Here is a 111,653-nt window from a genome sequence, read left to right on the forward strand (position 1 = left end):
CCCACTTGCGGGTCGCCAATGCCGCTGTCCTGCTGGCTGGTCTGGCTGCCGGGCAGGGTGGTCTTGATGTGCGCGGCCGGAATGATGAACTGCGGTGTGCACAGCGTGCCGCAGACATCGGAAAACCACAGCTGGCGCCAGGCCACGGCCTCTACATTCAGCCGGGCGTGGTCGTCGTTGCCGCTGGCCGAGTGAAAGCTGTCGGCCCAGGTGACGGGCAGGTACAGCACGCCCAGCGAGGTGCCGACCGGTGCGCTGAAGAAGTCACGGGCATTGGTGTCGGCGGCATGGCCGGGTTGGCTGGCGAGCAAGAGGCTGGCCGCCAGCGCGGTCAGAACGGGGCGAAACGGGGGCATGGCATGCTCCTATGGGTGGGTGGGCGAAAAAACGTGGACGCAGCTGTCCCAGCCAGCCATGGCGGACCATGGCAGCTTCAGCGACGTAGGGGTGGAATCAGCAGGCTGGGGAGATCAGCCGAATGGCGCTTGCTGGTGCAAGAGATGGGCGATGCCCGCCTTGCCCTTGATGCCCAGCTTGGCGTAGATGGCGCGGATGTGGTGGCGCACGGTATGTGGCGACAGGCCCAGTTTGCGTGCGATGTCCTTGTAGGTGAGCCCTTCGCCGAACAGGCGGGCGACATCGGTTTCGCGGCTGGAAAGCTGCTCCATGGCACAGCGGTAGCGGGCGGTCAGCAGGTAGAGGTCGCTGCTGCGGCGGGCTTCGATACTGAGGCGGGCACCGTCATGCCCCTGCGGTGACAGCCCGGCGGGCAGGGCGGGGCCGGTCCACTGCGGCCATTCGGTGAGCAGCAGGTCGACAAAACCGGGTTCGGCACAATGCAGGGTGCCGTGCTGGTCGCACACCGCCATGGCCAGTCGCGGGCCGCTGAGTGTTTCGCGCAGGGCCTGCAGGGTGCGGATCTGGTTGATGGCCACGGTGGAGGCCAGGTGTGGCATCAGGCAGGACAGCAACAGGCTGTCGGCAGCGCCAAATGGCGTGGCGCTGGGGCGGCGGTATAGCGCCAGATGGTCGCTCAGCTGGGTGACCGGGTCGATGTGGATCACGCACAGCAATTCGCCAATGCCATGGCGCTGGCCCAGCCAGTGCAGTTGCGGCGGCGCATCGTCGGCCAGCATGTCCACCACCACCGCCTGGCCGGGGTGGGCATGCACCCGTGTCACGGTGATATCGTGCTGGCGGATGGCTTTCCAGTCATCGATATAGTGATCCGGCAGGCCAAACAGAAAGGAACTGTGCTCGTGCGGGCCATCCGCCGCCTGGGCGGCGCGGCCCCACCACGCCTTGTCAAAGGCCAGCTGCGGGCGCAGGCATTCCAGCACGGTGTGATGAAAGCGCTCCAGCGACTCCTCGCGCGCCAGGCGATAGATTTCCAGCAAGATGGCGCTGAACATGGCCAGGTCCGGCTGGCGGTCTGATGGCTGCTGCATGGTGTTCTCCTCTGTATGGCGTGCGGTGGCTGCGTGGCCTGCCGTCTGTCCTGTAGAGCGGCTAACAAAATAGCGTAGCGTCCCTGGGGCAAGGCGCGCCGACGCAGACAGTACCAGGAGTACGGCAAGGAGGCGCAACGCAGCGGCAGGGGGTTTGTCAGTCGCTCTTATTGTGGAGTCAGTGTCATGCAGCAAGGCAGGGCTGACCATCCTGCAAATGAGGGATGGGGCCGCCATTGGCGAAGAATCTGGGTGCTCTCCTTGGAAAGTCGGCCATTTTTGCCAATTTTGGATAGACAAAATGCAACAACTTGCCAGCAGCGGATCAGCTGGCAGGGATTTCATCCCACAGGTGGGCAATGAAACCGGTCACCAGCGGCGAGCTGTCGCCCTCGCGGGTGGCAATGCCCATGGCCAGATAGGCACCGTCGTCGGTCAGCGGGATATAGCGCACCCCGGGCAGCTGCACGCACTCCAGCGGCGAGGGCAGGATGGCAATGCCCAGCCCGGCAGCCACCAGCCCTACCTGGGTAGTGGCTTCGCCCGCTTCCTGGGTGATGCGTGGCTCGAAGCCGCAGGCTTCGCACAGCTGGCGGATGACCGTGTGCAGCCCGGTGCCGGCGCTGCGCGGATAGCTGATCATGCCCTCGTCACGCAATTGCCCCAGCGACAGTCTGGGCTCACCCGCCAGCGGGTGGTTGCTGTTGATCACCACCAGCAGCGGGTCGCGCCGCAGTTCCTGCACCAGGATGTTGGCGGCCGGAGACAGGCCGTTGAAGCGGACAAAGCCGACGTCGATGTCCTGTTGCTGCAAGGCGGAAAACTGGTCGGTGGTGAACATTTCGCGCAAGGTCAGCCGCACCGCCGGGTAATGCTGGCGATAGGCATGCAGCGCCGCCGGCAGGATGGGGGTAAGCGGCAGCGAGGAGGTAAAGCCGATGCGCAGCTCGCCCACCTCGCCGCGGGCGGCGCGTCTGGCCTGTTCGGCGGCCTCTTCGGTATCGGCCAGAATGCGCCGGGCGCGTTGCAGAAACTGCTGGCCGGCAGCGGTCAGTTCCACCTTGCGCTTTTCCCGCAGAAACAAGGCCACCCCCAGCTCGGCTTCCAGGGACTGTATCTGCTGGGACAGCGGTGGCTGGGCCATGTGTAGTCGTTCGGCAGCACGGGTGAAGTGCAGTTCTTCGGCAACGGTGACGAAATAACGCAGGTGGCGCAGTTCCATATTGATACTTTTAAAGTATTAATAATTCAGTAAAGATATATTGGACTGCTGTTTTGTCAAGGGCTAAGCTCAAAGCCTGTATCACTGCTACCGGTTTCATCATGCCTCCCGATTCTGCTTCCTGTGCTGCTACGCTACATGCAGGCCCCGCTGCCTCACAGGAGAACACCATTTCCGCCAGTCCTCGCCTGCAAGCCGGTTCGCCCGCATTTCGCGCTACTGCGCGTGCCATGTTCGTGGGCGGCTTCTGCACCTTTTCCATGCTGTACAGCATGCAGCCGCTGATGCCGATGTTTGCGCAGGACTTTGCCCTGAGCCCGGCGGCAGCCAGCAGCGTGCTGTCGGTGCCCACCACTGGCCTGGCGCTGGCGCTGATTCCGGCCAGCTTTCTGGCGGACAAGGTGGGGCGCAAGCCGGTGATGAATATCGCGCTCAGCCTGGCGGCCTTGCTGATGCTGCTGGCGGCCTTTGCGCCCAGCTTTCAGCAGTTTCTCTATCTGCGTGCCCTGTTCGGTGTGGTACTGGCGGGCTTGCCCGCCGTGGCCATGGCTTATCTGAGCGAGGAGGTGGAGCCGCTGTCGCTGGGACATTCCATCGGCCTGTATATCGCCGGCAATGCGCTGGGTGGCATGAGCGGGCGCTTTCTGGCCGCGGTGATTGCCGATCACTTTGGCTGGCGCGCCGCCGTGCTGGCACTGGGTGTGCTGGGCGTGGCCGGTGCCATCGAGTTCTGGCGCAGCCTGCCGGACTCGCGCCACTTCAAGCCGCTGCCATTCAACCTGGCCGAGTTCCGCCGCGACGTGGCCAGCCATTTTGCCGATGGCGGCCTGCCCTGGTTGTTCCTGTCGGCCTTCCTGTTCATGGGCTGCTTTGTCAGCCTGTACAACTACCTGGGTTTCCGCCTGCTGGCCGCGCCCTTCAATCTCAGCCATAGCGTGCTGGGCTTTGTGTTCTCGCTGTACATGGTAGGCATCTGGGCCTCGGCCTGGGTGGGGCGCATGGCCGACCGCTTTGGCCGCCGCAATATGCTGTGGCTGATGGTGCTGCTGATGGCTGCCGGGCTGCTGTGCACGCTGGCGGATTCGCTGTGGCTGATGGTGCCGGGCATTGCCTTGTTTACCTTTGGCTTTTTCGGCGGGCACTCGGTGGCCAGCAGCTGGATAGGCCGCCGTGCGCAGCGCGGCAAGGCCTTGGCCTCGGCGTTTTACCTGACAGCCTATTATCTGGGTTCCAGTGTGGTGGGGTCCTTCTCCGGCCTGCTGTGGGGCATGGGCAAGTGGAATGGCGTGGCAGCGATGATTGCGCTGGGTTTGCTGGCGCTGCTGCTGATTGCCCTGCGGCTGCGCAAGCTGGAGCCGCTGGCGGTGTGATGCGCCAGCCCAGCCGGCTGAGTGATGCCGCTGGTGGGCAGGCAGTGGTGCTGGGAGATACCTGCGCTCAGGCAGGTATCCTGGGTATTACGGTTTGCGGTAGACCTGGAGTTGGCCGTTCATGGCATCTTGCGTCATTGCCCAGCCAAGCGAGCCCTGGGCCAGGCGCATGGTTTCCGGATCTGAAGTAATGTTGCCGACCGAATTGCTGATTTTGGCAAACTCGCAGGGGTCTTTGCAGCGCAATGTTGTGGTGATGCGGTTCTTGGTGGAGGTCAGGGTGTGATAGCCCTTGATGACGCCACGGTATCTGACCATCGAGATATCTGCCGCAACCTGCCCGTTCTGCCGTTGGGTCTGACTGACGCTGGGTTCATAGCCGTACTCGCCATTTTCCTCGATCACATAGTGATGACGCGGGACTGTTACTGGCTCCGCGGCGGCAATCTGATCAAGAGATCGCTCTTCCGCCAAGGTTTGACTGCCCACTTGCTCGTGTGCCGTATTATTGGCTGGTGCTGTGCTGGCAGGGGCTGCCGATGATGTGGTGGACTCTTTGCCACTGCAGCCAGCCAGTCCGCATCCTAACAGCAATACCGATAGACCAAATCGCATAAAACCTCCCTTGTGTTGGATGCTGGAATTCTATGATCCATGCCCATGGCAAGGGGAAGGATAAGGAGCGCAGAAGAGGCGGGAGCTTCTTGCCAGTCTGCCGATTCTTCAGATTGTTACAGCCCGCTTGCCACTGTCCGGGCATTTCTTTAATGGCGGGGTGTTGCCGAGTGATGGCTGTCCTGCCGCCCGGCGATCACACGGTGTGCCAGCGCCGGGGCCGGAGTGGATGCGCCTCGGCCTTGGCGGTCAGCAGGCTTTGGGCCGGCAAGGCTGTTTTAATCGCGTTCAGCTCGCCATGTCTGGTCGGCTGACGATACGCATCTGGCCATTGCCGTCGAAAATCAGTAAGGCGTTTTCAGATTGCGGACTGTTTGCAAACAGGTAGGCATTTTTGGCGACCGCCTTATCGACTGCAGCCGGAGTACTGGCGGCTGAGTATGCCTGCTGCAAGGGCTGGCTCTGATCCAGTAGATTCTTGAATTCGCCAAGCGCCTTGACGGTGCTCAGTTCTCGGGCCATTCCCGGATTGTCCTGCAAAGCCTGTTTCAGCTGTGTCGCATAAGGGTAATCAGCCGGGAATTGAGCTTGTCCATTGGCATCGTACCGGATGCTGGCCGGCGCAGCCGGAATGCCGTTCTCGGACAGGAAAGCCGGGAATTTCTGATTGATATGCTGCGTCAGTGCATCGATATTGCGCTGGGACGGCATTAGTAAAGGCGGGAGCTCCGCGGATTGGCTGGCGGGTTTTGCTGAGAAATACGTATCCAGATTCAGCGCCACACTGCCTTTGTCAGTATCAAGACTGACCGTGGAGCCGGCACTGCTGGCTGCATCGGCGGCCAGTTGTGCCCGCGCTGCGGCGGATATGCTGACTACGTCGGCAATATTTGCCGTCCGGGCGGCCGTAACGGTACTGTTGTCCTGCGCTGCGGCCGTGGATTGATAGGCGCTGAAAACCTTGCCAGTGCTGGTGGTGGCGGATATCTGCATGATTGGCATCCCTGATCTGTATGCAGTCAAATAATGCAAATTGCATGCCAGTGCGCTACCCGCTTGGATGTCCCTGCAGTGTGGTGGGAAATGCATAGGGGAAAGCGGCTGTGCTCAGGGATGCTTATCGTATGGACAGTTGATGCCCTGGCCGGTGTAAGCGGGTGCTTCCATCACGGCACGGCATCCTCAGCGTGGATTGTGCTTGCCCGCTAGGGCTCAGATGTCGGCACCCATCCGCAAAACGGGGTGAAAACAACGATGCTTGGGGATGGGGGAGAAAGCCAGGTCAAGCACATATCGCCTGATCATGTTTTCTTTTGCGACCTTGTCATAGGCTGAAAAAAGAATAAGCCATTGAATTATTTCAAATTCAATGGCTTATCTAGTATTCTGGCGGAGGCTGTGGGATTCGAACCCACGGACGGTTTCCCGTCGGCAGTTTTCAAGACTGCTGGTTTAAACCACTCACCCAAACCTCCGCAGTGTCCATGCCATCAGCGCTGGGCGCCGCTGGCAAAGAGGACGCAATCATAACCGCCCCAAGCCGATTTGGCTAGGGGGTGGCACGGTTCATTTCCAGCATTTCTGCGGCGTGCTGGCGGGTGGTCTGGGTAAGTTCCGCCCCACCCAGCATGCGGGCGATTTCCAGCACGCGCTGTTCGTGTTCCAGCGGGGTGATGCGGCTGACCACGCGTTTCTTCTCTTCCCGTTTGCTGACCTGCCAGTGCTGCTCGCCGCAGGAGGCGACCTGGGGCAGGTGGGTGATGCACAGCACCTGGTAGCGTTGGCCCAGCTGCTTGAGCATGTGGCCGATGACTTCGGCCACGCGCCCGCCAATGCCGACATCCACTTCGTCGAAAATCAGTGTCGGTACGCTGGCCACCTGGCTGATCACCACTTGCATGGCCAGGCTGATGCGCGACAGTTCGCCGCCGGAGGCCACCTTGGCCAGTGGGCGCAGGCTGGTGCCGGCGTTGGCGGCCACCAGGTATTCGATGGATTCCAGGCCGTGCGCGCCGGGCTCGGCCAGTGCGGCCAGTTCGATGGCGAAGCGGGCGCTGCTCATCGCCAGTTGCTGCATTTCCTTGCTGATGCGGGCTGACAGTTCGCTGGCGGCCTGGCGGCGTTTGCCGGACAGGGCTTCGGCCAGGGTGCGGTAGCGCGACAGGCTGGCGGTTTCGGCCAGCGCCAGGGCTTCGCTGTCGGTGGACGCTTCCAGCGCGGCCAGCTGGGTTTGCCAGTCTTCCAGCTTGAGCGGCAGTTCCTGCGGCTGTACGCGGTATTTGCGGGCCATGCTCATCAGGCTGTCGATGCGGCTTTCTACCTGCTGCAACTGGCCGGGGTCTTCGTCGATGTCGCTGGCGTAGTCGCGCAGGCTGTACACCACTTCGCGCAGTTCGGCATCGACCGAATCCAGCAGCGACAGGGTGTCGGCCAGGCGCGGGTCGAGGTTGGCCAGCTTGCTCAGGCGGGTTTGCACCTGGGTGAGTACGGACAGGCAGTTGCCCTCCATCTCGGACAGGGTGTCGACGGCGTATTGGGCGCTCTGCACCAGTTCGGCGGCATTGGCCAGGCGGGAGTGGCTTTGGTTGAGGCTGGCCCACTCGTCCTGTTGCAGGCCCAGTTCGGTCAGTTCGTTGATCTGCCAGGTGAGTCGTTCGCGCTCCACTTCGGATTCGCGTGACAGCTTGTCGGCATCGGCGCGCGCCTTGCGCGCGGCTTGCCATTCCTGCCAGGCCTGGTGCACTTCACGCGCCAGCGAGCTGCTGCCGGCATAGGCGTCCAGCAGTTCGCGCTGGGCTTCGGCTTTGACCAGCGACTGGTGCGCATGCTGGCCGTGGATGTCGACCAGGAATTCGCCCAGCTGTTTGAGCTGGGTCAGCGTGGCCGGCTGGCCGTTGATAAAGCTGCGCGAGCGGCCGGATTTGTCCAGCACGCGGCGGATGAGCACGATGTCGTCGTCACCGGACAGGGCGTTTTCCTGTAGCCAGGCTTTGATCTCCGGCCGTTGCCGGCTGTCGAATTCGGCGCTGATTTCTGCCTTTTCGGCGCCTTCGCGTACCAGCGAGCCTTCGGCGCGATCGCCCAGCAGCAGGCCGAGGGCATCCAGCAGGATGGATTTGCCAGCCCCGGTTTCGCCGGTCAGTACGGTGAAGCCGGGGGCAAAGTCCAGCGCGATGCTGTCAACGATGACGAAATCTTTGACCAGTAGGGATAGCAGCATGGTGTGTGCGTGTCAGAGCAGTCGCTCGCCCCAGTGAAGCTTGTGGCGCAGCATGTCGTAGTAGTTGTAACCCACCGGGTGCAGGATGCGCAGCGGGTTGCGGTAGCGGCGGATCAGCACGCGGTCCATTTCCATCAGGTCGCAATGCGATTGGCCATCGAAGTGAACCCGTGCGTCCAGCCCGCGGGTCAGCATGAATTCCACCTCGCAGGAGTCGTTGACGGCGATGGGACGGTTATTCAGCGATTGCGGGCAGATGGGCACCAGGGCGATGGCCTGCAAGGTGGGGTGCAGGATGGGGCCGCCGGCAGCCAGCGAATAGGCGGTGGAGCCGGTGGGGGTGGACACGATCAGCCCGTCCGAGCGCTGGCTGTAGACGAACTGGTTGTCGATGAAGACTTCGAATTCGATCATCGAGCCGACAGCGCCACGGCTGAACACGATGTCGTTGAAAGCCAGCGCATTGGCCACCTCGGCATCTTCCCGGATCAGCGAGGCTTGCAGCAGGATGCGGTTTTCCGGGACAAAGTGACCGGCGAGGATGGCGTCGATGGCTTCCAGCATTTCATGGCGCGGGATGTCGGTCATGAAGCCCAGCCGGCCCTGGTTGATGCCCACCAGCGGTACGCGGTAGGGGGCCAGCACGCGGGCGATGGACAGCATGGTGCCGTCGCCGCCCAGTACGATGACCAGGTCGGCCAGCTTGCCCATGTCGCTGCGTTCGATCAGCAGGTGCGGGCCGGCTTCGGCCGGCGTGGCGCTTTCCTTGTCGACGAACACGGTGATGCCGGCTGCGGCAAGGTGGTCGGCCAGCGTGCGCAGCGATTCCACCACTTGAGGTTTGCTATGTCGTGCCACCAGGCAGACATGTTTGAACAGTCGTTCCATGTGGGCGATTCTACTGCCTTGCGGTCGTTTCGTTCAAAAAAGACTCGTCGCTGCGTTTTTTGCCGGTGGCTTCGAGCGCCTTGAGGTAGAAGCGGATCAGGTCGGCCAGCGAATCCACGCCCAGCTTGCTGAACAGATTGGCGCGATGTACCTCGATGGTGCGCGGCGACAGGTCCAGCTGGCGGGCGATTTCCTTGCTGGACAGGCCATCGGCCACCAGTTCCAGCACTTCGCGCTCGCGGCCGCTGATGCGGTCCAGTAATTGCATGACTTCCTGGGTTTCTTCTTCCTGCTGCTGCTGGTGAATGCTCATGCGGATGCCCTTGCGCAGGCTGTCGATCAGGCGGTTCTGGTCGATGGGCTTGGTCAGGAAATCGATGGCGCCGGACTGGAAGGCGCGGCGGCACTGTTCGATGTCGCCATGGCCGGTAATGAAGACGATGGGAATGGTGATGCCGCGTTCCACCAGCTTTTCCTGCAGCGCCAGGCCGGTAATCTGCGGCATGCGGATATCCAGCACCATGCAGCCGATTTCGCCTTCGGTATAGTTTTCGAGAAACTCCATGGCGCTGGCGAAGGTCACCGTGCGCATGCCCTGGGCCATGATCAGCAAGGCCAGCGAGTCGCGCACGGCCGGATCATCATCCACGATGAAAACGGTTGGCATCATGTACTTCATGAAACTTGTTCTCCTGCTACAGCCTGTGCTGTCGATGTGGTAAGTGCCGGGAGGTCGATCACGAATTGCGCGCCGCCGGATGGGCGGTTGCTGGCCAGGATCTGGCCTCCCATATTGTCGATGGCCGTCTGGCAGATGGCCAGTCCCAGCCCCATCCCGTTGGGTTTGGTGCTGAAAAAGGGGTCGAATATCTTGTCTTGCAGTGCGGTGGCGATGCCGGGGCCGTTATCGGCGATCATGATACGCACTCGCGTCGCATCCTGCTCGGTGCTGATGATCAGCCTGCCCCAGGGGTGGACGCTTTCCATGGCGTCGATGGCGTTGCGCAATATGTTCAAAATCACCTGCTCCAGCTGAATGTTATCAGCATAAACGGCGGAGAGCTTGTCGGAAAAATACTGTTCCAGGTGAATATCGTGGCTTTGCAGCTCGAATTCCAGCAAGGCGAGGGCATTGGCCACGATCTGGTTCGGGTCCAGCAGGCTCTGGTGCTGGTTGCGCTTGCTGACGAATTCGCGCAGGCGCTGGATGACCTGCCCGGCACGCTGTGCCTGGTGGGCAGCACTCTGCATGGCGCGGCAGACCAGTGGCAGATCGGGGTCTTCTTCCGCCAGCAGGCTCAGGCTGGCCTGGCAGTAGCTGACAATTGCCGACAGCGGCTGGTTGATTTCATGGGCGATGCCCGAGGCCATTTCGCCCATGGTGTTGATGCGCGCCACGCGCGCCAGCTCTTGTTCGTGCTGGCGCAGCCGGCGCTCGCTGGCTTCCAGTGCGGCCAGCATGTGCTGGCGGCGCGGGGCGGTGTCGCGCAGGGTGAGCACGGCGCCGAGCAGCCGGGTTTGCTGGTCGAATACCGGTGACACACAGCCTTCCACCAGCAGTTTTTCACCCGAGCTGCGGGTCAGGTAGCTGCTGTCTGGCAGGTAGACGTTGTCACGGATCTGCATGGCCTGGGTAAAGGGGTCGGTGTCGCCGGGGCGGGCAAATTCATGCCCCAGCCGCAGCAGCTGGCGCACATTCTGGCCGATGACGCTGTGATGCCCCGGCCCCAGCAGCATGCTTGCCGAGGGATTGATGTACTGGATGCGAAAAGTGGTGTCAAAGGTGACCACGGCATCGGCAATGGCTTGCAGGGTGACGCTGGCGTGCTCCCGTTCGCGGTGCAGGTGATCCATGGCGCGACGGCGGATATTGCGCTGGCGCTGCTGCTGGGCAGCCAGCAGCCATAGCAGGTAGCACAGCAGGGTATTGGCCACCAGGCCCACGGCCAGCAGGGGCAGGGATAGCTGCTGCCATGCCAGTGGCTGTGCCAGTTGCAGGCGATAGCCGTCGACAGGCAGCACGACTGGCAGCTGGGCGCTTTGTACTGGCAGCAGACTGTTGCCGCCGCTTTGCTGGCCGCTGACTTGCAGCGGGCTGGAGCTGCCATCCGGGGCCAGCAGGTCAAGTTGCAAGCCGCGGTAAGGTGCGGTGGAGGCAGCCAGCAAGCCATCCAGTTGCAGGCTGAGCAGCAACACGCCTTGCAACTGTTCGCTGCGCACCAGCGGATTGGGCGAGGGCGGGTTGGTCGCATAGCGGGCCTGCAGCAAGAGCAGATGCCAGTGCTCAGCGATGCGGCTGGGCGGGCTGAATTGTACCGAGCCCTGGCTGACCGCCTGCTGCACGGTCTGGCCCAGTAGCGGGTCGTGCAGCAGGTCCAGCCCCTGCATGGCGCGCAGCGCTGCGGGCGGCACCGGCTCTTGCATCAGCAGCGGCAGGTAGTCATGACGCGGCGGTGCCGGCACATAGTTGCCGCTGTCCTGGCCCGCTGCGTTGCGGGTGGGCCAGTAGTCGCGGATGGCGAAAGCCTGGCCGCGCAGCTGGCTTTGCTGCTGTTCGAAGCGGGCGCGTTGGTCGGCGCGGATGCGCGGCTGCCAGCCCAGGTAATCGATAAACGGCTGGCGGGCAGCGGCCAGACCGGCGAAATCGCGCAGCTGTGGTGTCGGGTCGGTCGCTTGTTGCGGCAGCAGCATGCTGGCGTGGTCCATCGTGGCCAGGGCCAGTTGCATGTGGGTGTTGATGTCGGCTTGCAATTGGCTGGCCAGGCCATCCAGTGCCTGTTGCTGGCGTTGCATGGCTTCATGCACCAGCAGCAGGGCCAGCAGGGCGCAGAGCAGCAGATACAAGCCGGCCAGCAGCCATTTGCGGCGGCGGTCGGTTTCCTGCAGCAGCTTCAGGTGGCGGCGCAGCAGGCTGGCCGGGTGTGAGGTGGCGGTGGGCTGGGCTGGCATGATGTTGTGGTGTATTGGCCAGTCATGGCAATGCAGTTGTCGACTGTAGCAGCAAGGGCCGCTTAACGCTAATTTGATCGCGGCCCCTGTCGTGGCGGCCCGGTCTGGCGGCTATGCCGCCAGTGGCCGGTGTCATGCCGGCGCGGGCCTCACTCAGCTATCTTTCAGCCATTGGGCAAACTGCCGGCGCAGCTTCATTTGCTTGGGCAGGATCACCGCCTGGCAATAGGGTTCGTGGCCATGCAGCTCGAAATAGCGCTGATGGTAGTCTTCCGCCGGATAAAAGTGGCTGGCGGCTTCCAGGGTGGTGACGATGGGGGCGGAGAAAATCTGTTGCTGCTCCAGGGTGGCAATGTAGTCGCGGGCCATGCGCTGCTGTTCGGCATCGTAATAGAAAATGGCCGAGCGGTACTGGCTGCCGACATCATGCCCCTGACGATTGAGGGTGGTGGGGTCGTGGGTGGCGAAAAATACCTGCAGCAACTGGCTGAAGCTGATGATCTGCTCATCGAAGTCGATCTGTACGGCCTCGGCGTGGCCGGTCTGGCCGCTGCACACGCTGCGGTAGTCAGGGTTGCTGGTATGGCCGCCGATATAGCCGGATTGCACCTGTCGCACGCCTTGCAAGGCCAGGAAAATGCTTTCGGTACACCAGAAACAGCCGGCGGCCAGTGTGGCTTTGCTCATGATTTGCTCCTGCGATAGTGGGTGGTCATGGTTGGTCGGTCTGGCCGGGTGCTGCTTACATTGCGCCGGCCCGGCTATGGTAATGCCAGGCAAGCTGCACGGTATTGCGCTGAATGGCCACCGTGTCGGCAATATCGTTGGCGTAACCGCCGGCCATGGTGATGGCCAGTGCGGCGCCATGCGCGGCGACCTGTTCCAGCACCAGCCGGTCGCGTTGCTGCAGCCCGGCCATGCTGAGCGCCAGCTTGCCCAGCCGGTCGCCGGCATAGCTGTCCGCCCCCGCCAGATAAAACACCAGCTCGGGCTGCTGCTGCCGCAGCAGTAGCGGCAGATGCTGTTGCAGCAGGCGGAGATAGACTTCGTCGCCGGTGGCGTCGGGCAGGTCGATATCGAGCGAACTGGCCTCCTTGCGGAAGGGGAAATTCTTTGCGCCGTGCATGGAAAAAGTGAATACCCGGGCATCGTCGCGAAAGATGGCAGCGGTGCCATTGCCTTGATGGACATCCAGATCGACCACCAGAATGCGCCGTACCAGCCCTTCTTGCAGCAGCAGCTTCGCGGCGACCGCCACATCGTTGAATACGCAAAAGCCGCTGCCCTTGTCGCGGTAGGCATGGTGGGTGCCGCCAGCCAGGCTGATGCCGCAGCCATGCAGCAAGGCCGAGCGGGCGGCGGCAATGGTGGCACCCACCGAGCGGCAGGAGCGCTCCACCAGCTGTGGCGACCATGGCAGGCCGATTTCACGCCAGGCGCGCGCCGGCAGGCTGCCATCCAGCACCTGGGCGATATAATCGGGGCAGTGCGCCTGCTGCAGCTCCCATGGCGTGGCAGCCGCTGCCGTGTCCAGGCAGTCGGCGGCGAAGCGGGCCACGGCCTCGGTCAGCATCTGGTATTTTTGCGCCGGAAAACGGTGACCGGCAGGCAAGGGCAGGGGGAACTGGTCGGTACGGTATATGTGCATGGGCCACCGGGCTAGAACAGCTTGACCGGGGCAAAGCGTGGCCGGCTTTCCCCTTCGTGGATCACGGTCTCCAGAAACATGCCGGCCGGGCGCATCCACAGTTGATATTCGCCATAGAGTGCGCGGTAAGCCACCATCGGCTCATGCGTTTCCGAATGCAGCCCCAGCCCCAGTACCTCGTACAGATTGCCACGATAGTGGCGATAGATGCCGCGTGGAATGTCCATTGCGTGCTCCTTGCAGTCAAAACGCTCGCCAGCATGGCCGGGTGCGGCCACCAGGTCAACTGCGGGTCAGTTTCCCTTGCCATCCCAGTAGTACACCCGGAAGTCCGTGTCGAGCACGAAGCCATTGCGCTCATACAGCCTTTGCGCCTTGCTGTTGTCATGGGCGGTTTGCAGCATGATGTCGCCGCCGCCCAGCTTCAGCACATGCGCCTGGCACACTTGCAGCAATTGCTTGCTGACGCCGCTGCCGCGGTATTCCGGCGCAACATAGAGATCGTGCAGCAGCCAGCTGGGCTTGAGCGTCAGCGAATTGAATCCGGGGTACATCAGGGCAAAACCCACCGCGACACCGGCATCTTCGGCCAGCCACAAGCGTGCCTCATGCTGGCTCAGGCGGGCTTCGAGAAAGGCCAGGCAATCGGCAGCGGCCTGCTCGACATGATAAAAGGCCAGATAGGCCTGAAACAGCGGCAGGCAGCTGGCGGCCTGGTGTGGTGCGACGGGGGAGATCTTCAAGGTCATGCATTCGCTCCGGGGCAATGATTCCGTTACAATAGCGCCCTTTTTTCAGCAGGTTAAGCCATGAATCTGATGCTGGCGCCGATGGAGGGTCTGGTCGACCCCATCATGCGGGATGTACTGACCCGTCTGGGCGGTATCGACTTGTGCGTAACCGAGTTTGTCCGTGTCACCAATGTGCTGCTGCCGACGCGGACTTTCCATCGGCTGGCGCCCGAATTGCTGCATGGAGGCAAGACGCGGGCCGGCACCACGGTGCGGGTGCAGCTATTGGGGTCCGACCCGGCATGCCTGGCTGAAAATGCCGCCAAGGTGGCGGGCCTTGGTGCGCCTGGAGTCGACCTGAACTTCGGTTGCCCGGCACCGACGGTCAACCGCCATCGAGGTGGTGCGGTATTGCTGACCGAGCCGGAGCTGCTGTACCGCATTGTCAGCCAGGTAAGGGCAGCTGTGCCGGAAGCCATTCCGGTCACCGCGAAGATGCGGCTGGGCTACGAAGACAAGAGTCTGGCGCTGGAGTGTGCCCAGGCGCTGGCCAGCGCTGGCGCCGCCGAGCTGGTGGTGCATGCCAGGACCAAGCTGGAAGGCTACAAGCCGCCCGCACACTGGGACTGGATTGCCCGTATCCGCGAACATGTCACGGTGCCGGTCATTGCCAATGGCGAGGTGTGGACCGTGGCCGACTATCATGCCATTCGTGCGCAGAGCGGCTGTGAGCGTGTCATGATCGGGCGCGGCCTGATTGCGGCTCCCGATCTGGCACGGCGTATCGCCAGCGACCAGTCGGCCACCCCCATGGCCTGGTCCGTGCTGATGGAATGGTTGCTCGACTTCTATCAGCAATGCGTGGCAGAGGCGGGTGAGTCGCGCTATCCGCCGGCCCGGCTCAAGCAGTGGCTGGGGCAGCTGAAGAAAACCTATCCCGAGGCGGCCGCTTTTTTTGAGCGGATACGGCGCGAAACTTCTGCTGAGAATCTTCTTAAGATCATGCAGGATATGTCTGCTAAGTAAATTCACCCATAGTCAATGCCATGGGCAAAGCGATACGATGATTCTGTGCTTGGTTCTTGGTATGGATCCAGGCGCTGTATGACCGGATGCCCTCAGCTTCCGGTCCTTACACTTCCCCGATACCCTGTTAATCCCTCCCCTTGTGGGAGGGCTTTTTTATGGTTCCTCCCGCTTCGCTTCCCTCGGCGCAGCTTGCCAGGGCTGCCATGCTGGCATGGCCCCAGCCTTGATCCTGCCTTGTTTCAGCGATTTCTCACTAAATTTCTCACCATGCCCTGTGGCGGATCAGCGCGGCAGGGGCAGTTGCCGCAGCCTAACAGCAGCAGACCCTGCAAGGATGGCCGCCTGCTACGCTGGCGCATGATGTGCCAGGCAGTGTGGCGCGGGTTTGTTGGCGGGGTGGACGTCTGGCGTGGTGCAGGCTGGCCGGCGGGCAGGCTCGGGCCGTGGTGATGCTGGGTGCCAGTGCTGCGCTTGGCCGGACCGGGTCTGGATTGCCGGCTGCTGCTCGCACTGGCCCCGCGTGTTGCTCAGGCCGGGCGTTCGCAGCGGAACCGGCAGGGCGCCGGTTCGCTGGAGGTGTGCCGATGGCGGTACGCCATGGCTTCAGACAAATTGCACCGGAACAAAGTAGCTGCGACCGGTACGGGACACCAGCACTTGTGGCTGGCCGGCGCGCACTTCGCGAAAGGCGCGCGGCAGGCGACGCCAGTCCATGAACTTCATCTTGATCAGGCTTTCATCGATTTGCATCTTGCTCTCCTTTACGAGACCGGATGGATGACATTGGTCACCACACCCCAGATAAACAGCGCCGCTTCTTCCGGCACCTCAATCGGCGCGTAGGCCGGGTTTTCCGGCATCAGAAACAGCCCGCTCGCCGTTTTCTCCAGCCGTTTCACCGTCAGTTCGCCATTGATGACGGCTACCACCACCTTGCCGCTGCGCGCCTGCAAGGAGCGGTCGACAATCAGCAGGTCGCCATCGTGAATGCCTGCATTGATCATGGAGTCGCCCTTGACCGTCACCATGAAGGTGCTGGCCGGGTGGCTGACCAGGTGGGCGTTCAGATCGATGTCGGCTTCCTTCAGGTCATCCGCCGCCACCGGCGAACCGGCCGGCACCCGGCTGGCGAACAGGGGCAGCGACAGCTGGCTGAGGGTGTCGGACAGGGTGCGGATATCCTGCGTGTCCGCCGTTTTCACCGAGCGCAGCTGGCGGTATTCCGCCAGCCAGTCTTCCAGCAGGGGGCGCAGTGGTTCCGGCACCCGCATGGCCACGGTCTTGTCGCCACCGAATGCGGATTTGCGTCCTGCGCCATCGCGTTTACCACCTTGGGCCATGCCGGCTTCCTTTGCTGTTGCTGTGATATTGATTGTGTACAAATTCAAATTGCTTGGCAACCAGCATCGGGGAAATGTCCTGTTTTGCGGCTCCGGACTGTGGCATTCCTGTCGCATGCCACGCTGCCGGGACAGAAAAACCGTTGCATGACAAGGCTTTGGCGCGGGGCGGGCTGGGGCGGCAAGGCGCTGCCGCTACCCGTGTCAATCTGCTGCGGCCGCGCTGGGAGCGGAAAACAGCAGAAACAGGCCAGCCTGATTGCTGACGCCCAGCTTGGCGTAGAGATTGCGCCGGTGCACCTTGGCGGTATCCAGCGAGATGCCCAGCTCGCGCGCCACGGCCTTGGTGGAGTGGCCGGCCAGCACCAGCAGGGCGACTTGCACTTCGCGTTCGGTGAGGTGCGGCTCACCACGCTGGCGCAGTGCATCTTCCAGCCGCAGCTGGCGCTCGGCCGGATTGTGGCGCAGCTGCTCGGTCAGATAGGCATCCAGCCGCATGGCCTTGCCCATCATGGGCAACAGCCAGGGGCTGAACAGCTGGCAGGCACCGATTTCGACATCGGTAAAGCGCCGGCGACTGCCCAGCGACAAGGACAGCACGCCCTGACCGGGTATGGGCAGCAGGAATTGCAGTTCGTCAGCCCCGACATTGCGGCTGAAGTACTGGCGGAAATACTCGGTGTCACGGAATGAATCGGGTGCCACATGATCCAGCCGGTACAGGCCGCTGGCCGGCTGCTGCTGGCTGAAGGCATAGAAGGGATCGATGCGGTAGAGCTGGGCGCGGTAGTCGGCAAACAGGTCGGCAGCGGCCAGATTGGCAGCGTGATCGGCCAGGATGTGCGGTGCCTGTTCCGGCTGAAACAGCAGGACCACCCAGGTATCGAAGGTGATGACATCGGCCAGCAGCCGTGCCAGGGCTGGCCAGAAACCGGGTTCACCCAGTTTTTCCATCAATCGGCCCAGCCTTTGGTGAAAGGCCAGGTCTGCCACTGCAAGCTGCATGTTCTTTCCTTTGTTGTCGCCGTTCATGGCTGCGCATGGCCCGCCATGATGCCGCAAGCCGGCTTGTTCCTCGCTACCCCGGCGGGGTTAGCCGGCTAACCCATCAAGGCTATGTTGCTGCTGCCGGTGGCTGCCTAGACTGGCCGGCAATGAGTAGCAAGCCTGCCAGCGGCCATCGGCCTGTTCCGGCGCAGGGCTTGCACCCCGACAGGAGAGTAGCACGATGCATGCACGAGATACCGCTTTCTGGACTGCCTGCGCTGCCGCCTTGCGCCCGGCCAGCCAGGCTTATATCGATGGCCGGTTGCAGGATGCACGGGACGGCCGCCAGTTTGCCAGCAGCTGCCCGCACACCGGCCAGACACTGGCCATGGTGGCGCGCTGCGACCGGGCGGATGTCGATGCCGCGGTAGCCGCAGCCCGTCGCAGTTTCGATGCCGGCCACTGGTCGCGCTGCCATCCGCGTGAGCGCAAGGTGGTGCTGCAAAAGCTGGCGCAACTGCTGCGTGACAATGCCGACGAGCTGGCCTTGCTCGATTGCCTGGACATGGGCAAACCGATCTCGGATGCGCTGAATATTGATGTCCCGGCTACCGCGGCGCTGTTCGACTGGTATGCCGAAGCCTGCGACAAGCTGTACGACGAAGTAGCTCCCACCGGGCCGGATGCGCTGGCGCTGGTGACGCGCGAACCGGTGGGCGTGGTGGCGGCGGTGATTCCGTGGAACTTCCCGCTGGACATGGCGGCGTGGAAGGTGGCGCCGGCGCTGGCCGCCGGCAATAGCGTGCTGCTGAAGCCGGCCGAGCAGTCGCCCTTGTCGGCCATCCGGCTGGCGCAACTGGCCAGCGAGGCCGGCCTGCCCGATGGCGTGCTGAATGTGCTGCCTGGCTATGGCGAAGAAGCCGGGCAGGCGCTGGGCCTGCATCCGGATATCGATTGCCTGTCGTTTACCGGCAGCACGGAAATCGGCAAGCGTTTTCTGGCGTATTCGGCCGCTTCCAATATGAAGATGGTGTGGCTGGAGTGCGGTGGCAAAAGTCCCAATCTGGTGTTTGCCGACTGTGCCGATCTGGATGCGGCGGCGCGCAAGGCAGCCTTCGGCATTTATTTCAATCAGGGGCAGGTGTGCTCCGCCAGTTCGCGTTTGCTGGTCGAATCCAGCATTCACGACTGTTTTGTCGAAAAACTGTTGGTCGAGATGGCGTCGTTCCAGCCGGGCAATCCGCTGGACCCGGCCACCCGGCAGGGGACGCTGGTGGATGCCGGCCATACCGCACGGGTGCAGGGTTTTATTGCCAGCGGTCTGCAACAAGGTGCCAGCCTGCTGGCTGGCGGCGAGCGCCTGCGCATAGGCCATAGCGATTGCTATCTGCAACCCACCCTGTTTACCGGTGTGACCCCGGACATGCGCATTGCCCGCGAGGAAATCTTCGGCCCGGTGCTGTCGGTGCTGCGGTTTGACAGCGAGGCCGAGGCCATCGCCCTGGCCAATGACAGCATCTATGGCCTGGCCGCGGCGGTTTGGACCGACCAGCTGCGCCGCGCCCACCGCGTGGCCCGCGCCCTGCGCGCCGGTACGGTATCGGTGAATACCGTGGATGCGCTGGATGCCGGCGTACCGTTTGGCGGCTGCAAGCAGTCCGGCTTTGGCCGCGACCTGTCGCTGCATGCGCTGGACAAGTTCAGCCAGCTCAAGACCACCTGGATCAGCCTGTAAGCCGGCGCAGCCGGCATGGAGACCTCAATGAAAAATACCCAACCCGTTCGCAGTACCGCCGAATACCAGGCGATGGATGCCGCCCACCATATTCATGCCTTTCTCGACCAGAAAGCCTTGAACGAGGAGGGCGCCCGCGTCATTACCCGTGGCGAAGGACTGTATGTGTGGGATAACGAGGGCAAGCAGTATCTGGACGGCATGTCCGGCCTGTGGTGTACCAATGTCGGTTATGGCCGGCCAGAGCTGATCGATGCTGCCACCCGTCAGCTGAAGGAACTCAGTTACTACAATATGTTTTTCCACACCACCCATCCGGCCGTGGTGGAATTGTCAGAGCGGCTGTTTTCCCTGCTGCCCGGCAGCTATAGCCATGTGATTTATACCAATTCCGGCTCCGAGGCCAATGAGGTGCTGATCCGCACCGTGCGCCGCTTCTGGGATGTGATGGGCCAGCCGGACAAGAAAATCTTCATCGGCCGCCACAATGGTTATCACGGCTCCACCGTCGGTAGCGCCTCGCTCGGTGGCATGGCCTTCATGCACGAGATGGGTAATCTGCCGATACCGGGGGTAGAGCATATTGCCGAGCCTTACTGGTATGCCCATGGCGGCAAGCTGAGCCCGGCCGAGTTTGGCCTGAAATGCGCGCAGGAACTGGAGGCGAAAATCCTGCAACTGGGGGCGGACAAGGTGGCGGCTTTTGTCGCCGAACCCTTCCAGGGCGCGGGCGGGATGATTTTCCCACCGGAAAGCTACTGGCCGGAAATCCAGCGTATCTGCCGCCAGTACGATGTGCTGCTGTGCGCCGACGAGGTGATTGGCGGTTTTGGCCGTACCGGCGAATGGTTTGCCCACCAGCATTTCGACTTCCAGCCCGACACGCTGAGCATCGCCAAGGGCCTGACTTCCGGCTACATCCCCATGGGCGGGCTGGTGCTGTCGCGGCGCATGGCCGAGGCGCTGATCGCCAAGGGCGGGGTGTTTGCCCACGGTCTGACCTATTCCGGCCACCCGGTGGCCGCCGCGGTGGCGCTGGCCAATCTGGATGTGCTGCAGGGCGAGGGCATGGTGCAGGCGGTCAAGCAGGATACCGGACCCTATCTGCAAGCCTGTTTGCGTGAGGTATTTGCCGACCACCCGCTGGTGGGCGACATCCAGGGCACGGGCATGGTGGCGGCCCTGCAGCTGTGCGAAGACAAGGCCAGCCGCCAGCTGTTTGCCAACGAAGACGACATCGGCTGGCGCTGCCGTACTCATGGCTTTGACGAGGGGCTGATCATCCGCTCCACCCATGGCCGCATGATCATGGCGCCCGCGCTGGCCATTACCCGCAGCCAGATCGACGAGCTGGTTGGCAAGACCCGCCGCGCGGTGGACCGCACCGCACAGGAGCTGGGTCTGTTGTAAACAGCGGGCGGCAGCTGCCGCCCTGCTGGTCCCTGACAAACGGCCGTTCAGAGCCGGCATGACTCATTCCCAGTTACGCCATTTACCCCGCAGTCCTGCCATGCGCCGGTCTGCGGATTTCGTCACAGGATTATCGGGAGTCCCATCATGAGCCGTAAACCCACCATGCGCCTGCTATTGTCCGGCGCGGCACTCTGTCTCGGCCTGACCGCACAGGCAGCCGAGCTGCATGTGTACAACTGGTCCGATTACATCGGTGAGCAGACCATCAGCAGCTTCGAGAAACAGACCGGCATCAAGGTGAAATACGATGTCTACGACAGTGACGACACCTTGCAAGCCAAGCTGCTGACCGGCAAGGCGGGCTACGATATCGTGGTGCCCACCTCCAATTACATGGCCCGTCAGGCGGCAGCCGGCATCTATCTGCCGCTGAACAAGGCCGAGCTACCCAATCTGGCCAATCTGGACCCGCAGCTGCTGAAGATGGTGGCCACGGCCGATCCGGGCAATAAATACGGCGTGCCCTATGCCTGGTTTACCGATGGCCTGGGCCTGAACCTGAACAAGGTCAAGGCGGCGCTGGGCAATGAAGTGGCGCTGGATAGCTGGGATGTGCTGTTCGAGCCGGCCAAGCTGAGCAAGCTCAAGGGCTGTGGCGTATCCATGCTGGATCAGGCCAGTGACGTGTTTGCCATCACCCTGCATTACCTGCACAAGGACCCCAACAGCAAGAACCCGGCCGATTATCAGGCGGCGTTTGAAACCCTGAAGAAGATCCGCCCCTATATCACCCAGTTCAACTCTTCCGGCTATATCAATGATCTGGCCAATGGCGATATCTGCTTTGCCGTGGGCTGGTCCGGCGACATCGGCATTGCCCGCCGTCGTGCGGCGGATGCCGGCAAGCACTACCAGATCAGCTATGTCATTCCCAAAAGCGGGGCACCGTTTTCCGTCGACATGATGGCCATTCCCAAGGATGCGCCCAATCCGGCCGCAGCCCATCAGTGGATCAACCACATCCTGCAGCCGGATGTGGCAGCCGGCATCACCAACAAGGTGTTCTACCCCACGCCCAATCTGCCGGCACGCAAGCTGGTGCAAGCGGCCATTGCCAGCGATGGCGGTATTTATCCGCCGCCGGCGGTGATGCAGACGCTGTTCCTGTTGCAGCCCTTGCCCAGCGATATCCTGCGCTTGCAGAACCGGCTGTGGACACAGCTCAAGACCGGGCGTTGAGCCGGCTACACAGGCGCTCGTGGGTGGCATGTTCAGCGTGGGCGTTGAAACGGCGGCCTACTCAGGGTAGTCTCTGCCCCTTGCCGGCCATCGTGGCCGGGCGGCCCGTCCTGCCACGGTGGCGCGGACGGGTTTATCCGGGGAAGACAATGCGAGTACAGGCGAATCCGGCCGATATCGGTCGTTGTGGTTGTGGGCGACGTGATTATTGCGATGGCAGCCATGGTCTGAGTGAAGAACAATGGCAGGCCAGGCTGGCCGAAGAGCAAAAACAGGCCGAGCAGCTGGCGGAGCAGGCTGATTTCGGCGACGACTGAGCACACAGGCGGCCCATGTCAAACAGCCCGCACATCCTGATGGATGTGCGGGCTGTTTGTTTGAGGATGGCAGGGTTTATTTTTTCTTGTCTGCCGTTTCCGTTGGCTGGAGATAGGCCGCCATGCCCTGCAAGGAGTGCTGCATGCTGCCCAGGTGCTCCAGCGCCAGGCCTTGCAGGTCTTCCTGGGCCTTGGTCAGGATGCCGCAGAACTCGCCGGAACATTCCATGGCCTGGTTGGCGTTTTCCTTGGCGATGCTGCTGATCTGGTTGAGTGCTTCTTGCGGGCTGCCGGCCTGGCTAAGGGCTTGCAGCGATTTGGCATAGTTGTCCAGCTGGCTGCGGCTGGTGCTGATCTGGAAATTCATCAATTGCTCGACATTGTTCATCGAAACCTGCAGGAACTTCAGGGTGATGTCGAGGCTGGGTTGCTGCGGGAAGCGGGCATTCTTCGGGCTGGATGACATGGGGGTTCTCCTGGGCTGGCGCAGCGCATGGAAAATCAAGAAGATGATTTCCAGGTTTGGGCTGCATCGGTTTTGAGCGCCGCGTCAGCTAATCGTTCAGTGTGCCGGGCGAGCTAAGCAGCTGCCGGGCTGGCCAAGCCCGGCAGATACTGGCCATGCCGGCGGACAACCCGGCCTTTGTAATGGTATCGATGCGGCTGTTCAAGCCAGCGCACGGGCGATGAACTGGCGCGGCACGCGGGTTTTCGGCACCCGGCCGGCAAACCAGCTGCGCACATCTTCCTCCAGACCGATGCCATGCATGTAGTTGTACAGCGCCTTGTTAAGCGCCTTGCCCATGGCGTCGTGGTCGGTGCCGGTGGGGTCGATGAAGCCGACATCGTTCTTGGCAAAGCTGACCGGCGGCAGCGGGCGCAGGCTGACGCCGTATTCTTCCGGGTTCTGACCCACCGGCGAGTGCACGGTGCAAGCAAAGCGGTGGAAGAAGCCGGACTGGATGCAGCCGGTATCAAACAGCTGGCGTACGTATTCCAGCGCATCCACCGTGTCCTGCACGGTCTGGGTGGGGAAGCCGTACATCAGGTAGGCATGCACCAGCACCCCGGCTTCGGTAAAACTTTGCGTGACCCGCGCCACCTGTTCCACCGACACGCCTTTTTTCATCAGCTTGAGCAGGCGGTCCGAGGCCACTTCCAGCCCGCCGGAAATGGCAATGCAGCCGCTTTCCGCCAGTAGCTGGCACAGCTCCGGGGTAAAGGATTTCTCGAAGCGGATATTGCCCCACCAGGAAATGGACACATTGCGCCGCAGCAGTTCTTCGGCCAGCGCGCGCAGCATCTTGGGCGGTGCGGCCTCGTCGACAAAGTGAAAACCGGTCTGCCCGGTTTCGGCAATGATGGCTTCGATACGGTCCACCAGCGTGCTGGCCGAAGCAGTTTCGTAGCGTGAGATGTAGTCCAGCGTCACGTCACAAAAACTGCATTTTTTCCAGTAGCAGCCATGGGCCACCGTCAGCTTGTTCCAGCGCCCGTCGCTCCATAGCCGGTGCATGGGGTTGAGCATGTCGAGCAAGGACAGGTAGCGGTCGATGGGCAGGCCGTCCCAGGTTGGGGTGCCGACTTCCTCGAAGGGGATGTCGGCTTCCATCATATTGATGTAACGGACCTCGCCATTTTCGCGTACAAAAGTGCGCACCAGGCGCGAGGCCGAGCGTTTGCCCTGCAGGTGTTCCAGCAGCGCCAGCAGCGGCTTTTCACCATCATCCAGGGTGATGAAGTCAAAGTAATCGAATACCCGTGGCTCTTTCAGTTCGCGCAGCTCGGTATTGACGAAACCGCCGCCCAGCACGGTGCGGATGGCCGGCCAGCGCGCCTTGATGGTCTGGGCAATGCGGAAGGCGGCATACACCGAACCGGGGAAGGGCACCGACAACAGCACGATGTCCGGCTGATGGCGGGCAATGGCTTCTTCCACCAGTTGTTGCAGGGTGTCGTCCACCAGCGTGGGTTTGCCGGCCAGCGCGCGGGCCAGCGGGTCGAAGGTGGGCTGGCTCATGGCCAGTGATTCGGCATAGCGCACGAATTCAAAACGCTCGTCCACCGCCTCGCGCAGCACATCGGCGATGTCATTCAGATAGAGCGTGGCCAGATGGCGGGCGCGGTCCTGCTGGCCCAGTGCGCCAAAGGCCCAGGCCAGCGGGTCGCCACCGTAAGGATCGTCCGGGTCGACATACACTTCCAGCGCGGCAAAGCGTTCGCCTTCCGGCAGAAAGTTGCGGCCGCAGATGCGATGGGCCACGGTGGAGTCACGCCCTTGCAAAAAGGCGATCACCGGGCCGATGGTGGCCAGGTAACGCTCGAACTGGCCGACAAAGCCATGCAGCTGGGCGCTGCGCTTTTTCGGCGGAATGGCGTCAATCTGCTGCCGTACTGCCTGCAGGCCGGAAGCCGAGAACAGCCGCAACACCAGTTGCAGTGCCAGATCTTCCTGAAAGGCGGTGATCTGGCGCGAGCGCAAAAAGCCGGTGATATAGGCGGTGGAGGGGTAGGGCGTATTCAGCTGCGTCATCGGCGGGATGAGCGACAGGATACGGGGGGAGCGTGGCGGCTCGGCGTGAGTGAACTGCATGACATCCATTTCCTGCGGCGGCGGACAGGCCGCTGCCGTGTACTGCCCGCCGTGCACTAAGCACGCGGGCCAAATCATCAATATAGTGCTTCAGCTATTTGCTGTGGCCTGATCCAGCAACTGGCGAATGGCGGCGGCATTATCCGGTCGCACCAGCCGGCCGGCCTCCTGCCCATCCCGCAGCAGGATGAGGGTGGGCCAGAGCTTGACGGCAAAGGTGCGGCCCAGCCGGCGGCCTTTGCCGTCTTCAATCTTGCGATGGGCGAGCTGCGGATGCGCCTGCATGGCAGCGGCCAGCAGCGGCTGGGCCGCCTGGCAGTGCGCACACCAGGGGGCGCCGAATTCCAGCAATAACCAGCCACGCTCACTGGCCAGCTGCTCGGCTGTCGCTTCCTGATCCTGCGGGGTGAATGTGCTGTTGAAGGCCATGGCCGGCTCCTGTCTGCAAAGGCAGCAGGAGGATACCATTCCTGAGGCGGATCGGCCCGGCTTCCTTGTGCGCGGCGCCGGGCCGGTTGCGGCGTTTGTGCGACAGCCTCAGTGCTGCAGCTGCGCCGTCAGCCGTGACAGAAAACTGTCGCAGGCGGCCAGCTGGTCCAGCGCCAGCCATTCGTCCGGCTGGTGGGCCTGGGCAATGTCGCCGGGGCCGCACACTACAGTGGGAATGCCGCAGCGTTCGCTGAACAAGCCGGCCTCGGTGCCAAAGGCGATCTTGCGCGGCGGTGTGCTGTCTTGCAGCAAGCCTTGCACAAAGCGCACCACCGCGGCGTCCGGCGGTGTAAGCAGGCCGGGGTAGCTGGTTTTTTCCGTGAAGCTGAAGCCACAGGCGGGGTCAACTGCCTGCATTTCCGGCTGCAATACCTGGGTGGCGTGCTGACGGATGGCATCCAGCAGTGGCTGAGGGGCATCGGCTGGCAAGTGGCGGATTTCAAAATCGAAATGACAGCTGGCCGGGATGATGTTGAGGGCAGTGCCGCCCTGCATGGTGCCAACATGCAGTGTGCTGTAAGGCACCTCATACAAGGGGTCGAACGGCCCGTGCTGGCGACGCTGGCGGGCGAGGCTGCGGATGAAGCTGACCAGCTCGGCGGCATACTCCACTGCATTGACCCCGGCTGCTGGATTGCTGGAGTGGCCTTCATGGCCGTGGGCGGTGACCCGCCAGGCGGTCTTGCCCTTGTGTTCGGCCACCAGCTGCATGCGGGTGGGCTCGCCGATAATGCCCATGGCCGGCAATACCGGCAGGCCGCCCAGCACTTCCAGCAGGCGGCGCACACCGATGCAGCCGATTTCCTCGTCATAGGTGAAAGCCAGGTGCAGCGGGGTATGCAGCGGGCTGCGTGCCAGCTGCGGCACCTGCGCCAGCACGCTGGCAATAAAGCCTTTCATGTCGGCGGTACCGCGGCCATAGGCCCGCTCATCGCGGATGTCCAATGCAAACGGATTGCTGTGCCAGTGCTGGCCATCTACCGGCACCACATCGGTATGGCCGGCCAGCATCACGCCGGGACGGTCGGTGGGGCCGATGGTGGCGTACAGATTGGCCTTGCTGCCGTCTTCGTTTTCCACGATCCGGCTGTTTACGCCAAAACCGGCCAGGTAGTTTTTGACAAAGCGGATCAGTTGCAGATTGCTCAGTCGGCTGGTGGTATCGAAACCGACCAGGGTTTGCAGCAGGGTGAGGGATTCCATTGAAGTTCTTTCCGTAGCGGCCGGGGTGATGCCGAATGGTGCCGGCTGTGCAGTGGCCGGAGCAGTCTGGTTGACAAGACGAGTGTAGGTGCTCACAGTTGATATCGAAAATATTATTATTTTTCCAATTGGATCGATAAATATTATGCAATACACCCTGCGGCAATTGGCTTATCTGGTGGCGGTGGCCGACCACGGCAGTGTGACAGCGGCTGCCAATGCCTTGTACACCTCGCAGCCCGGCATTTCCAGCGCCATTGCCCAGCTGGAGGCACAGTTCGGCCTGCAGTTCTTTATCCGCCACCATGCCAAGGGCGTGTCGCTGACGCCGGCCGGGCAGAGCTTTGTCGCGGCGGCGCGCAATCTGCTGGCGCATGCCGAGGACCTGAGCCAGCACGCCAGTGCGCTCAGTCAGTCCTTGCAGGGCAATCTGGAGCTGGGGTGTTTCACCACCATTGCGCCGATTTTCCTGCCGCGCCTGCTGGCGGCCATGCGTGAAGATTATCCCGATATTTCGGTGCGGCTGCACGAAGGCGATACCGAGCAGCTGCAGCAAGCCCTGCTGAGCGGCCAGACCGAGCTGGCCTTGCTGTACGACCTGGATCTGGCGCCCAGCCTGTACCGGCAGACGCTGCAGACCGTGCTGCCCTATGTCTTGCTGCCGGCGGATCACCCGCTGGCGGGGCAGGCGGCGGTTTCGCTGCAGGATCTCGCCCCCTTGCCCATGGTGTTGCTGGACCTGCCGCATAGCCGCGAGTATTTCCTGTCGGTATTCCGGCTGCAGGGGCTGGAGGCGCGGGTGCGCCACAAGACTGTCAATTTCGAACTGGTACGTGGACTGGTGGCGGCTGGCAACGGCTATGCCTTGCTGAACCTGCGCCCGCGCACGCCACAGAGCTATGCCGGCGACCAGCTGGTGTGCCTGCCGATCGCCGAGGAGGTACCGGCCTTGAACATCGTGCTGGCCTGGCCGCAGGAGTTGCGCCTCACACGGCGCGCCGAGGCCTTTGTCACCCTGTGCGAGCGCAATATCAGCCGCCTGGGCTGAGTCAGGCCGCACGACGCTCCCTGCATCGTAAAAATCGATGCAGTTCACACGGTAAAGCTATTTTACCTATTGCCGGACTTGTCCCTAGAGTAAGTCACGCAGCCGCCCACCTGGCTGCGCAACTTCCAGGGGATAGTCATGCCTTCATCCATGCGTTTTCCAAGTGTTTTGCTGTATTCCGGGCTGCTGTTTGCTCCGCTGTTGTCGGCGGCCGAGCTGACCGTGGTGTCGTTTGGCGGTGCCAACAAGGATGCCCAGCAAAAAGCCTATTACCAGCCCTTTGCCGCCAGCAGCGGCATCAAGGTGCTTAGTGGCGACTACAACGGTGAAATGGCGCGGGTGCGCGCCATGGTCGACAGCAAGCGGGTGAGCTGGGATGTGCTGGACGTGGAGTCGCCGGATCTGATGCGTGGTTGCGACGAAGGCATGTTCGAGAAACTGGACTACCGCCGCATCATCAAGCCGGCCGAGCTGCTGCCTGGCGCTGCCCAACCCTGTGGCATGGCGGCCTATGCCTGGAGCACGGTGCTGGCCTACAACGCCGACAAGCTCAAGACAGCGCCGCGCTCCTGGGCCGATTTCTGGGATGTGAAGAAATATCCCGGCAAACGCGCCCTGCGCAAAGGGGCCAAGTACACGCTGGAAATCGCCCTGATGGCGGACGGCGTAGCACCACATGATGTGTACAAGCTGCTCAATACCCCGGCCGGGCTGAATCGCGCTTTTGCCAAGCTGGACCAGCTCAAGCCCTATATCCAGTGGTGGGAGGCCGGCGCGCAGCCGGCGCAGTATCTGGTGGCGGGCGATGTGGTGATGAGCTCGGCCTATAACGGCCGCATCAGCGCGGCGCAGAAAGAAGGCGGCAAGCAGCTGCAAATGGTGTGGAACGGCAATATCTACGATTACGACTACTGGACCATTCCCAAGGGCAGTCCCAATCTGGAGGCCGCTTACAAGTTTCTGGCTTTCGTCAGCCAGCCTGCCGCCCAGGCCGAATATGTGAAGGGCATCAGCTATGGGGTCAGCCATCGCAAGGCTTCGGCGCTGATTGACAAGAGCGTGCTGGCCAACCTGCCCACCGCACCGCAAAACCTGAAGCAGGGCGTGGCCATTGACAGCAGTTTCTGGGTGGATCACGGCGAAAACCTGGAGCAGCGCTTTAACGCCTGGGCCGCCCGCTGACGGGTCAGCCGCAAAAAAACGGAAACGGGACTTGCCAAATGGCATGGCTGCTTTACAATGCCACCCGTCATCAGGGAGTAGCCGCCCTCCGCATGTGAGAGGGACGTGTGTCAACAGACTTGCCGGTTCCGGCATGGCACACGTGGTCCGAGACTTGGCGAGACTTTTGACCGTAATGCTCCGCATGGCCGGGACGCATTGCGGTCACTCGTTTCCGCGTCCCGGCCATGGAGAACACTTGATGCAGTCCTTTCTGGTATCCACCGGCGTGGTAGCCCTGGCCGAAATCGGCGACAAAACCCAATTGCTGTCCCTGATTCTGGCGGCGCGTTATCGCAAGCCCTTGCCCATCATCCTGGGCATCCTGCTGGCCACCCTGGTCAATCATGCCGGTGCCGGCGGTATTGGCGCCTGGCTGTCCACGGCGCTCAGCCCCAACATCCTCAACTGGGCCGTGGTGGCGTCATTTGCGCTGATGGCCGGCTGGATTCTGATTCCCGACAAGCTGGACGAAGATGAAATCACCATGCCCAAGCGGCAGATGGGGGTGTTTGCCACCACCGTATTCGCGTTTTTCCTGGCGGAGATGGGCGACAAGACGCAAGTGGTGACCATTGCGCTGGCGGCGCGCTTTCATGATTTCCTGCCGGTGGTGGCGGGCACCACGCTGGGCATGATGCTGGCCAACGTGCCGGTGATCTACCTGGGTAGCCGCTTTGCCGACCGCCTGCCCACCAAGGCGGTGCATATTGTGGCATCCATCATTTTTCTGGTGCTGGGCGGCCTGGCACTGGCCAATGCCATCAATGGCACACCACTGCTGGGTTGAGCTGCTTGCCTTCACCATGAAAAACGCCGCCACGGACTGCTCCGGGCGGCGTTTTTTTACTGTTGGGCAAGATCAGGCGAGCAGGCCTGCCAGATTGCTGGTGGATTGCTGCATTTGCGCCAGCGTGGCGTTCAGCGTGGTGTATTGCTGCAAATAGGAGGTGCGCAAGGCATCCAGATTGGTCTGGATTTCGGTCTGGTGATTGGTTTCGTCAGTCACGCTCTGGTTCAGGTCGTTCTGTTTGGTGGCCACGATGCCGGTAGGTCCCAGCAGATTGTTGATGGTGGTGTTGAAACGGTCGGCAAAGCCGGTGCTGCTGCTGTTGCCGAACAGATTGGCCACGGCGGTCGGATTGCTGGTCAGTGCCTTGTTGAAGGCGGTCTGGTCCAGTGCCAGCGTGCCATCCTTCTGCAGGGAAATGCCGACCTGCGACAGGTAGGCATAGGATGTGGTGGCATCCACGCCCGGCACCTGGGTCTGCAATACCGAGCTGAGCTGATCCTGGATGGACAGCAGTGAATCATCGCCCTTCATGTCGCCATTGAAGGCCGTGCTGGTGGTGTTGTACACCTTGTTGTATGCATCAACAAAGCCTTGCAGGGTGGAGGCAATGCCGGAAGTGTCTTGACTCATGCCAATGGAAACCTGGCCGATTTTTTCCAGATTGACGGTAGCGCCGGTGATCACTCCGGTCACGGTATTGCTGCTGGACGAGACATTGACGCCGTTGACCGTCATCAGGGCATCGCTGGCGGCAAAGGATTCGGTTGCCGCGGTGCTGCTTTGCTGCAGCCCGGCCAGGGTGTTGCCGCTGGTGTTGCCGCTGTCGCTGCCCCCTGCCGTGACGCTGAAGGCATTGGCCGAGCCGGAATTGGCCGAAGCGATCACCAGCGAGTAATTGCCGTTGTACTGCACGACCGAGGCATTGACCCCGGCATTGGCGGCGTTAATGGCATCGGAAATGTTTTGCAGGCTTTCACCGCCGCTGCCGCCATTGTTCAGGTTGACGGTGGTGGCGGTGCCGGCGACGCTGAAGGTCAGCGACGAGGGAACGCCGCTTAGCGCGGTGGTGGCGCTGGTGATCGGCTGGCCACTGCTGTTTTGGTCAAATACCAGCTGGCGCGATTGGGCCAGCTTGCTGACGTTCAGCTGGTAGGTGCCGGCAATGCCACCCGTGCTGGTGGCAACGCTGGCAATCGTACTGTCTGATGTGGTGGCTTTGTATGTCTGCAGGAAAGCGCCGGATGACAGGCTGCTGACCGAGGTTTGCAGGGCTGACAGCGCCGAGCTGATCTGGCCCATGTCGCTCAGCTCGGTTTTGTAGGTGGACACCTTGTTCTGGCTGTCGGTAAGCGGTTGCTGCTCCACGGTCATCAGCTGGCTGACAATGGTTTGCACGTCTAGCGGGCCGGCGGTGGTGGTGATGGATGCTGCGCTCATGCTGTTCTCCCTGCGGCCTGCAGCTGGATCAGGCCGGTCTTGATATGCTCTCCTGACATTATCGGCTGGAACAGCCTGCTGCTTGATGGTCCGACAGGGTTAAACAATGTTGCCGAATGTTAAGGCTGTCACAAAGCGTCACGATTGCCCTGCCCGGAGCCGTCAGGCAAATTCCTGTTGCCCCGGTGTGCCTGGCCGTAGCAGCGCTATGGGCTTGTCCGTACTAATTGCCGGAAGACTTCAGCAGCCCGGACAGATTGCTGGTCGACTGCTGCATCTTGGACAGCGTGGCATTCAGCGTGGTGTATTGCTGCAGATAACTGGCCTGCTTGTCGCTCATCTTGGTTTGCAGCTGCGACTGGTGGTTGGTTTCGTCGCTCACATTCTGGTTCAGGTCATTTTGTTTGGTCACGATGATTCCCGCTGGCCCGAGCAAATTGTTGATGGTGCTGTTGAAGCGGTCTGCAAAGCCGCTATTGCTGCTGTTGCCGAACAGATTGGCCACTGCGGCGGGCTGGCTGCTCAGGGCCTTGTTGAAGGCGGTCTGGTCCAGCGACAGGCTGCCGTCTTTCTGGATGGCGATGCCCACCTGCGACAGATAGGCATAGGAAGCAAGCGGGTCGGCACCGCTGACCGGAGTTTGCAGTACCGCGCTGAGCTGGTTGCGGATGGTGTTGAGTGAGCCATCCCCCTTCATAGTGCCGGCTGCTGCGCTATTGATGGCGCCCTGAACCTTGTTGTAGGCATCGACAAAACCCTGCAGCTTGCCGGCAATGCTGCTGCTGTCCATTGCCAGGCTGATGGTGGCCTGGCCGGCTTTTTGCAGGTTGACGCTGGCACCGCTGATCGCATCGCCGACGGTGTTGCTGCTGGAGGAAACATACACGCCGTTGACGGTAAGCGCGGCGTCGCTGGCATCGTTGGATTCGCTGATGGCGGTATCGCTTTGCTGCAGGCCCGCCAGGGTATTGGCGCTGCTGCTCTCCAGGCTGCTGTCGCTGCCGCCGGCAGTGATGCTAAAGGCATTGTCCGAACCGGACTGTGCCGAGGCAAGCACCAGCGAATAACTCCCCTTGTATTGCACGATGGACGCATTGACGCCGGCATTGGCGCTGTTGATCTTGTCGGCGATGTCTTGCAGGCTGACGGCGGCTGGCGTGGTCGACGGACTGGCCGCGCCATCGGTAGCGCTGCCGTTGCTGCTGGCGGTATCGCGCAGCGCTATGGTGGTGCTGTTGCCGCCCACGGCAAGAGTGAGCGTGTCCGGCACATCAGACAGCGCACTGCTGGCACTGGTGATGGCCTGGCCGTCGGCTGTGGTGTCGAATACCAACTGGCGCGGTTTGGCCAGCTCTTGCACATCCAGCAGGTAGTTGCCGGGCGCACCGCTGCCATTGCCATCCACCGTGGCAACGGTGGCATCCGAGGTGCTGGTCTTGATGGTGTGCAGGAAGCTGGCGGAGGAGAGGCCGCTGACGGCGCTTTGCAGACCGGACAGGGCCGAGCTGACCTGGCCGATGTCGCTGAGCTTGCTGTTGAAGCTGCTCAGCTTGCTCTGGCTGGTGGTCAGCGGCTGTTTTTCCACCGTCATCAACTGACTGACAATATTCTGTACGTCGAGCGGACCTGCCGAGGTGGTGATGGATGCGCTGCTCATCTTGTCTTTGCTTGCCTTGTGGGTGCCGGAATGGCCGGCTCATGACGGTTGTCATGATTATCCCCGACAGCGACTTGGGCGGGATGGGCAGGACAGGTCAAAAAATGTTTGCTTTTGCAAACAAGGTAAAGAGGGGTAAGGAGGGGGCGGATCGGGTCCGGCTGGCCTGGCAGAAGGGGGCAGCAAGGGCAGGGTATGAAACCCGTCCTTGCTGTCCGTTGTGCTCAGGCCCGGTGCGGGCCGTCAGCTGGGGCTGTGTGCTGGCTCAGATGCCCAGTTTGTCACGCAGCGAATAATACCAGGCACCCATGGCGGTGAAGGGCACGCGCATCAGTTCGCCACCGGGGAAGGGGTAGTGCGGCAGGGTGGCGAAGGCATCGAAGCGCTCGGCCTGACCGCGCAGGGCCTCGGCCATGATCTTGCCAGCCAGGTGGGTATAGGTGACGCCATGGCCGCTGCAACCCTGCGAGTAATAGATGTTGTCGCCGATACGGCCGACCTGCGGCAGGCGCGACAGCGTCAGCAGGAAGTTGCCGGTCCAGGCGTAATCGATCTTTACCTTGGCCAGTTGCGGGAATACCTTCAGCATCTTCGGCCGGATGATGGCCTCGATATTGGCCGGGTCGCGTGCGCCATAAACCACGCCGCCGCCGAAAATCAGCCGTTTGTCCTGGCTCAGGCGGTAGTAGTCGAGCAGGTAGTTGCAGTCTTCCACGCAGTAGTCCTGCGGCAGCAGGCTGGCGGCCAGTTCATCGCCCAGCGGCTCGGTGGTGATCACCTGGGTGCCGCATGGCATGGATTTGGCAGCCAGTTCCGGTAGCAGATTGCCCAGATAGGCATTGCCGGCCACCACCAGGAATTTTGCCTTGACCCGGCCTTGCGGCGTGGTCACCACGGCTTGCTGGCCGCGTTCTATGCTCAGTGCCGGCGATTGCTCGTAAATCACGCCACCCAGCGATTCCACGGCTGCGGCTTCGCCCAGCGCCAGGTTCAGCGGGTGGATATGACCGCCGCTCATGTCCAGCATGCCGCCCACATAGCTGTCGGTGGCGACGATGCCGCGCATGTCATCCTTGCCCAGCAGTTGCAGCTGGCGGTGGCCGTAACGCTCCCACAAGGCTTTTTGTGATCGCAGATGGCCCATCTGCTTTTCGCTCAGCGCAGCAAACACGCCGCCGTCTTTCAGGGCGCAGTCGATGCCGTAGCGGGCCACCCGCTCGCGGATGATGCGACCGCCTTCGAAGGCCATGTCGCCCAGCAGCTTGGCCTGCTTGCTGCCCACCGTGCGTTCGATCACATCGATGTCGCGGCTGTAGCTGTTGACGATCTGGCCGCCATTGCGGCCGGATGCGCCAAAGCCAACCCTGGCGGCCTCCAGCACGGTGACCTTGAAGCCGTTTTCCAGCAGGAAGAGTGCCGTGGACAGACCGGTGTAACCTGCACCGATAATGCAGACATCGGTTGCGATTTCGCCTTGCAGGGCCGGGCGCGCAGGCACCGGATTGGCAGAGGCGGCGTAGTAGGATTCGGGATAGCTGGTTTGTGGCATTTCGTTAAACTTTTCGTTTAATATTTTGCACATGCCAGTTGATTCTAGCGCAGGCAAGCGCCGCTTGCCAAATTATTTGATCAAATATGTGGGTGCGGCGCTGGGGCTGCGCTGCTTAAGGCGTGTCAGCATCCGCCGGGCGGATGCTGATGAAGTGCTGGGGATTACTTGGTGTGCTCGTGGCCGCCAACGGTTTCCTTCACCTGGCCAGTGACACCCGAGCTGTGTTTTTTGTGCTTTTTGTGTTTCTTGTGGGCTTTCTTGCGTTCTTCCTGCTTGATTTTGGCATGATCGGCCTTCCAGGCTTTTACCTCGCTGGCCGTCGGGGATTCCTGGTGCAGTTTGTTGGCGAGGGCGGGGCCAGCCAGCAGCACTCCGGCTACAGTCCATGCAATCAGTTTCATGATGGTTTTCCTGGATAAAAGACTTTGAGTGAGTAGAGACTGTCCTCAAACGGACAGCAGCCAGTCTATGAACTCCCATCGCGCTAAATAAGGGATGATTTCCCAATGAAATTGCTCTTGTTTCTTCTTGTCGCTAGGAAATGTACTTGAGCGCACGCCGTCGCTGAGACGGCTGCCCGTTCTGTCCGGCTGGATGGCAAACTGTCATCTGCCTTTCGTAAAGCTTGGCCGGTAGCGGTGTTATCCTGCACGGGTGGGCGTTTGCCGCTGGCCAGCCAGGATTGGCCCGGCCGTGTTTCCGGAAGGTGTATTGCATGAGCGTGTCGATTACCGAAGTGACCTATGGTGCTGATCAGGTCGGACTGATCAGTGGCTTCCGTTTTTTACCCGGGCAGGCTGGTCAGCCCATTGCGTCGGAAGAGGCTGTGCATTTTCTGCAGCAGCCGGCGCAGGACGATGGCTTTGTCTGGCTGCATTTCAATCTGGCGCATGCCGCCTGCGAGCGCTGGCTCAGGGCCAGGATGCCGCTGCCGGATGATTTTTTTGCCATGTTGCATGCCGGCAGCAGCTCCACCCGCATCGAACCTTCGGACGGCATGCTGCTGGCGGTGATCAACGATGTGGCGCTGGGCTTTGGTGTGGTGACCTCGGATGTCGCCACGCTGTGGGTGGCCGCCGGTTCGCGTCTGCTGGTCACCGCGCGCGTGCGCCCCCTGCGTTCGGTGGACCGGCTGCGGGCGGCAGTGAAAAGCGGCGAGGTGTTTCCCTCGGCCCGTTCCTTGCTGTTTCATCTGATGCAGGATCAGGCTGATGTGATGGCCGGCATCGTACGCGAGTCTGCGCGCAAGGTGGACCATATCGAAGATCGTTTCCTGGCCGAGCATTTGCAGGATCATCGTGCCGAGCTGTCCGGCATGCGCCGCACCCTGGTGCGGATGCAGCGTCTGCTGGCACCCGAGCCGGGCGCGCTGTTCCGTTTGCTGAACCGGCCGCCGGCCTGGCTGGCCGAGCACGATGTGCAGGCGCTGCGCGAATCGACCGAGGAGTTTTCACTGGTGCTGAACGATCTGGCCTCCCTGGTGGAACGCATCAAGCTGCTGCAGGAAGAGCTGGCCGCCAAGCTGAACGAGCAGACCAACCGCACCCTGTTCACCCTGACCATGGTCACGGTGCTGGCATTGCCCATCAATATCGTGGCCGGTTTCTTTGGCATGAATGTGGGGGGCGTGCCGCTGGCCAATCATCCGCATGGCTTCTGGGTGCTGGTGCTGCTGGTGGCCAGCTTCACCTTTCTGGCCGGCTGGTGGGCGTTCAGCCGGCAGAATGCGCGCTAGGCCGGTTGCGGTGCGGATTGCGGCACAGAAAGCAGATGGTGCTGACGAGACCATGAGCGCAGTGGGTGATCTTGCCGGCGTGCTGGCGTACAATACTGCCTTTGCGCCAGCGGCAATTGCCGCTGGCTTTGATTCTTCTGTTAGCGAGCAAGGTATAGCATGAGCGGTTTGCCCAATTGTCCCCAGTGCGGTTCCCAATTCACCTACGAAGACGGCGCCATGCTGGTCTGCCCGGAGTGCGCGCACGAGTGGTCGGCCCAGGCCGATGCCGCTGGTGAGGAGCAAGGGCGCGAAGTGCGTGATTCCAATGGCAATCTGCTGCAGGATGGCGACACGGTGACGGTGATCAAGGATCTGAAGGTCAAGGGTTCGTCGCTGGTGGTGAAGGTGGGGACCAAGGTCAAGAATATCCGCCTGGTGGACGGCGACCATGATATCGATTGCAAGATCGACGGCATCGGTGCCATGAGCCTGAAGTCGGAGTTCGTGAAAAAGGCCTGAGCCTGCCGCCGCACGCGATTGATGAAAAGCACCCCGCGCGGGTGCTTTTTGCTTTTTCGCCCAGCCGGCCGTGCCTGCCGCCAGCGGGGCGCGGCTCTGTTACCATGCTGTTTTCCTGTCTGTCCGCCTTGTCCATGTCTGATACTGCCGCTTCCCCTCTTGCCCCTTCTGCACGACACCTGATCTCCTTTGCCGTACCGGTGATGCTGGCGGCACTGGCCACGCCCTTGATGGGGCTGGTGGATACCGCCGTGCTGGCACGGCTGGGTAATCCGGTGGCGCTGGCGGCGGTGGCGGTGGGTGGCAGTATTTTCAATGTGGTGTACTGGTGCTTCAGCTTTTTGCGCTTTACCACCACCGGGCTGGTGGCCCAGGCTGCCGGCGGGCAGGGGCGGGAAGCCGTGGTGCTGGCCGGCTTGCGGCCCATGCTGGCGGCCTTGCTGGGTGGCATCGGCTTGCTGTTGCTGCAGCAGCCGATTGCCTGGCTGGCCTTGCACCTGCTGGCACCGCCGGCCGAGGTGGCCGGGCTGGCCCGGCAGTATTTTGATGCCCGTATCTGGTCGGCCCCGTTTACTCTGCTGGCTTATGCCCAGTTTGCCTGGCTGCTGGGGCTGGGGCATTCCCGCCAGGTCATGCTGCTGCAAGTGCTGATGAATGTCCTGAATGCGGCGCTGGCCATCAGCTTTGTATCCGGGCTGGGCTGGGGCGTGTCCGGTGCCGGCTGGGCGACCGCCATCAGTGAAGCCGCCGCCAGCCTGCTGGCGGGGTGGGTGATGCTGCGGCAGGTGCCGTGGCCGCAGTGGCGTGCCGCCTGGCACCGCCTGGGGGGCATGGCGCCGTGGCGGCAGCTGTTTGCTGCCAACCTGGACATCATGGTGCGGACCTTGCTGCTGACGGTGTCATTTGCCCTGATGACGCGCAGCGGGGCGCAGCTGGGGACGCTGACGCTGGCGGCCAATCAGCTGTTGCTGCAGGCGTTCATGGTCTGCGTCAGCCTGCTGGACGGATTTGCCGTGGCGGCGGAAGTGTATGGCGCGCGGGCCATTGGTGCCGGCTCGCGGGCAGCGCTGATGCTGGTGGTACGGCGTTGCGGCTGGCTGTCGCTGGGCTGGAGCAGCCTGCTGGCACTGGCCATGGCGCTGCTGGGCTTGTTTTACCTGCCGCTGATGACGCCGGATGTGCAGCTGCAGCGCATGGCGGCGACCTTCTGGCCCTGGCTGGTGGTGTTGCCGCCGGTGTGCATCTGGGCTTTTTTCTGGGATGGCGTGTTCATGGGGGCGATGCGCACACGGGTCTTGCGCAATGGCATGCTGCTGAGCTTTGCCGCCTATGTGCCAGCCTTGTGGCTGCTGCAGCACGCGCTGGGCAATCATGGCATCTGGGCGGCCCTGCTGGTGTTGATGGCCATGCGCGGCCTGTTGCTGACCCTGGCCTGGCCGGCACTGCGCGATGGTGTGGGCCAGCCGGGCTGACCGGCCTGTCTGTCAATCGCCAGCATGGTGATGGCGGCGCGGCCAGTACAGGCGGTAGCCGGCTGGCGCGCTGCTGTGTGGCTGGTCGCGAACGGAGATCGCCTGCTGCGGGTCGGTGCTGTAGCAGGGCGAGCGCATGGCCTGGCGCATCTGCCAGTCCTGGCTGATGTCTTCGATGGCCAGCCGGATGCTGCCTTTGCCCAACCGCCGGTTGAGCTGGTCGATGGTGGCCATCAGCCCGGCGCGGCGCGGGTCTGGCGCAGGGGCGAACATATCCTGCTGCCCGATGGCCTTGTCACCGATTTCCATCAGCACCACTCCGGCCTTGTGATAGGACAGGCCAGGCCGGAACAGCTGGCGCAACCCCGCCTGTGCGGCCTGGTTCAGGCTGAGGGTGTCGTCGCTGGCCTGCAGCAGCGGAATGCAGGTATAGCCGTGATAGTGAGTGGCGCTGCCAAAGGCGTTGGTCTGGATGCTGACGCCTATCATCGCCGCCGTGCTGCCCTGGGCGCGCAGCTTTTCGGCCGCGCGGGCGGTGTGGTGGGCAATGCTGGCCGATAAGGGTGGCAGGCTGCTGACCTGGCGGCTGAAACTGCGGCTGGAAATGATGTGCTGCTTGCTGCTGGCCACATCTTCCAGCGCCAGGCAGGATACGCCGTTAAGCTCGGCCACGGTGCGTTCCAGCACCACGTTGAAATGGCGCTTGAGCTGGCGCGGATCGGCTCTTTGCAAGTCGAGTGCGCTGCGTATGCGTAGCTGGTGCAGCTTTTCCGCCAGCCGTCGCCCCACGCCCCATACCTCGCGCACATCCATGCTGGCCAGCAGGCGTTCGGCCTCGGCCGGTGTCAGCCCGCTCCAATCGAATACCCCTTGCCAGTGTGCCTGCTGCTTGGCCACGTGGTTGGCCAGCTTGGCCAGCGTCTTGCTGGGGCCGATCCCCACGCAACTGGGCAGGCCCAGCTTGTCCAGCAAGGTCTGGCGGATGTGCTGGCCATGTGCCTGGGGCGTGGCGATGCCGCTCAGGTCCAGAAAGCATTCATCGATGCTGTAGATGTCCTGGCGCGGAGCAAAGCGTGCCAGGATATTCATCATGCGGCGCGACATGTCGCCATACAGGGTGTAATTGCTGGAAAACACCGCCACCCGGTGCTTGCGACACAGGCCCCGCACCTGGTAGTAGGGCAGAAAGGCCGGAATGCCGATGGCCTTGGCCTCTGCCGAGCGCGCCACCACGCAGCCATCGTTATTCGACAGCACGATGATGGGCTTGCCGATCAGGTCTGGCCGGAACACCCGCTCACAGCTGGTATAGAAGCTGTTGCCATCCACCAGGGCGAAGAGGCTCATCAGTAGCGCCGGATGCAGCCGCACACCACGCCCCAGATCAGCAACTCCTGCTCGCTCTGGGGCACCAGTACCGGGTAAGCCGGGTTTTCCGGCAGCAAAGCCAGCCGGCCATGGCGACGGTGCAGGCGCTTGACGGTGAAGTCGCCATCCACCACGGCCACCACGATATCGCCATGCAGCGCCGGGCGGCCCTTGTCGACGATCAGCAGGTCGCCCTCCAGGATGCCGGCCCCGCTCATCGAATCGCCCTGCACCCGCACCACAAAGCAGGCGTCAGGGTCGCTCATCAGGTAGCCATTGAGGTCGATGCTGCTGTCCAGATAGTCGTCGGCTGGCGAGGGGAAGCCGGCGCGGATGCCCATGCCGGCCAGCGGCAGGCTGCAGGGCGGGGTGGTCGTGATGCGGCCGCACAAGGTGATGTCGTCAGGCATGGCGGATTATTTTGAAAATGTACATAATCAAAATATAGCAGATGCACACAAGGCGCGGCCGGTTTTTTTCATGCAATGGCGCGCGGAAACGACAAAAAAGCCCGCGCAAGCGGGCTGGGTGTGGCCAGGATTTTGCAGGAATCTCAGGCCGTGGTGTTGATGGTATTGCCGATGGTGGCAGAAACCGGACGGTTTTTGCTTTCCGCCACACCTGGCTTGCTGCCGTCATTGTCACCGTCGCTATCACGGCCGCGCTGGGCCAGTGGCTGGCTGACGGAGCGCAAGAGCTGAGCAGGCGCAGTACTAGCGATATTGCCGATACCCGATACCATGATTGATCTCCAGAAGGGGCTTATTCCCCGCGCGGATTATTACCGGGCTTGGCTTAAGCCAGACTTAAGCCTGCCGCTTCAGGCCTGCTGGGTGGTGGTGAGGATGGCCAGCAGGGTGGATGTGGTGGTGGGGCTGAAAGGCTGTCTGGCCCGAGTGCCAAGCAGCTCGCACAGCTGGTTGAAAACGCTGCGCGCCGGCTGGCTCAGCGCTTGCAGATCATCGAGCTTGAGCTGGCTGCCCTGGTGGCTGGAGCCCAGCAGCAGTGCCAGCTCGGCCAGAATGGCCCGTTCTGCGGCAGAATCGAGATCCCGTATCAGCTGGATAATATCGGCTTCCGTCATGGCTTGTGGTGTGTTGATTTGTCATTGGCATTATTTTAATCCTGCCGGTGGCGGCTGAATGGCCTGCGTGCAGCTGGCATGATCATGATCAACAAATTGAAACGTGCGTTGGTTTTGTCGCCGCACCCGCCATGGAGTGTCACGATCCGGCCGCCGGCTGCGGGCTATAATCCAGCCTGGTGTGCCAGCTGGCATCACGGAAACGACAGGAAGGATGAGCATGCTGCATGCAGACGAAGCCGCGGCCCTGCAGGCTTCGATAGAGCGAGTCGGCGCGCGGGTGACGGCAGCGCTGCAAGACAACCCCGGCGTTGACTATGCGGTGGCATTTGTCGGCAATCTGCATCGCGGCATCGATCAAACCATGGCGCAGGCAGCCTTGCGTGGCGAGCCGGTGGCCTGCCGGGCCGGCTGCGCCAGCTGCTGCAGCCTGCGGGTGGAAGTGGCGCCGGCCGAAGCCCTGCTGATTGCCCGGCAACTACGCAGCGGCCCGGCAGAGCGGCTCGCGCAGCTGCGGCAAGCCCTGCAACGGCAACAATCCTTGCTGGCGCAAGAGGGTGCCATGCGGCCGCCCTGCGCGTTCTTGCAGGATGCGCTGTGCAGCATTTATCCATGGCGGCCAGCCAGCTGCCGCAAGGCGCATTCCTTTTCTGCCAAGGCCTGCCAGAGCGGGGCGGCACAACTGCCGCAGGACCTGGCCATTACCCTGGCAGCAGAAGCCTTGCAGCGCGGCACGGCACTGGGCTATCGCCAGCGCGGGCTGGATGGCGCGGTACAGGAATTGAGCGCTGCCGTATTACAGGCGCTGGCAGACGACACGGCGGCAAGCCGCTGGTACGCCGCGGCGGACAACAGCACAGCCGCTCAGGGCTGACCCGGACGCTGCAACAGCAGCAGTCGGGCGGCCAGACCGAGAAACACCAGGGTCAGCGCCCGCCCTTGCCACAGCGCAAAGCGCGGCTGTGTCTGCAAATAGCGCCCCAATGCCCCGCTGAACTGTGCCAGCAAGGCATTGAAAGCCAGCCCGGTCACCGCCAGCACCAGCCCCAGCAGCAAAACCTGCTGGGCAACATGGCCGTGGGCGATATTGACGAACTGCGGCAGGAATACCATGAAAAACAGCAGCGCCTTGGGGTTGAGCAGGCTGTTCAGCATCGCCATGCGTACCACCTGGCGGTGACTGCGGCGCTCACCGCCCAGCAGGGCCAGCATGCCGCCGGCCCGCCAGGATTTCCACGCCAGCCAGAGCAGATACGCCGCCCCGCCCAGTCGCAGCAGGTCGAACATCGGCGGCCAGCCTGCCAGCATGGCGGTAATGCCGCTGGCGGTCAGAATGGTGAACACCATGTCCGCCACGGCAATGCCCAGCGCCGCCGCCAGCCCGCCGGAGCGGCCCATGGTGGTGGAATACGACAGCACAAACGCCATATTCGGCCCCGGCGACAAAAACAGCAGCAGCACGGTTGCCATGAACAGCAACAGGGTTGAGGCAGAAATCATGATCTGTCCTTGGAGTGTGTCGTGGCGGGCAAGAGGCCGTTGTCTGGCCTGTCCTGCGTGTTCAGCATTACAAAATGCGGATGATGTTCTTGATCAGCCGGGTCTGCCCTGCGCTGGCCGGCTTGTTTTCCTGGCGGTGCCCGGCCAGCATGGCCAGCGCCAGCAGCAGGGCAAGCAGGAGTATGGTTTTGGATTGGGACATGGCAGCCGCCGCAGGAATAATATTTGAGCGGCTATTTTAGGCCGGTCGGCGCTGGCCGGATAGCGTGCGCGTCAATGAAAGGGAGAAAATCATGATGGGAACGGCCAGCTGGTTGTTCTGGGCCTTGTTGTCGGCGGTATTTGCCGCACTGACCGCGATTTTTGCCAAGATAGGCATCCGCGGCGTGGATTCCGACCTGGCCACGCTGATTCGCACCGCCATCATCAGCGTGGTGCTGTCGCTATTTGTCTGGCTTGGCGGCAAATGGAGCAACCCCCTGCAGCTATCCGGCAAGACCTGGCTGTTTCTCGGCCTGTCCGGCATCGCCACCGGCCTGTCCTGGGCCTGCTATTTCCGTGCCCTGCAAATGGGAGAAGCATCGAAAGTGGCCCCGGTCGACAAGCTGAGCCTGGTGCTGGTGGCCGTGTTTGCCGTGATCTTTCTTGGCGAGCGCCCGGCCCCGCGCGAATGGCTGGGCATTGCCATGGTGGCTGGCGGGGTAGTGGTGCTGGCCCTCAAGCGCTAAGCGCCGCCGCCTCAGGCCCGGCTGCGGGTACGCCTGCTGCGTGGCCGGCATCGACAGACCTTGCCCCACGGCGCATTGTGTTAGCCGCGCCAACCCCCACCCATTGCCCGGCCTGCTGCCGAATGATTTCGCCGCGGCAGCCAGACTAGTCGCCACGGGCGTTTCACTGTATACTTGTCAGTCTTATCTGGGGGCGACCTGGTTTCGACGGGGGTTGCGAAGCGGATGAGGGCATACCGGGATTTCAGTCACCCCGTAAAAAGCTGAATTTTTTTAGTCGCAAACGACGAAACTTACGCTCTAGCAGCCTAACGGCCGGCTAGACACTACAACGGTTCGCAGATGGGCCGGGGGCGTCAAAACCCTGTAGTGTCACTCTACATCTGCTAGTGCTGTGCCGGGTTACTTGGCACTGTGCGAAACTCAAGGTAACTCGCCAAAGCCCAGCCTGTCCGTCGGCGTGGTGGAGGTTAAATCCAAATGACACGACTAAGTATGTAGATCTCACCGTAGAGGACTTTCGGACGCGGGTTCGATTCCCGCCGCCTCCACCAAATTCACATGTCACCAAAAGACATGTAACGACAAAACCCCGATAGCTTAAGGCTTTCGGGGTTTTTTCTTGGTCACGCTCAGTCGGGAGCGGTCTCGCAGTGGCACACAAGAGGCGCAAGGATCAAATGCAAATAACCCGCTCGTATGCACTGCTGTTCATCGTGCTGAATACGCTGCTCGCTGCATGGCTTTTCAGCCCTTGCGTCCCATTCATCCGGTCACTGAGAGGGACTCCGGTTGCGGTGTTTGCCATCAGCTTCGCACTCGTCCTGGTGTCCTTGCTGATTATCATCGGGCGGGTGGCAGTCGATGACATAAAGAAAAGGAAGACCATCCCGATGCAGCTTTTCCTGTTCGGGTGTGGTTCGCTGGTTTTATTCAAGGTAGTTGCGAGTCTGGTGGCCAACTCTTGCGTCCATTGAGGGTGTACTCGAAGTGGCTCGAAACTGCGGTTGCAACAGATAGGCCGGGACTGGCCCTCTGATACCCGCAAGTCCAGCCGCCGGGGGCTTGCTGCAGCAGATAAAGAAAAGCCGCATCATGCGGCTTTTCTGTTGAGTGGGAGGCATCTTATTGACGGGTGAATTCAGCATCCAGGCCGCCGCCTTGCAATCCGGGCAGGTGAATGGGATAGACATTGCCATTTACCACGGCCTGGCCCATGCGCGGTTTTCCGCTGCTAACGGCTTGCAATCCGTTTTGTCCCGCCATGGTGACACGTATTTGCTGCTGGGCCACCCTGGGATTGAGCATTGGCCAGTGCCGGCCTGCATCGATGATTTCATTCATGCGCTGTCTTTCTGTGTGACGGGTAATAAAACTCAAATATCCAGATCTGCAACAAACTGCACCGCCTTGTCACCCAGCTTGTCGATAACGCTCTGTCTGACTTTGCTGTAAATATCGTTATCCAGCGTCATGGTATTGGTGGATTTGTATAAAGTCATGCTGGAAGTGGAATAGGTAAACCAGAGAAAGCCGGTGGTGGTTTCGGTGGTATTGAAATAGAAGGAGGCGTTTTTCATCACTACCGAGCCATTCGACAAACTGCAGGGGGCGATCTGGAAGTTGCCTGCGCTTACACTGCTGCTGGCGCTATTCCATAACAGCAGGCCGTGGCTGTTTTTATCCAGCGCACCCAGAGCGTCGATAGTGGCTTGGGATACAGCGGCCTCGTCGTCTGATGCAATGGCCTTCAGTATTTCAAGCACAGCCTTGTTCATGGCAAATGAATCGCCAGAGGCATTGTATTTTTCAAACTGGAAAGCCTGAATCACCCAGCCCAATGGCTCCAGAACACTTTGATAAAATGCATACCACTGCTCGGTTTGTGCCTCTCTGTCATATTTTTTATTCGCCGCCAGCTGTGCCAGCAATGTGGAATTCAATACGTCTGATTTGTTCTGGCTATCCAGGCCAGCCACAAAGGAAACCAGGCTGCCATCCACCACATAGCCGCCTTTGCTGTCATCGGGTGGCGGTGTGGGGCTGTCTTTTAATAAACCGGCCGGCAAGGCCAGATTGCTGCTGGGTAATTGCAGGCTATTGATAAAGTCGAGACGTTCTGAAATGCCAGGCATGATGATTTCCTTCGGTTAACTGAGAAAAGGCCGAACGCTATTTATCGTGCGGCTTGCTGAGACTAGTTTTGTCCGAAGGGTGCGGCAACATGTTTTATACTTAGCAAATATACTTATGCTGTATTTGCCGCAGTAAATGGCGGGTGCCGGTATTTAGTAGGGTTTTGCTTCGGCAATTCTATGCAGGGTGCAATGGCGATCCCGGTGGTTTGCTGAATGCAAATACTAGCTGTCAGCCTGCTGTTTTTTTATAAATACCCTATTGAAAATAAAACCAGATCATCAGGGCCGCCGGCTGAGTCGTCATGGCCAGCTGGCCAGTGTCGGTGTGGCAAACAAGCGCGCAGCGGCTGTGGTGTGTTGCTGACAGAAGCGGGGCGGCAGGCAGTAGCGCCAGCGTATTGATGATCTGGCCATTGCCAGCCACGCGCGCAGCTGCTGCCAGCCATTGCCCCGGCGCAGGTGATACGGCTGAGCGCCTGGTGTGCGTCTTGGCCGTGCGCTGCCTGTTCTGGCTGGTGCGGGACCATGGCTGGCAAGGCGCACTGCGGGCATGCTGTTTGCCGGCGGCGGCCAGACCTTTGCCGGCCCGTCCCGGCCGGCGCTGGCTGGCGTGACGGCAGGGTGGATTAGCACTAGAATAACTATTCATTTATCTATTCAGTTAATTATTCATACCATGTCACGCCATGCCGATTCCATCCGCCAGCAGCTGGCCGCCGGGCTGCGCAGTGCGCGGCAACTTGTTGAAAATACAGGGCTAAGCCAGCCGACCGTGTCGCGTGCGCTGGCGGCGCTGGGGGATGAGGTGCTAAGGCTGGGCGCCGGGCCAGCTATTCACTATGCGCTGCGCGACACCACGCGCAGCCCGCTGGCGGTACCGGTATACCGCGTGAGCGACAGTGGACAACTCCGCGAACTGGGCCGCCTGCTCGCGGTGCGGCCGGAAGGCTTTGTCATGCAGCAGGCGGATGGCCAGAGCCTGCATAGCGCCGGGCTGCCGTGGTGGCTGTACGATATGCGGCCACAAGGCTATCTGGGGCGGGCCTATGCCAGCGCCCATGCCGCCAGCCTTGGCCTGCCGGCCAATCCGGAGTACTGGAACGATGCCGACGTGCTGCGCGCCCTGCAGGCGCACGGCCACGACATCATCGGCAATCTGCTGATCGGCGAGCAGGCCCGTAGCCACTTTCTGTCCATGCCCACGCCGCAGCCCGTGGTGCGGGCGCAGCATTATCCGGCGCTGGCACGGGCCGCCAGTGCCGGCGAGCTGCCCGGTTCGTCTGCCGGGGGCGAGCAGCCCAAATTCTGTACCTACAGCGAACACGGCCATGTGCTGGTGAAGTTTTCCGCGGCCGATGACAACCCGGTCAGCCAGCGCTGGCGCGATCTGCTGCTGGCCGAGCACCTGGCGCTGGCCGTGCTGGGCGTGGCCACCGCAGTATTCGATTTTGCCGGCCAGCGTTTTCTGGAAGTACCGCGCTTCGACCGCATTGGCGCGCTGGGCCGGGTAGGGGTGTTTTCGCTACGGGCGCTGGATGCCGAATTTGTCGGCGCCGCTCATGCACCATGGCCGGTGGTGGTGCAGCGGCTGGTGACGGCCGGCCATGTCACGCCGCAGTCACACGCCGCTGCCGCCTTGCTGTGGGCCTATGGCACGCTGATCGGCAATAGCGACATGCATGCCGGCAACCTGTCCTTTATCAGCCTGCATGGCCGTCCCTACCAGTTGGCCCCGGCCTACGACATGCTGCCCATGGCCTTTGCCCCGCGCAGTGGTGGCGCACTGGCCGACACCTTGCCCGAGGCCAATCTGCGCGCCGAAGTACCCGCCGACATCTGGCGGCAAGCCTTGACCTTGGCGCAGGATTTCCACGCCCGCCTGTGCGTGCATGACGGTTTCTCCGCCCGTTTTGCCCCCTGCATTGCTGCGCTGGGGCAGCATATCGCGGCGGCGGCGGCGCAGATCGCCCGGCTGGGATAAGTCGCGCCAGCACGGCCGGCCGGGCGGGGCGTGGTGCTGGCGGCCATACGCCAACACCTTGCTGCCGCCTTGCGTCGCCAGGCACCCGTCCTTGCCCTGGCGGCATCGGCCAGCCTTGCCCCAGCGGCCTTATCCTGTCTTGTCCACCACGGCTATTTTGCCGCCTCCGTCCGCCACGCCTGTTTCTCCATGCGCTTTGCCAACTGCTGATGGCAGGCGGCAGCCAGCTGCAGCAGCTCGGTATTATTGCTGGTCAGCCCCTCTGGCCCGGCAATGCGCTGGGTCAATGCCTGCAAGTTTGTGACCTGGCTATCCAGCGCGCAGAGCCGGCCATGGGCGTGGCGGCGCGGGTGATCCGGGGTGTAATCCAGTGTCAGCAACCAGTGTGAATGCCGCCAGCCTCTGCCATATTGCAAAACTGCTTGCAGCACGGCATGGCTGATTTGCTGACCGGCCTCTGCCGCCATGGCCAGCGCCTGTTCCCAGCGCGGCGCGTCGGCTGGCAATTGCTGCAAGGCTGGTAGCAGCTGCCGATTCAGCCAGTCGCGCAGTCTGCGTGTGGCGGGCTGCCGGCATTGGCGCAGGGCGTGTTGCAGGGCTGGTTCCGGCCAATATGGTTGCTGGCTGTCGTGTTGTGGATGCTGGCAGCAGGGGTGTTGTTGGAGGAGGTGTTGCAGGCGTTGGCGTTGGCGTGGGCCGAGCAGGGCGAGGATGTCGTCGGCGCGCAGGCAGCAGGCGTGGGGGTGAGTGTGCAGGCGGATGGGTTTGCCGAGGTAGTAGAGGGTAAGGGGAGGAGGGTGCAGCTTGGCTTCAGTCATGGCGATGTCCTTCACGCGCAATAGACGCAAGTTAATAGGTCACTTACTTGGTTTTTTGCTGGTGATGGGTCGCCAAACCCGATGCGTTATCCAACGCAAGTTTTGGAGGCTAACGGTCAATATCCATTGCGGCAATAGATGGTTGAGCAGATTGAGTGGGTCAAAAGTTCAGTCTGAAGCGGGAATCCGCTGTGCGGATGATGTTCTGTGTTGCCGCTTCCGCGCGGCAGACGGGAAAGAGGGCTTGAGTGGCCAAGCCCTCCTTCACCTCCAAGGCCACCCCACAAGCATGGCCTGCGGCTGCCCGACAGGGCCCGACCGGTGCGAGGCGCGCCTGAACTCGCGATTTACTAACGTCAAATCGCTCAAACAAAGCAGGCGCTTAAGACCTCGCCCCGGCCACCCGTCGGCATGCTTGACGGGGCCCATGGGTGGCGTCGGTGCGGTGGTTTCCGATGATTTTTTGCGACGTACATTTCTGCGTAAATAACTTCCTATACGCCGCTACCGCGAGAACGATGGGTAAAGAGGAATTGTCTGGCCAGTAACTTATAATCTTATTATCTGCTATTGCATGTCCATATATTTTTTAGGAATGCGCGTAATTCCGTTTTGATGTTTTAAATTTTCGTCAAGTGAGCATACTTTTACAGACTTTGATTGTGGAATTGAAACGTACCATGCGTCACTATTTGCGTACCAATAGCACAATGCCACAGTATTATTTTCTTCGATTGCTGAGATATTTTTCAGGTAGTTTTTGTCTTTGAATAAAATTGGATCAATTTGAAATTTCTTGGTAATTCCACCTCCGTTGCCGTTTGCGATGAGCGAGACCGCACCGAGCCGCTCGCCTTGCAGTATAAGAGCAAGGCATACCACGCAAATAAACGTAAACAAAGAGATGCTCATCACCCCGTTCGTATTTTTCCTGGCATCGTAGAATACAATGACTGCCATTAGTGACATTGCAGCCTGGATGCAGCAAATAAAAATTACCCAGTCAGTATCGTTATTTATTTTTAGATCGTAAATATTTCTAATTGCGAGTGCATTGGTTATTACAAAATAAAAAGATGCAAAATTTAATACCATTGCCAAGAATAGGGCTGTGCTTGCATTTTTATTTTTTTCATCTCCGCTGAAATAAAAATGAATAAGTGCAAGTGCTGTTGTTGCAGCAAAAACAGAGAGTTGGGTTATGAAAAAATTCTCTGCATTGCTGGCTAGTGCATGAATTGTAGCGCCAAGAATAATCGTAGAAGGCAGTATGTGATACCAAATGATAAATAATTTATTTTTTTCTTGGGAAATAAAAGATCTTACTTCTTTGTCTGATAGCATCTGATGTGGTACTAAGATGCCAACACCTAGAAGTCCTGCGCCTAAAAGGGCGATTGTTCCTAATACTCCAGAGGATTCGCCGGTTATATTAATTGGAATTCCAGTTGCCATTCCAAATTTCATCAACAGCCAAGTGCCGATTGTAGTTAGCGTTATCCCTATAATTAGTAGCGACTGAAATATTATTTGTATTCTTTTTGCCTTGATGTCAATTCTATCTTTTAGTGATAGCGAATTGAATTCCTCTATTTCGGTTATTTTGCTATTTTCCACGGACTGCACGATATTTGGACTCTTTTAAGTAATAAATTTTAGAAAGATATTTTCAAGATGAGCTTTATTAGAACCTTTACGGACAATGACCGCTCCCGTCAGTGCGAGCCGACCCAGTCGTGCCGCTCAGGGTCTTAAGCGGTCGGCTGTCCGCAGCGGCGCGACGGTAGCGCGCCGCAAGTTCCGGCCGCGCCCTGGGCGGGATGGCTGGGGCGGGGTTTCGACGCGCTGCGGGTCGCCTTTTCTTTGGGTACTTTCTTTTGGCGAAGCAAAAGCAAAGTACCTCGCCGGCGGGGCGAGACCCGCGAAGTTGATTTTGGTTTTTATGTTTACGGTGATAACCCCGTTTGGGCATCCGCTTACACGGATAATGATTTACATGCCGTTTCCGCACGGCGGACGGGAAGGAGGGCTTGTGCGGCTAAGCCCTCCTTCACCTCCAAGGCCACCCCCTGAACTCGCGATTTGCTAACGTCAAATCGCTCAAGCAAAGCAGGCGCTTAACACCTCGCCTTCGCTAATGATGTTTTATTGAATAAATCTTTTCATAAGAGCCATGTGTTCGCTTGGCTTAAGTTCACGTAAGCTTGCTCCTTCTCTAATGTAGTATTTTTCGTCATACAGGCTAGGTGAATCGCCCCGGCTTCTCTAGACACTCTTGAGCCGTTGGAAATATTGCTTTTCAAACTCTACCGGCGATAGCCCGTTTGCGGAACCATGCCGGCGTTTCGGGTTGTAGAACATCTCGATGTAATCGAAGATGTCACGACGGGCATCCTCCCTGTCGTGATAGGTTTTGCGCTTGATACGCTCACGCTTCAGCAACTGGAAGAAACTCTCCGCAACAGCATTGTCGTGGCAGTTCCCGCGCCGACTCATGCTGGGTACCAAACGATGGGCCTTCAAAAAATCCTGCCAGTCGTAACTACTGAACTGACTTCCCTGGTCCGAATGCACCAGCACTTCCTGCTTGGGCTGACGTCGCCATACCGCCATCAACAGGGCATTCAGCACCAGCTCTCTATCGATACGTGACTGCATCGACCAACCAATCACCTGCCGTGAGAACAGGTCCAGCACCACCGCCAGGTACAACCACCCCTCATGCGTGCGGATATAAGTGATGTCGGTCACCCAAGCTTTATTCGGTTCATTCACGGTGAACTGGCGTTGCAGGTGGTTAGGTGCCACCACTGCCGGGCGGCCACTGTAATGCCCAGGACGTCGATGGTAGCCAGTCTGCGAACGTAAGCCCTCCTGCTTCATCAGCCGTGCCACGCGATGTTTGCCGCAGCGCTCCCCCTGAGCCTGCAAGTCGTCATGCACCTTGCGATAGCCATAGACACCGCCACTTTCGAGCCAAGCCTGCTTGATATGCCCCAGCAAACGCTGGTCTTCTCGCGCTCGCGGTGAGTACGGTGACGCTTTCCCGGCGTAGTAGCCACTGGGATGCACCGACATAACACAACACAGACGTCGAATAGGGAACTGCTGCGCATGGGCCCGGATGAAGGCATACCTTACCCGGACTCCTTGGCAAAGTATGCGGCGGCCTTTTTTAGGATGTCGCGCTCCTCGGTGACCCGTTTGAGCTCTGCCTTGAGACGTCGGATTTCGGCTTGCTGGTCTGCAGGTTCGGCCGGTTGGATGCGCCTGGGGTCGTAGCGTTTCAGCCATTGATACAGGCTGTGGGCAGAGACGCCGAGGCGGCTGGCGACTTCGGCCACAGGGTAACCACGCTCGGTTACCTGTTTGACCGCTTCAATCTTGAACTCTTCGGGGAAACGCGGCTTGCTCATGACACCTCCTTGTGGGGCCTAGTGTGAGGCTCTTGAGGTGCCTAGGAAAGGAGGGGCGATTCACCCTATACAAAGCTACCTGAACGTAGAAATTCTCACAAGTAGCTGATATTGTTAGATTTTTGTCGTTATAACTTTTGAACATTGGTTGCAAAAGTCGCGATATGTTGCCCATTAAATTACACAAGGAAGAACGTGCTAGTTATGTGTAATCGAACAAATGTCAATTGGCAGAGTTGGACAAAATTGGCTAATATAGGCCAGTCTATGATGTGGATATGTCAAATGCACTCGTCTAGTGGCGATATTCTTACGATGGATGAAGTGGCAGAATATCTGAAAGTTAGCAAGCGAACTGTCTACCGTTTAGCCCAGAGCGGAGAACTTCCAGCCTTCAAACTTGGTGGGATATGGCGTTTTCGTCGGTCTGATCTAGAACGATGGATTGCCGAAAGTGTAAACAAGAAACCAAGTACAACAAATTAGCAGTGAAGGAAGTACAATCAATGCCTATCAGCCGTTCGTGACGCCACACCAACGTTTCTACCACACATGATTGGTAAACCAACACGCAACTCAGGAGTTGTCGTCTGTCTCATATTATTTGTGCGATCCATATGGCTTGTTTCGATTGAACGAAAATTAGGGGATCATGCTCAGCTGCCGATATTAATTCCAGCACTGGATTTTATTAATTTCCCAGCTGATTCGATTATTTTCTATTTATTCAGAATCGGATTTAGAAATGGAATTTTCATGATCTTAGTTAAAAGATGTTTGCTAGGAAATAGCTACTTGGCAAGGATAATTCCTCATTCCCGATGAGCGACTTAAAATATCTAATATCTGCTGAAATTTGGCCATTTAGCTCAACTAGGGGGCTGTCCAGACTGCGAAGTTTGTTGGCATGATCTGCACTCATGAACGGGAAAAAGTTTAAGGTGATGATGGTTTTTGTAGAACGTTGGCGAGATATGCTGACTATATATTCGATGACACCTGGGATTGATATGGTGAAGTGCCGGTTGCGCATGCACCGCGCGCTGCGGTAAAGGAAAAGGCAATGGAATTGTTGAGTAACAGTGAAAAAACTAGACAACTTATCCGTGAGCAATACGAAGCGGACGACCGTCCATGGGTTGTCGCATACTCTGGTGGCAAAGACTCTACCCTTGTTCTTCAGCTCGTTATGGAACTCCTGCTAGAACTTGGGCCAAAAGCTCGAAAACCAGTCTATGTACTGTCCAGCGATACACGAGTTGAAGCTCCAAACGTTTCTGAGTATGTTGTGGAGGCAATGAGTCGGATTGAAAATTCAGCGCGCGCGCGAAATTTAAATTTACATACACAACTCGTCTTCCCTGATATTGACGAGGGCTTTTGGGCAAAGATGATTGGAAAAGGCTATCCTCCGCCAAGCAGATGGTTCCGTTGGTGTACCAGCAATATGAAAATCAAGCCCTCTCGTCGAGCCATTGAAGGTATTGTCGCAGCTAAAGGCAGTGTCATCTTGTTGCTTGGATCAAGAACGGATGAAAGTGCGAATCGTGCACAGTCAATTCAGTCTTTTGCGAACAATGAGAGGCGTTTGAATCCTCACCATGAGATTCCAGACGCAATGGTATTCAAGCCAATTGTGGAATGGACAACGGATGAAGTGTGGGAATACCTTGCATCTAATTCGCCAGCATGGGGCGGAAGTCATGACAAAATTATTCAGCTATATCGCCAAGCAAATGGAGGGGAGTGTCCGATCGTCCTTGATCTGGATACCCCGTCATGTGGCGGAAGCAGGTTTGGATGCTGGACTTGTACGGTCGTTAAACAGGACAAGTCGATGGAAGGCTTTATTGCAACAGGTGAAGAGTGGATGAGGCCACTTAACTCTTTCCGTAAAGTTTTAATTGAATATCGGGATAAAGCTGGGATGCGAAGCTCAGTAAAAAGGGATGGCACGCAAGGGCAAGGGCCGTTCACCCCTGAGGCGCGGAAAAAAATTTTACGAGAGCTTCTTCAAACTGAGAGGGAAGTTGGTTGGACACTGATTCATGACGATGAATTAGCGCATGTTCAAAAAATTTGGAACGTTGAATTTGATTACACTAATTCAGAAGCCATAAGCATCGCAAGAGAATTCGGAAGGAGCATCTCGATGCCGAACTTTAATGCCGATGATGAGAGGGAGGATTTTCTCGAAAAGGCGGCACTTGAAGCAGATGTGCCGTATGAACTGTTGCAAGCAATTCTGGGACTTACGAAAAATAAGTGGCCCTCTCTTGAGGTACACGGAGCAAAAACTGGCCTAGAACGCGACATTGAGAAGGCTTTGCTTTTAGCCGCTAAACAAGTGGAACAGGCTGCGCCATGAGATTTTTACGTATTCAAATCAAGAATCTTTTTTCTTATCGCGATGGTAGATTCGAATTTCCTGAGGAATCAGATTCTTCGAGGAATGTAATACTCATACATGGACGAAACGGATTCGGTAAAACGAGTTTTATTAATGCTCTCAAGCTCTTCTTTCTAGGGTATGCCGATAGCGAAATTCGCGTCGTTGCACGTGGGCGCCAGTATTCTGCTCGTGACTACATGTTGGGCGGCGGGCCCGAATGGGAAGGAGCATTTAATCGTCGTGCTTTAGCTGACAAGGAAAAGGTTTGTAGTGTTTCCGTTACATGGCGAGAACCGCAAGGAACTGTTGTCGGAACACGCTCATGGACTATCAGCGGGCCGGGCACTATCACAGAGAAGTTAGAGATTGAACCGGATTTTCAAGTCGATGATGATACTTTAGATGACCCGGAGCAGCGACAGGAGTTTCTTGAGAAACGGCTGCCAAGGGCATTGGTCCCATTTTTTATCTACGATGCGGAACAAGTCCAGCGCATAGCAGAAAGTAATTCCGAAGCAGGAATTGAGCAAATCGAACGGCTCCTAGATATTACTGCTATTAATACTGCGGATTCATATCTTTCTAAGGTGCTTCAAAAGCTTCGGCGCGAAAGCAATGCGAGGGGGGAACAGTACAACCTTGAGTCGCTTCGTGGCCAATATGAAGTGGCACTTGCCAACCGGGGTAAGATAGAAAATGACATTGAAATCGCCGAAAATGATGATGCCGACTACAGGAGAAGAATAACCGAGCTCACTCGGCGCTTGGCTAGTTCCAAGGCTGCAGCGAATGAGCAAACGGAAGGGGTCATTAAAGGAAAGATGTCCGACAAACAAGGAAGTCTAGAAGAACTATCATCATCGTTTCTAGAGAGTTTTCCTGAAATAGCACCGCTTGTAAGTCACCCCCACCTGGTTAGCAAAGCAGTTGAAAAACTGAAGCAAGTCTCGCAAGGTAAGGGACAATTTGTAGAGGAACTTCGCGTTGTGCTTGGAAGACTACCGAGCAGACTTTTCGATGAGCCTCAATTCCCTCGACCAGTCCTGACGGAAGCGCAAACGCGATTTTTTAAGCAAAAGGCAGAGTTGCTTATCGAGTCGGAAATTGAACTGGCTACCGTTCCAGATAGTGAAGATAACTGGAGTGTAAGTATTGATCGTGCGCGTCGTGTCGAGGACCAGCTTCGTGGGTTTATTGCGTCTTCCTCGCTGCGGGAAAGCTTCGCCTCTCAATTGCGTGAGATTAGCAAGTTAATGCGCGACGAACTTGCTCTTGAGGCTCAGCTAAAAGATCTTAGCAATTTGCCTGAAAGTGACAGGCAAAAACAAAATGAACGTCGTAACGAGCTTCAACAATTAGAGGGAGCCTCACGTGAGTTGCGAGAAAGAATTGGTGCAATGCGTGATAGCTTGATACCGCTTTCTCGTTCGATTGAGAAGTTACGTTCCGAGGTAAACTACCAAGAGCGACGCGTTAGCGAGGCTACCCGAAATCAGGTCAGTGTGACGATTGCAGAGAAGGCGTTAGCTGGAGTCCGTTTATATAAAAGCGCACTCAAAGAGTCGCGGCGAAATGAGATTCAGGATGCTATGAATTTGCATCTAAAAACACTTTTGGATTCAAGTACCCAGATCCATGCGGTTCAGTTTGATGAAGACTTTAAGATGACCTATTTGAACAGTGAAAACGAAGTCATCGGTATGGCAAATATTTCTGCCGGCATGAAGCAGATTGCGGCTCAAGCATTTTTGTGGGCTTTGAAAGATGTTGCTCGCTCGACATCCCCCGTAGTTATAGATACACCCTTAGCTCGTATCGACGCGGGTCACCAGAAGTTGTTAATTACCAAGTTCTATCCTGCAGCTGCAGAGCAAGTGATCGTTCTGCCTACAGATTCTGAGCTGGATGTTCACAAATATGCCTTGCTGAAGCCGTTCATATCAGCGGAATTCAGGTTAAATAATCCCAATGGCGATTCTACAGATGTTGAATCTGATGTCAAAATGTATGACTTGGAGGCAATACAATGAGTCGAGTCTACATAAGTGAACAGGATGAGATCGTCGTAAAGCAAGTAATGAGAAAAGCACTACGTGGATCCGATCGTGAGCCAAAATGGAAGGCACTTCGCATTGCACTTTCATTGTCCCTAGCACGCCCAGATGCCCCTTCCGAAGAATATGACGATTACCGCCCAAAAGGCGGAGATTACTCTTGGGAACAAGTCTGTGGTCAGGGGCTAGACTCCGACTACACTGACGCATATCGCGCGATTCTGTCAGCTTTTCATGACACAGATCTGTTTACTGATGAGAAAGGTGAATTTGGTCGGCTATTGCAGCGACACATTCGTCGTGGTCTTTCGGAAATTCGTACTGGGTGGCGCGAAACTCATGATTTTTACGAATTTCTTTATCAAGAGCTCTTAAGCCGCACTCCAGTTCTAAGTAGTCCAGCGCCCGACATTGGTCAGAAGCTGTTAGCTGCACTCCAAGAAATTGGCGTAATGGCAGAAATTACTGAGCAGTCTGAGGGCGCGAGATTGTTGTCTTTCGACTTATTGCTCGGTGATGCAACACAATTCCGAGCACTTCAGCGGGCAGGCGAGGACCTGTCGCTAATCTTGGGTACAGGCCCAATAAGTTTCAGCCTTCCTGGTACTCCTCGCACAGTTACTATGTTGATTCCAAAGGTTAAGAGCGCCTGGAGATCGATAAGTTGGAGCGAGATAAAGGACTTTGTTCCCGATGCAGAAGAGGCACAATTGGGAATCTGCCTTGGCTTAGATCCAATAGGAGCTCCTGTTACTTTTGATCTTGCTCAGGCACCGCATCTACTAATCGCAGGGACTACGAACAGCGGGAAAAGTGTTGCACTTCATGCGATCATTTGCTCTTTGCTGCAAAATAACAATACAGATTCGCTAAATCTTTGCTTGATAGATCCTAAGCAGGTTGAATTCACGCCTTACAAAAAGCTGCCACATATTTTCGGCGATGGCGTAATTACTGAAATGGCTCTTGCGAAGCAAGCTCTTGAAGATATCGTGGATGAAATGGCCGCCAGAGAGTCGCAAATGGCGGGATTAGGTTTCAAGAACCTCATTGAGTGGAAAGAAAAGCGCACGGATTTCCCACCGTTCCTTGTCGTTTGTATCGAGGAGTTGGCCGACTTGATTATGCAACATCCTGAGGCCGAGGTGCCACTAGTGCGCATTGCACAAAAGGGGCGCGCAAGTGGAATACATTTAGTGTTGGCGACACAACGTCCCGACAGTGTTACTTTGAGCGGTTTGCTTCGAACAAACGTGGCAAGTCGCATTGCATTGACTGTGCAAAAGGCGACCGACTCTCGCATTATTCTCGATGACACAGGAGCAGAACTTTTGCTTGGCCAGGGAGATGCGCTGGTTCGGCTAGTCGGTGAACAGACGCGTCGTGTCCAATGTGCATTCCTTTCCTCGAAAGAAATTTCGGCAGAAGTTGCCCGCTATCGTCCATCAAGGAGTAAATAATGGATGACACTTTCATCTTGACGAGTTTCGCTCCGATTGTTCTCTCTCTTGAAAGGGTAGGTCCCTTCCAAGAGAGGCTTGAGCAATTCAATTTTCGAAACGCTGGTAGTGAACCCTGCAATTATTTCTTGCTTCTAAGTCGTAATGGACGAGGTAAGACTCACATACTAGAGTCGATGGCTGCGTTGATGGGGGTGCTCGGCCAATCTCCTGATCACTCACCTCAACCGTTTCAGTTTGAACCATTAGCCAAAGGGGACGGAAGGGCTCAGCTAGATTTTCTGATTTCTTACAGTAGCGAAGGTTTGCGACGCACAGAGGTCCTTTCAATTTTCGGTGGTTATGCTTCTGATGAACTGTGGCTGAATCATTGGTCAGAGGACAAGCTGCTTGATGCAGGTGCAACGGCTTGGCGTAGGATTGGCGTCATCAGGCGTGGCACGAGTGACTATAAATGGTCGGCATTAGACGATTGGACTCGTGAGTTCACTGCATGGATTGGCGACATGGTCGGAGAAAACATTGAAACATTCGCTGGTTCTTCGCTTACTGCTCCTACTCTTATATATTTCCCGGCCTATCGCGACATAGTAGCGCTGGCTGACGATGAGCATCGCGCAATTGAGCCTCCCAAGGATTGGAACTATCGCCCATTACATGTCTTCCGACAAGAAGGACGGCAATGGCGTGAGTCGCTTGATAATCTGTTGGTTTGGCTAATGTGGCTTGATGATGGGCGTTATCAGGCTGCATTGGAAATGGTAAACGACTACGTTTTTTCTGGCACTGATAAAGAATTGATTGGCATTCCTAATCGCAACGAATTGGTAGCGAAGATTGGATACCTAGATAAAAGTAAAACTCATAGATTGGACCAATTAAGTAGTGGTGAAAAGAGTCTGATGCAGATCTTTTTGCGTATGGGGGCCCATATGACGAGGAACACAATTTTAATGATTGACGAAGTGGATGCTCACTTGCATCCGCAATGGCGTTCAAAAATTGCTTTACTCCTAAAGGGGTTGCTTCAGGCAAAACCAGGCCTTTCTGTATTCCTAGCCAGTCATGCAGATGAGATTATTGAATCGCTGAATGTTGAAGTTGAAGAACCCGGTTTAGTAAAAGGCGGTGAGTTGCTATTGACACCTCAAGAGGAGCTGCAATCCGAGCGACGCATTGAGGATGCAAAGTTTGTTAGTGATAGTTTTATCCGTAGCGAGTAACCGATGGCGAACATAATCGGATTGTCGACGAGTCAAATTAAGAGTCGTTATCGAGATAAGGTTGAGGTGTATGTCGAAGGTAAAGATGATCTCGCAATCTATAAGAACTACTGGTTTTCACAACTAACCGATAAACTTAACTTTATCTGCGCGGAAGAAGGTGGTGCTGCTGTTCCTGGCTGCGTTGGGGTTGAACGAAATGTAATTACCCAACGCTTGGCTGGGATCGATGCCTATGGACTAATCGACCGAGATGCTGTTTCAGATTTCATTCATGCGAGTGAAACCAACGACATTTCCTATTTGGAAAAGAATTACCAGAAAAATCCATACATTTATTACACAGTGCGTTGGGAGCTTGAAAATTATTTGATTGACCCTGATGTCTGGGAGCAGGAGCGAGTAAACGCAAAAACTCAAGGACATAATCGCCGAGAGGCGATGGCAGTGTATGAAGAGATATTGGAACACTGTCAAATTCTTGTCGCGCATGCAGCTGCAAATGTTGTTAGACAGATATTTGGCCAGCCTAAAATTCCCGACGGATTTGGAAGTCAAGCGAAATCACGCGCTGCCTACGAGAAAGAGTTGTTTAGTACAATTATGTTGGACGCATCAGAAGAACAACAAATAGCTTACCGCGAATGGGTGAGCAGAATCGAAGCATTCGATTTTCCTGATGGTACACCTTCTGACAGAGTGCTCGCCATTTGCAGGCGGATCCATGGGAAGGCGCTTTTGTTGCGCTTCTTCAAGACTTATAACATTCAGGATGAGAAGCGTTTCAGTGTTGCATATCATTTGGCCGGAAAAGTTCCGAGGGAACTTTCAGACAAGCTACTATCATGGTTGGGCTAAGAAAGTAGACAAGCCCCTACCCGCCCAGGATGTTCACCATCGTAGGTATTCACATTTTGCACATAATAACCCACCCATTCGAGTCCGGCCTGAGTTCAACTCAGATTCAGTGCCCGATGACTGAAACATAGAAAGGCAAAAACAAGGCGATTGACTTTCGCCTCATTAACAGCACCATATAGCATGGCATATTACAATCCACCAAAAGCCCCGAAAAATACGGGGCTTTTGGTGGATGTAAACATGATCCCTTCCATAACGCCTGCTGAAAAATTTGCGTTGTTTCCGATGTTTAAACTTGCAATGTCATATGTCGTTTATTGCAGTCTAAAGCGTCGTTTTTGCAAACTTATCTGTCGTTCGACGCTAAAAGTAATCAATCCCAGCTCAACGCCCCGCCAGTCTGATACTCCGTCACGCGGGTCTCAAAGAAGTTCTTCTCCTTCTTCAAGTCAATCATCTCGCTCATCCACGGGAAGGGGTTGTTCACGCCCGGGAACAGCTGGTCCAGACCAATCTGCTGCATGCGACGGTTGGCGATAAAGCGCAGGTATTCCTTGAACATGCTGGCGTTCAGACCCAGCACGCCACGCGGCATGGTGTCTTCGGCATAGGCGTATTCCAGCTCCACCGCCTGCTTGAACAACTCGACGATTTCGGCCTTGAAGCTGTCGGTCCACAGCTGCGGGTTTTCCAGCTTGATGGTGTTGATCAGGTCGATGCCGAAATTGCAGTGGCTGGATTCGTCACGCAGGATGTACTGGTACTGCTCGGCGGCGCCGGTCATCTTGTTCTGACGGCCGAGGGCGAGGATTTGCACAAAGCCGACGTAGAAGAACAGACCTTCCATGATGCAGGCAAACACGATCAGCGAACGCAGCAGTTTCTGGTCGTTTTCCAGGGTGCCGGTCTTGAAGGCCGGGTCGCACAGTACGTTGATAAACGGAATCAGGAATTCGTCCTTGTCACGGATGGACTTGATTTCGTTGTAGGCGTTGAACACTTCGCCTTCATCCAGGCCCAGGCTTTCCACGATGTACTGGTAGGCGTGGGTGTGGATGGCTTCGTCAAAAGCCTGGCGCAGCAGGTACTGGCGGCATTCCGGGCTGGTGATCTGGCGGTAGGTGCCCAGCACGATGTTGTTGGCGGCCAGGCTGTCGGCGGTGACGAAGAAGCCCAGGTTGCGCTTGACGATGCGCATTTCATCTTCGGACAGCTGGCCGGTTTTCCATTGTTCGATGTCGCGCTGCATGTTCACTTCTTGCGGCATCCAGTGGTTGGCACATTGGGCGAGGTATTTTTCCCAGGCCCATTTGTGCTTGAACGGGACCAGCTGGTTGACGTCGGTGGTGCCGTTGATGACTTTTTTGTCAACGGCATTGACGCGGCCGCCGGTGTGCTTGTCGTTGCTGGTGGGAACGGCCGGTTTTTGTACCGGGGTATCGTCAAAGCTCAACATGTTTTGCATTCTCCGTGTTTATTTGCCGGCCACGCCTTGTGGGGCGGTCGGCTGGATCTGGTATCTGGCGCCGGGCAGGGCATGCGTGCTGGTGCGGCTGTCGGGCTGACAGGGGGCTTGTTCCAGCTGCATGGCGCTCTGGCGCATGATGCGGATGGCGGTACGGGGGGTGGCCGGCGTGTCGCGCAGCGGCTGCGGCAGGTCGACCAGTACCAGGCCCAGCTTGCGGTAGCGGTCTTGTTCCGGATGCTGCGCGGCGCGGCTGGCGCTGCAGAAGAGGGTGGTGCTCATGCCGTTCTCCCCGTGTGTTGGTTCGGTCTTCCGAAGCCGGCTGCGGCCAGCCGGCTTGAGAAGTCTGTCCGGCTCATTGGGCCGGATGGCTGTGTTCTTCAAACTGTGCCAGGCCGTAGATGCGCCATTCGCCGTTTTCCCGTTTCAGGTGGTAGCCGGTGGAGAACATCCACGGCTCGGCCTGGTGGCGGTGGGCGGTCCAGCGTACCTTGACGGTGGCCAGCTCGCTGCCAAAGGACAGTACTTCGGCCAGATGGCAGCTGGCGCTGGTGACGCCCTGGGCGCGGTAGTAGGCGAGAATGCCGGCCGTGGTCTGGTACAGCATTTCTTCGTCGTTGATGCCAAAGGTGGCGATCTGGCCATGGTGCACGGCGGTGAAGGGCCGGGTGAACAGGGCCGATACGGCGCGTGCATCCAGTGCCGAGTAGGCCTGGCTGTAACGGTTAAAAAACTCCTGAAGTGTCATGGGCATCTCTGATTGTTGGGGCCTTGCGGGCCTGGTTCAGACAAGGGCTGGCCATGCTGGCTGCACCTTTGTTTGCTCTTACACTTCCCCATTCGGAAACCGCCTGCGGGCAAGCGGTTTGGAAATGGGCTGGCCGGGTGAGCGGCCAGTGGTTTGCGATTGGTGTTGCGTCTATCCGTCTTGCCTGCTGACTGGCAGGCTTCGCCAGCTTTGCAAGCTACCCTGTCGTACTGCGACAGGGGTTCGGGTAGTTGCTTCGCGTCAATCCGTGTTGTTTGCCTGCTTACTGGCAGGCTTCGCCAGCTTTTCAAGCTACCCTGCCGCGGAGCGACAGGGATCCGGGTTGTTGCTTCGCATCAATCTATCCTGCTTGCTTGCCTTACTGGCAAGCTTCGCGCGCCCTGCGGGCTGGATGCCGTCGCGGTGCTCCGGCATCGTCCGGGTTGTCGCTTCGCGTCAATCCGTCTTGTTTGCCTGCTTACTGGCAGGCTTCACAATCCGGATTGTCAATGCTGCAGAACTTGGCGTCGGTGGCCGGGGTGTGGTCCACCTCGACGGCCGGTGCGGCTTGTTCCGGTGCAGCGTTGTAGGCCGGGTTCAGGCCACTGGCCACGGCGTTCAGCTCGCCGCCCTTGCCGGTGGATTTTTCGGCGCTGGAGGCGGCCAGGGTGCGCAGGTAGTAGGTGGTTTTCACGCCACGAATCCACGCCAGCTTGTACAGGTCGTCCAGTTTCTTGCCGGATGCGCCAGCCATGTACAGGTTGAGCGACTGGGCCTGGTCGATCCACTTCTGACGGCGCGATGCTGCTTCCACCAGCCATTTCGGGTCCACTTCAAAGGCGGTGGCATAGATGGCTTTCAGCTCGGCCGGGATGCGGTCGATGCGGCCCAGGCTGCCGTCGAAGTACTTGAGGTCGGCCACCATCACTTCGTCCCACAGGCCGGCTTTTTTCAGGTCGCGCACCAGGTATTCGTTGGTGACGGTGAATTCGCCGGACAGGTTGGATTTGACGAACAGGTTCTGGTAGGTCGGCTCGATGCTGGCAGACACGCCAATGATGTTGGCGATGGTGGCAGTCGGGGCGATGGCCAGGGTGTTGGAGTTGCGCATGCCGTGTTGCTTGATGCGTTCACGCAGGGCATTCCAGTCCAGGCGTTCGGTGCGGTCCATCTCCAGGTAACCGCCGCGTTCGGCGGCCAGCAGGTTGATGCTGTCTTGCGGCAGCAGGCCACGGTCCCACAGGCTGCCCTTGTACGACGGGTAGCGGCCACGTTCTTCGGCCAGTTCGGTGCCGGCCCAGTAGGCGTAGTAGGCGACCATTTCCATGGATTCGTCGGCAAATTCCACCGCTTCCTGCGAGGCGTAGGGTACGCGCTTCATGTGCAGGCAGTCCTGGAAGCCCATGATGCCCATGCCCACCGGACGGTGCTTCAGGTTGGAATTGCGCGCCTTTTTCACCGGGTAGAAGTTGATGTCGATGACGTTGTCCAGCATGCGCAGGGCGGTGCGGATGGTGCGCTGCAGCTTTTCAGCGTCCAGCTTGCCATCGGCGCCCATGTGGGCGGCCAGGTTGACCGAGCCCAGGTTGCACACGGCGATTTCGTCGTCGTTGGTGTTGAGGGTGATTTCGGTGCACAGGTTGGAGCTGTGTACCACACCCATGTGCTGCTGCGGGCTGCGGATATTGCACGGGTCCTTGAAGGTCACCCACGGGTGGCCGGTTTCAAACAGCATGGTCAGCATCTTGCGCCACAGGCTGAGCGCCGGGATGCGTTTGTACACTTTCAGCTCGCCACGTTCGCCCATGGCTTCGTAGTGCTGGTAGCGCTTTTCAAAGGCGGCACCATACAGGTCGTGCAGGTCAGGCACTTCGGACGGCGAGAACAGGCTCCATTCGGCGCCTTCCATCACGCGCTTCATGAACAGGTCCGGAATCCAGTTGGCGGTGTTCATGTCGTGGGTGCGGCGGCGGTCGTCACCGGTGTTCTTGCGCAGTTCGAGGAATTCTTCCACGTCGGCGTGCCAGGTTTCCAGGTAGGCACATACCGCGCCCTTGCGCTTGCCACCCTGGTTGACGGCCACGGCGGTGTCGTTGACCACTTTTAGGAAGGGCACGATGCCTTGCGATTTGCCGTTGGTGCCCTTGATATGGCTGCCCATGGCGCGCACCGGGGTCCAGTCGTTGCCCAGGCCACCGGCGAATTTGGACAGCAGGGCGTTTTCCTTCAGGCCCTCGTAAATGCCGTCCAGGTCGTCGGCAATGGTGGTCAGGTAGCAGCTGGACAGCTGGCTGCGACGGGTGCCGGAGTTGAACAGGGTGGGGGTGGACGACATGAAGTCGAAGCTGGACAGCACATTGTAGAACTCGATGGCGCGGGCTTCGCGGTTCACTTCGTTCAGGGCCAGGCCCATGGCGACACGCATGTAGAAAGCCTGCGGCATTTCAATGCGGGTGCCGTCGATGTGCAGGAAGTAGCGGTCGAACAGGGTTTGCAGGCCCAGGTAGCCGAATTTCAGGTCGCGCTTGGCGTCCAGGGCGGCGCCCAGTTTTTTCAGGTCGAACTCGGCCAGACGTTCGTCCAGCAGTTCGGCCTGAATGCCTTTCTTGATGAACTGCGGGAAGTAGTCGGCATAGCGCTCGGCCATTTCTTCCTGGCTGACCGATTCGTCCAGGATTTCCAGGCGGATGCTGTCCAGCAGCAGGCGGGCGGTGACGTAGTCGTAGGCCGGATCCTGTTCGATCATGGAGCGGGCGGCCAGAATGGCGGATTTGTTGACTTCGTCCAGCGATACGCCGTCGTAGATGTTCTTCAGGGTTTCCGACAGGATGGCGTCGATATCGATGCCGGCCAGGCCCTGGGCGGCGGATTCGATGCCGGCGCGCAGGCGGGCAATGTCCAGCGGCTGCTTGCGGCCGTCCTTGCGGATGACGTTGATCTGGATCTGGGTCAGTGCTTCGCCACGGGCGGCGCGTTCTTGCGAGCGCTGTTCGCGGTACAGCACGTAGGCGCGGGCCACGTCGTGTTCGCCAAAGCGCATCAGCGACAGTTCAACCTGGTCCTGGATGTCTTCGATATGAATGGCGCCGCCTTCCGGCTTGCGGCGCATCAGGGCGTTGACCACCTGCTCGGTCAGCTGGGCCACCTTGTCGCGGATGCTGGCGGACGTAGCGCCCTGATGCCCCATCACGGCCAGGAATGCCTTGGTCATGGCGATGGAGATCTTGACCGGCTCGAATGCCACTACGGCACCATTGCGGCGAATGGTCTTGTAGTGGCTGAAGTCGGCCTGGGGGGCGGCGGCACGGCCGAGCTCGGCGGCGGTTTGCCCTTCAAAGGTGGTCAGTTGCATATTGCCCTCTTTGGGTGGTTTGCGTCTGTTGCGCTGCGGCCTGGGTGGCAGGCCGGGCAGGGCTGTGGACAAGTCTGTTGAAAAGCTGTGTGTTCGTTGTGAATAAACACAATATATATGTTTGTACTGCTTGATTGGCCCAAATTCTAGTGTTCCCGGCGCGATGCGGCAAGTCTTGACAGCGCTCAGAAAATGCGAAATCCGCGCCAGATAAGGCTTGCAGGGCACTAGGAATTTTTTGAGGCAGGGCGGCCAGCCTGGGGGGCTGGCAGGAAATCCAGCAAAGACAAGCATCTGGGGGGTGATGCATGTCTGCCACAACATCTGGTGTTTTGCCGCTGTTGCGCGCCTGCTACGCTGTTGGCATGAAAGTTCGATGACAGTTCATCGATAACTGGCCGTCAGGCGTGGATGGCAAGGAAAAACGGCAGCCGCCGCACTGTCCGTGCAGGGGCTGCCGTGCTCGCAATGATTGCCGGGCCGGGTCAGTGCTGCGCTTGCAGCCAGATCAGGCTGGCCATGCGGCCGGTCACGCCGTCGCGGCGGTAGGAGAAGAAGCGCTCGCGCTCGATGACGGTGCAGTAGTCGCCGCCATATACCCGGTCGATGCCCAGTGCCGCCAGCCGCTGGCGCGCCAGCTGGTAGATGTCGGCCAGATACTTGCCCTCGCCGATGTCGGTGAAGGCGCTGGCCGCGGCGGCGTCGCAAGCGATAAAGGCGGCCCGTACTTCGGCGCCCACTTCAAAGGCATCCGGGCCGATGGCCGGCCCCAGCCAGGCCATCAGGCTGGCGGGGGGCACGCCGGTGGCGCTGACGGTGCTTTCCAGTACGCCATCGCACAGCCCGCGCCAGCCGGCATGGGCGGCGGCAACCACGCTGCCGGCATCATCGCACAGCAGCACCGGCAGGCAGTCGGCGGTCATCACCACGCACACCTTGCCCGGCTGGCGGCTGTAGCTGGCGTCGGCGTCGAGCAGGGTTTCGCCGATTTCGGCAGCATCCACCACATGGGTGCCGTGTACCTGGTTGAGCCAGGCCGGTTCGTCCGGCAGCAGCAGGCGCAGTTGTTCGCGATTGGCGGCAACGGCTTCCGGCTGGTCGCCGACATGGATGCCCAGGTTAAAGCTGTCGTAGGGCGGCTGGCTGACGCCACCCTGCCGCGTGGTGAGCAGGGTGCGTACGGTGGCCGGGGCCGGCCAGTCGGCCTGCAGCAGCGGGCTGCTGCCGGTTTCAGTCACGGACATAGATGACCTCGATGTCGCCGTCGTCGTCTTCGTCATCCTCGTCCTCGTCGTCTTCCCATTCATCGGCCAGCGGGGCAGCCTGCTCCATGCGTTCGCCACTTTCACCGCGCAGGGTGTCCAGCAGCAAGCGGAAATCGTCCGGCAGCGGAGCCTGCCAGCTGCGTTCCTCGCCGGTGGCCGGGTGGATCAGCGCCAGCTTGTAGGCGTGCAGGGCCTGGCGGCCAAAGTGTTTCACCACGGCGGCGATGTCGTCGTCCATCTTGTGGCGCGGGTTGCCGTACAGCTGGTCGCCGGCCAGCGGGTGGCGCGCTTCCTTCATGTGGACGCGAATCTGGTGGGTGCGGCCGGTTTCCAGCTTGCACTCGATATAGGAGTGGGCGTCGTAGCGTTCCAGCACCCGCACATGGGTGATGGCGGTCTTGCCGCCAAACTTCAGCACGGCCATGCGCAGGCGGTTGTGCGGGTCGCGGCCGATCAGGGTGTTGATGGTGCCATCGTAGGGAACGATGCCATCGGCAATGGCGCGATAGATGCGCTTGACGCTGCGCGCCTGCATCTGGCGCACCAGCTCGGTTTGCGCTTGCAGGGTCTTGGCCACCACCATCAGGCCGGAGGTGTCCTTGTCCAGCCGGTGCACGATGCCGGCACGCGGCACATGGGCGAGGGCCGGGCAGTGGTGCAGCAGGCCGTTGAGCAGGGTGCCGGTCCAGTTGCCGCTGGCCGGATGCACCACCAGGCCGGCCGGTTTGTTCACCACCAGGATGTGGTCATCCTCGTAAACAATGGGCAAATCCATGGCTTCCGCCTGGAAAGCCATTTCTCCATTTGACTGAACAATGGTAACGTCCAGCTTTTCGCCACCCAGCAGCCTGGTTTTCGGGGGGACGACTTTGCCGTCCACCAGTACTTGGCCATCCTTGATCCATTGGGTCAGGCGGCTGCGGGAGTAATCGGGGAGGAGTTTGGCAAGAGCTGCGTCGAGGCGTTCGCTACCCAAAGAGAGCGGAACCTCCAGCTGTTGTCGAGCAGATACCTCGTTTTCCGAGATATCGCTATAATCCTCCGAGTCAAAGTAAGGATCGGTCATGAAAAGATACGTTGTAGCAGCAATGTTGGTGATGGGGCTTGCCGGTTGTGCAACCACGGAAACCTACGACGAAACGCGCGGCTGGACCGTGGAAAAGCTCTACTCGGAAGCTCGGGATGAACTGAATAGCGGTAATTATACCCGTGCTGTCAAGCTGTACGAAACGCTGGAAGCGCGCTACCCCTATGGTCGCTACGCCCAGCAGGCCGAAATGGACCTGGCCTATACCCATTACAAGGACAATGAACCGGAGCTGGCGATCGCCGCTGCCGACCGCTTTATCAAACTGCATCCGGCACACCCGAATGTGGATTACATGTACTACCTGAAGGGCCTGGTCTATTACAACGACGATCAGGGCATGTTGTCGAAATGGGCTGGTCAGGACATGAGCGAGCGCGATCCCAAGGCTGCGCGCGAATCTTTCCTGGCCTTCCGCGAACTGACCACCCGTTTCCCCAGCAGCAAGTATAGTGCGGATGCGCTGGCAAAGATGGATCGTCTGGTGGACGCGCTGGGCGGCAGTGAAATGCACGTGGCCCGTTACTACATGAAACGCGGTGCTTACCTGGCCGCGGCCAACCGTGCCCAGGGCGTGGTAAAGGAATATTCCAATACCAAGTATCCGGAAGAGGCGCTGGCGCTGATGGTGACTGCCTACGACAAGCTGGGCCTGACCCAGCTCAGTGGCGATGCCAAGCGCGTACTGGCGCTGAACTACCCCAACAGCAAATATCTGGCTACGCCGTGGGTGGTGGAAGAAATGCCGTGGTGGAAGGTGTGGAAATAATCTGCACCGTGCTTGTCAGCTGAAAAGGCCGCATCTGCGGCCTTTTTTCTTGCCCTGCTGCCGGCGGTGCCGCGAGCAGGGCGCTGATCAAATCGCGTCTTCGTTGGTTTCGCCGGTGCGGATGCGCACCACTTGCTCCACCGGGGTGACGAAGATCTTGCCGTCGCCGATCTTGCCGGTGCGGGCGGCGGCCACGATGGATTCGATGGCGCGGTCCACCAGGTCGTCGGCCAGGATGACCTCCACTTTCACCTTGGGCAGGAAGTCCACCACGTATTCTGCGCCGCGATATAGCTCGGTATGGCCCTTCTGGCGGCCAAAGCCCTTGACCTCGGTGACAGTCAGGCCGTTGATGCCGATGTCGGACAGGGCTTCGCGCACTTCGTCCAGTTTGAAGGGTTTGATCACGGCTTCGATTTTTTTCATGCTCGGGTGCTCCTTGCGGTGACTTTATTGTTCCGGAAATGCGCTGTGGACGGTTGATTGCCCGACATTCGCCGCAGAATGGCCTTAATGCACGGCCTGTTTTGCTGTATTATGACGCGCTTTCCTGATACTTGTCGCGAGTGTTGCATGTCGACCATTCTCAAGCTGCGGGGCGGTGCCGCCCTGTCCCAGTTTCGTCTTGAAAAACTTCTCGCTGCGGCGGCCGAGGCCGGTTTGCCCGAGATCAGCGTGAAAGCCGAATTCTGGCATTTCGCCGAAAGCGAAAGCCAACTCTCGACCGAACAGCAAGATATTCTGGGCAAGCTGCTCAATTATGGCGAGGCCCCGTACCCGGAAGCACCACAGGGCGAGCTGTTCCTGGTGACGCCACGACTGGGGACGCTGTCGCCCTGGGCCTCCAAGGCCACCGACATTGCCCGCCACTGCGGGCTGGAGCAAGTGCTACGCATCGAACGCGGCACGGCTTACTGGATCAGCACCGCCGGTATATCTTTAAGTGAAGAGGCTCGTCAGATTCTGGCGGGCCTCTTGCACGATCGCATGACCGAAACCGTGCTGGCCACGCTGGACGATGCCGACAAGCTGTTCGTGCACATGGACCCGCAACCGCTGACCAGCGTGGACATCCTGGCCGGTGGCCGCGCGGCGCTGGAAGCCGCCAACCGCACGCTGGGCCTGGCGCTGTCCGAAGACGAAATCGTCTATCTGGTGGAAAACTTCACCCGCATGGGCCGCAATCCCACCGACGTCGAGCTGATGATGTTTGCCCAGGCCAACTCGGAGCATTGCCGTCACAAGATTTTCAATGCGCAGTTCGTGATCGATGGCGTAGAGCAGGGCAAGTCCTTGTTCCGCATGATTCGTGACACGCATGATGCCCATCCGGAAGGCACACTGGTGGCCTACAAGGATAATGCCTCGGTGATCGAGGGGGCCTTTATCGACCGCTTCTACCCGGCGCCGGAAACAGCCGAGTACGGTTTCACCACCGAACCGACCGACATCCTGATGAAGGTGGAAACCCACAATCACCCGACCGCCATTTCCCCGTTCCCAGGTGCTTCCACCGGTTCCGGTGGCGAAATCCGTGACGAAGGCGCCACCGGCCGCGGTTCGCGCCCCAAGGCTGGCCTGACCGGTTTTACCGTATCCAACCTGAACATTCCGGGCTTCAAACAGCCGTGGGAAGTGTACAGCGACAGCCAGGCCGAATACGGCCGTCCGGGTCGCATCGCCTCCGCCTTGCAAATCATGCTGGATGGCCCGATTGGCGGTGCGGCTTTCAATAATGAATTCGGCCGTCCCAACCTGACCGGCTACTTCCGCACCTTTGAAGAAGTGGTGGATGGCGAAGTGCGCGGCTATCACAAGCCGATCATGATTGCCGGTGGTCTGGGCAGCATTCAGCAGCAGCAGATTCACAAGAATGAAATTCCGGAAGGCGCCTTGCTGATCCAGCTGGGTGGCCCCAGCCTGCTGATCGGTCTGGGTGGCGGCGCGGCGTCCTCGATGGATACCGGTGCCAACAGCGAAAACCTGGACTTCGATTCGGTACAGCGTGGCAACCCGGAAATCGAACGCCGCTGTCAGGAAGTGATCGACCGCTGCTGGCAGTACGGTGCCGCCAACCCCATCGTGTCCATTCACGACGTGGGCGCCGGTGGCCTGTCCAATGCCTTCCCGGAGCTGGTGAACGACGCCGGCCGTGGTGCCATCTTCCATCTGCGCAAGGTGCATCTGGAAGAAAAGGGCATGACCCCGATGCAGATCTGGTCCAATGAATCGCAAGAGCGTTACGTACTGGCCATCCTGCCGCAGGACCTGGACCGCTTCACCGCCATTTGCGAACGCGAACGCTGCCCGTTTGCCGTGCTGGGCGTGGCCACCGATGACGGCCATCTGCAAGTGCGCGATGACCACTTCAATAACAATCCGGTAGACATGCCGCTGGAAGTGCTGCTGGGCAAGCCGCCGCGCATGACCCGCGACGTCAAGACCGTGCCGCTGGAATTCCGCGTGTTCGACGCCTCGCGCTTCGACCTGAAGGAAACCGCCTACCGTGTGCTGCGCAATCCGGCCGTGGCTGACAAATCCTTCCTGATCACCATCGGCGACCGCTCGGTGGGCGGCATGACCGCACGCGACCAGATGGTGGGTCCGTGGCAGGTGCCGGTGGCCGATGTGGCCGTGACCACCATGGGCTTTAACAGCCATCGTGGCGAAGCCATGGCCATGGGCGAGCGTACCCCGACCGCCTTGTTCGACGCTGCTGCGTCCGGCCGCATGGCCATTGGCGAATCGCTTACCAATATTGCCGCCAGCTTTGTCAGCCATATCGGCAACATCAAGCTGTCCGCCAACTGGATGGCCGCTGCCGGTCATCCGGGCGAAGAAGCCCGCCTGTACCAGACCGTGGAGGCGGTATCGCGTCTGAGCCAGGACCTGGGCATCAGCATCCCGGTGGGCAAGGATTCGCTGTCGATGAAAACCGTGTGGGAAGACAGCGGTGAGAAGAAGTCGGTGACGGCACCGGTTTCGCTGATCGTGACCGCTTTCTCGCCGGTGGAAGATGTGCGCAAGACGGTGACCCCGCAACTGCGCAATGAAAAAGACACCGACATCATCCTGGTGGACCTGGGCTACGGCCGCTGCCGCCTGGGTGGCTCCATCTATGGCCAGGTATGGAAGGCCATGGAAGGCCGTGCGCCGGATGTGGAAAGCCCGGCCCAGCTGGCCGCTTTCTTTAACACCGTGCAAAGCCTGCTGCGCGACGACATGCTGCTGGCCTACCACGACCGTTCCGATGGCGGCCTGTTCGCCACGCTGGCGGAAATGATGTTTGCCGGCCATGTCGGCCTGACGGTTGACCTGCAGGAGCTGGTGATCGAGCGCAAGAACACCCAGCGCTTCATCGACGATTTCGTGCAGCCGACGGCAGAAGCCGCCACCCATGGCCGCATCATGCGCGTGCTGTTCAATGAAGAGCTGGGCGCCGTGCTGCAGGTGAAAAAGGCCCACACCTCCGAGGTGATCTCCCGCTTCATGGCTGCCGGCATTGGCCGCGAGCTGTTTGTGCTGGGCAAGATCAACAGCAAGGACCGCCTGGTCATCAACCATCATGGTGAGGAGCTGTTCAGCGAAAGCCGTGTCGACCTGCACAAGGCGTGGAGCGAAACCAGCTATCGCCTGCAACGCATGCGTGACAATCCGGCCTGCGCCGACAGCGAGCATCTGCTGTTGTCCAATACCAAGTCGCAGGGCCTGTTTGCCAAGCTGTCCTTCGATACCGAAGAAAACCCGGCGGCGCCGTTCATCGCCACCGGTGCGCGTCCGCGCATGGCCATCCTGCGCGAGCAGGGGGTGAACGGTCAGCTGGAAATGGCTGCCGCCTTCGACCGCGCCGGCTTCCAGGCGGTGGACGTGCACATGAGCGACATCATCAGCGGCCGCGTGTCGCTGGCAGACTTCAAGGGCCTGGCTGCCTGCGGTGGCTTCAGCTACGGCGACGTGCTGGGTGCCGGCGAAGGCTGGGCCAAGAGCGTGCTGTTCAACCCGCGTGCCCGCGAGCAGTTCGAAGCCTTCTTCCAGCGTGCTGATACCTTCGCGCTGGGCGTGTGCAATGGCTGCCAGATGATGTCCAATCTGTCCGGCATCATTCCGGGGGCGCAGCACTGGCCGAAGTTCCAGCGCAATGCCTCCGAGCAGTTCGAGGCCCGCTTCACCATGGTGGAAGTGACCGAATCGCCGTCCATCTTCCTGGCCGACATGGTGGGCAGCCAGCTGCCGGTAGTGGTCAGCCACGGCGAAGGTCGTGCCGTGTTTGCGCCGGGCGCACAGGATGGCGTGATTACCGCGCTGCGTTATGTCGATTTCGATGGCCGCGCCACCGAAACCTACCCGCTGAACCCGAACGGTTCTCCGGGCGGCATTACCGGTGTCACCACCGCCGATGGCCGCTTTACCATCATGATGCCGCACCCGGAACGGGTGTTCCGCACCGTGCAGAACAGCTGGCACCCGGATAACTGGGGCGAAAACGGCGCCTGGTTCCGCATGTTTGCCTCGGCACGTCGCTGGGTGGGCTAAGCGCAGCTGACAAAACCCCTGTGGCAGCGTTGCGCCTCCTTGCCGTACTTTATGTACTGTCTGCGTCGGCGCGCCTTGCCCCAGGGCCGCTGCGCTATTTTGTCAGCCGCGCCAGACCGGCCTGGAGTTGCGCTGCAAAACAAAACGGAAGCCTCAGGGCTTCCGTTTTTTTATATGTGCTGCGGGAGTGCTGGTCGGCCCCGCTGCTGGTCCTTAGGTAGAACTGGCCGCGTCGCTCAGGTTTTTCGGGCCAAAGGCATGCGGCAGCAAGACATCCAGCGTGGTGTCGATGCGTTCGCTGCCATCGCAGATACAGCGTACCAGCATGGTGGGGCCAAACTCGTTCAGTACCTGACGGCAGGCGCCGCAAGGCGAGGTCGGGGTAGCGGTGGGGGTGTAGACGCAGACCGCCACGATTTGCTGCAGATCGTGCAATACCCGTGCCGAATAGATGGCGGTGCGCTCGGCGCAGTTGGCCAGGCCATAGCTGGCATTTTCCACATTGCAGCCGGGATGGATCTGGCCCCTGTCATCCAGAATGGCCGCACCGACGGCAAAGCGGCTATAGGGCACATAGGCACGGCGGGCGGCGGCGCGGGCGGCCTGTTCGAGCGCGGCCCACTGGGCCGGGGTGGGGGTGTGCTGCGGCATGGTGTCTGATCCTGAAGCAGGGCGCGTGATCTTGCACCTGCGCTTGGCGGCTGTCAACGCTCTGGTCGCTGCTGACGCAACACCTGCCTGGCCCAGTCCAGCAGGGCGCTGCTCAGGTCGGCGGCCAGTGCCGACTCCACCCGCCAGTGGTGCCAGTACAGCGGCAGGTCGACATACTGTCCCGGCAGCAAATCCAGCAGGCGGCCACTTTGCAGATCGTCATCTATCATCAGCTCCGGCAGCAGGCTGTAGGCCAGCCCCAGCCGCGTGGCCTGCACAAAGCCCTGCGGCGTGGGCAGGGTGATATGCGGCGTGCTGCCGTCGTAGCCGGCTACCTGGCGCAGAAACTGGCTGTGCAGATCGTCCTTGCCGCTGAAAATGATGGCCGGCGCCTGCGCCAGCGCCGCATGGGTGAAGCCGTCGGCAAAGTAGCGGGCGGCAAAGTCCGGCGTGGCCAGGCACAGATAACGCATGCAGCCGAGAAAGTGGCATTCGCCCCCCTGGATCGGCGTGTCGCGGGTGCCGATGCAGCCGGCGACATGGCCGCTGCGCATCAGCTCGTGGGTATAGTCCTGGTCATCCATCATCACGTCGAACAGCAAGCGGCGGCGCTGCATCAGCGTCTGCACGGCCGGCAGAAACCAGGTGGCCAGGCTGTCGGCATTCACCCCCACCGCCAGGGTGGTGAAGTCGCTTTGTTCGCCATCCGGCAACAGGGTGTTGAGCAGTTCGCCTTCCATCAGGCTGAGCTGGCGGAAGTGTTGCAGCAGCAGGCGGCCGGCAGTGGTGGGCGCGGGCGGGCTGGTGCGGGTGAGTACCGGCTGCCCCAGGTTTTCTTCCAGCTGGCGTATGCGCTGGGAAATGGCCGATTGGGTCAGAAACAGCTTGCGTGCGGCCTTGTCGAAGCCGCCGCTGTCCACCACGGCGGACAGGGCTTCCAGTTGTTTCGGGTCGAGCACGGCAGGCTCCGGCGATGGCAGAAGCAGGCCATGCTAATGGCTGCGTGGCCGCAAGGCAAACAGCATGGCAGCGATGAGGGCTCCGGCCAGAAACAGCCAGCGCGCCACGCTCCAGTCGGTGGCACCTGCCACCATGGCCGCCAGCAGCAAGGGGCCGAGTAACTGTCCCAGATTGGCCAGTTGTACAAAGTAGCCTTGCAACACGGCCAGCTGTACCGGTCCACGGCTAAGGCCGTGTGCCGACGACAGGGCGGCTGGCGGTACTGCGCCACCGCAAAATGACAGCAGCAGGCACAGCAGATAGGCGGCATCCGCCGACAGGCCGGGCCAGAAGGCAAGCACGCCGCTCAGGCCCATCAGCCCCAGCGCACTGCAAATCAGCGTATCGCGTGCCATACCGCGCCTGAGCAGCCAGGCGCCAGCAAGGTTGCCGGGAATATTGGCTACCACGGCCAGTGCCGACAGCAGGGCGATGCGGCTGGCAGTCAGCTCTGGCCGGCCATGCAACATGGTGGGCAGCCAGACAAACACTGCCCACAGCATCAGGGTATACAGCATGAAGGCGAGGCCATAACGCCAGACTGCAGCCTGGCGCAATACGGTAAAAGGTGCTGTCTGTCCGGATGCAGGCGCCGCTGTCTCGGTGCTGTGTTGGCGGAAGGCCGGTTTGCAAGCCAGCAACAATAGCAAGGCCAGCAACTGTAGCGCCATGCCGGTCAGCCAGGCCAGTCGCCAGCCGCCCACTGCCGCCAAAGCGGGAGTCAGCAGCATGCCGATGGCTGCACCCAGTGGCAGGTTGACTGCCCACAGGCTGAGTGCCAGCCGCTTGTCCTGATCGTTGGCCAGGCTGACGATCATGCTGGGCATGGAAACTGATACCAGCAGGAAGCCGATGCCTTCAATCACTCGCGAGGCCAGCAACATGTCCAGCCCGTGTGCCGGCAGGGCCAGTCCGCCGCCAAGCAGCAGCAACAACAGGCCGATGACACCGGCTTGCAGGGCATTCCAGCGTGCCAGCAGCAAGCCCATGAACAGGCTGAACACAATGGCGAGGCTATTGAAAGCCGAAGCGATCCAGCCGCCTTGCACCAGCGTCAGCCCCAGCTCATGGCGCAGCAGGCCGAGCACCGCCGGCACCTTGCCCAGACAGAAGGCTCCGGCCGCACCAGCAAAAATGGCAATCAGCACGGCCGGCCAGTGGGTGGCCGGCGCGGCTGCCGGCCGGGTCGGCGTCGTCATGCTGGCTGACGGCTGTTGCGCAGCCAGTCCTCGCTCAGTTGGCCGAACTCGCCACGCTGATAGGCACGGATGCGCTCGTTGATTTCTGCGCTGCTATTCATCACGAAGGGACCGTGCTTGACCAGGGGTTCTTTTAGCGCCGGGCCGGATAGCAAGACAAAATGGCAGCCTTCGGCGCTGTATAGCTGTAATGCAGCGGCTTGTGTCGCCGTAGCATCCAGGCCGATACCAACCGCGCTTCCCGCCGGGATGTCGGTGGTTTGTCCTGCTGCCTGCAGCTGTAAGGGACCATCGATGGCATACAGCATGGCATTCCAGCCGGGCTCCAGTTCATGGGTGAAGCGTTGGCCCGGTTCGATAAAGCCATCCAGCAGGGTAAAGGCTTCTGGCAAATCCGCGCTGTGGGCGGCGGTGATGCCATTGCTGCTGCCGGCGGCAATGCGTACCCGCACGCCTGGGGCGCGGTATTCCGGGATGGCTGCCGGATCGGCATGTACGGCAAACGGTGCCTGCATTTTCTTGCTGGCGGGCAGATTGACGAAAATCTGCAGTGCATGCACATGCGGATTGGCACCTTCCGGTTGTTCGGTATGTACCGCGCCACGCCCGGCCGCCAGCCAGTGCAGGGCTCCGGGTACGATAGGCCCCTGATTGCCCATGGAGTCGTAATTGACATGCGGGCTGCTGGCGTCCTCGAACAGATAGGTGACAGCGGAAATACCGGCGTGCGGGTGGGGCTCAAAGGTGGGGGCGGTCATGTGGAAGTGATCCACCATCACCACCGGGTCGATCAGCCCGTGGAACATGTCTTCGCCAAAATGCTGGGCCTGGAAGCCGGTGCCGATGGTGAGCGGCTGGCCGTGGACTGCTGCGGAAATCTTCAGTTGAGTCATGGTGTGAGTCCTGATTGCCGCCGGGCCAGGCGGCCGCAGCGTTGTTGAAGGGGGAGCGGCTGCCAGTGCCGCAGCAAGCGTTCTGCGGCAAACATGCTTTGTACCTTGGCGAAATAGGGCTGATAGTAAGCGCGCTGCAACTGCACTGCTTCCAGATGACGACGACTGCTCCAGCCTTCCAGCAGCAGGATGCGGCAAGGGTCGTCATCGTTCTGGAAAATCTCAAAGCGCAGGCAATCAGCCTCTTGCTGCAGAATGAAACGGCTGAACTGTTGAAGTTCTTGCAGGAAATCAGCCACACACTCTGGTTTGATGGTCAGTTCCACCGTCAGTACATGCATGCCCGTTGCAGCCTTACAGGGCATCGGTCAGGCCGCCATCAGTCAGCAGGGTGCGGCCGGTAATCCAGCGCGCCTCGTCACTGGCCAGGAATGCCACCACATCGGCAATGTCTTGCGGCTGTGCCACCCGCCCCAGCGGTGTGCCCCTGGCCACGGCTTCGCGCCGCGCCCGCGGCGTGGCTGCGGTCATGTCGGTTTCGGTCATGGCCGGTGCCACCGCATTGACAGTAATGCCGCGCGGTCCCAGTTCCAGCGCATAGGCGTGGGTCAGTACCGAAACGGCGGCCTTGCTGGCCGAATAAATGGCCGTGCCGATGCGTGGTGAGTAGATCAGGTTGCTGGACAGATTGACGATGCGTCCGCCATGCTCCGGGAAAAACGGCAGGGCATGGCGGGTCATCAGCAGCATGCTGCCCATATTGCCGTCGAACACACGGGCGATATGCTCGGCATCCACGTCGGCCAGGCTGCGTCCCTTGAAGACGCCCGCATTGTTGATGAGGATGTCGATGCGGCCAAAGCGGGTGGCGATGGCCGACAGCACGTCGCGCACTGCCTGTTCCTGGCTGACATCGGCTGCATGGGCCTCGGCCTTGCCACCCTGGCTGATGATGTCGGCGACAACTTGTTCGGCCTGTTGCTGATTGCTGCGATAGACAATCACCACCTGTGCGCCCTGGCTGGCCAGCTTGTGCGCGATGGCTGCACCAATGCCCCGTGAGCCGCCGGTGATGACGGCCACCTTGTCTGCTTGTTTCATGTCGGATTCGCTCTGTCTGGCTTGTTTGGAGGCTGTGGGCAGCCAGCTCCCTCAAGCGGGTGCTGGCCGTGCTCACTGCGGGTGCTTAGGTCTTGGTGAATCCGCTCTGGATCTGCCATACCAGCGTGGCAAACGGCATGTCCATGTCGCTGTAAACTTCACCCGCGCTGGGGTCGACATTGCTGCGCAGCATTTCCACCGCTGCGGTGGCATAGTCGGTAACCGGAATGCCGGCACCCAGCAGACGTTGCAGGCCGGCAGTACGCTTGGCTTCGTTGAAGGTACCGGAAGCGTCCAGTACCACACGGGTATCGTAGCCAGCGGCTTTGGCCGATAAGGCCGGGAAGCTGGCGCAGATTTCCAGCGATACGCCAGCCACAATGATTTGCTTGCGACCGGTTTGCTCGATGGCGGCCCGCACGTTCGGGTCTTCCCAGGCATTGATCACGGTGCGGCTGATCACCTGCACCCCGGGCAGGGCGACGGTCAGTTCCGGCATGGTCGGCCCCCACATGCCATCCGGCATGGTGGCGGTGACAATGACCGGCACGCCCAGCGTGCGCGCGGCTTTGGCCAGTGCCACCACATTGTGTTTCAGATCGCCCAGCGGGATATCACGTACCCCACTGATCAGACCGACCTGATGATCGACCAGCAGTACAACTGCGTTATCGCGTGACAGCATGTTCAGATTGGCATTTTCATGTTGTGACATGGTGTTCCCCTCGCTTTAAAAAGTGATGCGGATGATGCGTACGCTACGGCCAGTGCCTGACTGCGGACAGGCGTTTGCAGGACTCACTGCAGCGGCTTACTTTTTGCTGAAGCCGCTTTGCATCTGCCACACCAGGGTGGCGAAGGGCATGTCCAGATCGCCATACACCTGTCCGGCCTTGGGGTCGACATTGCTACGCAGCATCTCTACGGCAGCAGTGGCATAGTCGGTGACCGGGATGCCGGCACCCAGCAGGCGCTGCAGGCCGGCAGTACGCTTGGCTTCATTAAAGGTGCCGGAGGCATCCAGCACCACGCGGGTGTCATAGCCAGCGGCCTTGGCCGACAGCGCCGGGAAGCTGGCACAGATTTCCAGCGATACACCGGCGACGATGATTTGCTTGCGGCCGGTTTTTTCGATGGCTGCGCGTACTTTCGGGTCTTCCCAGGCATTGATCACGGTGCGGCTGATCACCTGCACACCGGGCAGCGCGGCGGTCAGTTCCGGCATGGTCGGCCCCCACATGCCATCCGGCATGGTGGCGGTGACAATGACCGGCACGCCCAGCGTGCGCGCGGCTTTGGCCAGTGCTACCACATTGTGTTTCAGGTCGCCCACCGTGGTGTCGCGCACACCGCTGATCAGGCCCACCTGGTGATCCACCAGCAGCAGCACGGCATTGTCACGTGACAGCATGCTGAGGTTGGCATTTTGCTGGGCGGCTGCTGTGGTGGCAGCGGCGGCGGGCAGGGATACGCTGGCGGCAGACAGGGTGGCGAGGCCGAGCAGGCTGGCGGACAGCAGTTGACGAATTTTCATGGCTTGGTCCTTTGCATTGTGGTGGGAGCAATTCCGCGTCGTCGGGCTGGTCTTGGGTTGAGACTGTACGAAAGGCTTAATTGCGTGGAACTATTATGAAGAAGGCCGCCATGATTAAAATATAAGAAAAATCGTATTAATCGTTCCAGCAGTGGAACGATTAATGACTGATTAGCCGCAAGGAAAAACCACCATGATTCCGCTCGCACTCGATTTGAATGATCTGTTCCTGTTTTCCCAGGTGGTGCAGCGCCAGGGGTTCAGTGCGGCTGCCCGCAGCCTGGGCCTGCCCAAGTCACGTTTGTCACGCCGGGTCAGCTTGCTGGAGGAAAGACTGGGCGCACGCCTGCTGCAGCGCAATGCGCGCAATCTGCGGCTGACCGATGCCGGGGCTGCCTTGTATGCCCACTGCCTGGCCATGCTGGCTGAGGCGCAGGCGGGCGAGGCCGCGGTACGGCAGCGTCAGCAAGAGCCCAGCGGCCAGGTGCGGCTGAGCGTGCCGATTGCCATTGCCGATGCGGTACTGTCGCGCCTGCTGCCCGATTTCATGCAGCGTTATCCCAAGGTGAAATTGTCGGTGCAGGCCAGTAATCGCCAGGTGGATTTGCTGGAGGAGGGCGTGGATGTGGTGGTGCGTGGAGTCGGTTTCGAACAGGCTTCCTCCAGCCTGGTGCAGGTCAGCCTGTGTACTGCCCAGTGGGGCTTGCTGGCCACGCCGGCATGGCTGGCGCAGCTGGGCGATGTTCTGTCGCCGCAACAGCTGGAAGGATGTGGCTGCCTGCAGTTCGCTCCGCTGGACGGTGGCACGGATGTCTTGCTGCTGCGTCACGATTCTGGCAGCTATCAGGATGTGCGGGTGAATGTGCTGCTGCGCAGCGACAATGTGCAGACCTTGAAGCAGGCGGCGCTGGCTGGGCTGGGGCTGGCCGGGCTGCCGCTGTATAGCTGTGCGGAGGAGTTGGCGGCTGGGCGCTTGCAGCTGCTGCTGCCGCAGTGGCGGCCCAAGGATGGCCGGCTGGTGATGCTGTATCCCACGCGCCGTGGCTTGTCGCCGGCAGTACGGGTGTTGATCGACTTTTTCAAGCAGCACTTGCCGGATTTGCTGGAGTATCGCGCCTGTCCGGGGGAGGTGTGATATTAATATTTCTTATCGTAGATAAAAATTATTAGCTTAACTTCTATCCGGATTGACTCTAAGCTAGGCGCCTGTTCATGGCACTCCCAGCCACCCGCTGGGCTGCCGCTTGCATGGCGAGAAAATCATGTTCAACTTGAATGTCTATCTGGCGGCCCTGGGCTTGTCCACCAGCCAGATCGTGGGCATCGGCCCGCAAAACGCTTTTATCATCCGCCAGGGCATAGGGCGTAGCCATATTCTGCCCATCGTGCTGATCTGCATCGTGGCCGATGTGTTGCTGATCAGCTGCGGGGTGCTGGGCATGGGCAAGATCATTGGCGCCATCCCTGGTTTTGTGCAAACAGTGGCCTGGCTGGGAGCCGGTTTTTTGCTGTGGCTGGGGTTCAAATCCTTCCGTGCGGCCATGCATCCCGGTGCGCTCAAGCTGGAGGGGTCGGTGGAGCGTGACCGCAAGCGCGCCATTCGCACCATCCTGCTGGTTACCCTGCTTAATCCCTATGTCTGGCTGGATACCGTCATCCTGATCGGCAGCGTGGCATCGGTGTATGGCAGCCTGGCGGCGCCATCCTTCATTCTGGGCAGCATCACTGCTTCGGTGCTGTGGTTTGCCGGCATCGGCTTCTTTGCCGGTAAACTGGCGCCCTTTTTCCAGAAGGAGAGCAGCTGGCGAGTGCTGGATTGTGCCATCGGCCTGATCATGCTGTTTACCAGCAGCCTGCTGCTCTGGAATTACGGCTTTAGCCATTAATCCATTCATCCCGGAATGCAAAAAAAGCCGGACGCTGTCCGGCTTTGTTCATGGCGTTGGTGGCTGCCTTACTCGGCGGCCTCGTCCAGCTCCAGGCCCTTGATCAGGTCGTCACGGGTCAGCAGGAAGACAAAGCCATCACCGCTGGCGGTTTCCATCCACATGAAGGGCAGGTTGGGGAAGCACTCTTCCAGCATTTCGCGGTTGTGGCCGATTTCCACCAGCAGCACGCCGTGTTCGGTCAGCAGGTCTGGTGCGCGGCGCAGGATTTCGCGGGTGGCATCCAGGCCATCCTCGCCGGAGCCCAGGGCGATTTCCGGCTCGTGCAGGTATTCCTGCGGCAGGGCATCCACCGATTCGGCATCCACATAAGGCGGGTTGGCGATGATCAGGTCGTACGGTTCTTCCAGTCCTTCGCACAGATCGCTGTGAATCAGCTGGATCTGCTCCTCCAGGCCGTAGTTCTGCACGTTGATGGCGGCGACTTCCAGCGCATCCAGCGAAATGTCGACGGCGTCGATTTCGGCATCCGGGTAGTGATGGGCCAGCTGGATGGCCAGGCAGCCGGAGCCGGTGCACAGGTCGAGGGCGCGGTGTACCAGTTCGGGGTGTTCGATCCACGGTTGCAGCGGTTCGCCCAGCAGCTCGTAGATAAAGGAGCGCGGCACCAGCACGCGTTCGTCCACATAGAAGCTGAATTCACCTTGCCAGGCTTCGTGGGTGAGGTAGGCCACCGGTACTTTTTCTTCGGCCCGGCGTTCGATCAGGTCGACCACATCCTTGACTTCGGTGGGCAGCAGGCGTGCGTCCAGATAGGGTTCCAGCCGGTCGATCGGCAGCTTGAGCGTGGTCAGGATCAGGTAGGCCGCTTCATCGTGGGCATTGTCGGTGCCATGGCCATAGGTCAGGCCGGCCTGATTGAAACGCGATACCGCAAAACGCAGCAGATCGCGCACGGTGGTAAAGCTGCTGGCAGCCTGGGCGTACATGCTCATCCTTTCGGGACAGGGGGCCGGGATGGGCCGTCCCTTATCGATAATGACAGGGGACATGGCCTGCCATGTCCCCTGTGGTCTGGTTCGGCCGCCATTATAGGGCAAGCGGCCGCAGCTGCACCATTTCCGTTCAGAACGGCAGGGCGGCATCCGTGGCGGTGGCCAGTACGCGGCGGAAATCCGCCTTGATGCGTTCCAGCGCTTCTGCATTATCAGCCTCAAAGCGCAGCACGATCACCGGCGTGGTGTTGGAGGCGCGCGCCAGGCCGAAACCATCGGCATATTCCACGCGCAGGCCGTCCAGGGTGTTGATTTCCTCGGCACCGTCAAAGCTGGCCGTCTGTTGCAGCTTGGCAATCAGCGCATGGTTTTCACCCTCGGCCTGCATCTTCAGGTTGAGCTCGGGCGTGGAAACGGCATTGGGCAGGGCGTTGAGCACGGCGCTGGGGTCTTCCACCCGCGACAGCACTTCCAGCAGGCGCACGCCGGCATACATGCCGTCGTCAAAGCCATACCAGCGTTCCTTGAAGAACACATGGCCGCTCATTTCGCCGGCCAGCAGCGCACCGGTTTCCTTGATCTTGGCCTTGATAAAGCTGTGGCCGGTACGTGCCATCACCGGCTCGCCACCGTTTTCCAGAATCCACGGCTTGAGCAGGCGGGTGGATTTTACGTCATAAATGATCTTGGCCTTGGGGTTGCGTTCCAGCACGTCGGCCGCAAACAGCATCAGCTGGCGGTCCGGCCAGATGATATTGCCGTCCTTGGTGACCACGCCCAGGCGGTCGCCATCGCCATCAAAAGCCAGGCCCAGCTCGGAGTCGGTCTTGGCCAGCGCTTCGATCACGTCCTGCAGGTTTTCCGGTTTGGCCGGGTCCGGGTGGTGATTGGGGAAGGTACCATCCACGGTGCAGAACAGTTCACGTACGCGGCAGCCCAGGCGACGGAACAGCACAGGGGCAAAGTCGCCGGCGATGCCATTGCCGCAATCCACCACGATGTTCATATTGCGCTCCAGCTTGATATCGCTGGTGATGCGCGTCAGATAGGCTTCGCTGATGTCATGGGTGCGGTAGCTGCCGGCACCTTCGGCCAGATCGCCGCTGGCAATGCGCTGATACAGGGCCTGGATGTCGTCACCGGCCAGGGTGTCGCCGGCCAGCATCATCTTGAAGCCGTTGTAGTCCGGCGGATTATGGCTGCCGGTGACCATGACGCCGGACAGCGTGCCCAGTTCATAAGCAGCAAAATACAGCATAGGGGTGGCCACACGGCCGACATCGATGACATCGACACCGGCGGCACGGATGCCTTTGGCCAACGCATCGCTCAGGTCGGGACCGGACAGGCGGCCGTCACGGCCAATGACGATGGCCTTGACCTTGCGCGCAACGGCTTCCGAGCCGATGGCATGGCCGATTTGCTGGGCTGCTTCAATGGTCAGCGTCTTGCCGACAATGCCGCGAATATCGTAAGCCTTGAAAATGTCTGGGGATGGTGTGCTCATGATGGTAGGCAATATCTCGAAAAGCAGGAATCAATGGTAAAACCATCCGGTCACCACGGGTGGCCGGACGTGCAAGAAAGGGGTTCAGGCGGCCAGTGACTGGCTGAGCTCGATCAGCTGCTGCAGCTTGGCACGCGCCTGGCCACTGGCCAGGACTTCACGCGCCAGCGCAATGCCATCGGCCAGCGTGGCGCAAATGTCCGCAGTATAAATGGCTGCGCCGGCATTGAGCAGCACGATGTCGCGCGCCGGCCCAGGCTGGTTGTCCAGCACCGACAGCAGGATGTCGCGCGATGCGGTGGCACTGCTGGCCTGGATGTCCTTCAGTTCGAAGAAGCTGAAGCCCAGTTCGCGCGGGTCCAGCAGGTATTCTTCGATATGGCCGTCTTTCAGTTCGGCCACCATGGTGCGGTCGCTGAGAGTGATTTCATCCAGTCCGTCCAGACCATGCACGATCATCACATGCTTGCTGCCCAGTTGCTTGAGCACGCGCGACTGGATGCCGACCAGATCGGGGTGGAAGACGCCCATGATCTGGTGATCGGCATTGGCCGGGTTGGTCAGCGGCCCCAGGATGTTGAAGATGGTGCGGGCGCCCAGCTCCTTGCGGATGGGGGCAACATGCTTCATCGCGCTATGGTGATTGGGCGCGAACATGAAGCCGACGCCGATCTCATCGATACAGCGGGCCACTTGCTGCGGGCTGAGGTTGAGATTGACGCCCAAGAGCTCCAGCACATCGGCACTGCCCGAGCTGGACGATACCGAACGCCCGCCATGCTTGGCAACGCGTGCGCCGGCCGCGGCTACCACAAAGGCCGATGTGGTGGAGATATTGAAGGTATGGCTCTTGTCACCACCGGTGCCGCAGGTGTCGATCAGATGCTCGCGCCGGCTGACCGGCACCGGGGTGGCGAACTCGCGCATCACCGTGGCGGCAGCGGCAATTTCCGACACGCTTTCCACCTTGGTGCGCAGGCCGATCAGAATGGCCGCAGTCTGTGCCGGGGTCAGTTCGCCGCGCATGATCTGGCGCATCAGATCCAGCATTTCGTCAAAAAACAGTTCGTTACCGTCAATCAGTCGGTTGAGGGCAGCCTGGGGGGTCAGCATGATGAGGGTCCTTGAATCGCGGGCGGGGCTGTCTGGGCAGCACGGCAAAGAGGCCCCGCCGGTGACGGTGGGGCCGTCGGGCATTCGCTCAGGCGAATTCCTTGAGGAAATTGTCCAGCATGCGGTGGCCATGCTCGGTCAGGATGGACTCGGGATGGAACTGCACGCCCTCGATGGGCAGGGTCTTGTGGCGCACGCCCATGATTTCGCCGTCATCGGTCCAGGCGGTGATTTCCAGGCAGTCGGGCAAAGACTCGCGTTCGATCACCAGCGAGTGATAACGGGTGCAGCTCACCGGATTGGGCAGGTCACGGAACATGCCGACATTGTGATGGTGCACCGGCGACACCTTGCCATGCATCAGTTGCTTGGCGTGAATGATCTTGCCGCCAAAGGCCTGGCCAATACCCTGATGACCCAGGCACACCCCCATGATGGGCAGCTTGCCGGCAAAGTGCTTGATAGCGGCCACCGAAATACCGGCTTCGTTTGGTGTGCAGGGGCCGGGGGAAATCACCAGGTACTGCGGCTGCAAGGCCTCGATTTGTTCCAGGGTGATTTCATCATTGCGAAACACCTTTACCTCTTGTTGCAGCTCGCCAAAATACTGCACCAGGTTGTAGGTAAAGGAGTCGTAGTTATCGATCATGAGTAACATATTTAGCTTAACACCTTGTATTGATTGACTTTATTTGTCGATATTTCAGCCCGTTACTCACAACATTACTCACATTGCTGTTCGATGGGCTTGTTCTTCCATTCGAGATAGATTTCTTCAGGCCATCGAGATGAGAATTCGTACTTAACCGGGGCCGGGAAAGTTTTGTCCTTAATCTTACGGTAGATGGTGCTCTTGTGCCAGCCGGTTAACTCCGAGATTTCCTTGATGGTTAGTAGCTTTCCGCGCATTTCAAACTCCTTCTTCATATCATTTCGCGACTGAATCGCCCCGGCTTCTCTAGACACTCTTGAGCCGTTGGAAATATTGCTTCTCAAACTCTACCGGCGATAGCCCGTTTGCAGAACCATGCCGGCGTTTCGGGTTGTAAAACATCTCGATGTAATCGAAGATGTCCCGCCGGGCCTCTTCCCTGTCGTGATAGGTTTTGCGCTTGATACGCTCACGCTTTAGCAACTGGAAGAAACTCTCCGCAACAGCATTGTCGTGGCAGTTCCCACGCCGACTCATGCTGGGCACCAAGCAATGAGCTTTCAAGAAGTCCTGCCAATCGTAGCTACTGAACTGACTTCCCTGGTCGGAATGCACCAGTACCTCCTGCTTGGGCTGACGTCGCCATACCGCCATCAACAGGGCATTCAGCACCAGCTCTCTATCGATACGTGACTGCATCGACCAGCCAATCACCTGCCGTGAGAACAGGTCCAGCACCACCGCCAGGTACAACCACCCCTCATGCGTGCGGATATAAGTGATGTCGGTCACCCAGGTCTTATTTGGCTCATTCACGGTGAACTGGCGTTGCAGGTGGTTAGCTGCCACCACGGCCGGGCGGCCACTGTAGTGCCCAGGACGTCGATGGTAGCCAGTCTGCGAACGTAAGCCCTCCTGCTTCATCAGCCGTGCCACGCGATGTTTGCCGCAGCGCTCCCCCTGAGCCTGCATGTCGTCATGCACCTTGAGATAGCCATAGACACCGCCACTTTCGAGCCAAGCCTGCTTGATTTGCCCCAGCAAACGCTGGTCTTCTCGCGCTCGCGGTGAGTACGGTGACGCTTTCCAGGCGTAGTAGCCACTGGGGTGCACCGACATAACACGACACAGGCATCGAATAGGGAACTGCTGCGCATGGGTCCGGATGAAGGCATACCTTACCCGGACTCCTGGGCAAAGTATGCGGCGGCCTTTTTTGGGATGTCGCGCTCCTCGGTGACCCGCTTGAGCTCTGCCTTGAGACGTCGGATTTCGGCTTGCTGGTCTGCAGGTTCGGCCGGTTGGATGCGCTTGGGGTCGTAGCGTTTCAGCCATTGATACAGGCTGTGGGCAGAGACACCGAGGCGGCTGGCGACTTCGGCCACAGGGTCACCACGCTCGGTTACCTGTTTGACCGCTTCAATCTTGAACTCTTCGGGGAAACGCGGCTTGCTCATGACACCTCCTTGTGGGGCCTGGTGTGAGGCTCTTGAGGTGTCTAGGAAAGGAGGGGTGATTCACTTACCCGCTGCGTTCATGCGTGGAAAAACCTTTTTTTCAAAAGGATAAGGCAATATTCGTTTTATTGAAAATGAATATGGCATTTGCAATTCAATTTGAGTAATAATATGTCAAAACAAACGATATCCCGCTTATGCCAACAAGTGATGAGGCTTTTTTCCGGTTCTGGCATACCTTGCGCCAAGTACCCCGATATCCAAACAAAGCCACTGTCCATGACATCGCTGATGGATTGAAGTCACTGGGTGTCAATGTCAGTGTCCGCACGATACAAAGAGATCTCATGGATCTCGCACGCCTGTTCCCGATCATCGTTGATGACCGGTCGCGCCCCTATGGGTGGAGCTGGGCACGGGAGGCCAAGTGTTACGACTTCCCCGGATTAACCTCCGAGGAAGCCCTGCTTTGGGTCATGGCCGAGACTCATCTGAAACACCTCTTGCCGAATAGCGTGCTTGATTCTCTGTCTCCAATGTTTCGTTCGGCGCGTAGTCGGTTGTGCAGTCCATCTGGGACTGGTGGAAAAGAAGTATGGTTTGACAAAGTCAGAGTGGTTTCTCCAGGTCAAGCATTGATTCCTCCAGAGGTCGATCAACAGGTTCAGCGTGTAGTGACAGAGGCCTTGCTGCATGGCAAGCAGCTTGAAATTCTGTATCGAAGGAAAAGTGCTACTGAAACTGTGACCTATCGCATTCATCCATTGGCTATTGTTGCCAGAGGTGTCGTGATTTATTTGTACGCCCGGTTATTTGACTATGCCGATGCACGTAATCTTGCATTACACCGAATAGTTCATGCCCGGGTTCTTGAGGATGATGTAAGTCCGCCATGCAATTTTGATCTTGACATGTCAGTGTCGAAAGGTGTTTGGGGTTTTGGTGCAGGTGATCAAATCGAAATTTGCCTGAAATTTCATGAAGGAAAAGGGGACCACCTGAAAGAGTCCCCACTTAGCTGCGATCAGCGCATTGAGGTTCAGGAGGAGCCGGATTGTGTCAAGATCCATGCAACTGTTGCCAACACACCTCAGCTGAAGTGGTGGATCCTTGGGTTCGGCTCGGGTGTTGAAGTAATCACTCCTGCAGCCCTGCGACAAGAAGTGTCGCAGGAAGCCATCAAAATGGGAATGCTATATCAAACGAAATGAAGATCACATTCAGGACGTGTGCTGTTTGCATCGCATGAAGCCGAGCGGGTCGAAGTGGTTTGGTATGAATATCAGGCAAGGCAAAGCTGCATGCGTTTATCAAAAATACTGGTCAAGGAATTTTATGCCGTTAGGTAAGTCCGTACAAAATGCCCCCCAGCAATCACCAGCAAAAACAGCAGGTGCAGATATCGAGTTTGAGTTACTTGACCCCCAGTTCACTCTTGATGACATTATTGTAAGTAGTGAAACTGCTCATGAAATTTCCGGATTGATATCGCTCAAAAAAAATCATGAAATAGTTTTTGACGTGATGGGATTTTCTGCAACTCACAGAAAGTCAAAAAAATTCATTGTCAATTTCTACGGGGAGCCAGGAACTGGAAAAACCATCACGGCTCATGCAATTGCCAAAGAGTTCGGAAAAAAACTGCTACTTGTTGATTATTCGCAAATTGAAAGCAAGTACGTTGGTGATACTCCCAAAAACCTTAAGAAGGTATTCGATTTTGCCAGGACACAAAACTGCATAATATTTTTTGATGAAGCAGATGCGATTTTGAGTCGTCGGGTTACCAATATGCAAAGCTCGACAGACACAAGCGTCAATCAAACGCGATCGGTTCTTTTGAACATACTGAATGATTTTGATGGTGATGTCATTTTCGCCACCAATTTTATTTCAAATTACGACGCAGCCTTCATGAGACGGATATCAAAGCATGTGCGATTCTGCTTGCCTGATCTGAGAGTAAGAAAGTTGCTGGTACAGAAATATATTCCTCAGGCCATGGCTGGAATTGATTATGACCGGCTTGGAAATATCTCGGATGGCTTGAGTGCAGCAGATATAGAGAATGCAACATTAATGGCTGCTTTTTCTGCGGTATCTGATGGTCGTGTTGTTATGTCAACACACGACATTGAATTGCAAATGAATGCAGTCAAGAATAGTAAAATGAGTAACTCGCCGCAAGCTGAATTGCTAGCACAGCGGTATGTTTCTGAAGAATATGTTCATAAACAACTTGGAGTAAATTGATGATACCATTGCTTTTGTTGGGCGGTTTGTTGGCTGGTGCTGCAGTAGTCGTGGCCGTAACATTCTGGGATAAAATAAAGCAATTTCTCAAGTCTGCCTTTGAAAAAGTCAAGCAGGTAATATCTGCGACCATTGTCGGTGTTGCCGCATTTGTTGAAAGTAATAACTGGCGAGAGGGTGTAAAGGCATTTTATAAATTCTACTCCAAAGATAAAAATGGAATGTGGCAGGAGACAGTCACAACAAAAACCATTGCTGCAGAAGATGTTCCCGAAAATATCAGGAGGAAGGGAGAAATTACCAATATGCCTGTTGATATATCTCAAACTTTGGAGTTGGAGTTAGCATGAAAAAAGAAAATGCCATCCGTACGCCTGTTTTTGACTTTCTTGTTGACAAAGCAGTTGCGGCTGTTGAATTAAGCAATGTAATCATAAAAACCAATCAGGCCGGCTTTGAGGATTATATAAATAAAAAAGCTGCTGAGCTGGATGCTTACATTGTCAAGCAAGAGGAAGAGTGGAAGCTGAGCTATGTTGCCGGCGAAGTAAGTCTCAACCTTGTCGGTGAAGAGGAGTTTTTTTTAAAGGCCCAGTTTTACTTTAAAAACGGTGCCGGAGAGTGGGTTAAAAAAGAAGTGTCAGGCAAGACTCTGAGGCTTGATTGGGAGTTCACCCCTGATTGTCAGAATTCACTTTTGATAAACAAAACGGTAAAATTTGAATACGAGAGGCCTGTTGATTAATGGCGTACTTGATTGGGATTGGCATTTTGTTTTTTATTTTCACCAATCCGGCAAAATTTTTCAAGCAACTGTTTGGTCTGGCAGTGTTGGGACTCTGCATCTGGTTGGCTTTTGTATATACGGCAAATTTTTTCATGATAGCAGGAGGTATTGTTGGGTTCATCCTTCTGCTTGGCATGTTCGCTGAGTGGTCATTGTTGCGGGGTATCAAAAAATTATTGAAAAAAAAAGATGTGGTAGGAGTGGTGGAGTTTTTTTTGAAGAAAGACTCTGGTGACAAGAAAACCCTTGTAGAGTTTCTGTCAAAATCCCGGGAAAACAATAATTTGTTGAAGTACATTTTTTTCAAGGATTTTTTTCAGTTTGCAAGCGCACGAGGCAGTGGGGGGCAGTTGATTTTTGAAATGGTTGATTTTGAAAAGCACACAAAATCTATCTGGACAGAGTCATTGCCATCATTCAATTACAAGATGATAACTGATGAGCTGGAAAGGTTTTATCCAGACTGGACTGTTTCAGTCCAGAGCCTGATGGATCAAGGAGCAAGGAAAAGGGTCGATTTGATCAAGCTGGAATGCAAAGCTTTGGAGAGCAAGACGATTGTTATCGACATGGATGAAGACTGATCCTCAATATGAGAGCTGACAATTTTTCTCCGGTTGTGCGGGCTTTGTTTGCGGTGGGTTTTACAAGGGTTAGTTTATTTCCTTGAATGTAAATGTTTTTCAAGTGCGACACATGATGTCGCATGACAACCTTACATTGGCGTGACTGATTGAATAGCGAGTCACTTCATGAACCATGCCAGACATTCAGGAAACGCCATGAACAACAAGCTTAACTCTCATTGCCTGCCCCCTATTGGGTGGGCCTTTGCTGTACTACTTTGCATTCAAGCGCTGAGGAGAAATCATGCCTGTCCCCCTCGGTCGCAGCAAAGTCACATGTCGCCGTTGTAATTGGAAGTGCGTGGTATTTATTCCAGGTGACGCCATCCCCCGCGGTGCCATTCCCCAGCGCTGCCCGTGCTGTGGTGGTGAGCAGATAACACTTGAAAAATTCCGTTCCATTCGTGACATGCCAGTTTTGCTGTCTGATACATTAAAGCGATTGTTTGACTGATCACAGTGGATTTGTTGCCATGTCCATTATTCCTGCAATCGAATCAGTCTTTGCAGATTTGAATTTCAGAAGATATCACCATGCAGAATGTTGTTTTTGAAGTGCCTGCAGAAAATATTATTGGTCTTGCTACCGGTAGGTTGCGTCGTATTGGCCCTGTCATTCGTGAAACAGAAACTGGCCGAATTGTTAATTACATGCGAGAAACATCGGTACTGCCTGTGCAGAATGTGCATTTGGCAAGTGGAATGGTACCTCAGCTACAGAATATGCTGGCACTGGCATCTCCAGTCTTGCCGCTGTTGAATTTGGGTGCCACGATGGCATTTGGTGCTGCCACACTCTCCAAATTGGGCAAAATGGATCGTAAGCTGGATCGTATCGAACAGAAGATCGACATTATTGATGCAAAGCTTGATGAGCTTTCGGCAAAATAAACCGGATTGAATGGGCTGTTGATGTTGGCTTTGCGTCAACGCTGCGTTCTTTGGGTGTGCTGGAGCGTTATGCTGAGGCAAGTATTAACGGCAAGCTGACCGCTGCAGCACAGGCAGCCTGGTCCGCGCAGTTTCTGGAGCCGGAGAGTACACAACGCATGGTCCGGATTGAAAATGCACTCGCCAATGCAGGAGAAGCTACCGAGCAATTGGCACTGCTTGTTTATGGCATGCTTGAATCTGCGCTGATGCAAATTCGCAAGTCCCGTACAAAAAAAGCAAGCCTGAGCGTGGGAGAAGATGCTGTAAGCGCATTGCAGAGGATGCGCCAGTTGATTGTAGCCTGCAGTGTGCGTGCAAACATATTATGTGAATCGGGTGATATCTACACGGCAGCACAATTGACCAAGGGGCATGCAGATCGCCTGAGTGGCATTCTGATGGAAATGGGTCAGGCTTATCTGGGGATTGGTTCCCAGAGCGCGTATCAGCTTCTGATTGATGGCAAGTTCCTCGAAGTAATGCCAGCTGAACGGCTAGACCGCTGGGTGATGCGCTTTGACCCGTAGTTGGGAGGCATGGCCGGCCTGCTGGATGTGGTAAGGGCAAGTGGCCATTTTGATAATGCGCTTCCAGAAAATATGGGGCGTATTCGTTATTTTGGTGCGGAGCGAATAGAAGCACCAAAGACCAGAAAACCGGATGGAAATCAGGTCAGTTTCTTTGATCTGGTCGATGGATGCTGGGAGGATCTTGACCGGTTGAGTGGTAGCGCACTTGAAATGGAATCGGTCGTCAACGGCGCAGGCTCCTGGCAAGCTCATCTGGAGTTGCTATGGCTTGAAACAGTACCGGATGAGGCAACAATCGCCTGGTTTTCCTGCGCACATCAAGAGCATCTTGCTGCATGAAATACAAGAACAGGCCAGTGTATTGACTACGCTACATGGCTGGCCTGTTTGAGTTAGTGCTGGTATGCACATCTGCGGAAACAGGCAAGACTCAACTGCACTGCAGTCCCGATCATGAAATACATCCCGCATTTGCAGGCCCTGGCCAGCGTCACCTGCTTCGCGGCGGATCTGCCGGACCGCAGCATGACCCCCGGCGCTATCAACCCGGACATCACCCAGGACAACATCTAGCAAACCGTGTGTGTGAAGGGCTTTACCAAGACCATCCGCCCGCCGGCCAGCTACACCAACAAGCTGAAGAAAGCGCAGATCCAGGACTATGGCTACGCCAACACCAACCCCAAAGACTACGAAGAAGACCACCTTTTTTGGACCCTTGCTAACGATTAGCATCAAAAATATACTTTAAATACAAATAGATACGAATAGTAACGAAATGGCTGTGTTGAGATGGTTAACCCTCGGTCCATGAGGAGCGGGACAAGCCACAAGCTCCTCGAGGGAAGTCTAAAAGCAAAGTCCAATTTGCCATTAAGAACCCTAATGATGTCGAATTGCCCGCCCCCGATGCGGTCGACCCCTTAAAGGGGTTTGGTACGCCAGAGCTTCGAAAAAAGGTTGAGAAAGCAGTTGAGTGTGCTGTCATTGAGCACTTCAAGGCAAAGGAATAGACTCATCTGAGTACACTGCTGAAAAGATGCCGTTCATTTTGCTAAATTTTAAAAGTCGACTAACTAACTGCTAATAAACCACTTGTGCCATCAATCAGGAGTTGAAATCCATGGCCGAACTGCCAAATGACATTGAGTTAAAGTTTGCTGCCCATTTTATATGGGGTGGTGTGGAAATCCCTGTTTGGTTCGCGACCTATCATAATGGCCAATCTTTTTGCCCACCCGTGGTGTTTCTCGATTCGATGCCGGAAACGCTCCAAACGATCTTCATGCAGTGGCTGGATGCACGGCATCTATCCATAACCATGCCTCCAAGACTCTCTAAATCCGGCCGAGCTTACTTCCTTGATGACGTTCAGTCTGCCATCGAAGGAGCTGGTATGGGGGGGGATTGAACTGGTAAGCCAGCGAGGTTCGTAGGTAACAACTGGCGATGTCCACCCAGCACGTACCTTCTTCTTCTGACGCATTCCTGTATACATGACTGGTAGTATTCGGGTGGGTATTACTGTTTGGTGAGTTCAGCGTTGATGGATTGAGCCTTTCCCTGTGCTAATAGCACACCCCAGAACTTCTTGATCTCGGAACCGCGAGTCAGTATCAAAAGCCTAGTCTCTTCGCTAGTGTGATTGAATCTCCCCGGCTTCTCTAGACACTCTTGAGCCGTTGGAAATATTGCTTCTCAAACCCTACCAGCGATAGCCAGTTTGCGGAACCATGCTGGCGTTTCGGGTTGTAGAACATCTCGATGTAATCGAAGATATCCCGCCGGGCCTCCTCCCGGTCGTGATAGGTTTTACGCTGGATGCGCTCCCGCTTCAGCAACTGGAAGAAACTCTCCGCCACGGCATTGTCGTGGCAGTTCCCGCGCCGACTCATGCTGGGCACCAAGCGATGGGCCTTCAAAAAATCCTGCCAATCGTAACTACTGAACTGACTTCTCTGGTCCGATGCACGAGCACCTCCTGCTTTGGCTGGCGTCGCCATACCGCCATCAACAAGGCATTCAGCACCAGCTCTCTATCGATACGTGACTGTATCGACCAGCCAATCACCTGCCACGAGAACAGGTCCAGCACCACCGCCAGATAAAACCACCCCTCAGCTATGGCCGACCAACTGACGATGTGTCCACCTAGTCAGGCCGCAGTTCGGCCAAAGCAGTCCTTCGCATGCCAGATGAAAAATGACTGCTTTCACTTTGGAAGCAGCCATAAAAGTATCTAGATAAACTATAGGAGATTCAGGCAGCAAGAAGTTTGATTAACGAGAGCCTGAAGTTGAAGCATAAATGCGTTGCCCTGAATGCTCCCGCCATCCGGGCGTCTAGCGGTGCCTGTCGCTTTTTACTGCTTGTTCATGCTCGTAGCTCACCAGAATATTCATCAACATGGTAGCCATGGTGGGTGTCAGCTTGGCAAAGCTCTGCGACCGGTAAGCGGCACTGATGGCGTGAAACAGCGTGCGGCTTTCGCCAGACAACTGACACAGATCGCGCAGGGTAAACAAGCGGATATCATAGCGAGAGCCCATCAGCAGCCAGAAACCTGCCAGCATGGCCCCGTCCCGACTGCCATCCATCGCATTGATCCGTGCCAGAATTTCGTTTTCTGTCATGTCCGTACCAGCCTTTTGTTCAAGACGCCGGTGCATTGCTCATGCCGCTACCGGAATAGCCGGTGTGGTCGACGGCAAGGTGGGGCTGCCGGCCACGCCCAGCGCCAGCACGGCTGGATTCATGCTGTCCACCATGGCGCTAGGAATCAGAATAGTGGTTCCTCGCTCCTTGGTGGTCTCGTAAATGATGTTCATAGCCCGCAACTGCAAGGCTCCGGGCTGCTGCTGATAGATGCGGGCCGCTACGACAAACTGACTGGCAATTTCCGCTTCGGCCGCGCCGAGGATGATACGCGCCTGCTTTTCGCGCTCCGCCTGCGCCTGTCGGGACATTGCATCCTGTAAGGCTACCGGGATGGCTACGTCTCGCACTTCGACAGAGCTAACGGTAATGCCCCACTCGCTGGTTTTCTGGCCGATGTCCGTGCACAGTTGCTGGTCTGCTGCACGTCGGTCAGACAATAAGGCGGCCAGCATGGAAGAACCAATCATCTCGCGCAAGGATGTCTGGGCAACACGGTCGATGGCCTGCTGGAAATCGGTAATCGCCAGCGCAGCTTTCTGTGCATCGTGCACATGCCAGAAGATGATGGCATCTACATTGACCGGCACCGTGTCGCGCGTCAGGGCCTGCTCGGCGTTGAAAGCGGTGGTCTGGATCCGCACATCGATGATGGCTACCACACTGTCAATCACCGGGAGGATGACAAACAGGCCCGGGCCACGCACCCCCTGCAGCTTGCCGGCGCGCAGTACCACGAATTTCTGCCAGGTATTGGCCATTTTGAGCGACATGCCCGTCACAATGGCGGCCAGCCAGAAGAGGGTAGCCAGCCAGCTGCTACCCAGCATGCCGATGCCCGCACCCGCGGCCAGCAGGCAGATAACAATGAAAAAGGTAATGGGGTTCACGCTGATGCTCCTACAAGGTTACCGGCCATATGCCGAAGGAAACCGGACAGGACATCATCAGGGGTGGGGCCGCACATGTCGGTGCTGCAGCATACATAGCGGACAGATTCGCTAGCGGTAGCGAGTGTGCGCCGGCTAGGGTTCTGGCTGTGGTGAGGGCATGTTTTCCCATACCCGTGCCTGCTGCCACTGCTGCATCCAGGTACTGACGGCGCTGGCTGGCATGGGCCTGGCGATCCCGTATCCCTGACAGTAGTGGCAATCCAGTTGCAACAGCATTGCACCATGCGCCAGGGTTTCCACCCCTTCGGCAATCACTTCGCGGTTGAAGGCACGCGCCAGCCGGATGATGCTGTCCACGATATTGCGGTCTTCCGGGCTGTTCAGCATGTTGCTGACAAAGCTCTGGTCAATCTTCAGCATGTCCACCGGCAGATTGCGGAAATAGGACAGCGAAGAATAACCGGTACCAAAGTCGTCCAGCGCAAAGCGGATGCCATGTGCGTGACAGGTCAGCAGCGTCTGTATCGACTGGGCTACCTTTTCCAGCGCTGCTGTTTCCAGCAATTCCAGCCCCAGCTGTGCCGGCGACAACAGTGGAAAGCGCGCTAGTTGCTGCAGTAGTTTGTCGGCAAAGTCTTGCTGCTGCAGCTGGCTGGCACTGATATTGATGCTGACATCCAGCACCATACCTTGCTGCCGCCAGTGTTCCATTTGTTGCAGCACCTGGCTGACCACCCATTGGCCCAGCACCAGTTCGGCATTGCTGCCTTCCAGCACTTGCAGGAAATTTTCCGGGGTCAGCAAACCCAGCTCCGGGTGTTGCCAGCGCAGCAAGGCTTCCAGGCCAGTCACCTGGCCATCGCGCAAGTCCACCTTGGGCTGGTAGTGTAGCAATAGTTCCCCTTGTTCCAGCGCGCTGGTCAGCCGGGACAGCTGGTGGTGGTATTCCCGTATCAGTTGATCCCGGGCCAGATCGTAATAGTGGTAGCGGTTTTTGCCGGACTGTTTGGCCAGATACATGGCCTGGTCGGCATGGCGCAGCAAGGTGTCATTGTCGGAATCATCATATGGATAAACCGTTACCCCGATGCTGGCGGTGATCCGCACCAGGCGGCCGGCCAGCAGCTGTGGGGTGCTAACGGCTTGTAGCACGCGATCCAGCACCTGGCGGTACTCTGCGTCATCGGCCATGTCGGTCAGCAGCAGCACAAATTCATCTCCCCCCAGCCGGGCAATGATGTCGTTGGCCCGCAGCGCCAAGCGCAGCCGATCGGCGGTATCCACCAGCAACTGGTCGCCGGCCTCGTGTCCCAAGCTGTCGTTGATCGGCTTGAAGCCGTCCAGGTCCAGATAACATACCGCCAGGTGCTTGCCGGTGCGCTGCGCCCGTTGAATGGCCAGATTCAGCCCCTCGGTCAGCAGGCGCCGGTTGGGCAGGCCGGTGAGCAAATCGTAATTGGCCATGCGGGTAAGCTCGTCTTCTTTCTGCTTGAGCTGGCTGATGTCGGAAAAGAAGCCGATATAGTGCCGTGCGCTACGGCAGGCACCGGGGGGTTCTCGCAGCAAAGTCAGAAACAGGCGGGCAGGATAGGATGAACCATCACGGCGCAGGCAGCTCAGCTCGCCGTGCCAGCTGCCCTCACGGCGCAGTACGCGCAGCCACGACCTGGGCTGCAAGCCTTCCACGCCCTTGCTGGCCAGCATGGCTACACGCAGTCCAAGGCTTTCGCTGGCGGTAAAACCGGTGATAGCGGTAAAGGCCGGGTTGATGTCGACAATGCGCATGGCACCATCGGTGATGACAATGCCTTCGTGGCTATGGCTGAACACACAGGCAGCCAGCCGCAGTGCCTCGTTGGAATGCGTCAGTTCTTCGTTTTGCATTTCCAGCTCGATCTGGTGCACTTGCAGCTCGTGGAGCAGGCGTAAGGGGTCTGGCGTCCCGTGCAAATGGGCCGGCATGGCTTGCAGCCGCTGCTCGGCTCGCTGGCGCAAGGTTGCGGCGTCTTGTTTTGAACGGGATTTGACCATCAGCGCTTACTCCAGGTGTTGTTGCAGGCGTGCTTCCAGGCTGGCGATCTCCGTCGTGTCGATGAAAGTGATCACGATGCCGTCAATCACGTTATCCAGTCGGCGATACGGCATGATGCGTACGCGGTACCAGCGGCCACTGCGGCTATGGACCCGTTTTTCGGCAAAGACCAGGGTTTGCAGCACTTTGGCCGCATCGTCTAGCAAGCGGGGGTATTCCAGTTCGCTGCGGATGTCGGACAAAGGGCGGCCGATATCGCCGGGAATGAACTTGAACAGCGCGGTAGCATGGCTGGTAAAGCGCCGCAGCCGCATCTCGCCATCCAGAAACACCGTGGCAATCTCCGTGCTGTTCAGCAGGTTGTTCATGTCATTGCGTTCCCAGGTCAGGTCGTCCAGCTTGGCCTGCAGCTCGGCATTGATGGTTTGTAGTTCTTCGTTCAGCGATTGAAGCTCCTCGCGCGAGGTGGTCAGCTCCTCGTTGGTGGCTTGCAGCTCCTCGTTGCCGGATTTGACTTCTTCCAGGGCAATTTGCATGTCTTCTTGCATGGAGCGCAGCAGCTTGCGGTTTTGCTCCAGCTCCTGCTCCAGCATCAGCTCGCGTTCGCTGACCGACGCCCGGCGTCGTGCTTTGGCCTTGGGCTGCGGTGCCTCGGTAAACACCACCAGCAGCCGGCCTTGCAGCCCTTCGGGCTGGCGGATCAGCTGTACCGTCAGATGAAAGTGGTGCGGCGTGCCAAATCCATCCACCTGCAAATCATTCACCTGCACCAGCTCCACACCGGACTGCGCTTGCAGAATGGCGGTATTCAGTGCACTACCCAGACCGGCGCGTGCCATGGCATGGATATTCACATTCACCTTGCCGGCTGCGGGTTCCAGGTATTTGCCCACCCGGCCGCTGATATACAGGATATCGCCGTCGCTATTGATCAGGACGGCAGCAGGGGCGTAATTCTGCTGGATGAGCTGGTCGGTCTGGTATTCAAGGCTTTTTCGATAATCTGGCATTGTTTCTTCAATAGTCAGCAACGATCGGGGCTGTGTCCGCAGCGGAAACTCCAGTGCACGGCCACTGCTGGCACTGTCGCTGCGGGTGAAAATGCGGTTTTTCTTGTCCAGCGGTAAAAACAGGTTGGAAAACCGTCCGGTGGTTTCCGCGCTGCCCAGCACCAGAATACCCCGGCTGCACAAGGCGTAATGAAACAGCGGCAGCAGCTTGTCCTGCAACACGGTATCCAGATAAATCATCAGATTGCGGCATGACAGGATATCCAGCCGGGTAAAGGGCGGATCGGAAATGATGTTCTGCGTGGCAAAAACAATCATGTCGCGGATGCCCTTGCTGACCCGGAAGTGATTATCCTCGGCCACGAAGTAGCGTTCCAGCCGCTGGGCCCCCACATCGGCTGCCATGCTGCACGGGTAGACGCCACGCCGGGCAAGCTGGATGGCATCGTCATCAAGGTCCGTGGCATAGATTTGCAGGCTGAATTGTCCTGCAGGCTGATGTACTAACAGCGACTCGCGAAACAGGATGGCCAGCGAGTATGCTTCCTCGCCGCTGGAGCAGGCCGGCACCCAGGCGCGCAATGCCTTGCCTGCCGGGTAGAGGGCAAACAGGGCCGGCATGGCCACGTCGCGCAAGTACTCCCACACCGCCGTGTCGCGGAAGAAGCGGGTGACGCCGATGAGCAGCTCCTTGAGCAGCAAGTCGCGCTCTTGCAGATTGGCACGAAAATGCGCGGCATAAGCCTGCAGGTTTTCCAGCTGCAACAGGGCCATGCGCCGCTCAATGCGGCGATTCAGGGTATTGGGCTTGTAATGGGAAAAATCATTACCGGTATGTTGCTGCAGCAGGCTGATGATTTCGCGCATGGCCTGTTGTGGGTCGGACAGGGTCAGCCCTGTGGCCGGGCTGTCGTCCTGCCAGCCTGCGCATTGCTCAGCCAACAGCAGGGGCAGCCGTTCCGGTGCGGCGATGAAGTCCACCACGCCACGGTCAATCGCGCTGCGCGGCATGCTGTCGGCGCGGGCGGTTTCCGGGTCCTGGGCAAAGGTCAGTCCGCCGCAGGCCTTGATTTCCTGCATGCCCAGCATGCCATCCGCGCCCATGCCGGACAGAATCACCGCCATGCTGCGCTTGCCCAGCCCGTGTGCCAGCGTGTGAAACAGGTGGTCGATCGGCAGCCGCTGTCCTGCCGCTGGCGGCGACAGATAAAGGCAGCCACTCTCAAAACTCAGGGTTTTGTTGGGCGGAATGACATAAATGCAATCGGGCAGAATCGGCGTGCCGTGACTGGCCTCATGCACGGCCAGGCGGGTATGGCCTGCCAGCAGTTCCGGCAGGATGCTGGCGTAGTCGGGGGCCAGATGCTGCACGATGACCAGCGCCATGCTGTTGCCTGGCACAATGCCGGCCACAAATGCTTCCAGCGCCTCCAGCCCGCCGGCCGAACACCCGATGCCAATGATGGCAAGCGGCGGGCGGGCAGGGGGCGCTAGTGGTGATTCCGCATGGGCAGGAGCCGTCGAGAGAGAATTTTTCATCACGTTTTTCTGTGCAGCACACTGCACGCCAGACAGCCCGGGGCAATATGACACCGGGCAGTGCCTTGCACCCTACTCTCTATTACTCGAACTACGGAAAATTTTCGCATTGCAGCATCCAATTATGGTCGGTCTACGCGTTGCCGGTTTATCCGGTGTGCCGCAGCAGGGTTTTTGCTGGCGGTGCTAAACCAGCCGGGCAAGATTGCGCGCAAACAGCACATAACAGCTGCAAGCCGCCAGCTGCAAGCCGGCCCGGTTCAGAATGCTGACCACACCACGGTGATAGCCAATCAGGCCCTGGCGCTGTAGCTGGCCAGCCGCCTGCGTGATGCCAACCCGGCGCACGCCCAGCATGTCGGCCAGCATTTGCTGCGTGAAATGGATTTCATCCCCAGGCAGGCGGTCGTGTGCCATCAGCAGCCAGCAGGCCAGTCGTGGCTTGATCTGGTGAAAGTGGGCGCAGGCGGCAGACAGCGCCAGTTGCTGATATGTGGCATAGAGATAGTGCTGGCTCAGCCGGGTTAGCGGGGGGCTATGTTGCAACGCATGCCAGAACCCCAGATAGCTCAGCTGCAGCCCCCGCCCGGCTTCCATGACTGTGGCCTGCAAGGGGGAGCGGGCCTTGCCCAATACCAGGCCGGCACCCAGCATGCCCTCATTGCCGAACATGCCGGCCGCCACGCCATGATTACCGGCACAGGCCTGCACCACCACCAGCCCGGACAACGGGAAATACACCTGATTGCCACCATGGCCGGGCAGGCCCAGACGAGTGGCCACCGGTAATGCCGTTTCCTCGCATAGTGCTAGCAGTTGGCGGCGATCGGCAGGCGGCAAACGCTGCAAAATACAATTGTGTGGCTGAGCCATGTTTCCACTCCGCGCCGTAAGCCCGGCGGTGATCTGGCGGCCCGGTATTGAGCGCCATCGCCAGCCTGCGCGAAGCAGCAAGCGCTGACTGTCTGTTACCGCGCTTAGCACGCCGCCCATCCACGCCGGATTTTACCGCAGGCCAGGCCAATGTTTGCCAACGCACATACGGGCGCATCACGGCGGCCACAAAATAGGGCAGACGGAAATACATTTCCGTCTGGTCTGCCGGATTCCACTGCTGCTGCCCTTGCTGCTGGATGAGGCAGGCCCACATTTGCACTGTCCGGGCGGGGATCAAGCCCCTTTCCCGTCAGCCACCATCATGACCCGTAGCGGAGAACATTCATGAGCACTACGCATCAGCCATTGCCCTCATTCAGCCAGCCTGTTGTGGGGCTGGGCCTCAAATTTATGGCCATTTCCCTGGACTGCGCAGAGAAAATCGTCCACTTCAATCTGGCCTTGGGCCGAGCCGGGATGGACACCTGCGCCTTGTCGATGAAAGAGCTGACGGTTCCTGCCTCGCCGGAGGAAACCATAAGCAAAATCAGCAAGATCACCAGCGACGCCTCCAGCAAGGTCATGCACTGCTCAAGCGAGCTGTGTAGCGACCTGTCCAAAAACCATGAAAACCTGTGCACGCTGACCGAGCATCATTTCAGCTCCTTGCGCAGTGCATTGTCCGACCTGCCTGCCGCTGAAGGCAGCAAAAAGAACACCGTCAGCACGGTTCTGTAAATCTTGCACTCAGCCTGGCCCGGCTCATGCTGTGCCGGGCTACTGGTTTTTTACCGTGGCCGACATGGCGGCAGCAAGCGCTCATACTCTTTTTTTACCACCGCATAGCACTCGCAAGTACGGCTTTCCAGCGCCGGGCGATTCAGCACCTTGATATGGCCACGGGAATAACTGATCACCCCCTCGCGCTGTAGATTCAGCGCCGCATTGGTAACCCCCTCGCGGCGCACACCCAGCATGTTGGCAATCAGCTCCTGTGTCATGCACAGCTCATTGCCCTGCAGCCGGTCCAGGCTGAGCAGCAACCAGCGACACAGCTGCTGATCCAGCGAGTGGTGCCGGTTGCATACTGCGGTTTGCGACATCTGGGTAATCAGCGCCTGGGTATAGCGCAGCAGAAGATGCATGAAGGGCAGCGAGCGGTCGAATTCCTGGCGGATGATTTTTGCCGGCAGGCGGTAGCCACTTCCTCCGCTCTGGACCACCGCTCGGCTGGGAGTGGACTCTCCACCCATGAACAGGGCAATGCCGACAATGCCTTCATTGCCCACCACGGCAATTTCGGCGGAATCGCCATTCTCCATCACATAAAGCAGTGAAACGATGGCCGTCACCGGGAAATACACGTGACTCAGCGTGTGTCCAGACTCGTATAGTGTCTTGCCCAGCGGCAGCTCCACTTTTTCGAGAAAGGGCTTGATGTGTAACAGCTCGGTATCGGGCAAGACCTCGAGCAGGCCATTACCCAGGCAAGTATCCATCAGTCACCTCCGCAGATTAAATCGTTTAATTCAATCTATATAAACATAATCTAAAAATTGGCCGATGTATGTACCCCAGCGAACATAGCGCAGGACGCAGCCGGCCCAGCCTGCCGTTCACAGCTGCGCCAGCTATGTGCGTCAACCGACAGACGGCCTCGCCAGCCATGCCAGACCATGAGCACTCAACGACGAGGAGCAGCAATCATGATCAAGACCGACACCCAACTCCAGGCAGATGTAACGGCCGAACTGCAGTGGGACCCACAGATCAATGCCAGCCATATCGGTGTACAGGCCAGCGATGGCGTCATTACCCTGAGCGGGCATGTGACTGACTTCAACCAGAAATGGGCCGCCGAACATGCCGCGCTGCGAGTGGCTGGCGTGCAGGCCATCGCCATCAAAATCAGCGTGGAACTGCCCTGGCCGGACAAGCGCAACGACAGCGATATCTCCGGTGCTGCCGCCCATGCGCTGCAACTGGTGGGAGTGCTCAAGGGCCACGCCATCAAGGTGATGGTGGAAAATGGCTGGATCACCCTGTCCGGTGATGTCGAATGGGATTTCCAGCGCAGGGCTGCCACCAGGCTGCTGCGCCACCTGACCGGCGTCACCGGCATCAGCTGCGAAATTGCCCTGCGCAGCAAGCTGGTTAGTGCGGCCATCAAGGAAGAAGTGGAAGCCGCGCTCAAACGGCGTGCCATTCATGATATCGACAGCATCACCGTGAGCATTTCCGGGCCGGATGTCATTCTGGGTGGCACCGTACACAGCTGGTCGGAGCGGGCACTGGCCAACCATGCCGCCGCCAGCATGCCCGGCGTGCGCAATGTCATCGACAAGATAGCCGTACTTATCTGAGGGTGACGGCGCGGGATCGCCAGCTGCCGGCACAGAATTTATTTCGCGCTATGCCGGTTAGCGCACAGATGACCCTGCGCCAGGCGCGCATGGTGGAGTGGATGCCGGGTGAACTCACCCGACACAATCAGCAAGACCTAGAGGTACAAGCAATGACATCAATCACCGAAAAGCACGACACCGCAAAACCTGTCGATAGTACTAACAGCAAGGCCAATGCCGGTATCACCAGCACCGGCCCGGTATTCAGCCAGAAGGGCAATACCGTTGAATCTGCCAAGGACGTCACCAAGGACGCCGCAGGCAAAGAGCCCGGAAACATGCAGGGCAAGGCAGCGGACAGCACCAAGGCCTGAGCCGCGCACCGCACTAGCGGGCTCGCCTGCTTCTAAGCCAAGGCAGTCCGCCATGAACACCCCGGCCTGCCCTGTTGCACCAGCCTGGTGGTAATAAGCTGCCTGTCAATTCCATCCCGGAGTTGATGGGCATTTTGCATGATGGCGGGTAGTGGGTACTGGACAGGGTACGGGCCAGCCGCCACCGCCCGGTTAGACGGAGCCAGCTTGATGACGACTTCCCAACGCATGGAAAGCGACAGCTTTGGCAGCATCGCCATCCCCGCCGATGCCCTGTGGGGGTCGCAAACCCAGCGCTCGCTGCAACACTTTGCCATTTCAAACGAAACCATGCCGCCCGCGCTGATCCATGCCCTGGCCGCCGTCAAGCGCGCCGCCGCACAGGCAAACAGTGAGCTGGGCCTGCTGGACGCCAACAAGGCCACGGCCATCATGGCTGCCTGCGATGCCATATGCGCCGGTCAGCATGAGCGGCAGTTTCCGCTGTCGGTCTGGCAAACCGGCTCCGGCACGCAAAGCAATATGAACATGAACGAAGTGCTGGCCAATCTGGCCAGTTTGGCGCTGGGTGGCCTGCCTGGCCAGCCCACCGAGCTGCACCCCAATGACGACATCAACAGGGGGCAGTCATCCAACGACGTATTCCCCACCGCCATGCACCTGGCCGCCGTACTGGGCCTGACCCGGCAACTGCTGCCGGCACTTGGCACGCTGTGCACCATGCTACAGGCTAAAGTGCAGGCCTACGCCCAGCTGATCAAGATTGGCCGCACCCACCTGCAAGACGCCACCCCGCTGACCCTGGGCCAGGAAATATCAGGCTGGGCCGCACAACTGCAGCATGCCGAACAAGCCGTGCAAAACAGCCTACCCGCACTCTGCCAGCTGGCCATCGGCGGCACCGCAGTGGGCACCGGGCTCAACACCCACCCGCAGTTTGGCGACCGGGTAGCCGCCATCCTGGCAGCACAAACCAGCCTGCCCCTGCGCAGCGCAGACAACAAATTTGCCGCCCTGGCCGGGCACGACGCCATGGTGGTGGCCCACGGCGCACTGAAAGCACTGGCCACCGCGCTGATGAAAATCGCCAACGACATCCGCTGGCTGGCATCCGGCCCGCGCTGTGGCCTGGGCGAACTGATGTTGCCGGCCAACGAAGCCGGCAGCTCCATCATGCCGGGCAAGGTCAACCCCACCCAGTGCGAGGCCGTCACCATGCTGTGCTGTCAGGTGATGGGCAACGATGTGGCGCTCACCATCGGCGCAGCCTCTGGCAACTTCGAGCTGAATGTCTTCAAGCCGCTGATTGCCCACAACTTCCTGCAAAGCCTGCGCTTGCTCAGCGATGGCATGCACAGCCTGGGCCAGCACTGCATTAACGGGCTGGAGCCAGACCGCCAACGCATCGCTCAGCTGCTGGAACAATCGCTGATGCTGGTCACCGCCCTCAGCCCGCACATCGGCTACGACAAGGCCGCCAGCATTGCCCACCACGCCTTGCAGACCAACTGCACGCTGAAACAGGCGGCACTGGAACGGGCCGGCATCAGCGCCTCCCAGTTCGACGCTTGGGTGCAGCCCGCCCACATGGTGTAAGCCACGGAGTAGACAATGACGTTTCGGCCGTTGATGAGTAAGTCGTTACCGCATCACCGGTGAATACCTAGATGGCGTTACGGAGTTGTCGAAGACTTCCGTGGATCGAATGCCAACTCCCGAGCCATTTGCTGATAGAGCGCTTGTGCGGACGGGCTGGTGGCGGAGGGCAATATCACGGCCAGTTCCAGATACAGATCGCCATCCGGCTGTCCCGGAATGCCGCGCCCTTTCAGCCTGATCTTGCGACCGTTCTGGGAGCCTTGCGGCAGCGTGACTTTCACCTGGCCCGAAGGGGTTGCGACATGGATGACCCCGCCCAGTGCCGCCTCCCAGGGCGTGACCGGCAGGGTCTGGAAGACCTGACGTCCCTCCACGCGATACTGCAGGTTGGGTATGAAATGGACCTCCAGATAGAGCTCCCCGGCTTTGTCACCCGCTTGGCCGGGGCTACCTTGTCCGGCCAGCCGGATGTGCTGACCTTCGGTTACGCCCTTGGGAATGCGGACGCTGAGCGTGCGCTCCTCCTTGTATACTTAGCCTTGGGTGTCGGTTTTCCACACGGGCGGCACGATATTGCGCTGACTCTCATGATAGGACTCGGCCAGGCTCAGGCTGATGCTGGCATGCAGATCTTTGCCTCGGCGAGGGCGGCCCTGTTGATGCCGCGCCTGGCTAAACAGGTTGGCAAAAAAGTCGCTGGGGTCTGCCATGTCATAATCGTGGAAGCCATCGTGCTCGGCATCGGCAAAGCCATGGTGCCAGTCTGGCGGCGGCTCAAAGTCCTGCCCGTCTTGCCGTCTGGCGAGCAAACGGTCATAGGCGGCGCGCTTGTCCGGATTGCCCAGCACGTTCTTGGCTTCATTGAGCTCCTGCATCCGGCTTTGGGCATCTGCGTTCTTGTTCAGGTCCGGATGGTGTTTGCGTGCCAGGCGGCGGAATGCTTTCTTGATATCGTCTGCCGTGGCGGTCTGCTCCAGTCCGAGTGTCTGGTAGTAATTCTTGAATTCCACGTCAACGTTCTCCTGCCGGTTGCCGGGCTGCTTGCTGCGGCATGGATGGTCCGCCGGGAATGGCTGTACGCAGCAACAGGATGATTCATTGACTTCGCGCCCTGCCTGGTGCGACTGGTTGCCTCTGCGCGATACCCGGCAGAGGGCAACGGGCTAGCTGTATGCCAGGTAGCCAGGCCATTAGCGTGCAGGGATTTGTCCGCCGTCATCGGAGAGTACCAGTTCCACTCGACGATTCTGCTGACGGTTCAGTACCGTGTCATTGGCGGCTACCGGATAAGACTCTCCATAGCCACGTACCATCATGCGACTGCGGGCAACACCCAGATCAGCCAGGGCTGAGCGCACCGCCATGGCGCGTCGTTCGGACAATTGCTGGTTGTGCTGCATGCTGCCGGTACTGTCGGTAAATCCTTCGATCATCACGTTGCGTTGCTGGTTTTGCTGCAAGATATCTGCCAGCTTCTGGGCGGTGGCAATGCCATTGCGGTTCAGGTCGGCCTTGTCCGTCAGAAACAGGATGTCGCCCAGGGTGATGACCATGCCGCGAGCGGTCTGTCGCGCCTGTAGTGCGCTCAGCTCGACGCGCAGTTGCTGGTTATTGGCTTCCACTTGCCGGGTATTGGCATTGGCCTGGTCGGCCTGGGCTGTGCGCTGTGCCAGCCGGGCTTGATCCATCTTGGCGGATGCATTGCCTACTTCGGCCTCGGCCATTTTCTGCTTGCTGATTTCCTCTGCCAGTGCCAGCTTTTGCTTGGCCAGATAAGCAAGGTTATTGATGGTATTGCTATCGTCATGGTGACTGGCCGAGGTTTGGGCCCGGGCGAGTGCTTGCCCGGCCTGGTTTAGCTCCAGCGGTGCATAGCGGGCGATATCGGGATTGCTCAAGGCTTGTTGATATTGCTGGTTGGTTTGTGCCAGCAGATCAGTACGGTTGGGGACATTGCTGCAGCCGGTCGCTACAGCCAGTACGACCAGCAAGGTCGGGCTGAAAAGTGCAGTTTTCATGGTGTATTCCTATTGGCCCCGCCATGGTAATAAGGGGGCCGAACGTAACAACAGGGGTCAGGGGGCGCTGCGCTGCAGTTCTTCATTCAACACACGGACATCATCCTGCAAGGCATCAACCGCTTGTCTGGACTTGGCCGAGTTTGCCTTGGCCTGCGCCAGCTTTGCGTCTGCCTCGGCCTCCCTGGCCAGGTCACGTGCCAGACTGTAGTCATGGTCGTGTAAGGCCAGGCGGGCCCGTTTCAGTTTGTCTCTGGCCTGACTCATTTCAACGGGGGCGTATTGGGTCCCCTCGGCACTTGTGGCTGCATCAACGGCGGCACCGGAAACAGCAACCTGATTGCTGGCAGGGACTTCCAGACTGCTGCATGCAGCGACGGTCAGCATGACAAACAGGCTGGCTGGTAATAAGGAAAATGACTTAACCATCATTATTTGCTCCCAAAATTATTAAAGCGGTTATTGGTAGTCATTTGTAATGGTTTGCTTGATGGGCTGTCGGTTCGCTATCGCACGTAGGTGGAAGTTTCTTGGTGTGTAGTGATTTTTCTATGAAGAGAAATTTCATTCCAGTGAATAGCGCTTTTTGTATTGAATGGGTTCAACTGGAATCGCAGCTTGTTTGCCTGATGCGTTGCTGGACACGGCTAAAAGAGTCGCCTGCATCGTGTGCGGGAGTGAATGCTGGGATCGGATATGGATGCTCCATCACCAAGGGCATCATGAGAGTGACTTGCTAACAAAACCAGAAAACCCTAATTCTGGATATATTGCGTAAGGCAGGCAAGGCGGCCATGTGGCGTACCGATTCTGCAGAGCGGGCACATCAGAATAAGTCAATCATTCAGACGGTGCTGAACGATATCCGCTCGGTATTGGGCGAAAGCAAGAAATGCCCTGCGACCAGCACTACTGGAGCGCAAGGCATACGTTTAATGCTTGTTTCAGGCAGTTTGCCAACTCGTCTGATTCGCTAGAACAGAGTGCGCCTTGGCAATGTCTTCCAGCGAGCCATGTACCATCAACACATACTTGTCTGCCTTGAGCGCTGACTCATACTTGATGGCTTCCTCGCCGCTGACACCGATGCGGGTGAGCGCAGCGCCCACGGCGGACAATCCGCCAATGATGACGGCACCTTCCACCCCGCCAACTAGCGCGGTCACCACCGGCCCGGCCATGGCCAGCAGGCCCAGCCCCGGGATCATGAACACCGCCGGTGCCAGCAACAAGCCCCACAAACCTCCCCAGAACGCACCGATGCCGCCCCAGGTTTTGATTTTGTCGCCGGTGCTATAAAACCCGACCGGGAATTCCTCGCTGTGATAACCCTTTCCGATCAAAGAAAGCTTTTTCACATCAAAACCAGAACGACTCAGAACTCGGATGGCCTCCTCCGCCTCCTGGTGGGTGTTGTAAACATAAACCGATGATTTTTCATGTTCCATGATGCATGTCCTTCATGGCCGGGCAACAAGACAATGCCGCCGTTGGTGGGTTCAGATGACAACGCGGATGTTGTCGATGACATTCCGCACCCCTGGCAGGCAGGCTGCAGCATGATTGGCCAGTGCGCGTTCAGACCAGCTATGGACTGTGCCGCCCAGGGTGATGTCCGGGCCATCGATACTGACGGTAATGCTGTTGATGTCTGCAATGGCGCGGCGCTTCAGTGCCGCTTCCACTTCGTCTTTCACCGCTAGCATCTGCAGCTTCGGGCGGATGTTGATGGTGCTGCTGACTCCAGTCACTCCGCTGACATGCCGGAGCAAGCGGATGGCGGCCTTGCGCTGGAAGTCCCACTCCACATCACCGGATAAGGTGACCCAGCCGTTCTCCACCATCACCTTGATGGATTTGCCGCAGCTTCCTTCCATCAACTGCAAGGCATTGGCTGTTGCGCGCGATACATCGGCATCACTGCGTTTGTCCGATCCGGGCAGATCAACGGCGATCTCTACTGCAATCGCCTGCACACCAACCACACGCTGGGTGGCTTTTTCAGCGGCCCACTTCTCGGCAAAGTTGGCGACATGGCCGCTCAGGGTAATGACGCCCTGATTGGCTTCCACTCCGATGTGGGTGGCGGTGACCGCTGGGTCCCATTTCAGTTCGGCCAGGACATCACTTTGCAACTGGGCATCATTCTTGATCATGACATCACTCCTTTGTATGAGAGGAGTAAAGGCTGAGCCGAACACGCAGATTGGTCTGTTGGCTAGCGCACACTGGAGGCATCGTTTGCATGCCGTGCTGGCCAATGGTCGCCGGGCTGCAAGGGCAGGGGCTGTCGGCTATGTATGCTTGCGCACAGAATATGCGGCATGCAGCTGACACGATGCCACTTCCTGCTTGGCCAGCGCCATCCGGCGGCCAGCATGGAAACGCAATACTCCTTGCAGGAGGCCACACCATGCACAGTGCCAGCTATTTACGCGAATTCTCCTTCGGACAGGGGCAGGTCGGTTTGTACTACGCCCTGCCTTTGCTGCAACAGCAGGGCTTTGGTGCCATCGCGCGGCTGCCGGTGTCCTTGCGGATCATGCTGGAGTCGCTGCTGCGTAATCTGGATGACAAGCAGGTGACCGAAGCCCATGTGCGCCAGTTGGCCAACTGGCAGCCACAAGCGGAGCGCAATACGGAAATCCCTTTCGTGGTGTCGCGTATCCTGCTGCAGGACTTCACCGGCCTGCCCTTGCTGTGCGATCTGGCGGCTATGCGTGATGCCACCACCCGCCTGGGGAAATCTCCCGCGCTGATCACGCCGAAGATACCAGTGCATCTGGTGGTGGACCACTCGGTGCAGGTGGATTTTTTCCACGAAGCAGATGCCTTGCAGCGCAACCTGCTGCTGGAATATCAGCGCAATGCCGAACGCTACCGTTTTATCAAATGGAGTCAGCACGCCTTTGCCAATCTGCAGGTCACACCTCCCGGACGTGGCATAGTCCACCAGGTGAATCTGGAGTATCTGGCATCAGGCTTGAGCCGAGATGACCGAATCCACTTTCCCGATACGCTGGTTGGTACCGATTCACATACCACCATGATCAACGGGCTGGGTGTGCTGGGCTGGGGTGTGGGCGGGATCGAGGCGGAGTCTGCCGCGTTGGGCCTGCCGGTATTCTTGCTGCAACCGGATGTGGTGGGCGTGCATCTGCACGGACATCTGCCGGCGGGGGTGACTGCTACGGATGTGGTGCTCACCCTGACCGCGCTGCTGCGCAAGTCGGGTGTGGTGGGTGCTTTTGTCGAATTTTTTGGGCATGGGGCCGCCCGGCTCACCGTGCCGGACCGTGCCACCATTGCCAATATGGCCCCGGAGTACGGTGCCACCGTGGCTTATTTCCCGCCCGATCATCAAACCGTTGCCTATCTGACGGCCACTGGCCGGGAGCGCGAACAGGTGGCTGCCTTTCAGGCGTATTTCCAGGCGCAGTACATGTTCGGCATGCCATGTCTGGGCGAGATCGACTACAGCCGCATCATCAACGTCAACCTGGCAGACATCGAGCCCTGCGTGGCTGGCCCGCGCCGGCCGCAGGATCGCATCCCGCTGCGTCAGTTGAAGCAAAGTTTCATGAGCACGCTGTTTGCCCCCGTCGAGCAGGGTGGGTTTGGCAAGGGCGGGGCGGTGGCAGCAAGTGAAATGTCGCCGCACCCGGCGCAAGCCAGGCAGCTGACGCATGGCGACATCGTGATTGCTGCCATTACCTCCTGCACCAATACCTCACATCCCGGCAGCATGCTGACGGCGGGCCTGTTGGCACGCAAGGCGGTGGCGCTGGGCCTGAAAGTGCCGAGCCACATCAAGACTTCGCTGGCCCCCGGTTCGCAAGTGGTGCGCGACTACCTGCACCGCGCCGGCTTGCTGGAACCATTGGCACAGCTGGGTTTTCAGCTGGTTGCCTATGGCTGTACCACCTGCATTGGCAATTCGGGGCCACTGGATCCGGTACTGGAGCAGCAGATTGCTCAGGGAGATCTTATCTGTGCCGCCGTGTTGTCTGGTAATCGCAATTTCGAAGCGCGCATTCATCCGGCGCTACGCGCTAACTTCCTGATGAGTCCACCGCTGGTCGTGGCTTTTGCCCTTGCCGGACGGATAGGCATCGACCTGGGAAGCGAGCCACTTGGCCAGGATGCACAAGGCAATGCCGTCTATCTGTCCATGCTGTGGCCATGCCAGCAGGAAATAGACAGCGCCATGCGTGATGCGGAAGACCCAGCAAGCTATCCACGCTTGTATCAAGTGCCTGACGCCTCCTTGTGGCAGGCGCTACCGCTCAACCCGCAGCAGTCCTACAGCTGGCCACCTTCCAGTTATATTGCCCGTCCGCCCTTTCTTGATGCGGTAGCGCTAGATGTGCTGCCGCCGCAGCAGGCAATACGGCAGGCCAGGGTGCTGGCGCTGTTTGGTGATTCGGTCACCACCGATCACATCAGCCCGGCTGGCAGTATTGCCACAGACTCCTGTGCCGGCCTCTATCTGCAGCAACTGGGCATTACGCCCGCAGACTTCAACAGCTACGGCTCGCGCCGGGGTAATCACGAGGTCATGGTACGTGGCACTTTTGCCAATATCAGGATACGCAACCTGATGTTGCCACCGGCTGCAGACGGCAGGCCGGTCACCGGCGGCCTGACCCTGCACCAGCCGGATGGCCAGCAAGGCTTCATCCATGATATTGCCCGGCGTTATCAGGCGGAGCAGGTAGCGCTGCTGATTATCGCCGGCAAGGAATATGGTAGCGGGTCAAGCCGGGACTGGGCGGCGAAAGGAACGGCGCTGCTTGGTGTGCGTGCGGTCATTGCAGAAAGCTTCGAGCGCATTCACCGTGCCAATCTGGTGGGCATGGGGGTGTTGCCGCTGCAATTCATGGCAGGGGACAGCAGCGCGTCACTTGGGTTGACTGGCAGGGAATTGTTCACGCTTGAGGGGCTGGAAAACACACTGCTTCCGGCGCAGCCGGTACAACTGCATATCGACTACCCTGATGGTACTTGCCGACGCTACACTTTGTTGTTGCGGGTTGATACCGCAACCGAGGCGGACTACTGCCGCCATGGCGGGATATTGCCCTTCGTATTGCGCAGCCTGT

General features: G+C 58.8%; 108 protein-coding genes, 1 tRNA gene, 1 other RNA gene, 2 pseudogenes and 1 riboswitch (2 of these 113 cut by a window edge). Of the genes and pseudogenes, 42 read left to right on the plus strand and 70 right to left on the minus strand.

Going from position 1 to position 111,653, the window contains the following annotated elements:
* The 3 genes from JHD64_RS00260 to JHD64_RS00270 form a co-directional block, all read right to left on the minus strand.
* Positions 1 to 356, minus strand: the start of a protein-coding gene (locus tag JHD64_RS00260; RefSeq protein WP_199051882.1) for a transporter. The gene continues 520 nt to the left of window position 1, outside the view; 356 of the gene's 876 nt are visible here — the first part of the coding sequence; it begins with the start codon at positions 354 to 356; the stop codon falls past the left edge of the window.
* A 114-nt stretch (positions 357 to 470) separates the two neighbouring features.
* Positions 471 to 1,448 carry a response regulator transcription factor gene (locus JHD64_RS00265; protein ID WP_199051883.1) on the minus strand — a complete coding sequence of 326 codons (978 nt, stop codon included), beginning with the start codon at positions 1,446 to 1,448 and terminating at the stop codon, positions 471 to 473.
* A 325-nt stretch (positions 1,449 to 1,773) separates the two neighbouring features.
* Positions 1,774 to 2,670: a LysR family transcriptional regulator gene (locus tag JHD64_RS00270; protein ID WP_199051884.1), complete on the minus strand. Its 897-nt coding sequence runs from the start codon at positions 2,668 to 2,670 to the stop codon at positions 1,774 to 1,776.
* Positions 2,671 to 2,771: 101 nt separating this feature from the next.
* Here JHD64_RS00270 and JHD64_RS00275 point away from each other — a divergent pair, with 101 nt between their 5' ends.
* Positions 2,772 to 4,040 carry an MFS transporter gene (locus tag JHD64_RS00275; RefSeq protein WP_199051885.1) on the plus strand — a complete coding sequence of 423 codons (1,269 nt, stop codon included), beginning with the start codon at positions 2,772 to 2,774 and terminating at the stop codon, positions 4,038 to 4,040.
* 87 nt (positions 4,041 to 4,127) lie between these two features.
* On the opposite strand, the gene JHD64_RS00280 is transcribed toward JHD64_RS00275, so the two are convergent.
* The 11 genes from JHD64_RS00280 to JHD64_RS00330 all read right to left on the minus strand — a co-directional run bounded on the left by JHD64_RS00280 (position 4,128) and on the right by JHD64_RS00330 (position 14,109).
* Entirely contained in the window at positions 4,128 to 4,655 is a 528-nt protein-coding gene (locus JHD64_RS00280) for a hypothetical protein (protein ID WP_199051886.1), read from the minus strand.
* Positions 4,656 to 4,943: 288 nt separating this feature from the next.
* Positions 4,944 to 5,648: a hypothetical protein gene (locus tag JHD64_RS00285; RefSeq protein WP_146215878.1), complete on the minus strand. Its 705-nt coding sequence runs from the start codon at positions 5,646 to 5,648 to the stop codon at positions 4,944 to 4,946.
* 394 nt (positions 5,649 to 6,042) lie between these two features.
* A tRNA-Ser gene (locus tag JHD64_RS00290) sits at positions 6,043 to 6,130 on the minus strand.
* 74 nt (positions 6,131 to 6,204) lie between these two features.
* The gene (gene recN / locus JHD64_RS00295; protein WP_059285504.1) at positions 6,205 to 7,875 is read right to left on the minus strand and encodes a DNA repair protein RecN; all 1,671 of its coding nucleotides are present in this window, start codon (positions 7,873 to 7,875) and stop codon (positions 6,205 to 6,207) included.
* A gap of 12 nt (positions 7,876 to 7,887) precedes the next feature.
* Positions 7,888 to 8,763 carry an NAD kinase gene (locus JHD64_RS00300; RefSeq protein WP_059285503.1) on the minus strand — a complete coding sequence of 292 codons (876 nt, stop codon included), beginning with the start codon at positions 8,761 to 8,763 and terminating at the stop codon, positions 7,888 to 7,890.
* A gap of 10 nt (positions 8,764 to 8,773) precedes the next feature.
* The gene (locus tag JHD64_RS00305; RefSeq protein WP_110312849.1) at positions 8,774 to 9,442 is read right to left on the minus strand and encodes a response regulator transcription factor; all 669 of its coding nucleotides are present in this window, start codon (positions 9,440 to 9,442) and stop codon (positions 8,774 to 8,776) included.
* Entirely contained in the window at positions 9,439 to 11,712 is a 2,274-nt protein-coding gene (locus JHD64_RS00310; RefSeq protein ID WP_199051887.1) for an ATP-binding protein, read from the minus strand. Before JHD64_RS00310 ends, JHD64_RS00305 begins: the two co-directional genes overlap by 4 nt.
* 153 nt (positions 11,713 to 11,865) lie before the next feature.
* Positions 11,866 to 12,399: a peptide-methionine (S)-S-oxide reductase MsrA gene (gene msrA / locus JHD64_RS00315; RefSeq protein WP_199051888.1), complete on the minus strand. Its 534-nt coding sequence runs from the start codon at positions 12,397 to 12,399 to the stop codon at positions 11,866 to 11,868.
* Between the two features lie 55 nt (positions 12,400 to 12,454).
* A complete protein-coding gene (locus tag JHD64_RS00320) occupies positions 12,455 to 13,360 on the minus strand; it encodes a histone deacetylase (RefSeq protein ID WP_199051889.1) in 906 nt (301 codons plus the stop codon).
* Positions 13,361 to 13,371: 11 nt separating this feature from the next.
* A complete protein-coding gene (locus JHD64_RS00325) occupies positions 13,372 to 13,587 on the minus strand; it encodes a DUF1653 domain-containing protein (protein ID WP_059285140.1) in 216 nt (71 codons plus the stop codon).
* Between the two features lie 66 nt (positions 13,588 to 13,653).
* Positions 13,654 to 14,109, minus strand: a complete 456-nt coding sequence (locus JHD64_RS00330) for an N-acetyltransferase (RefSeq protein WP_059285141.1) — start codon at positions 14,107 to 14,109, stop codon at positions 13,654 to 13,656.
* Positions 14,110 to 14,169: 60 nt separating this feature from the next.
* Here JHD64_RS00330 and JHD64_RS00335 point away from each other — a divergent pair, with 60 nt between their 5' ends.
* Positions 14,170 to 15,117, plus strand: a complete 948-nt coding sequence (locus JHD64_RS00335; RefSeq protein ID WP_199051890.1) for a tRNA-dihydrouridine synthase — start codon at positions 14,170 to 14,172, stop codon at positions 15,115 to 15,117.
* 606 nt (positions 15,118 to 15,723) lie between these two features.
* Here JHD64_RS00335 and JHD64_RS00340 read toward each other — a convergent pair.
* The 3 genes from JHD64_RS00340 to JHD64_RS00350 form a co-directional block, all read right to left on the minus strand.
* Positions 15,724 to 15,870 carry a hypothetical protein gene (locus tag JHD64_RS00340; RefSeq protein WP_170124147.1) on the minus strand — a complete coding sequence of 49 codons (147 nt, stop codon included), beginning with the start codon at positions 15,868 to 15,870 and terminating at the stop codon, positions 15,724 to 15,726.
* An 11-nt stretch (positions 15,871 to 15,881) separates the two neighbouring features.
* A complete protein-coding gene (locus tag JHD64_RS00345; RefSeq protein ID WP_370540919.1) occupies positions 15,882 to 16,322 on the minus strand; it encodes a LexA family protein in 441 nt (146 codons plus the stop codon).
* A gap of 342 nt (positions 16,323 to 16,664) precedes the next feature.
* Positions 16,665 to 17,465: a helix-turn-helix transcriptional regulator gene (locus tag JHD64_RS00350; RefSeq protein WP_199051891.1), complete on the minus strand. Its 801-nt coding sequence runs from the start codon at positions 17,463 to 17,465 to the stop codon at positions 16,665 to 16,667.
* A 223-nt stretch (positions 17,466 to 17,688) separates the two neighbouring features.
* Between JHD64_RS00350 and JHD64_RS00355 the strand changes: the two genes are divergently transcribed.
* The 4 genes from JHD64_RS00355 to JHD64_RS00370 all read left to right on the plus strand — a co-directional run bounded on the left by JHD64_RS00355 (position 17,689) and on the right by JHD64_RS00370 (position 22,151).
* Positions 17,689 to 19,182 (plus strand): aldehyde dehydrogenase, encoded by a 1,494-nt coding sequence (locus JHD64_RS00355; protein WP_199051892.1) that lies wholly within the window; start codon positions 17,689 to 17,691, stop codon positions 19,180 to 19,182.
* 27 nt (positions 19,183 to 19,209) lie between these two features.
* Complete coding sequence (locus tag JHD64_RS00360) at positions 19,210 to 20,592, plus strand: aspartate aminotransferase family protein (RefSeq protein WP_199051893.1); 1,383 nt, start codon at positions 19,210 to 19,212, stop codon at positions 20,590 to 20,592.
* A gap of 147 nt (positions 20,593 to 20,739) precedes the next feature.
* On the plus strand, positions 20,740 to 21,834 hold the full coding sequence (locus tag JHD64_RS00365; protein ID WP_082693314.1) for a polyamine ABC transporter substrate-binding protein: 1,095 nt from the start codon (positions 20,740 to 20,742) through the stop codon (positions 21,832 to 21,834).
* A gap of 149 nt (positions 21,835 to 21,983) precedes the next feature.
* Complete coding sequence (locus JHD64_RS00370) at positions 21,984 to 22,151, plus strand: hypothetical protein (RefSeq protein WP_158527667.1); 168 nt, start codon at positions 21,984 to 21,986, stop codon at positions 22,149 to 22,151.
* 76 nt (positions 22,152 to 22,227) lie between these two features.
* On the opposite strand, the gene JHD64_RS00375 is transcribed toward JHD64_RS00370, so the two are convergent.
* From JHD64_RS00375 to argE, 4 genes are all read right to left on the minus strand, one after another.
* Positions 22,228 to 22,617 (minus strand): phasin family protein, encoded by a 390-nt coding sequence (locus JHD64_RS00375; RefSeq protein ID WP_059285144.1) that lies wholly within the window; start codon positions 22,615 to 22,617, stop codon positions 22,228 to 22,230.
* 201 nt (positions 22,618 to 22,818) lie between these two features.
* Complete coding sequence (locus JHD64_RS00380) at positions 22,819 to 24,744, minus strand: radical SAM protein (RefSeq protein WP_233170264.1); 1,926 nt, start codon at positions 24,742 to 24,744, stop codon at positions 22,819 to 22,821.
* Between the two features lie 90 nt (positions 24,745 to 24,834).
* A complete protein-coding gene (locus JHD64_RS00385; protein WP_110312854.1) occupies positions 24,835 to 25,173 on the minus strand; it encodes a thioredoxin family protein in 339 nt (112 codons plus the stop codon).
* Between the two features lie 108 nt (positions 25,174 to 25,281).
* Complete coding sequence (argE, locus tag JHD64_RS00390) at positions 25,282 to 26,436, minus strand: acetylornithine deacetylase (protein ID WP_199051894.1); 1,155 nt, start codon at positions 26,434 to 26,436, stop codon at positions 25,282 to 25,284.
* A 145-nt stretch (positions 26,437 to 26,581) separates the two neighbouring features.
* Here argE and JHD64_RS00395 point away from each other — a divergent pair, with 145 nt between their 5' ends.
* From JHD64_RS00395 to JHD64_RS00405, 3 genes are all read left to right on the plus strand, one after another.
* Complete coding sequence (locus tag JHD64_RS00395) at positions 26,582 to 27,484, plus strand: LysR family transcriptional regulator (protein WP_199051895.1); 903 nt, start codon at positions 26,582 to 26,584, stop codon at positions 27,482 to 27,484.
* Positions 27,485 to 27,622: 138 nt separating this feature from the next.
* On the plus strand, positions 27,623 to 28,666 hold the full coding sequence (locus JHD64_RS00400; RefSeq protein WP_199051896.1) for an ABC transporter substrate-binding protein: 1,044 nt from the start codon (positions 27,623 to 27,625) through the stop codon (positions 28,664 to 28,666).
* A 60-nt stretch (positions 28,667 to 28,726) separates the two neighbouring features.
* Positions 28,727 to 28,896, plus strand: a riboswitch (yybP-ykoY riboswitch).
* An 11-nt stretch (positions 28,897 to 28,907) separates the two neighbouring features.
* Entirely contained in the window at positions 28,908 to 29,495 is a 588-nt protein-coding gene (locus JHD64_RS00405) for a TMEM165/GDT1 family protein (protein ID WP_199051897.1), read from the plus strand.
* 72 nt (positions 29,496 to 29,567) lie between these two features.
* Here the strand turns inward: JHD64_RS00405 and fliD (JHD64_RS00410) are convergent, their stop codons facing one another.
* The 4 genes from fliD (JHD64_RS00410) to JHD64_RS00425 form a co-directional block, all read right to left on the minus strand.
* Positions 29,568 to 30,935 carry a flagellar filament capping protein FliD gene (fliD, locus tag JHD64_RS00410; RefSeq protein WP_059285149.1) on the minus strand — a complete coding sequence of 456 codons (1,368 nt, stop codon included), beginning with the start codon at positions 30,933 to 30,935 and terminating at the stop codon, positions 29,568 to 29,570.
* 223 nt (positions 30,936 to 31,158) lie between these two features.
* Positions 31,159 to 32,592, minus strand: coding sequence for a flagellar filament capping protein FliD (fliD, locus tag JHD64_RS00415; protein WP_199051898.1), 1,434 nt, complete (start codon positions 32,590 to 32,592; stop codon positions 31,159 to 31,161).
* Positions 32,593 to 32,857: 265 nt separating this feature from the next.
* Positions 32,858 to 34,141 (minus strand): FAD-binding oxidoreductase, encoded by a 1,284-nt coding sequence (locus JHD64_RS00420; protein ID WP_199051899.1) that lies wholly within the window; start codon positions 34,139 to 34,141, stop codon positions 32,858 to 32,860.
* A 164-nt stretch (positions 34,142 to 34,305) separates the two neighbouring features.
* Positions 34,306 to 34,545, minus strand: a complete 240-nt coding sequence (locus tag JHD64_RS00425; protein ID WP_059285151.1) for a hypothetical protein — start codon at positions 34,543 to 34,545, stop codon at positions 34,306 to 34,308.
* Positions 34,546 to 34,859: 314 nt separating this feature from the next.
* Here JHD64_RS00425 and JHD64_RS00430 point away from each other — a divergent pair, with 314 nt between their 5' ends.
* From JHD64_RS00430 to JHD64_RS00440, 3 genes are all read left to right on the plus strand, one after another.
* A complete protein-coding gene (locus JHD64_RS00430; RefSeq protein ID WP_199051900.1) occupies positions 34,860 to 35,879 on the plus strand; it encodes a transporter in 1,020 nt (339 codons plus the stop codon).
* 159 nt (positions 35,880 to 36,038) lie between these two features.
* Positions 36,039 to 36,380 (plus strand): zinc ribbon domain-containing protein YjdM, encoded by a 342-nt coding sequence (locus JHD64_RS00435; RefSeq protein WP_199051901.1) that lies wholly within the window; start codon positions 36,039 to 36,041, stop codon positions 36,378 to 36,380.
* Positions 36,381 to 36,484: 104 nt separating this feature from the next.
* Complete coding sequence (locus JHD64_RS00440) at positions 36,485 to 37,852, plus strand: MATE family efflux transporter (protein ID WP_199051902.1); 1,368 nt, start codon at positions 36,485 to 36,487, stop codon at positions 37,850 to 37,852.
* 12 nt (positions 37,853 to 37,864) lie between these two features.
* Here the strand turns inward: JHD64_RS00440 and JHD64_RS00445 are convergent, their stop codons facing one another.
* The 4 genes from JHD64_RS00445 to JHD64_RS00460 form a co-directional block, all read right to left on the minus strand.
* Positions 37,865 to 39,199, minus strand: coding sequence for a Y-family DNA polymerase (locus JHD64_RS00445; protein WP_199051903.1), 1,335 nt, complete (start codon positions 39,197 to 39,199; stop codon positions 37,865 to 37,867).
* Positions 39,199 to 39,630, minus strand: a complete 432-nt coding sequence (locus tag JHD64_RS00450; RefSeq protein ID WP_059287583.1) for a LexA family transcriptional regulator — start codon at positions 39,628 to 39,630, stop codon at positions 39,199 to 39,201. The genes JHD64_RS00445 and JHD64_RS00450 overlap by 1 nt, the downstream gene beginning before the upstream one ends.
* A gap of 143 nt (positions 39,631 to 39,773) precedes the next feature.
* Positions 39,774 to 39,962 carry a hypothetical protein gene (locus JHD64_RS00455; protein ID WP_199051904.1) on the minus strand — a complete coding sequence of 63 codons (189 nt, stop codon included), beginning with the start codon at positions 39,960 to 39,962 and terminating at the stop codon, positions 39,774 to 39,776.
* A 78-nt stretch (positions 39,963 to 40,040) separates the two neighbouring features.
* Positions 40,041 to 40,304, minus strand: a complete 264-nt coding sequence (locus tag JHD64_RS00460; RefSeq protein ID WP_199051905.1) for a hypothetical protein — start codon at positions 40,302 to 40,304, stop codon at positions 40,041 to 40,043.
* A gap of 220 nt (positions 40,305 to 40,524) precedes the next feature.
* Between JHD64_RS00460 and JHD64_RS00465 the strand changes: the two genes are divergently transcribed.
* Positions 40,525 to 41,178, plus strand: coding sequence for a YkgJ family cysteine cluster protein (locus JHD64_RS00465; RefSeq protein WP_199051906.1), 654 nt, complete (start codon positions 40,525 to 40,527; stop codon positions 41,176 to 41,178).
* Here JHD64_RS00465 and JHD64_RS00470 read toward each other — a convergent pair.
* Together JHD64_RS00470 and JHD64_RS22160 are read right to left on the minus strand one after the other, a co-directional pair.
* Positions 41,169 to 41,804: a LysE family translocator gene (locus tag JHD64_RS00470; protein WP_059285629.1), complete on the minus strand. Its 636-nt coding sequence runs from the start codon at positions 41,802 to 41,804 to the stop codon at positions 41,169 to 41,171. The two genes, JHD64_RS00465 and JHD64_RS00470, sit on opposite strands and share 10 nt — an antisense overlap.
* A gap of 67 nt (positions 41,805 to 41,871) precedes the next feature.
* Complete coding sequence (locus JHD64_RS22160) at positions 41,872 to 42,006, minus strand: hypothetical protein (RefSeq protein ID WP_255524279.1); 135 nt, start codon at positions 42,004 to 42,006, stop codon at positions 41,872 to 41,874.
* 94 nt (positions 42,007 to 42,100) lie between these two features.
* Between JHD64_RS22160 and JHD64_RS00475 the strand changes: the two genes are divergently transcribed.
* The 3 genes from JHD64_RS00475 (at position 42,101) to JHD64_RS00485 (ending at position 43,509) form a co-directional block, all read left to right on the plus strand.
* Complete coding sequence (locus JHD64_RS00475) at positions 42,101 to 42,532, plus strand: EamA family transporter (RefSeq protein WP_199051969.1); 432 nt, start codon at positions 42,101 to 42,103, stop codon at positions 42,530 to 42,532.
* Positions 42,533 to 42,721: 189 nt separating this feature from the next.
* Positions 42,722 to 43,086, plus strand: a transfer-messenger RNA (tmRNA) gene (gene ssrA / locus JHD64_RS00480).
* A 126-nt stretch (positions 43,087 to 43,212) separates the two neighbouring features.
* The gene (locus JHD64_RS00485) at positions 43,213 to 43,509 is read left to right on the plus strand and encodes a hypothetical protein (RefSeq protein ID WP_199051907.1); all 297 of its coding nucleotides are present in this window, start codon (positions 43,213 to 43,215) and stop codon (positions 43,507 to 43,509) included.
* Between the two features lie 148 nt (positions 43,510 to 43,657).
* Here JHD64_RS00485 and JHD64_RS00490 read toward each other — a convergent pair whose 3' ends face one another.
* Both JHD64_RS00490 and JHD64_RS00495 read right to left on the minus strand, forming a co-directional pair.
* A complete protein-coding gene (locus tag JHD64_RS00490; protein ID WP_199051908.1) occupies positions 43,658 to 43,876 on the minus strand; it encodes a hypothetical protein in 219 nt (72 codons plus the stop codon).
* 32 nt (positions 43,877 to 43,908) lie between these two features.
* The gene (locus tag JHD64_RS00495; protein WP_199051909.1) at positions 43,909 to 44,601 is read right to left on the minus strand and encodes a hypothetical protein; all 693 of its coding nucleotides are present in this window, start codon (positions 44,599 to 44,601) and stop codon (positions 43,909 to 43,911) included.
* A 745-nt stretch (positions 44,602 to 45,346) separates the two neighbouring features.
* On the opposite strand from JHD64_RS00495, the gene yjjJ reads away from it, so the two are divergent.
* On the plus strand, positions 45,347 to 46,651 hold the full coding sequence (gene yjjJ / locus JHD64_RS00500; protein WP_199051910.1) for a type II toxin-antitoxin system HipA family toxin YjjJ: 1,305 nt from the start codon (positions 45,347 to 45,349) through the stop codon (positions 46,649 to 46,651).
* Between the two features lie 152 nt (positions 46,652 to 46,803).
* Here yjjJ and JHD64_RS00505 read toward each other — a convergent pair whose 3' ends face one another.
* From JHD64_RS00505 to JHD64_RS00515, 3 genes are all read right to left on the minus strand, one after another.
* The gene (locus JHD64_RS00505) at positions 46,804 to 47,469 is read right to left on the minus strand and encodes a hypothetical protein (protein ID WP_199051911.1); all 666 of its coding nucleotides are present in this window, start codon (positions 47,467 to 47,469) and stop codon (positions 46,804 to 46,806) included.
* 567 nt (positions 47,470 to 48,036) lie between these two features.
* Positions 48,037 to 49,095, minus strand: coding sequence for a hypothetical protein (locus tag JHD64_RS00510; RefSeq protein ID WP_199051912.1), 1,059 nt, complete (start codon positions 49,093 to 49,095; stop codon positions 48,037 to 48,039).
* 639 nt (positions 49,096 to 49,734) lie between these two features.
* A protein-coding gene (locus JHD64_RS00515) for an IS3 family transposase (protein ID WP_199051913.1) occupies positions 49,735 to 50,885 on the minus strand; the annotation gives its coding sequence in 2 pieces (ribosomal slippage) (positions 49,735 to 50,648 and positions 50,648 to 50,885; 1,152 coding nt in all).
* Positions 50,886 to 51,170: 285 nt separating this feature from the next.
* Between JHD64_RS00515 and JHD64_RS00520 the strand changes: the two genes are divergently transcribed.
* The 6 genes from JHD64_RS00520 (at position 51,171) to JHD64_RS00545 (ending at position 58,872) form a co-directional block, all read left to right on the plus strand.
* Positions 51,171 to 51,371 (plus strand): helix-turn-helix domain-containing protein, encoded by a 201-nt coding sequence (locus tag JHD64_RS00520; protein ID WP_199051914.1) that lies wholly within the window; start codon positions 51,171 to 51,173, stop codon positions 51,369 to 51,371.
* A gap of 577 nt (positions 51,372 to 51,948) precedes the next feature.
* Positions 51,949 to 53,253, plus strand: coding sequence for a DNA phosphorothioation system sulfurtransferase DndC (dndC, locus tag JHD64_RS00525; RefSeq protein ID WP_199051915.1), 1,305 nt, complete (start codon positions 51,949 to 51,951; stop codon positions 53,251 to 53,253).
* A complete protein-coding gene (locus JHD64_RS00530; protein WP_199051916.1) occupies positions 53,250 to 55,307 on the plus strand; it encodes an AAA family ATPase in 2,058 nt (685 codons plus the stop codon). Before dndC ends, JHD64_RS00530 begins: the two co-directional genes overlap by 4 nt.
* The gene (locus JHD64_RS00535; RefSeq protein WP_199051917.1) at positions 55,304 to 56,791 is read left to right on the plus strand and encodes an FtsK/SpoIIIE domain-containing protein; all 1,488 of its coding nucleotides are present in this window, start codon (positions 55,304 to 55,306) and stop codon (positions 56,789 to 56,791) included. Before JHD64_RS00530 ends, JHD64_RS00535 begins: the two co-directional genes overlap by 4 nt.
* Positions 56,791 to 58,014: an AAA family ATPase gene (locus JHD64_RS00540; protein WP_199051918.1), complete on the plus strand. Its 1,224-nt coding sequence runs from the start codon at positions 56,791 to 56,793 to the stop codon at positions 58,012 to 58,014. Before JHD64_RS00535 ends, JHD64_RS00540 begins: the two co-directional genes overlap by 1 nt.
* Before the next feature lie 3 nt (positions 58,015 to 58,017).
* The gene (locus tag JHD64_RS00545; protein ID WP_199051919.1) at positions 58,018 to 58,872 is read left to right on the plus strand and encodes a DUF4435 domain-containing protein; all 855 of its coding nucleotides are present in this window, start codon (positions 58,018 to 58,020) and stop codon (positions 58,870 to 58,872) included.
* A 376-nt stretch (positions 58,873 to 59,248) separates the two neighbouring features.
* Here JHD64_RS00545 and JHD64_RS00550 read toward each other — a convergent pair whose 3' ends face one another.
* The 6 genes from JHD64_RS00550 to rluD all read right to left on the minus strand — a co-directional run bounded on the left by JHD64_RS00550 (position 59,249) and on the right by rluD (position 66,771).
* Positions 59,249 to 60,331 carry a ribonucleotide-diphosphate reductase subunit beta gene (locus tag JHD64_RS00550; protein WP_059285764.1) on the minus strand — a complete coding sequence of 361 codons (1,083 nt, stop codon included), beginning with the start codon at positions 60,329 to 60,331 and terminating at the stop codon, positions 59,249 to 59,251.
* An 18-nt stretch (positions 60,332 to 60,349) separates the two neighbouring features.
* Positions 60,350 to 60,622: a hypothetical protein gene (locus tag JHD64_RS00555; RefSeq protein WP_059285744.1), complete on the minus strand. Its 273-nt coding sequence runs from the start codon at positions 60,620 to 60,622 to the stop codon at positions 60,350 to 60,352.
* 73 nt (positions 60,623 to 60,695) lie between these two features.
* Complete coding sequence (locus JHD64_RS00560; protein WP_110312864.1) at positions 60,696 to 61,088, minus strand: DUF4440 domain-containing protein; 393 nt, start codon at positions 61,086 to 61,088, stop codon at positions 60,696 to 60,698.
* Positions 61,089 to 61,566: 478 nt separating this feature from the next.
* Positions 61,567 to 64,440 carry a ribonucleoside-diphosphate reductase subunit alpha gene (locus tag JHD64_RS00565; RefSeq protein WP_059285763.1) on the minus strand — a complete coding sequence of 958 codons (2,874 nt, stop codon included), beginning with the start codon at positions 64,438 to 64,440 and terminating at the stop codon, positions 61,567 to 61,569.
* 485 nt (positions 64,441 to 64,925) lie between these two features.
* Positions 64,926 to 65,684 (minus strand): peptidoglycan editing factor PgeF, encoded by a 759-nt coding sequence (pgeF, locus tag JHD64_RS00570; RefSeq protein ID WP_199051920.1) that lies wholly within the window; start codon positions 65,682 to 65,684, stop codon positions 64,926 to 64,928.
* Positions 65,671 to 66,771 carry a 23S rRNA pseudouridine(1911/1915/1917) synthase RluD gene (rluD, locus tag JHD64_RS00575; protein ID WP_199051921.1) on the minus strand — a complete coding sequence of 367 codons (1,101 nt, stop codon included), beginning with the start codon at positions 66,769 to 66,771 and terminating at the stop codon, positions 65,671 to 65,673. Before rluD ends, pgeF begins: the two co-directional genes overlap by 14 nt.
* Between rluD and JHD64_RS00580 the strand changes: the two genes are divergently transcribed.
* Positions 66,770 to 67,561, plus strand: coding sequence for an outer membrane protein assembly factor BamD (locus JHD64_RS00580; RefSeq protein ID WP_059285499.1), 792 nt, complete (start codon positions 66,770 to 66,772; stop codon positions 67,559 to 67,561). The genes rluD and JHD64_RS00580 overlap by 2 nt on opposite strands.
* An 87-nt stretch (positions 67,562 to 67,648) precedes the next feature.
* Here the strand turns inward: JHD64_RS00580 and JHD64_RS00585 are convergent, their stop codons facing one another.
* Positions 67,649 to 67,987 (minus strand): P-II family nitrogen regulator, encoded by a 339-nt coding sequence (locus tag JHD64_RS00585; RefSeq protein ID WP_103524502.1) that lies wholly within the window; start codon positions 67,985 to 67,987, stop codon positions 67,649 to 67,651.
* A gap of 147 nt (positions 67,988 to 68,134) precedes the next feature.
* Between JHD64_RS00585 and purL the strand changes: the two genes are divergently transcribed.
* On the plus strand, positions 68,135 to 72,094 hold the full coding sequence (purL, locus tag JHD64_RS00590; RefSeq protein ID WP_199051922.1) for a phosphoribosylformylglycinamidine synthase: 3,960 nt from the start codon (positions 68,135 to 68,137) through the stop codon (positions 72,092 to 72,094).
* A gap of 213 nt (positions 72,095 to 72,307) precedes the next feature.
* Here the strand turns inward: purL and JHD64_RS00595 are convergent, their stop codons facing one another.
* The 8 genes from JHD64_RS00595 to JHD64_RS00630 all read right to left on the minus strand — a co-directional run bounded on the left by JHD64_RS00595 (position 72,308) and on the right by JHD64_RS00630 (position 78,471).
* A complete protein-coding gene (locus tag JHD64_RS00595; protein WP_110312867.1) occupies positions 72,308 to 72,745 on the minus strand; it encodes a cytidine deaminase in 438 nt (145 codons plus the stop codon).
* A gap of 53 nt (positions 72,746 to 72,798) precedes the next feature.
* Complete coding sequence (locus JHD64_RS00600; protein WP_110312868.1) at positions 72,799 to 73,704, minus strand: LysR family transcriptional regulator ArgP; 906 nt, start codon at positions 73,702 to 73,704, stop codon at positions 72,799 to 72,801.
* Positions 73,705 to 73,737: 33 nt separating this feature from the next.
* Positions 73,738 to 74,943, minus strand: coding sequence for a CynX/NimT family MFS transporter (locus JHD64_RS00605; protein ID WP_199051923.1), 1,206 nt, complete (start codon positions 74,941 to 74,943; stop codon positions 73,738 to 73,740).
* Complete coding sequence (locus tag JHD64_RS00610) at positions 74,940 to 75,836, minus strand: pirin family protein (protein ID WP_199051924.1); 897 nt, start codon at positions 75,834 to 75,836, stop codon at positions 74,940 to 74,942. The genes JHD64_RS00605 and JHD64_RS00610 overlap by 4 nt, the downstream gene beginning before the upstream one ends.
* Entirely contained in the window at positions 75,833 to 76,177 is a 345-nt protein-coding gene (locus JHD64_RS00615) for a putative quinol monooxygenase (protein ID WP_199051925.1), read from the minus strand. The genes JHD64_RS00610 and JHD64_RS00615 overlap by 4 nt, the downstream gene beginning before the upstream one ends.
* Positions 76,178 to 76,190: 13 nt before the next feature.
* Entirely contained in the window at positions 76,191 to 76,937 is a 747-nt protein-coding gene (locus JHD64_RS00620) for an SDR family NAD(P)-dependent oxidoreductase (RefSeq protein ID WP_199051926.1), read from the minus strand.
* A gap of 85 nt (positions 76,938 to 77,022) precedes the next feature.
* Positions 77,023 to 77,652 carry an isochorismatase family protein gene (locus JHD64_RS00625; RefSeq protein WP_199051927.1) on the minus strand — a complete coding sequence of 210 codons (630 nt, stop codon included), beginning with the start codon at positions 77,650 to 77,652 and terminating at the stop codon, positions 77,023 to 77,025.
* Between the two features lie 96 nt (positions 77,653 to 77,748).
* Positions 77,749 to 78,471, minus strand: coding sequence for an isochorismatase family protein (locus tag JHD64_RS00630; RefSeq protein ID WP_199051928.1), 723 nt, complete (start codon positions 78,469 to 78,471; stop codon positions 77,749 to 77,751).
* A 193-nt stretch (positions 78,472 to 78,664) separates the two neighbouring features.
* Here JHD64_RS00630 and JHD64_RS00635 point away from each other — a divergent pair, with 193 nt between their 5' ends.
* Entirely contained in the window at positions 78,665 to 79,606 is a 942-nt protein-coding gene (locus JHD64_RS00635; RefSeq protein WP_110312871.1) for a LysR substrate-binding domain-containing protein, read from the plus strand.
* 127 nt (positions 79,607 to 79,733) lie between these two features.
* On the plus strand, positions 79,734 to 80,357 hold the full coding sequence (locus tag JHD64_RS00640) for a LysE/ArgO family amino acid transporter (protein WP_059286932.1): 624 nt from the start codon (positions 79,734 to 79,736) through the stop codon (positions 80,355 to 80,357).
* 68 nt (positions 80,358 to 80,425) lie between these two features.
* Here the strand turns inward: JHD64_RS00640 and prmB are convergent, their stop codons facing one another.
* The 6 genes from prmB to JHD64_RS00670 all read right to left on the minus strand — a co-directional run bounded on the left by prmB (position 80,426) and on the right by JHD64_RS00670 (position 86,081).
* Positions 80,426 to 81,346, minus strand: a complete 921-nt coding sequence (gene prmB, locus JHD64_RS00645) for a 50S ribosomal protein L3 N(5)-glutamine methyltransferase (protein WP_059286929.1) — start codon at positions 81,344 to 81,346, stop codon at positions 80,426 to 80,428.
* 136 nt (positions 81,347 to 81,482) lie between these two features.
* Complete coding sequence (locus tag JHD64_RS00650) at positions 81,483 to 82,859, minus strand: phosphomannomutase/phosphoglucomutase (protein ID WP_199051929.1); 1,377 nt, start codon at positions 82,857 to 82,859, stop codon at positions 81,483 to 81,485.
* A gap of 84 nt (positions 82,860 to 82,943) precedes the next feature.
* Complete coding sequence (gene trpD, locus JHD64_RS00655; RefSeq protein WP_059286927.1) at positions 82,944 to 83,972, minus strand: anthranilate phosphoribosyltransferase; 1,029 nt, start codon at positions 83,970 to 83,972, stop codon at positions 82,944 to 82,946.
* Positions 83,973 to 84,060: 88 nt separating this feature from the next.
* Positions 84,061 to 84,630, minus strand: coding sequence for an aminodeoxychorismate/anthranilate synthase component II (locus JHD64_RS00660; RefSeq protein WP_059286926.1), 570 nt, complete (start codon positions 84,628 to 84,630; stop codon positions 84,061 to 84,063).
* 65 nt (positions 84,631 to 84,695) lie between these two features.
* Complete coding sequence (locus tag JHD64_RS00665) at positions 84,696 to 84,899, minus strand: AlpA family transcriptional regulator (protein ID WP_199051930.1); 204 nt, start codon at positions 84,897 to 84,899, stop codon at positions 84,696 to 84,698.
* A 31-nt stretch (positions 84,900 to 84,930) separates the two neighbouring features.
* Positions 84,931 to 86,081 (minus strand): IS3 family transposase gene (locus JHD64_RS00670; RefSeq protein ID WP_199051931.1). Its coding sequence is split into 2 segments (ribosomal slippage): positions 84,931 to 85,844 and positions 85,844 to 86,081, totalling 1,152 coding nucleotides; the frame shifts between segments, so codons are not numbered across the junction.
* Between the two features lie 347 nt (positions 86,082 to 86,428).
* On the opposite strand from JHD64_RS00670, the gene JHD64_RS00675 reads away from it, so the two are divergent.
* From JHD64_RS00675 to JHD64_RS00720, 10 genes are all read left to right on the plus strand, one after another.
* Positions 86,429 to 87,292 (plus strand): YafY family protein, encoded by an 864-nt coding sequence (locus JHD64_RS00675; protein WP_199051932.1) that lies wholly within the window; start codon positions 86,429 to 86,431, stop codon positions 87,290 to 87,292.
* A gap of 64 nt (positions 87,293 to 87,356) precedes the next feature.
* Entirely contained in the window at positions 87,357 to 88,334 is a 978-nt protein-coding gene (locus JHD64_RS00680; protein WP_199051933.1) for an ATP-binding protein, read from the plus strand.
* A complete protein-coding gene (locus JHD64_RS00685; RefSeq protein WP_199051934.1) occupies positions 88,334 to 88,684 on the plus strand; it encodes a hypothetical protein in 351 nt (116 codons plus the stop codon). The genes JHD64_RS00680 and JHD64_RS00685 overlap by 1 nt, the downstream gene beginning before the upstream one ends.
* A complete protein-coding gene (locus JHD64_RS00690) occupies positions 88,681 to 89,079 on the plus strand; it encodes a hypothetical protein (RefSeq protein WP_199051935.1) in 399 nt (132 codons plus the stop codon). Before JHD64_RS00685 ends, JHD64_RS00690 begins: the two co-directional genes overlap by 4 nt.
* Positions 89,079 to 89,705, plus strand: coding sequence for a hypothetical protein (locus JHD64_RS00695; RefSeq protein WP_199051936.1), 627 nt, complete (start codon positions 89,079 to 89,081; stop codon positions 89,703 to 89,705). Before JHD64_RS00690 ends, JHD64_RS00695 begins: the two co-directional genes overlap by 1 nt.
* A gap of 576 nt (positions 89,706 to 90,281) precedes the next feature.
* Entirely contained in the window at positions 90,282 to 90,638 is a 357-nt protein-coding gene (locus JHD64_RS00700; protein ID WP_199051937.1) for a hypothetical protein, read from the plus strand.
* Positions 90,639 to 90,694: 56 nt separating this feature from the next.
* Positions 90,695 to 91,207: a hypothetical protein gene (locus JHD64_RS00705; RefSeq protein ID WP_199051938.1), complete on the plus strand. Its 513-nt coding sequence runs from the start codon at positions 90,695 to 90,697 to the stop codon at positions 91,205 to 91,207.
* Between the two features lie 9 nt (positions 91,208 to 91,216).
* Complete coding sequence (locus tag JHD64_RS00710) at positions 91,217 to 91,549, plus strand: hypothetical protein (protein WP_199051939.1); 333 nt, start codon at positions 91,217 to 91,219, stop codon at positions 91,547 to 91,549.
* 246 nt (positions 91,550 to 91,795) lie between these two features.
* Positions 91,796 to 91,942: a hypothetical protein gene (locus tag JHD64_RS00715; protein WP_199051940.1), complete on the plus strand. Its 147-nt coding sequence runs from the start codon at positions 91,796 to 91,798 to the stop codon at positions 91,940 to 91,942.
* A gap of 391 nt (positions 91,943 to 92,333) precedes the next feature.
* Complete coding sequence (locus JHD64_RS00720; RefSeq protein ID WP_199051941.1) at positions 92,334 to 92,621, plus strand: hypothetical protein; 288 nt, start codon at positions 92,334 to 92,336, stop codon at positions 92,619 to 92,621.
* 253 nt (positions 92,622 to 92,874) lie between these two features.
* Here JHD64_RS00720 and JHD64_RS00725 read toward each other — a convergent pair.
* The 6 genes and pseudogenes from JHD64_RS00725 to JHD64_RS22165 form a co-directional block, all read right to left on the minus strand.
* Positions 92,875 to 93,329 (minus strand): annotated as a pseudogene (locus JHD64_RS00725) (IS3 family transposase); the annotation flags it as partial.
* A gap of 223 nt (positions 93,330 to 93,552) precedes the next feature.
* Complete coding sequence (locus JHD64_RS00730) at positions 93,553 to 93,843, minus strand: hypothetical protein (RefSeq protein WP_199051942.1); 291 nt, start codon at positions 93,841 to 93,843, stop codon at positions 93,553 to 93,555.
* A 39-nt stretch (positions 93,844 to 93,882) separates the two neighbouring features.
* Positions 93,883 to 94,755 (minus strand): slipin family protein, encoded by an 873-nt coding sequence (locus JHD64_RS00735; RefSeq protein WP_370540917.1) that lies wholly within the window; start codon positions 94,753 to 94,755, stop codon positions 93,883 to 93,885.
* Between the two features lie 135 nt (positions 94,756 to 94,890).
* Positions 94,891 to 96,789 carry a bifunctional diguanylate cyclase/phosphodiesterase gene (locus JHD64_RS00740; RefSeq protein WP_199051943.1) on the minus strand — a complete coding sequence of 633 codons (1,899 nt, stop codon included), beginning with the start codon at positions 96,787 to 96,789 and terminating at the stop codon, positions 94,891 to 94,893.
* Between the two features lie 6 nt (positions 96,790 to 96,795).
* The gene (locus tag JHD64_RS00745; protein ID WP_199051944.1) at positions 96,796 to 99,339 is read right to left on the minus strand and encodes a chemotaxis protein CheB; all 2,544 of its coding nucleotides are present in this window, start codon (positions 99,337 to 99,339) and stop codon (positions 96,796 to 96,798) included.
* A 186-nt stretch (positions 99,340 to 99,525) separates the two neighbouring features.
* Positions 99,526 to 100,122 carry a Crp/Fnr family transcriptional regulator gene (locus tag JHD64_RS22165; protein WP_199051945.1) on the minus strand — a complete coding sequence of 199 codons (597 nt, stop codon included), beginning with the start codon at positions 100,120 to 100,122 and terminating at the stop codon, positions 99,526 to 99,528.
* A 438-nt stretch (positions 100,123 to 100,560) separates the two neighbouring features.
* Here JHD64_RS22165 and JHD64_RS00755 point away from each other — a divergent pair, with 438 nt between their 5' ends.
* Positions 100,561 to 100,953 carry a hypothetical protein gene (locus JHD64_RS00755; RefSeq protein ID WP_199051946.1) on the plus strand — a complete coding sequence of 131 codons (393 nt, stop codon included), beginning with the start codon at positions 100,561 to 100,563 and terminating at the stop codon, positions 100,951 to 100,953.
* A 50-nt stretch (positions 100,954 to 101,003) separates the two neighbouring features.
* Here the strand turns inward: JHD64_RS00755 and JHD64_RS00760 are convergent, their stop codons facing one another.
* The gene (locus JHD64_RS00760; RefSeq protein ID WP_199051947.1) at positions 101,004 to 101,714 is read right to left on the minus strand and encodes a Crp/Fnr family transcriptional regulator; all 711 of its coding nucleotides are present in this window, start codon (positions 101,712 to 101,714) and stop codon (positions 101,004 to 101,006) included.
* 207 nt (positions 101,715 to 101,921) lie between these two features.
* Between JHD64_RS00760 and JHD64_RS00765 the strand changes: the two genes are divergently transcribed.
* The 3 genes from JHD64_RS00765 (at position 101,922) to fumC (ending at position 104,530) form a co-directional block, all read left to right on the plus strand.
* Complete coding sequence (locus JHD64_RS00765; protein ID WP_199051948.1) at positions 101,922 to 102,578, plus strand: BON domain-containing protein; 657 nt, start codon at positions 101,922 to 101,924, stop codon at positions 102,576 to 102,578.
* 68 nt (positions 102,579 to 102,646) lie between these two features.
* Positions 102,647 to 102,934 (plus strand): hypothetical protein, encoded by a 288-nt coding sequence (locus tag JHD64_RS00770; RefSeq protein ID WP_199051949.1) that lies wholly within the window; start codon positions 102,647 to 102,649, stop codon positions 102,932 to 102,934.
* 210 nt (positions 102,935 to 103,144) lie between these two features.
* Complete coding sequence (fumC, locus tag JHD64_RS00775; RefSeq protein WP_199051950.1) at positions 103,145 to 104,530, plus strand: class II fumarate hydratase; 1,386 nt, start codon at positions 103,145 to 103,147, stop codon at positions 104,528 to 104,530.
* A 77-nt stretch (positions 104,531 to 104,607) separates the two neighbouring features.
* Here the strand turns inward: fumC and JHD64_RS00780 are convergent.
* The 6 genes and pseudogenes from JHD64_RS00780 to JHD64_RS00805 all read right to left on the minus strand — a co-directional run.
* A pseudogene (locus JHD64_RS00780) lies at positions 104,608 to 105,048 on the minus strand (DnaJ C-terminal domain-containing protein); the annotation flags it as partial.
* An 18-nt stretch (positions 105,049 to 105,066) separates the two neighbouring features.
* Positions 105,067 to 105,543 (minus strand): DnaJ domain-containing protein, encoded by a 477-nt coding sequence (locus tag JHD64_RS00785; protein ID WP_199051951.1) that lies wholly within the window; start codon positions 105,541 to 105,543, stop codon positions 105,067 to 105,069.
* 180 nt (positions 105,544 to 105,723) lie between these two features.
* A complete protein-coding gene (locus tag JHD64_RS00790) occupies positions 105,724 to 106,551 on the minus strand; it encodes an OmpA family protein (protein ID WP_199051952.1) in 828 nt (275 codons plus the stop codon).
* Between the two features lie 57 nt (positions 106,552 to 106,608).
* Positions 106,609 to 106,983, minus strand: a complete 375-nt coding sequence (locus JHD64_RS00795) for a DUF4398 domain-containing protein (RefSeq protein ID WP_199051953.1) — start codon at positions 106,981 to 106,983, stop codon at positions 106,609 to 106,611.
* A gap of 512 nt (positions 106,984 to 107,495) precedes the next feature.
* Complete coding sequence (locus JHD64_RS00800) at positions 107,496 to 107,999, minus strand: hypothetical protein (RefSeq protein WP_199051954.1); 504 nt, start codon at positions 107,997 to 107,999, stop codon at positions 107,496 to 107,498.
* Positions 108,000 to 108,050: 51 nt separating this feature from the next.
* Positions 108,051 to 108,707, minus strand: a complete 657-nt coding sequence (locus JHD64_RS00805) for a BON domain-containing protein (RefSeq protein WP_199051955.1) — start codon at positions 108,705 to 108,707, stop codon at positions 108,051 to 108,053.
* Positions 108,708 to 108,964: 257 nt separating this feature from the next.
* On the opposite strand from JHD64_RS00805, the gene acnA reads away from it, so the two are divergent.
* Positions 108,965 to 111,653: the 5' portion of an aconitate hydratase AcnA gene (gene acnA / locus JHD64_RS00810; RefSeq protein ID WP_199051956.1), read on the plus strand. The gene runs 26 nt beyond the window's last position; the window shows 2,689 of its 2,715 coding nt (coding positions 1-2,689); its start codon is at positions 108,965 to 108,967; its stop codon lies off the right edge, out of view.

The sequence above is a fragment of the Aquitalea sp. ASV15 genome (assembly GCF_016429115.1).
Lineage (GTDB): Bacteria > Pseudomonadota > Gammaproteobacteria > Burkholderiales > Chromobacteriaceae > Aquitalea > Aquitalea magnusonii.

What these genes read in the sequence shown, in the direction of transcription:
- JHD64_RS00265 (WP_199051883.1), bottom strand. Translation starts at nt 1,448, where the DNA reads ATGCAGCAGCCATCAGACCGCCAGCCGGACCTGGCCATGTTCAGCGCC.
- JHD64_RS00710 (WP_199051939.1), top strand. Translation starts at nt 91,217, where the DNA reads ATGGCCGGCCTGCTGGATGTGGTAAGGGCAAGTGGCCATTTTGATAAT.
- JHD64_RS00605 (WP_199051923.1), bottom strand. Translation starts at nt 74,943, where the DNA reads ATGACGACGCCGACCCGGCCGGCAGCCGCGCCGGCCACCCACTGGCCG.
- JHD64_RS00585 (WP_103524502.1), bottom strand. Translation starts at nt 67,987, where the DNA reads ATGAAAAAAATCGAAGCCGTGATCAAACCCTTCAAACTGGACGAAGTG.
- JHD64_RS00770 (WP_199051949.1), top strand. Translation starts at nt 102,647, where the DNA reads ATGACCCTGCGCCAGGCGCGCATGGTGGAGTGGATGCCGGGTGAACTC.
- JHD64_RS00305 (WP_110312849.1), bottom strand. Translation starts at nt 9,442, where the DNA reads ATGAAGTACATGATGCCAACCGTTTTCATCGTGGATGATGATCCGGCC.
- JHD64_RS00285 (WP_146215878.1), bottom strand. Translation starts at nt 5,648, where the DNA reads ATGCAGATATCCGCCACCACCAGCACTGGCAAGGTTTTCAGCGCCTAT.
- msrA (WP_199051888.1), bottom strand. Translation starts at nt 12,399, where the DNA reads ATGAGCAAAGCCACACTGGCCGCCGGCTGTTTCTGGTGTACCGAAAGC.
- JHD64_RS00745 (WP_199051944.1), bottom strand. Translation starts at nt 99,339, where the DNA reads ATGAAAAATTCTCTCTCGACGGCTCCTGCCCATGCGGAATCACCACTA.
- JHD64_RS00380 (WP_233170264.1), bottom strand. Translation starts at nt 24,744, where the DNA reads ATGCAGTTCACTCACGCCGAGCCGCCACGCTCCCCCCGTATCCTGTCG.
- JHD64_RS00530 (WP_199051916.1), top strand. Translation starts at nt 53,250, where the DNA reads ATGAGATTTTTACGTATTCAAATCAAGAATCTTTTTTCTTATCGCGAT.
- JHD64_RS00430 (WP_199051900.1), top strand. Translation starts at nt 34,860, where the DNA reads ATGAGCGTGTCGATTACCGAAGTGACCTATGGTGCTGATCAGGTCGGA.
- yjjJ (WP_199051910.1), top strand. Translation starts at nt 45,347, where the DNA reads ATGTCACGCCATGCCGATTCCATCCGCCAGCAGCTGGCCGCCGGGCTG.
- JHD64_RS00505 (WP_199051911.1), bottom strand. Translation starts at nt 47,469, where the DNA reads ATGACTGAAGCCAAGCTGCACCCTCCTCCCCTTACCCTCTACTACCTC.
- JHD64_RS00620 (WP_199051926.1), bottom strand. Translation starts at nt 76,937, where the DNA reads ATGAAACAAGCAGACAAGGTGGCCGTCATCACCGGCGGCTCACGGGGC.
- JHD64_RS00340 (WP_170124147.1), bottom strand. Translation starts at nt 15,870, where the DNA reads ATGCAAATCGATGAAAGCCTGATCAAGATGAAGTTCATGGACTGGCGT.
- JHD64_RS00365 (WP_082693314.1), top strand. Translation starts at nt 20,740, where the DNA reads ATGAGCCGTAAACCCACCATGCGCCTGCTATTGTCCGGCGCGGCACTC.
- JHD64_RS00395 (WP_199051895.1), top strand. Translation starts at nt 26,582, where the DNA reads ATGCAATACACCCTGCGGCAATTGGCTTATCTGGTGGCGGTGGCCGAC.
- JHD64_RS00470 (WP_059285629.1), bottom strand. Translation starts at nt 41,804, where the DNA reads ATGATTTCTGCCTCAACCCTGTTGCTGTTCATGGCAACCGTGCTGCTG.
- JHD64_RS00730 (WP_199051942.1), bottom strand. Translation starts at nt 93,843, where the DNA reads ATGACAGAAAACGAAATTCTGGCACGGATCAATGCGATGGATGGCAGT.
- JHD64_RS00760 (WP_199051947.1), bottom strand. Translation starts at nt 101,714, where the DNA reads ATGGATACTTGCCTGGGTAATGGCCTGCTCGAGGTCTTGCCCGATACC.
- JHD64_RS00455 (WP_199051904.1), bottom strand. Translation starts at nt 39,962, where the DNA reads ATGGTATCGGGTATCGGCAATATCGCTAGTACTGCGCCTGCTCAGCTC.
- JHD64_RS00490 (WP_199051908.1), bottom strand. Translation starts at nt 43,876, where the DNA reads ATGAATGAAATCATCGATGCAGGCCGGCACTGGCCAATGCTCAATCCC.
- JHD64_RS00790 (WP_199051952.1), bottom strand. Translation starts at nt 106,551, where the DNA reads ATGAAAACTGCACTTTTCAGCCCGACCTTGCTGGTCGTACTGGCTGTA.
- JHD64_RS00800 (WP_199051954.1), bottom strand. Translation starts at nt 107,999, where the DNA reads ATGGAACATGAAAAATCATCGGTTTATGTTTACAACACCCACCAGGAG.
- JHD64_RS00690 (WP_199051935.1), top strand. Translation starts at nt 88,681, where the DNA reads ATGAAAAAAGAAAATGCCATCCGTACGCCTGTTTTTGACTTTCTTGTT.
- JHD64_RS00385 (WP_110312854.1), bottom strand. Translation starts at nt 25,173, where the DNA reads ATGGCCTTCAACAGCACATTCACCCCGCAGGATCAGGAAGCGACAGCC.
- JHD64_RS00280 (WP_199051886.1), bottom strand. Translation starts at nt 4,655, where the DNA reads ATGCGATTTGGTCTATCGGTATTGCTGTTAGGATGCGGACTGGCTGGC.
- JHD64_RS00695 (WP_199051936.1), top strand. Translation starts at nt 89,079, where the DNA reads ATGGCGTACTTGATTGGGATTGGCATTTTGTTTTTTATTTTCACCAAT.
- recN (WP_059285504.1), bottom strand. Translation starts at nt 7,875, where the DNA reads ATGCTGCTATCCCTACTGGTCAAAGATTTCGTCATCGTTGACAGCATC.
- JHD64_RS00445 (WP_199051903.1), bottom strand. Translation starts at nt 39,199, where the DNA reads ATGAGCCTCTTCGCCCTGGTGGATGGCAACAGCTTCTATACCAGCTGT.
- JHD64_RS00425 (WP_059285151.1), bottom strand. Translation starts at nt 34,545, where the DNA reads ATGAAACTGATTGCATGGACTGTAGCCGGAGTGCTGCTGGCTGGCCCC.
- JHD64_RS00580 (WP_059285499.1), top strand. Translation starts at nt 66,770, where the DNA reads ATGAAAAGATACGTTGTAGCAGCAATGTTGGTGATGGGGCTTGCCGGT.
- JHD64_RS00740 (WP_199051943.1), bottom strand. Translation starts at nt 96,789, where the DNA reads ATGGTCAAATCCCGTTCAAAACAAGACGCCGCAACCTTGCGCCAGCGA.
- JHD64_RS00630 (WP_199051928.1), bottom strand. Translation starts at nt 78,471, where the DNA reads ATGAAAATTCGTCAACTGCTGTCCGCCAGCCTGCTCGGCCTCGCCACC.
- prmB (WP_059286929.1), bottom strand. Translation starts at nt 81,346, where the DNA reads ATGTACGCCCAGGCTGCCAGCAGCTTTACCACCGTGCGCGATCTGCTG.
- JHD64_RS00675 (WP_199051932.1), top strand. Translation starts at nt 86,429, where the DNA reads ATGGATCTCGCACGCCTGTTCCCGATCATCGTTGATGACCGGTCGCGC.
- fumC (WP_199051950.1), top strand. Translation starts at nt 103,145, where the DNA reads ATGACGACTTCCCAACGCATGGAAAGCGACAGCTTTGGCAGCATCGCC.
- JHD64_RS00565 (WP_059285763.1), bottom strand. Translation starts at nt 64,440, where the DNA reads ATGCAACTGACCACCTTTGAAGGGCAAACCGCCGCCGAGCTCGGCCGT.
- JHD64_RS00665 (WP_199051930.1), bottom strand. Translation starts at nt 84,899, where the DNA reads ATGAAGAAGGAGTTTGAAATGCGCGGAAAGCTACTAACCATCAAGGAA.
- JHD64_RS00650 (WP_199051929.1), bottom strand. Translation starts at nt 82,859, where the DNA reads ATGAGCACACCATCCCCAGACATTTTCAAGGCTTACGATATTCGCGGC.
- JHD64_RS00440 (WP_199051902.1), top strand. Translation starts at nt 36,485, where the DNA reads ATGCTGTTTTCCTGTCTGTCCGCCTTGTCCATGTCTGATACTGCCGCT.
- JHD64_RS00700 (WP_199051937.1), top strand. Translation starts at nt 90,282, where the DNA reads ATGCAGAATGTTGTTTTTGAAGTGCCTGCAGAAAATATTATTGGTCTT.
- JHD64_RS00560 (WP_110312864.1), bottom strand. Translation starts at nt 61,088, where the DNA reads ATGACACTTCAGGAGTTTTTTAACCGTTACAGCCAGGCCTACTCGGCA.
- JHD64_RS00320 (WP_199051889.1), bottom strand. Translation starts at nt 13,360, where the DNA reads ATGCACATATACCGTACCGACCAGTTCCCCCTGCCCTTGCCTGCCGGT.
- JHD64_RS00420 (WP_199051899.1), bottom strand. Translation starts at nt 34,141, where the DNA reads ATGCCACAAACCAGCTATCCCGAATCCTACTACGCCGCCTCTGCCAAT.
- JHD64_RS22160 (WP_255524279.1), bottom strand. Translation starts at nt 42,006, where the DNA reads ATGTCCCAATCCAAAACCATACTCCTGCTTGCCCTGCTGCTGGCGCTG.
- JHD64_RS00330 (WP_059285141.1), bottom strand. Translation starts at nt 14,109, where the DNA reads ATGACCTTGAAGATCTCCCCCGTCGCACCACACCAGGCCGCCAGCTGC.
- JHD64_RS00765 (WP_199051948.1), top strand. Translation starts at nt 101,922, where the DNA reads ATGATCAAGACCGACACCCAACTCCAGGCAGATGTAACGGCCGAACTG.
- JHD64_RS00535 (WP_199051917.1), top strand. Translation starts at nt 55,304, where the DNA reads ATGAGTCGAGTCTACATAAGTGAACAGGATGAGATCGTCGTAAAGCAA.
- fliD (WP_059285149.1), bottom strand. Translation starts at nt 30,935, where the DNA reads ATGAGCGCAGCATCCATCACCACCACCGCCGGCCCGCTAGACGTGCAA.
- JHD64_RS00520 (WP_199051914.1), top strand. Translation starts at nt 51,171, where the DNA reads ATGCACTCGTCTAGTGGCGATATTCTTACGATGGATGAAGTGGCAGAA.
- JHD64_RS00635 (WP_110312871.1), top strand. Translation starts at nt 78,665, where the DNA reads ATGATTCCGCTCGCACTCGATTTGAATGATCTGTTCCTGTTTTCCCAG.
- JHD64_RS00450 (WP_059287583.1), bottom strand. Translation starts at nt 39,630, where the DNA reads ATGCCTGACGACATCACCTTGTGCGGCCGCATCACGACCACCCCGCCC.
- JHD64_RS00610 (WP_199051924.1), bottom strand. Translation starts at nt 75,836, where the DNA reads ATGACTCAACTGAAGATTTCCGCAGCAGTCCACGGCCAGCCGCTCACC.
- fliD (WP_199051898.1), bottom strand. Translation starts at nt 32,592, where the DNA reads ATGAGCAGCGCATCCATCACCACCTCGGCAGGTCCGCTCGACGTACAG.
- JHD64_RS00270 (WP_199051884.1), bottom strand. Translation starts at nt 2,670, where the DNA reads ATGGAACTGCGCCACCTGCGTTATTTCGTCACCGTTGCCGAAGAACTG.
- JHD64_RS00350 (WP_199051891.1), bottom strand. Translation starts at nt 17,465, where the DNA reads ATGCAGCTTGCAGTGGCAGACCTGGCCTTTCACCAAAGGCTGGGCCGA.
- JHD64_RS00375 (WP_059285144.1), bottom strand. Translation starts at nt 22,617, where the DNA reads ATGTCATCCAGCCCGAAGAATGCCCGCTTCCCGCAGCAACCCAGCCTC.
- JHD64_RS00475 (WP_199051969.1), top strand. Translation starts at nt 42,101, where the DNA reads ATGGGAACGGCCAGCTGGTTGTTCTGGGCCTTGTTGTCGGCGGTATTT.
- purL (WP_199051922.1), top strand. Translation starts at nt 68,135, where the DNA reads ATGTCGACCATTCTCAAGCTGCGGGGCGGTGCCGCCCTGTCCCAGTTT.
- JHD64_RS00660 (WP_059286926.1), bottom strand. Translation starts at nt 84,630, where the DNA reads ATGTTACTCATGATCGATAACTACGACTCCTTTACCTACAACCTGGTG.
- dndC (WP_199051915.1), top strand. Translation starts at nt 51,949, where the DNA reads ATGGAATTGTTGAGTAACAGTGAAAAAACTAGACAACTTATCCGTGAG.
- JHD64_RS00540 (WP_199051918.1), top strand. Translation starts at nt 56,791, where the DNA reads ATGGATGACACTTTCATCTTGACGAGTTTCGCTCCGATTGTTCTCTCT.
- JHD64_RS00595 (WP_110312867.1), bottom strand. Translation starts at nt 72,745, where the DNA reads ATGCCGCAGCACACCCCCACCCCGGCCCAGTGGGCCGCGCTCGAACAG.
- JHD64_RS00435 (WP_199051901.1), top strand. Translation starts at nt 36,039, where the DNA reads ATGAGCGGTTTGCCCAATTGTCCCCAGTGCGGTTCCCAATTCACCTAC.
- JHD64_RS00360 (WP_199051893.1), top strand. Translation starts at nt 19,210, where the DNA reads ATGAAAAATACCCAACCCGTTCGCAGTACCGCCGAATACCAGGCGATG.
- JHD64_RS00720 (WP_199051941.1), top strand. Translation starts at nt 92,334, where the DNA reads ATGGCCGAACTGCCAAATGACATTGAGTTAAAGTTTGCTGCCCATTTT.
- trpD (WP_059286927.1), bottom strand. Translation starts at nt 83,972, where the DNA reads ATGCTGACCCCCCAGGCTGCCCTCAACCGACTGATTGACGGTAACGAA.
- JHD64_RS00460 (WP_199051905.1), bottom strand. Translation starts at nt 40,304, where the DNA reads ATGACGGAAGCCGATATTATCCAGCTGATACGGGATCTCGATTCTGCC.
- JHD64_RS00465 (WP_199051906.1), top strand. Translation starts at nt 40,525, where the DNA reads ATGCTGCATGCAGACGAAGCCGCGGCCCTGCAGGCTTCGATAGAGCGA.
- JHD64_RS00310 (WP_199051887.1), bottom strand. Translation starts at nt 11,712, where the DNA reads ATGCCAGCCCAGCCCACCGCCACCTCACACCCGGCCAGCCTGCTGCGC.
- JHD64_RS00300 (WP_059285503.1), bottom strand. Translation starts at nt 8,763, where the DNA reads ATGGAACGACTGTTCAAACATGTCTGCCTGGTGGCACGACATAGCAAA.
- JHD64_RS00625 (WP_199051927.1), bottom strand. Translation starts at nt 77,652, where the DNA reads ATGTCACAACATGAAAATGCCAATCTGAACATGCTGTCACGCGATAAC.
- JHD64_RS00640 (WP_059286932.1), top strand. Translation starts at nt 79,734, where the DNA reads ATGTTCAACTTGAATGTCTATCTGGCGGCCCTGGGCTTGTCCACCAGC.
- JHD64_RS00545 (WP_199051919.1), top strand. Translation starts at nt 58,018, where the DNA reads ATGGCGAACATAATCGGATTGTCGACGAGTCAAATTAAGAGTCGTTAT.
- JHD64_RS00555 (WP_059285744.1), bottom strand. Translation starts at nt 60,622, where the DNA reads ATGAGCACCACCCTCTTCTGCAGCGCCAGCCGCGCCGCGCAGCATCCG.
- JHD64_RS00405 (WP_199051897.1), top strand. Translation starts at nt 28,908, where the DNA reads ATGCAGTCCTTTCTGGTATCCACCGGCGTGGTAGCCCTGGCCGAAATC.
- JHD64_RS00325 (WP_059285140.1), bottom strand. Translation starts at nt 13,587, where the DNA reads ATGGACATTCCACGCGGCATCTATCGCCACTATCGTGGCAATCTGTAC.
- rluD (WP_199051921.1), bottom strand. Translation starts at nt 66,771, where the DNA reads ATGACCGATCCTTACTTTGACTCGGAGGATTATAGCGATATCTCGGAA.
- JHD64_RS00755 (WP_199051946.1), top strand. Translation starts at nt 100,561, where the DNA reads ATGAGCACTACGCATCAGCCATTGCCCTCATTCAGCCAGCCTGTTGTG.
- JHD64_RS00795 (WP_199051953.1), bottom strand. Translation starts at nt 106,983, where the DNA reads ATGATGGTTAAGTCATTTTCCTTATTACCAGCCAGCCTGTTTGTCATG.
- JHD64_RS00400 (WP_199051896.1), top strand. Translation starts at nt 27,623, where the DNA reads ATGCCTTCATCCATGCGTTTTCCAAGTGTTTTGCTGTATTCCGGGCTG.
- JHD64_RS00335 (WP_199051890.1), top strand. Translation starts at nt 14,170, where the DNA reads ATGAATCTGATGCTGGCGCCGATGGAGGGTCTGGTCGACCCCATCATG.
- JHD64_RS00805 (WP_199051955.1), bottom strand. Translation starts at nt 108,707, where the DNA reads ATGATCAAGAATGATGCCCAGTTGCAAAGTGATGTCCTGGCCGAACTG.
- JHD64_RS00680 (WP_199051933.1), top strand. Translation starts at nt 87,357, where the DNA reads ATGAATATCAGGCAAGGCAAAGCTGCATGCGTTTATCAAAAATACTGG.
- JHD64_RS00370 (WP_158527667.1), top strand. Translation starts at nt 21,984, where the DNA reads ATGCGAGTACAGGCGAATCCGGCCGATATCGGTCGTTGTGGTTGTGGG.
- JHD64_RS00685 (WP_199051934.1), top strand. Translation starts at nt 88,334, where the DNA reads ATGATACCATTGCTTTTGTTGGGCGGTTTGTTGGCTGGTGCTGCAGTA.
- JHD64_RS00355 (WP_199051892.1), top strand. Translation starts at nt 17,689, where the DNA reads ATGCATGCACGAGATACCGCTTTCTGGACTGCCTGCGCTGCCGCCTTG.
- JHD64_RS00615 (WP_199051925.1), bottom strand. Translation starts at nt 76,177, where the DNA reads ATGCATGTACTGACGGTGGAACTGACCATCAAACCAGAGTGTGTGGCT.
- JHD64_RS00275 (WP_199051885.1), top strand. Translation starts at nt 2,772, where the DNA reads ATGCCTCCCGATTCTGCTTCCTGTGCTGCTACGCTACATGCAGGCCCC.
- JHD64_RS00485 (WP_199051907.1), top strand. Translation starts at nt 43,213, where the DNA reads ATGCAAATAACCCGCTCGTATGCACTGCTGTTCATCGTGCTGAATACG.
- argE (WP_199051894.1), bottom strand. Translation starts at nt 26,436, where the DNA reads ATGGAATCCCTCACCCTGCTGCAAACCCTGGTCGGTTTCGATACCACC.
- pgeF (WP_199051920.1), bottom strand. Translation starts at nt 65,684, where the DNA reads ATGTCCGTGACTGAAACCGGCAGCAGCCCGCTGCTGCAGGCCGACTGG.
- JHD64_RS00550 (WP_059285764.1), bottom strand. Translation starts at nt 60,331, where the DNA reads ATGTTGAGCTTTGACGATACCCCGGTACAAAAACCGGCCGTTCCCACC.